The organism is Pseudomonas sp. GW822-FHT05A08 (assembly GCF_058800485.1).
In genome coordinates this window covers 5,279,346-5,388,957 of sequence record NZ_CM179511.1, presented here as the reverse complement: position 1 = coordinate 5,388,957, position 109,612 = coordinate 5,279,346, and the positions used below count along the sequence as shown (strand labels likewise).

Annotated in this window: 103 protein-coding genes, 8 tRNA genes, 1 pseudogene and 2 riboswitches; of the genes and pseudogenes, 69 read left to right on the top strand and 43 right to left on the bottom strand. The window is 62.0% G+C overall.

All coding sequences use genetic code 11. The annotated features are described in order from the left end of the window. Positions 1-166 precede the first annotated feature (166 nt). The gene (locus AC3RCP_RS24120; RefSeq protein ID WP_053262292.1) at positions 167-673 is read right to left on the bottom strand and encodes a 6,7-dimethyl-8-ribityllumazine synthase; all 507 of its coding nucleotides are present in this window, start codon (positions 671-673) and stop codon (positions 167-169) included. Positions 674-795: 122 nt separating this feature from the next. Next, positions 796-967: riboswitch (FMN riboswitch) on the bottom strand. A 211-nt stretch (positions 968-1,178) separates the two neighbouring features. Between AC3RCP_RS24120 and ltaE the strand changes: the two genes are divergently transcribed. The 8 genes from ltaE to mgtE all read left to right on the top strand — a co-directional run bounded on the left by ltaE (position 1,179) and on the right by mgtE (position 9,069). Next, positions 1,179-2,183, top strand: a complete 1,005-nt coding sequence (gene ltaE / locus AC3RCP_RS24115; RefSeq protein WP_492570845.1) for a low-specificity L-threonine aldolase — start codon at positions 1,179-1,181, stop codon at positions 2,181-2,183. 146 nt (positions 2,184-2,329) lie between these two features. Further along, on the top strand, positions 2,330-4,954 hold the full coding sequence (gene alaS / locus AC3RCP_RS24110; protein ID WP_492570846.1) for an alanine--tRNA ligase: 2,625 nt from the start codon (positions 2,330-2,332) through the stop codon (positions 4,952-4,954). A gap of 96 nt (positions 4,955-5,050) precedes the next feature. Beyond that, complete coding sequence (locus AC3RCP_RS24105; protein ID WP_007921569.1) at positions 5,051-6,292, top strand: aspartate kinase; 1,242 nt, start codon at positions 5,051-5,053, stop codon at positions 6,290-6,292. A 185-nt stretch (positions 6,293-6,477) separates the two neighbouring features. Beyond that, on the top strand, positions 6,478-6,666 hold the full coding sequence (gene csrA / locus AC3RCP_RS24100; protein WP_002554426.1) for a carbon storage regulator CsrA: 189 nt from the start codon (positions 6,478-6,480) through the stop codon (positions 6,664-6,666). A gap of 62 nt (positions 6,667-6,728) precedes the next feature. Further along, positions 6,729-6,819: transfer RNA gene (locus AC3RCP_RS24095), tRNA-Ser, on the top strand. Positions 6,820-6,926: 107 nt separating this feature from the next. Next, a tRNA-Arg gene (locus AC3RCP_RS24090) sits at positions 6,927-7,003 on the top strand. Between the two features lie 72 nt (positions 7,004-7,075). Next, positions 7,076-7,152, top strand: a tRNA-Arg gene (locus AC3RCP_RS24085). Between the two features lie 474 nt (positions 7,153-7,626). Then, complete coding sequence (gene mgtE, locus AC3RCP_RS24080; RefSeq protein WP_007921578.1) at positions 7,627-9,069, top strand: magnesium transporter; 1,443 nt, start codon at positions 7,627-7,629, stop codon at positions 9,067-9,069. Between the two features lie 142 nt (positions 9,070-9,211). On the opposite strand, the gene AC3RCP_RS24075 is transcribed toward mgtE, so the two are convergent. Further along, a complete protein-coding gene (locus AC3RCP_RS24075; protein WP_003178899.1) occupies positions 9,212-9,538 on the bottom strand; it encodes an Arc family DNA-binding protein in 327 nt (108 codons plus the stop codon). A gap of 381 nt (positions 9,539-9,919) precedes the next feature. Here AC3RCP_RS24075 and phnN point away from each other — a divergent pair, with 381 nt between their 5' ends. Beyond that, the gene (gene phnN / locus AC3RCP_RS24070) at positions 9,920-10,504 is read left to right on the top strand and encodes a phosphonate metabolism protein/1,5-bisphosphokinase (PRPP-forming) PhnN (protein ID WP_007921583.1); all 585 of its coding nucleotides are present in this window, start codon (positions 9,920-9,922) and stop codon (positions 10,502-10,504) included. On the opposite strand, the gene AC3RCP_RS24065 is transcribed toward phnN, so the two are convergent. Further along, on the bottom strand, positions 10,479-10,658 hold the full coding sequence (locus AC3RCP_RS24065) for a PA3371 family protein (RefSeq protein ID WP_007921585.1): 180 nt from the start codon (positions 10,656-10,658) through the stop codon (positions 10,479-10,481). The genes phnN and AC3RCP_RS24065 overlap by 26 nt on opposite strands. 25 nt (positions 10,659-10,683) lie before the next feature. Next, complete coding sequence (locus tag AC3RCP_RS24060) at positions 10,684-10,926, bottom strand: hypothetical protein (protein ID WP_101339478.1); 243 nt, start codon at positions 10,924-10,926, stop codon at positions 10,684-10,686. A gap of 297 nt (positions 10,927-11,223) precedes the next feature. On the opposite strand from AC3RCP_RS24060, the gene AC3RCP_RS24055 reads away from it, so the two are divergent. Next, positions 11,224-11,300, top strand: a tRNA-Arg gene (locus tag AC3RCP_RS24055). Positions 11,301-11,398: 98 nt separating this feature from the next. Next, positions 11,399-12,577, top strand: a complete 1,179-nt coding sequence (locus AC3RCP_RS24050; RefSeq protein ID WP_492570847.1) for a formyltransferase family protein — start codon at positions 11,399-11,401, stop codon at positions 12,575-12,577. Positions 12,578-12,596: 19 nt separating this feature from the next. Here AC3RCP_RS24050 and AC3RCP_RS24045 read toward each other — a convergent pair whose 3' ends face one another. The 4 genes from AC3RCP_RS24045 to AC3RCP_RS24030 form a co-directional block, all read right to left on the bottom strand. Further along, positions 12,597-13,718, bottom strand: coding sequence for a DegT/DnrJ/EryC1/StrS family aminotransferase (locus AC3RCP_RS24045; protein ID WP_101338811.1), 1,122 nt, complete (start codon positions 13,716-13,718; stop codon positions 12,597-12,599). Then, positions 13,715-14,113 carry a sugar 3,4-ketoisomerase gene (locus AC3RCP_RS24040; RefSeq protein ID WP_007921600.1) on the bottom strand — a complete coding sequence of 133 codons (399 nt, stop codon included), beginning with the start codon at positions 14,111-14,113 and terminating at the stop codon, positions 13,715-13,717. Before AC3RCP_RS24040 ends, AC3RCP_RS24045 begins: the two co-directional genes overlap by 4 nt. Further along, entirely contained in the window at positions 14,110-15,678 is a 1,569-nt protein-coding gene (locus AC3RCP_RS24035; protein ID WP_101339477.1) for a glycosyltransferase family 61 protein, read from the bottom strand. The genes AC3RCP_RS24040 and AC3RCP_RS24035 overlap by 4 nt, the downstream gene beginning before the upstream one ends. Before the next feature lie 77 nt (positions 15,679-15,755). Continuing rightward, positions 15,756-16,688, bottom strand: coding sequence for a phytanoyl-CoA dioxygenase family protein (locus AC3RCP_RS24030; RefSeq protein WP_007921611.1), 933 nt, complete (start codon positions 16,686-16,688; stop codon positions 15,756-15,758). A 387-nt stretch (positions 16,689-17,075) separates the two neighbouring features. Here AC3RCP_RS24030 and AC3RCP_RS24025 point away from each other — a divergent pair, with 387 nt between their 5' ends. Together AC3RCP_RS24025 and AC3RCP_RS24020 are read left to right on the top strand one after the other, a co-directional pair. Next, positions 17,076-18,680: a tetratricopeptide repeat-containing response regulator gene (locus AC3RCP_RS24025; protein WP_007921613.1), complete on the top strand. Its 1,605-nt coding sequence runs from the start codon at positions 17,076-17,078 to the stop codon at positions 18,678-18,680. Then, positions 18,677-19,369: a sensor histidine kinase gene (locus AC3RCP_RS24020; protein ID WP_053262282.1), complete on the top strand. Its 693-nt coding sequence runs from the start codon at positions 18,677-18,679 to the stop codon at positions 19,367-19,369. The genes AC3RCP_RS24025 and AC3RCP_RS24020 overlap by 4 nt, the downstream gene beginning before the upstream one ends. Here the strand turns inward: AC3RCP_RS24020 and AC3RCP_RS24015 are convergent. Further along, complete coding sequence (locus AC3RCP_RS24015) at positions 19,357-20,286, bottom strand: LysR family transcriptional regulator (RefSeq protein ID WP_219735409.1); 930 nt, start codon at positions 20,284-20,286, stop codon at positions 19,357-19,359. The two genes, AC3RCP_RS24020 and AC3RCP_RS24015, sit on opposite strands and share 13 nt — an antisense overlap. Before the next feature lie 50 nt (positions 20,287-20,336). Then, positions 20,337-21,293, bottom strand: a complete 957-nt coding sequence (gene speB / locus AC3RCP_RS24010; RefSeq protein ID WP_492570848.1) for an agmatinase — start codon at positions 21,291-21,293, stop codon at positions 20,337-20,339. A gap of 478 nt (positions 21,294-21,771) precedes the next feature. On the opposite strand from speB, the gene AC3RCP_RS24005 reads away from it, so the two are divergent. Further along, positions 21,772-23,013, top strand: a complete 1,242-nt coding sequence (locus tag AC3RCP_RS24005) for a glutamine synthetase family protein (RefSeq protein WP_178081117.1) — start codon at positions 21,772-21,774, stop codon at positions 23,011-23,013. A 70-nt stretch (positions 23,014-23,083) separates the two neighbouring features. After that, positions 23,084-24,466 (top strand): MFS transporter, encoded by a 1,383-nt coding sequence (locus AC3RCP_RS24000; RefSeq protein ID WP_007921621.1) that lies wholly within the window; start codon positions 23,084-23,086, stop codon positions 24,464-24,466. 57 nt (positions 24,467-24,523) lie between these two features. On the opposite strand, the gene AC3RCP_RS23995 is transcribed toward AC3RCP_RS24000, so the two are convergent. The 4 genes from AC3RCP_RS23995 to flgA all read right to left on the bottom strand — a co-directional run bounded on the left by AC3RCP_RS23995 (position 24,524) and on the right by flgA (position 27,115). Continuing rightward, positions 24,524-25,270 (bottom strand): flagellar brake protein, encoded by a 747-nt coding sequence (locus AC3RCP_RS23995; RefSeq protein WP_101338808.1) that lies wholly within the window; start codon positions 25,268-25,270, stop codon positions 24,524-24,526. A gap of 95 nt (positions 25,271-25,365) precedes the next feature. Further along, entirely contained in the window at positions 25,366-25,833 is a 468-nt protein-coding gene (locus AC3RCP_RS23990) for a flagella synthesis protein FlgN (RefSeq protein ID WP_007921623.1), read from the bottom strand. 50 nt (positions 25,834-25,883) lie between these two features. Then, entirely contained in the window at positions 25,884-26,204 is a 321-nt protein-coding gene (gene flgM / locus AC3RCP_RS23985) for a flagellar biosynthesis anti-sigma factor FlgM (RefSeq protein ID WP_009045139.1), read from the bottom strand. 149 nt (positions 26,205-26,353) lie between these two features. Then, complete coding sequence (flgA, locus tag AC3RCP_RS23980; protein WP_009050304.1) at positions 26,354-27,115, bottom strand: flagellar basal body P-ring formation chaperone FlgA; 762 nt, start codon at positions 27,113-27,115, stop codon at positions 26,354-26,356. Positions 27,116-27,189: 74 nt separating this feature from the next. Between flgA and AC3RCP_RS23975 the strand changes: the two genes are divergently transcribed. The 6 genes from AC3RCP_RS23975 to flgE all read left to right on the top strand — a co-directional run bounded on the left by AC3RCP_RS23975 (position 27,190) and on the right by flgE (position 32,192). Further along, the gene (locus AC3RCP_RS23975) at positions 27,190-28,122 is read left to right on the top strand and encodes a chemotaxis protein CheV (RefSeq protein WP_007921626.1); all 933 of its coding nucleotides are present in this window, start codon (positions 27,190-27,192) and stop codon (positions 28,120-28,122) included. A 44-nt stretch (positions 28,123-28,166) separates the two neighbouring features. Further along, on the top strand, positions 28,167-28,994 hold the full coding sequence (gene cheR, locus AC3RCP_RS23970; RefSeq protein ID WP_007921627.1) for a protein-glutamate O-methyltransferase CheR: 828 nt from the start codon (positions 28,167-28,169) through the stop codon (positions 28,992-28,994). A 243-nt stretch (positions 28,995-29,237) separates the two neighbouring features. Beyond that, on the top strand, positions 29,238-29,645 hold the full coding sequence (flgB, locus tag AC3RCP_RS23965; protein ID WP_007921628.1) for a flagellar basal body rod protein FlgB: 408 nt from the start codon (positions 29,238-29,240) through the stop codon (positions 29,643-29,645). Positions 29,646-29,648: 3 nt separating this feature from the next. Beyond that, on the top strand, positions 29,649-30,092 hold the full coding sequence (gene flgC / locus AC3RCP_RS23960) for a flagellar basal body rod protein FlgC (RefSeq protein ID WP_007921629.1): 444 nt from the start codon (positions 29,649-29,651) through the stop codon (positions 30,090-30,092). Positions 30,093-30,107: 15 nt separating this feature from the next. After that, positions 30,108-30,836 (top strand): flagellar hook assembly protein FlgD, encoded by a 729-nt coding sequence (gene flgD, locus AC3RCP_RS23955; protein ID WP_007921630.1) that lies wholly within the window; start codon positions 30,108-30,110, stop codon positions 30,834-30,836. A 30-nt stretch (positions 30,837-30,866) separates the two neighbouring features. After that, positions 30,867-32,192, top strand: a complete 1,326-nt coding sequence (gene flgE / locus AC3RCP_RS23950) for a flagellar hook protein FlgE (protein ID WP_009050299.1) — start codon at positions 30,867-30,869, stop codon at positions 32,190-32,192. Positions 32,193-32,559: 367 nt separating this feature from the next. On the opposite strand, the gene AC3RCP_RS23945 is transcribed toward flgE, so the two are convergent. Continuing rightward, complete coding sequence (locus AC3RCP_RS23945) at positions 32,560-35,451, bottom strand: ribonucleoside-diphosphate reductase subunit alpha (RefSeq protein ID WP_007921632.1); 2,892 nt, start codon at positions 35,449-35,451, stop codon at positions 32,560-32,562. A 199-nt stretch (positions 35,452-35,650) separates the two neighbouring features. Here AC3RCP_RS23945 and AC3RCP_RS23940 point away from each other — a divergent pair, with 199 nt between their 5' ends. The 3 genes from AC3RCP_RS23940 (at position 35,651) to AC3RCP_RS23930 (ending at position 38,515) form a co-directional block, all read left to right on the top strand. Then, complete coding sequence (locus tag AC3RCP_RS23940) at positions 35,651-35,818, top strand: hypothetical protein (protein WP_155274260.1); 168 nt, start codon at positions 35,651-35,653, stop codon at positions 35,816-35,818. 364 nt (positions 35,819-36,182) lie between these two features. Then, positions 36,183-36,908, top strand: a complete 726-nt coding sequence (locus AC3RCP_RS23935) for a winged helix-turn-helix domain-containing protein (RefSeq protein WP_492570849.1) — start codon at positions 36,183-36,185, stop codon at positions 36,906-36,908. Then, positions 36,905-38,515, top strand: coding sequence for an ATP-binding protein (locus AC3RCP_RS23930; protein WP_007931766.1), 1,611 nt, complete (start codon positions 36,905-36,907; stop codon positions 38,513-38,515). Before AC3RCP_RS23935 ends, AC3RCP_RS23930 begins: the two co-directional genes overlap by 4 nt. Before the next feature lie 27 nt (positions 38,516-38,542). Here the strand turns inward: AC3RCP_RS23930 and AC3RCP_RS23925 are convergent, their stop codons facing one another. Beyond that, complete coding sequence (locus tag AC3RCP_RS23925) at positions 38,543-39,268, bottom strand: 4'-phosphopantetheinyl transferase family protein (RefSeq protein WP_101338806.1); 726 nt, start codon at positions 39,266-39,268, stop codon at positions 38,543-38,545. Between the two features lie 103 nt (positions 39,269-39,371). Continuing rightward, on the bottom strand, positions 39,372-40,163 hold the full coding sequence (locus AC3RCP_RS23920; RefSeq protein WP_101338805.1) for a dienelactone hydrolase family protein: 792 nt from the start codon (positions 40,161-40,163) through the stop codon (positions 39,372-39,374). Positions 40,164-40,307: 144 nt separating this feature from the next. On the opposite strand from AC3RCP_RS23920, the gene AC3RCP_RS23915 reads away from it, so the two are divergent. The 3 genes from AC3RCP_RS23915 to AC3RCP_RS23905 all read left to right on the top strand — a co-directional run bounded on the left by AC3RCP_RS23915 (position 40,308) and on the right by AC3RCP_RS23905 (position 43,049). Then, entirely contained in the window at positions 40,308-40,910 is a 603-nt protein-coding gene (locus AC3RCP_RS23915; RefSeq protein ID WP_007931772.1) for a hypothetical protein, read from the top strand. A 118-nt stretch (positions 40,911-41,028) separates the two neighbouring features. Further along, positions 41,029-41,706 (top strand): response regulator, encoded by a 678-nt coding sequence (locus AC3RCP_RS23910; protein WP_007931776.1) that lies wholly within the window; start codon positions 41,029-41,031, stop codon positions 41,704-41,706. Further along, on the top strand, positions 41,703-43,049 hold the full coding sequence (locus tag AC3RCP_RS23905) for an ATP-binding protein (RefSeq protein ID WP_007931779.1): 1,347 nt from the start codon (positions 41,703-41,705) through the stop codon (positions 43,047-43,049). Before AC3RCP_RS23910 ends, AC3RCP_RS23905 begins: the two co-directional genes overlap by 4 nt. Positions 43,050-43,058: 9 nt before the next feature. Here the strand turns inward: AC3RCP_RS23905 and AC3RCP_RS23900 are convergent, their stop codons facing one another. Next, entirely contained in the window at positions 43,059-44,057 is a 999-nt protein-coding gene (locus tag AC3RCP_RS23900) for an AraC family transcriptional regulator (protein WP_101338804.1), read from the bottom strand. Positions 44,058-44,403: 346 nt separating this feature from the next. On the opposite strand from AC3RCP_RS23900, the gene AC3RCP_RS23895 reads away from it, so the two are divergent. After that, positions 44,404-45,738 carry a dicarboxylate/amino acid:cation symporter gene (locus tag AC3RCP_RS23895; protein ID WP_007931783.1) on the top strand — a complete coding sequence of 445 codons (1,335 nt, stop codon included), beginning with the start codon at positions 44,404-44,406 and terminating at the stop codon, positions 45,736-45,738. Between the two features lie 151 nt (positions 45,739-45,889). Further along, positions 45,890-47,071: a CaiB/BaiF CoA transferase family protein gene (locus AC3RCP_RS23890; RefSeq protein ID WP_101338803.1), complete on the top strand. Its 1,182-nt coding sequence runs from the start codon at positions 45,890-45,892 to the stop codon at positions 47,069-47,071. Positions 47,072-47,087: 16 nt separating this feature from the next. Here AC3RCP_RS23890 and AC3RCP_RS23885 read toward each other — a convergent pair whose 3' ends face one another. Both AC3RCP_RS23885 and AC3RCP_RS23880 read right to left on the bottom strand, forming a co-directional pair. Continuing rightward, complete coding sequence (locus tag AC3RCP_RS23885) at positions 47,088-47,579, bottom strand: SprT family zinc-dependent metalloprotease (RefSeq protein WP_007931787.1); 492 nt, start codon at positions 47,577-47,579, stop codon at positions 47,088-47,090. A gap of 144 nt (positions 47,580-47,723) precedes the next feature. Beyond that, positions 47,724-48,326, bottom strand: coding sequence for a Yip1 family protein (locus AC3RCP_RS23880; protein ID WP_007931790.1), 603 nt, complete (start codon positions 48,324-48,326; stop codon positions 47,724-47,726). 279 nt (positions 48,327-48,605) lie between these two features. Here AC3RCP_RS23880 and ttcA point away from each other — a divergent pair, with 279 nt between their 5' ends. After that, complete coding sequence (gene ttcA, locus AC3RCP_RS23875; protein WP_007931792.1) at positions 48,606-49,430, top strand: tRNA 2-thiocytidine(32) synthetase TtcA; 825 nt, start codon at positions 48,606-48,608, stop codon at positions 49,428-49,430. Between the two features lie 76 nt (positions 49,431-49,506). Then, positions 49,507-50,178: a DNA-3-methyladenine glycosylase I gene (locus AC3RCP_RS23870; RefSeq protein ID WP_009050287.1), complete on the top strand. Its 672-nt coding sequence runs from the start codon at positions 49,507-49,509 to the stop codon at positions 50,176-50,178. A 111-nt stretch (positions 50,179-50,289) separates the two neighbouring features. Here the strand turns inward: AC3RCP_RS23870 and AC3RCP_RS23865 are convergent, their stop codons facing one another. Genes AC3RCP_RS23865 through arsC form a run of 3 tightly spaced genes read right to left on the bottom strand, consistent with a single transcriptional unit; the run spans position 50,290 to position 51,663 of the window. Next, on the bottom strand, positions 50,290-50,715 hold the full coding sequence (locus AC3RCP_RS23865) for a DUF2069 domain-containing protein (RefSeq protein ID WP_053262269.1): 426 nt from the start codon (positions 50,713-50,715) through the stop codon (positions 50,290-50,292). After that, positions 50,708-51,313, bottom strand: coding sequence for an NAD(P)H:quinone oxidoreductase (gene wrbA, locus AC3RCP_RS23860; protein WP_007931797.1), 606 nt, complete (start codon positions 51,311-51,313; stop codon positions 50,708-50,710). The genes AC3RCP_RS23865 and wrbA overlap by 8 nt, the downstream gene beginning before the upstream one ends. After that, on the bottom strand, positions 51,310-51,663 hold the full coding sequence (gene arsC, locus AC3RCP_RS23855) for an arsenate reductase (glutaredoxin) (RefSeq protein WP_007931799.1): 354 nt from the start codon (positions 51,661-51,663) through the stop codon (positions 51,310-51,312). The genes wrbA and arsC overlap by 4 nt, the downstream gene beginning before the upstream one ends. Before the next feature lie 128 nt (positions 51,664-51,791). Between arsC and AC3RCP_RS23850 the strand changes: the two genes are divergently transcribed. Then, the gene (locus AC3RCP_RS23850) at positions 51,792-52,256 is read left to right on the top strand and encodes a TlpA disulfide reductase family protein (RefSeq protein WP_007931800.1); all 465 of its coding nucleotides are present in this window, start codon (positions 51,792-51,794) and stop codon (positions 52,254-52,256) included. Between the two features lie 111 nt (positions 52,257-52,367). Here AC3RCP_RS23850 and AC3RCP_RS23845 read toward each other — a convergent pair whose 3' ends face one another. The 4 genes from AC3RCP_RS23845 to AC3RCP_RS23830 form a co-directional block, all read right to left on the bottom strand. Continuing rightward, positions 52,368-52,772, bottom strand: a complete 405-nt coding sequence (locus AC3RCP_RS23845) for an META domain-containing protein (protein ID WP_101338802.1) — start codon at positions 52,770-52,772, stop codon at positions 52,368-52,370. Next, positions 52,769-53,206, bottom strand: coding sequence for a hypothetical protein (locus tag AC3RCP_RS23840; RefSeq protein ID WP_009050281.1), 438 nt, complete (start codon positions 53,204-53,206; stop codon positions 52,769-52,771). The genes AC3RCP_RS23845 and AC3RCP_RS23840 overlap by 4 nt, the downstream gene beginning before the upstream one ends. Before the next feature lie 90 nt (positions 53,207-53,296). Beyond that, entirely contained in the window at positions 53,297-54,286 is a 990-nt protein-coding gene (locus AC3RCP_RS23835) for a 2-hydroxyacid dehydrogenase (protein WP_274299973.1), read from the bottom strand. A 66-nt stretch (positions 54,287-54,352) separates the two neighbouring features. Further along, on the bottom strand, positions 54,353-57,106 hold the full coding sequence (locus AC3RCP_RS23830; RefSeq protein WP_007927747.1) for a response regulator: 2,754 nt from the start codon (positions 57,104-57,106) through the stop codon (positions 54,353-54,355). A gap of 220 nt (positions 57,107-57,326) precedes the next feature. Here AC3RCP_RS23830 and AC3RCP_RS23825 point away from each other — a divergent pair, with 220 nt between their 5' ends. From AC3RCP_RS23825 to AC3RCP_RS23795, 7 genes are all read left to right on the top strand, one after another. Further along, a complete protein-coding gene (locus AC3RCP_RS23825; protein ID WP_101338799.1) occupies positions 57,327-58,049 on the top strand; it encodes a response regulator transcription factor in 723 nt (240 codons plus the stop codon). Then, the gene (locus AC3RCP_RS23820) at positions 58,036-59,448 is read left to right on the top strand and encodes a histidine kinase sensor domain-containing protein (RefSeq protein ID WP_492570851.1); all 1,413 of its coding nucleotides are present in this window, start codon (positions 58,036-58,038) and stop codon (positions 59,446-59,448) included. The genes AC3RCP_RS23825 and AC3RCP_RS23820 overlap by 14 nt, the downstream gene beginning before the upstream one ends. An 80-nt stretch (positions 59,449-59,528) precedes the next feature. After that, a complete protein-coding gene (cysM, locus tag AC3RCP_RS23815) occupies positions 59,529-60,431 on the top strand; it encodes a cysteine synthase CysM (protein WP_053262263.1) in 903 nt (300 codons plus the stop codon). After that, the gene (gene rlmD, locus AC3RCP_RS23810) at positions 60,431-61,783 is read left to right on the top strand and encodes a 23S rRNA (uracil(1939)-C(5))-methyltransferase RlmD (RefSeq protein ID WP_101338797.1); all 1,353 of its coding nucleotides are present in this window, start codon (positions 60,431-60,433) and stop codon (positions 61,781-61,783) included. The genes cysM and rlmD overlap by 1 nt, the downstream gene beginning before the upstream one ends. Positions 61,784-61,903: 120 nt before the next feature. Next, positions 61,904-64,147 carry a GTP diphosphokinase gene (relA, locus tag AC3RCP_RS23805; protein ID WP_007927768.1) on the top strand — a complete coding sequence of 748 codons (2,244 nt, stop codon included), beginning with the start codon at positions 61,904-61,906 and terminating at the stop codon, positions 64,145-64,147. 112 nt (positions 64,148-64,259) lie between these two features. Further along, the gene (gene mazG / locus AC3RCP_RS23800; protein ID WP_053262260.1) at positions 64,260-65,093 is read left to right on the top strand and encodes a nucleoside triphosphate pyrophosphohydrolase; all 834 of its coding nucleotides are present in this window, start codon (positions 64,260-64,262) and stop codon (positions 65,091-65,093) included. Positions 65,094-65,120: 27 nt separating this feature from the next. After that, entirely contained in the window at positions 65,121-65,660 is a 540-nt protein-coding gene (locus AC3RCP_RS23795; RefSeq protein ID WP_007927770.1) for a DUF2058 domain-containing protein, read from the top strand. A 94-nt stretch (positions 65,661-65,754) separates the two neighbouring features. Here AC3RCP_RS23795 and AC3RCP_RS23790 read toward each other — a convergent pair whose 3' ends face one another. From AC3RCP_RS23790 to purM, 4 genes are all read right to left on the bottom strand, one after another. Next, complete coding sequence (locus tag AC3RCP_RS23790; protein ID WP_016702508.1) at positions 65,755-65,943, bottom strand: hypothetical protein; 189 nt, start codon at positions 65,941-65,943, stop codon at positions 65,755-65,757. A gap of 329 nt (positions 65,944-66,272) precedes the next feature. Then, on the bottom strand, positions 66,273-66,986 hold the full coding sequence (locus tag AC3RCP_RS23785; RefSeq protein WP_007927772.1) for a DUF3108 domain-containing protein: 714 nt from the start codon (positions 66,984-66,986) through the stop codon (positions 66,273-66,275). Between the two features lie 8 nt (positions 66,987-66,994). Then, positions 66,995-67,645: a phosphoribosylglycinamide formyltransferase gene (gene purN / locus AC3RCP_RS23780; RefSeq protein WP_101339476.1), complete on the bottom strand. Its 651-nt coding sequence runs from the start codon at positions 67,643-67,645 to the stop codon at positions 66,995-66,997. Between the two features lie 11 nt (positions 67,646-67,656). Further along, the gene (purM, locus tag AC3RCP_RS23775) at positions 67,657-68,715 is read right to left on the bottom strand and encodes a phosphoribosylformylglycinamidine cyclo-ligase (RefSeq protein WP_007927774.1); all 1,059 of its coding nucleotides are present in this window, start codon (positions 68,713-68,715) and stop codon (positions 67,657-67,659) included. Between the two features lie 386 nt (positions 68,716-69,101). Here purM and AC3RCP_RS23770 point away from each other — a divergent pair, with 386 nt between their 5' ends. The 6 genes from AC3RCP_RS23770 (at position 69,102) to AC3RCP_RS23745 (ending at position 74,399) form a co-directional block, all read left to right on the top strand. After that, positions 69,102-70,133: a DUF2066 domain-containing protein gene (locus AC3RCP_RS23770; protein WP_101338796.1), complete on the top strand. Its 1,032-nt coding sequence runs from the start codon at positions 69,102-69,104 to the stop codon at positions 70,131-70,133. A gap of 36 nt (positions 70,134-70,169) precedes the next feature. Then, entirely contained in the window at positions 70,170-71,243 is a 1,074-nt protein-coding gene (locus AC3RCP_RS23765) for an AI-2E family transporter (RefSeq protein WP_007927776.1), read from the top strand. A 228-nt stretch (positions 71,244-71,471) separates the two neighbouring features. Then, complete coding sequence (gene hda, locus AC3RCP_RS23760) at positions 71,472-72,176, top strand: DnaA regulatory inactivator Hda (protein WP_007898944.1); 705 nt, start codon at positions 71,472-71,474, stop codon at positions 72,174-72,176. Positions 72,177-72,389: 213 nt separating this feature from the next. Further along, the gene (locus tag AC3RCP_RS23755) at positions 72,390-73,013 is read left to right on the top strand and encodes a C40 family peptidase (RefSeq protein ID WP_025805656.1); all 624 of its coding nucleotides are present in this window, start codon (positions 72,390-72,392) and stop codon (positions 73,011-73,013) included. A gap of 165 nt (positions 73,014-73,178) precedes the next feature. Further along, positions 73,179-73,712 (top strand): C40 family peptidase, encoded by a 534-nt coding sequence (locus tag AC3RCP_RS23750; RefSeq protein ID WP_007927778.1) that lies wholly within the window; start codon positions 73,179-73,181, stop codon positions 73,710-73,712. 24 nt (positions 73,713-73,736) lie between these two features. Next, entirely contained in the window at positions 73,737-74,399 is a 663-nt protein-coding gene (locus AC3RCP_RS23745; protein ID WP_007927780.1) for a class I SAM-dependent methyltransferase, read from the top strand. Positions 74,400-74,401: 2 nt separating this feature from the next. On the opposite strand, the gene AC3RCP_RS23740 is transcribed toward AC3RCP_RS23745, so the two are convergent. Both AC3RCP_RS23740 and AC3RCP_RS23735 read right to left on the bottom strand, forming a co-directional pair. Further along, complete coding sequence (locus AC3RCP_RS23740; protein WP_492570852.1) at positions 74,402-75,721, bottom strand: PQQ-dependent sugar dehydrogenase; 1,320 nt, start codon at positions 75,719-75,721, stop codon at positions 74,402-74,404. A 72-nt stretch (positions 75,722-75,793) separates the two neighbouring features. After that, the gene (locus AC3RCP_RS23735; protein WP_007927784.1) at positions 75,794-76,375 is read right to left on the bottom strand and encodes a hypothetical protein; all 582 of its coding nucleotides are present in this window, start codon (positions 76,373-76,375) and stop codon (positions 75,794-75,796) included. Positions 76,376-76,538: 163 nt separating this feature from the next. Further along, positions 76,539-76,774: riboswitch (cobalamin riboswitch) on the top strand. Positions 76,775-76,854: 80 nt separating this feature from the next. On the opposite strand from AC3RCP_RS23735, the gene cobO reads away from it, so the two are divergent. From cobO to AC3RCP_RS23665, 14 genes and pseudogenes are all read left to right on the top strand, one after another. Further along, on the top strand, positions 76,855-77,466 hold the full coding sequence (gene cobO, locus AC3RCP_RS23730; protein ID WP_053262256.1) for a cob(I)yrinic acid a,c-diamide adenosyltransferase: 612 nt from the start codon (positions 76,855-76,857) through the stop codon (positions 77,464-77,466). Continuing rightward, positions 77,463-78,788 (top strand): cobyrinic acid a,c-diamide synthase CobB, encoded by a 1,326-nt coding sequence (locus AC3RCP_RS23725; RefSeq protein WP_492570853.1) that lies wholly within the window; start codon positions 77,463-77,465, stop codon positions 78,786-78,788. The genes cobO and AC3RCP_RS23725 overlap by 4 nt, the downstream gene beginning before the upstream one ends. Continuing rightward, complete coding sequence (bluB, locus tag AC3RCP_RS23720) at positions 78,785-79,435, top strand: 5,6-dimethylbenzimidazole synthase (RefSeq protein WP_087092431.1); 651 nt, start codon at positions 78,785-78,787, stop codon at positions 79,433-79,435. Before AC3RCP_RS23725 ends, bluB begins: the two co-directional genes overlap by 4 nt. Continuing rightward, a complete protein-coding gene (gene cbiB / locus AC3RCP_RS23715; RefSeq protein ID WP_007927792.1) occupies positions 79,432-80,340 on the top strand; it encodes an adenosylcobinamide-phosphate synthase CbiB in 909 nt (302 codons plus the stop codon). Before bluB ends, cbiB begins: the two co-directional genes overlap by 4 nt. After that, positions 80,333-81,325: a threonine-phosphate decarboxylase CobD gene (gene cobD, locus AC3RCP_RS23710; protein WP_007927793.1), complete on the top strand. Its 993-nt coding sequence runs from the start codon at positions 80,333-80,335 to the stop codon at positions 81,323-81,325. The genes cbiB and cobD overlap by 8 nt, the downstream gene beginning before the upstream one ends. Beyond that, entirely contained in the window at positions 81,322-82,773 is a 1,452-nt protein-coding gene (locus tag AC3RCP_RS23705) for a cobyric acid synthase (RefSeq protein ID WP_101338791.1), read from the top strand. The genes cobD and AC3RCP_RS23705 overlap by 4 nt, the downstream gene beginning before the upstream one ends. A gap of 61 nt (positions 82,774-82,834) precedes the next feature. Continuing rightward, complete coding sequence (cobU, locus tag AC3RCP_RS23700; RefSeq protein ID WP_101338790.1) at positions 82,835-83,356, top strand: bifunctional adenosylcobinamide kinase/adenosylcobinamide-phosphate guanylyltransferase; 522 nt, start codon at positions 82,835-82,837, stop codon at positions 83,354-83,356. Next, positions 83,353-84,408 (top strand): nicotinate-nucleotide--dimethylbenzimidazole phosphoribosyltransferase, encoded by a 1,056-nt coding sequence (gene cobT / locus AC3RCP_RS23695; protein WP_492570854.1) that lies wholly within the window; start codon positions 83,353-83,355, stop codon positions 84,406-84,408. Before cobU ends, cobT begins: the two co-directional genes overlap by 4 nt. Further along, entirely contained in the window at positions 84,405-84,980 is a 576-nt protein-coding gene (gene cobC, locus AC3RCP_RS23690; RefSeq protein ID WP_007927801.1) for an alpha-ribazole phosphatase family protein, read from the top strand. Before cobT ends, cobC begins: the two co-directional genes overlap by 4 nt. A gap of 2 nt (positions 84,981-84,982) precedes the next feature. Beyond that, the gene (locus tag AC3RCP_RS23685) at positions 84,983-85,714 is read left to right on the top strand and encodes an adenosylcobinamide-GDP ribazoletransferase (protein WP_492570855.1); all 732 of its coding nucleotides are present in this window, start codon (positions 84,983-84,985) and stop codon (positions 85,712-85,714) included. Between the two features lie 82 nt (positions 85,715-85,796). Then, entirely contained in the window at positions 85,797-86,201 is a 405-nt protein-coding gene (locus AC3RCP_RS23680; protein WP_007927803.1) for a MarR family winged helix-turn-helix transcriptional regulator, read from the top strand. A 51-nt stretch (positions 86,202-86,252) separates the two neighbouring features. Further along, complete coding sequence (locus AC3RCP_RS23675) at positions 86,253-87,455, top strand: MFS transporter (RefSeq protein ID WP_101338787.1); 1,203 nt, start codon at positions 86,253-86,255, stop codon at positions 87,453-87,455. Beyond that, positions 87,452-87,613 (top strand): hypothetical protein, encoded by a 162-nt coding sequence (locus AC3RCP_RS23670; RefSeq protein WP_007927805.1) that lies wholly within the window; start codon positions 87,452-87,454, stop codon positions 87,611-87,613. The genes AC3RCP_RS23675 and AC3RCP_RS23670 overlap by 4 nt, the downstream gene beginning before the upstream one ends. A gap of 30 nt (positions 87,614-87,643) precedes the next feature. Beyond that, a pseudogene (locus AC3RCP_RS23665) lies at positions 87,644-88,190 on the top strand (glutathione peroxidase). A gap of 73 nt (positions 88,191-88,263) precedes the next feature. Here the strand turns inward: AC3RCP_RS23665 and AC3RCP_RS23660 are convergent. From AC3RCP_RS23660 to AC3RCP_RS23650, 3 genes are all read right to left on the bottom strand, one after another. Then, a complete protein-coding gene (locus AC3RCP_RS23660) occupies positions 88,264-89,547 on the bottom strand; it encodes an OmpP1/FadL family transporter (RefSeq protein ID WP_492570857.1) in 1,284 nt (427 codons plus the stop codon). A 145-nt stretch (positions 89,548-89,692) separates the two neighbouring features. Then, on the bottom strand, positions 89,693-90,175 hold the full coding sequence (locus AC3RCP_RS23655; RefSeq protein ID WP_492570858.1) for a hypothetical protein: 483 nt from the start codon (positions 90,173-90,175) through the stop codon (positions 89,693-89,695). A 273-nt stretch (positions 90,176-90,448) separates the two neighbouring features. Beyond that, the gene (locus AC3RCP_RS23650; protein ID WP_007927809.1) at positions 90,449-90,673 is read right to left on the bottom strand and encodes a hypothetical protein; all 225 of its coding nucleotides are present in this window, start codon (positions 90,671-90,673) and stop codon (positions 90,449-90,451) included. 941 nt (positions 90,674-91,614) lie between these two features. On the opposite strand from AC3RCP_RS23650, the gene AC3RCP_RS23645 reads away from it, so the two are divergent. Both AC3RCP_RS23645 and AC3RCP_RS23640 read left to right on the top strand, forming a co-directional pair. Continuing rightward, positions 91,615-91,938 (top strand): SEL1-like repeat protein, encoded by a 324-nt coding sequence (locus tag AC3RCP_RS23645; protein WP_009045091.1) that lies wholly within the window; start codon positions 91,615-91,617, stop codon positions 91,936-91,938. 175 nt (positions 91,939-92,113) lie between these two features. Continuing rightward, a complete protein-coding gene (locus AC3RCP_RS23640; protein WP_178081116.1) occupies positions 92,114-93,481 on the top strand; it encodes a DNA recombination protein RmuC in 1,368 nt (455 codons plus the stop codon). A gap of 15 nt (positions 93,482-93,496) precedes the next feature. On the opposite strand, the gene AC3RCP_RS23635 is transcribed toward AC3RCP_RS23640, so the two are convergent. Together AC3RCP_RS23635 and AC3RCP_RS23630 are read right to left on the bottom strand one after the other, a co-directional pair. Beyond that, positions 93,497-96,967 (bottom strand): hybrid sensor histidine kinase/response regulator, encoded by a 3,471-nt coding sequence (locus tag AC3RCP_RS23635; RefSeq protein ID WP_492570859.1) that lies wholly within the window; start codon positions 96,965-96,967, stop codon positions 93,497-93,499. A 199-nt stretch (positions 96,968-97,166) separates the two neighbouring features. Then, entirely contained in the window at positions 97,167-97,712 is a 546-nt protein-coding gene (locus tag AC3RCP_RS23630; protein ID WP_492570860.1) for a TetR/AcrR family transcriptional regulator, read from the bottom strand. A gap of 91 nt (positions 97,713-97,803) precedes the next feature. Between AC3RCP_RS23630 and AC3RCP_RS23625 the strand changes: the two genes are divergently transcribed. From AC3RCP_RS23625 to AC3RCP_RS23615, 3 genes are all read left to right on the top strand, one after another. Next, a complete protein-coding gene (locus AC3RCP_RS23625; RefSeq protein ID WP_009045087.1) occupies positions 97,804-99,009 on the top strand; it encodes an MFS transporter in 1,206 nt (401 codons plus the stop codon). 151 nt (positions 99,010-99,160) lie between these two features. Continuing rightward, complete coding sequence (locus AC3RCP_RS23620; protein ID WP_492570861.1) at positions 99,161-100,309, top strand: TDT family transporter; 1,149 nt, start codon at positions 99,161-99,163, stop codon at positions 100,307-100,309. Between the two features lie 84 nt (positions 100,310-100,393). After that, a complete protein-coding gene (locus AC3RCP_RS23615; RefSeq protein WP_492570862.1) occupies positions 100,394-102,268 on the top strand; it encodes an MFS transporter in 1,875 nt (624 codons plus the stop codon). 64 nt (positions 102,269-102,332) lie between these two features. On the opposite strand, the gene sugE is transcribed toward AC3RCP_RS23615, so the two are convergent. The 3 genes from sugE to rdgC form a co-directional block, all read right to left on the bottom strand. Then, positions 102,333-102,650: a quaternary ammonium compound efflux SMR transporter SugE gene (gene sugE, locus AC3RCP_RS23610; protein WP_007927818.1), complete on the bottom strand. Its 318-nt coding sequence runs from the start codon at positions 102,648-102,650 to the stop codon at positions 102,333-102,335. 118 nt (positions 102,651-102,768) lie between these two features. Then, positions 102,769-103,734, bottom strand: a complete 966-nt coding sequence (locus AC3RCP_RS23605; RefSeq protein WP_101338778.1) for a bile acid:sodium symporter family protein — start codon at positions 103,732-103,734, stop codon at positions 102,769-102,771. Between the two features lie 125 nt (positions 103,735-103,859). Further along, entirely contained in the window at positions 103,860-104,780 is a 921-nt protein-coding gene (gene rdgC, locus AC3RCP_RS23600; protein WP_009045083.1) for a recombination-associated protein RdgC, read from the bottom strand. A 160-nt stretch (positions 104,781-104,940) separates the two neighbouring features. Between rdgC and AC3RCP_RS23595 the strand changes: the two genes are divergently transcribed. From AC3RCP_RS23595 to AC3RCP_RS23580, 4 genes are all read left to right on the top strand, one after another. Beyond that, a tRNA-Val gene (locus tag AC3RCP_RS23595) sits at positions 104,941-105,016 on the top strand. Positions 105,017-105,035: 19 nt separating this feature from the next. Continuing rightward, positions 105,036-105,112, top strand: a tRNA-Asp gene (locus tag AC3RCP_RS23590). 185 nt (positions 105,113-105,297) lie between these two features. Continuing rightward, positions 105,298-105,373: transfer RNA gene (locus tag AC3RCP_RS23585), tRNA-Val, on the top strand. Positions 105,374-105,392: 19 nt separating this feature from the next. After that, positions 105,393-105,469: transfer RNA gene (locus AC3RCP_RS23580), tRNA-Asp, on the top strand. 129 nt (positions 105,470-105,598) lie between these two features. Here the strand turns inward: AC3RCP_RS23580 and AC3RCP_RS23575 are convergent. Next, positions 105,599-106,735: a catalase family protein gene (locus AC3RCP_RS23575; RefSeq protein ID WP_492571844.1), complete on the bottom strand. Its 1,137-nt coding sequence runs from the start codon at positions 106,733-106,735 to the stop codon at positions 105,599-105,601. Positions 106,736-106,763: 28 nt separating this feature from the next. Beyond that, positions 106,764-108,572 (bottom strand): di-heme-cytochrome C peroxidase, encoded by a 1,809-nt coding sequence (locus tag AC3RCP_RS23570; protein ID WP_492571843.1) that lies wholly within the window; start codon positions 108,570-108,572, stop codon positions 106,764-106,766. A gap of 259 nt (positions 108,573-108,831) precedes the next feature. Here AC3RCP_RS23570 and bamJ point away from each other — a divergent pair, with 259 nt between their 5' ends. Next, positions 108,832-109,545: a BamJ family beta-barrel-assembly machinery protein gene (bamJ, locus tag AC3RCP_RS23565; protein ID WP_007927823.1), complete on the top strand. Its 714-nt coding sequence runs from the start codon at positions 108,832-108,834 to the stop codon at positions 109,543-109,545. Positions 109,546-109,612 lie beyond the last annotated feature (67 nt).

The window sequence follows — 109,612 nt, the reverse complement described above, 5'->3', positions numbered from 1 at the left end:
GCCGAAGGCTGCGATCGACCGCGTAGCGGGCGCCGCTTTTGAGGTTGATTAGAAGGCCCTGCGGGCCTTATCGCAGCCTGCGGCAGCGGCCACAAAAAACATCGCGAGCCAGCTCGATCCCTGTAGGAGCAAGCTGGCTCGCGATTTTGCTTTCAGCGTCTGGCGCTTACACCGCTACCCGCTGCTCGTGACGACGCAGGGCGCGAGTCTTGTGCAGGGTGTCGGCGCAGGTCTTCGCCGCTTCCTGGCCCTTGTGCACGAAATGCTCGAAGAAGAACTTCTGATGTTCTTCACCAGCGTGGAAGTGGTGCGGGGTCAAGACCACCGAGAACACCGGCACTTCGGTTTCCAGCTGGACCTGCATCAGGCCACTGATCACCGACTGGGCGACGAATTCGTGGCGGTAGATACCGCCGTCCACCACCAGGCCCGCGGCGACGATGCCGGCATAACGACCGGACTTGGCCAGCAGCTTGGCGTGCAGTGGAATTTCAAAGGCGCCGCCGACTTCGAAGAAGTCGATATCGCTTTCCTGATAACCCTGGGCGAGCATTTCGCTGACGAACCCTTTGCGGCTCTGGTCGACGATTTCCTTGTGCCAGCAGGCCTGGATAAACGCCACGCGTTCGCCGTGATGCTGTTTGCTTTTGCTATCGATTGCGGTGGGTTGCATCTGTTCTGACTCCTGTTTGTGTGAAAAACAGGGCGTTATGAATCGAAAGGGATTTAAGGGTACGTACAGGCCAGGCGCACAAGCAGTCATGCGCAGGTCTGTGGACGGCCCTTTGGCACCAATCCCGTTCTCTCTTCATCCGGACTATGACCGTCGGCCCCGGGATCACACCGGGTCTGCTGACCTTGCCGTCATTCGCCGCCGAAGCGGTGCCTGTCGCCAAGCGCTCGCGGGCTATGCGCATTGCGCGCAATTACCGCCGGTGGGGAATTGCACCCCGCCCTGAGAACGTTGCCACCGGGCTTTGCGGCGGCGGTGAGTTTGTAACACATATTTTTCGGCGGTGCATTGCGGCGTTTGGATGATAAACATCGGTTTTTCATGTCCATCGCTGGGCTTTTCCCGGGTGGGCCTTGATAAATCGCGGTTGCGCCCGTAGTAATTCAGTTCGAAAGAATTTCCTTATCCGCAGCGACGTTCGCGTCCCCTTGCCGAGGCCTGATTCATGAGCGTTATCGATCTTCGTAGTGACACCGTTACCCAACCCACGGCAGGCATGCTGGAAGCTATGGCCACGGCGGCCACGGGCGATGATGTCTACGGCGAAGATCCAACGGTCAACCGCCTGGAAGCTGAACTGGCGCAGCGCCTGGGGTTCGCCGAAGCGCTGTTCGTGCCGACCGGCACCATGAGCAACCTGCTGGGCTTGATGGCCCATTGTGAGCGTGGCGACGAATACATCGTCGGCCAGCAGGCGCATACCTATAAGTACGAGGGTGGCGGCGCGGCGGTGCTGGGTTCGATCCAGCCACAGCCACTGGAAGTCCAGGCCGACGGCTCGCTGGACCTGGCCCAGGTGGCCGCGGCGATCAAGCCGGATGATTTCCACTTTGCCCGTACCCGCCTGCTGGCGCTGGAAAACACCATGCAGGGCAAGGTGCTGCCATTGAGCTATCTGGCGCAGGCCCGGGCCTTCACCCGTGAGCATGGTCTGGCCCTGCACCTGGACGGCGCGCGGCTGTACAACGCGGCGGTCAAGCTGGGTGTCGATGCGCGGCAGATTACCCAGTACTTCGATTCGGTTTCGGTGTGCCTGTCCAAGGGCCTGGGCGCGCCGGTGGGCTCGGTGCTGTGCGGTTCGGCGCAGCTGATCGGCAAGGCCAGGCGCCTGCGCAAGATGGTCGGCGGTGGCATGCGCCAGGCCGGAGTCCTGGCCGCGGCGGGCCTGTACGCGCTCGATCATCACGTAGCGCGCCTGGCCGATGACCACGCCAATGCCCAGCTGCTGGCCGAGGGGCTGCGTGAAGCGGGCTATGACGTCGAGCCGGTGCAGAGCAACATGGTCTATGTCGCGATGGGCGACAGGGCAGAAGCGCTCAAGGCCTTCGTCGGCGAACGCGGGATCAGGTTGAGCGCCGCGTCGCGGCTGCGGATGGTCACCCATATGGACGTCAGTCGTGCACAAATCGAGCAGGTCGTCGGGACTTTTATCGATTTTTCCCGCAACTGACAGTGTTAGCCGTCCAATTGACCGTCTCTATCGTATAAACACGCTGTACCCCAAGCTCAGGGCCGATATAATGCGGCCCTTTGCCGTCGTTTCGTCTGATGACGTTTCGCACAGGCCTTTGGCCGCAGTCTCCGTGGAAGAACCTAATGAAAAGCGCAGAAATCCGTGAAGCCTTCCTTCGCTTCTTCGAAGAGCAAGGCCACACCCGTGTAGCCTCCAGCTCTTTGATTCCGGGCAACGACCCAACCCTGCTGTTCACCAACGCGGGGATGAACCAGTTCAAGGACTGCTTCCTGGGCCAGGAAAAGCGCGCCTATACCCGCGCCGTAAGCAGCCAGAAATGCGTACGCGCCGGCGGCAAGCACAACGACCTGGAAAACGTCGGTTACACCGCCCGTCACCACACGTTCTTCGAAATGCTGGGCAACTTCAGTTTTGGCGATTACTTCAAGCGTGATGCCATCACTTTCGCCTGGACGTTCCTGACGTCCGACAAGTGGCTGAACCTGCCGAAAGAAAAGCTCTGGGTCACCGTCTACGCCAGCGATGACGAGGCCTATGACATCTGGACCAAGGAAGTCGGGGTTCCGGCCGAGCGCATGGTCCGTATCGGCGACAACAAGGGCGCGCCATACGCCTCCGACAACTTCTGGACCATGGGCGATACCGGCCCGTGCGGTCCTTGCACCGAGATTTTCTACGATCACGGCGCCGACATCTGGGGTGGCCCACCGGGCTCGCCGGAAGAGGACGGCGACCGTTACATCGAGATCTGGAACAACGTATTCATGCAGTTCAACCGCACCGCCGATGGCGTGTTGCATCCGTTGCCAGCGCCGTCGGTGGACACCGGCATGGGCCTGGAGCGGATCAGTGCGGTCCTGCAGCACGTTCACTCGAACTATGAAATCGATCTGTTCCAGAGCCTGCTGAACGCGGCGGCCAAGGCCATCGGTTGCACCAACGATGCCCAGGCGTCTTTGAAAGTCGTGGCCGACCACATCCGCTCCTGCGGCTTCCTGATCGCCGACGGCGTGCTGCCTTCCAACGAAGGCCGCGGTTATGTCCTGCGTCGCATCATTCGCCGCGCTTGCCGTCACGGCAACAAGCTGGGCGCCAAGGGCAGCTTCTTCTATCAGATCGTGGCCGCGCTGGTCGCCGAGATGGGCGAAGCCTTCCCGGAACTGAAATCCCAGCAGGCGCACATCGAGCGCGTGCTGAAAGCCGAAGAAGAGCAGTTCGCCAAGACCCTGGAGCAGGGTCTGAAGATCCTCGAGCAGGACCTGGCCGAACTCAAAGGCACGGTGGTACCGGGCGACGTGGTGTTCAAGCTGTATGACACCTACGGTTTCCCGATGGACCTGACTGGCGACATCGCTCGTGAGCGCGAACTGACCCTCGACGAGGAAGGTTTCGAGCGCGAGATGGAAGCCCAGCGCGTACGTGCCCGTTCCGCCAGCTCCTTCGGCATGGACTACAACAGCCTGGTCAAGGTCGATGTGGCCACCGAGTTCACCGGTTATCACGCCACCAGTGGTTCGGCCAAGGTGGTTGCTCTTTATAAGGAAGGGCAATCGGTCGACGTGCTGAGTGAAGGCGAAGAGGGCGTGGTCGTTCTCGACCAGACGCCTTTCTACGCCGAGTCGGGCGGCCAGATCGGCGACTGCGGTTACCTACAAGCGGGTAACGCGCGTTTCGACGTGCGCGATACCACCAAGACCGGCGGGGCTTTCCTGCACCACGGCGTCTTGGCCAGCGGCAGCCTGACCGTTGGTGCACCGGTGCAAACCCAGGTGGATGCGGAAGTGCGTCACGCCACTTCGCTGAACCACTCGGCCACCCACTTGCTGCACGCCGCTCTGCGCCAGGTGCTGGGCGAGCATGTACAGCAGAAGGGTTCGCTGGTCGACAGTCAGCGCCTGCGTTTCGACTTCAGCCATTTCGAAGCGATCAAGCCTGAGCAGATCAAGGCCCTGGAAGACATCGTCAACGCCGAGATTCGCAAGAACACCGCGGTGGAAACCGAAGAAACCGATATCGACACCGCCAAGCAGAAAGGCGCCATGGCGCTGTTCGGCGAGAAGTACGGCGACAGCGTGCGTGTCCTGAGCATGGGCGGCGATTTCTCCGTTGAACTGTGTGGCGGTATCCACGCCAACCGCACCGGTGATATCGGCCTTTTGAAAATCATCAGCGAAGGTGGCGTCGCTTCGGGTGTACGCCGTATTGAAGCCGTCACCGGTGCCGCGGCACTGGCGTACCTGAACGCTGCGGAAGAGCAACTCAAGGAAGCGGCGACCCTGGTCAAGGGCAGCCGTGACAACCTGATCGACAAGCTGTCGGCCGTGCTGGAGCGCAACCGCCTGCTGGAGAAACAACTCGAGCAGATGCAGGCCAAGGCCGCCAGTGCCGCTGGCGACGATCTGTCGGCGCAGGCGCTGGATGTCAAAGGCGCGAAAGTGCTGGCGGCGCGCCTGGACGGCCAGGACGGCAAGGCGCTGTTGGCGCTGGTCGATCAGTTGAAAAACAAACTCGGTCGCGCAGTGATCCTGCTCGGCAGTGTCCATGAGGAAAAGGTCGTACTGGTTGCGGGCGTAACCAAGGACCTGACTGGCCAACTCAAAGCCGGTGATTTGATGAAGCAAGCCGCTGCGGCAGTGGGCGGGAAGGGCGGTGGTCGTCCGGACATGGCGCAGGGCGGCGGTGTCGATGCCGCTGCGCTGGATGCCGCGCTGGCCCTGACCGTTCCGTTTGTCGAGCAGGGGATTTAAGGTTCCAAGCCGAGCCCGTCGTCTAGTGGCGGGCTTTGGAGCTGCGCAGTTTGATTGATTAATGGGCGCCCCTTTACGGGCTGAGGCGGCTTAGAAATGGCTTTGATCGTACAGAAATTTGGAGGTACCTCGGTCGGTTCCGTCGAAAGAATCGAGCAGGTCGCCGACAAGGTGAAAAAATTCCGCGAAGCCGGTGACGACCTGGTGGTTGTGCTGTCGGCCATGAGCGGCGAAACCAACCGTCTGATCGACCTTGCCAAGCAAATCAGCGGCGACGGTCAGCCGGTTCCTCGCGAGCTGGACGTGATCGTTTCCACCGGTGAGCAGGTGACGATCGCACTGCTGGCCATGGCGCTGATCAAGCGCGGCGTGCCGGCAGTCTCCTATACCGGCAACCAGGTGCGGATTCTGACCGATAGCGCGCACAATAAAGCGCGCATTTTGCAGATCGACGATCAGAAAATTCGCGGTGACCTGAAGGCTGGTCGCGTGGTTGTGGTCGCAGGTTTCCAGGGCGTCGACGAGCACGGCAACATCACTACCCTCGGTCGTGGCGGTTCCGACACCACCGGCGTGGCACTGGCGGCAGCCCTGAAGGCTGACGAATGCCAGATCTACACCGATGTCGACGGCGTCTACACCACCGATCCGCGCGTGGTGTCCGTGGCCCAGCGCCTGGACAAGATCACCTTCGAAGAAATGCTGGAAATGGCCAGCCTGGGTTCCAAGGTGCTGCAGATCCGTGCGGTCGAGTTCGCCGGCAAGTACAACGTTCCGCTGCGCGTACTGCACAGCTTCAAGGAGGGTCCGGGCACCCTCATTACTATTGATGAAGAGGAATCCATGGAACAGCCGATCATTTCCGGCATCGCTTTTAACCGCGATGAAGCCAAGCTGACCATCCGTGGCGTGCCAGACACTCCCGGCGTGGCCTTCAAGATTCTCGGCCCGATCAGTGCCGCGAATATTGAAGTCGACATGATCGTGCAGAACGTTTCGCACGATAACACCACCGACTTCACCTTCACCGTGCACCGCAACGATTACCTGGCAGCCCAGCAAGTGCTGGAAAACACTGCCCGTGAAATCGGCGCCCGGGAAGTGGTAGGCGATACCAAGATCGCCAAGGTCTCGATCGTTGGCGTCGGCATGCGTTCCCACGCGGGTGTTGCCAGCCGCATGTTCGAAGCACTGGCCAAGGAAAGCATCAACATCCAGATGATCTCGACCTCGGAAATCAAGGTTTCCGTGGTGATCGAAGAGAAGTACCTGGAACTGGCTGTGCGCGCTCTGCACACGGCTTTCGAACTGGACGCACCGGCCCGACAGGGCGAGTGATGCGTTGCCCGAAGGGCGCGGTTTACCGCGCCCTTTGTTTTTTTGATCGGCGTGACAGAAAACTGTTCTTTTGCTCGCGCTAGTCAATACTTAGGCGTGTAGGGCTACGGCCGTCCTGGTTGTAGGTCGATACCCTTTTTTTTGCAGACTGTTGTCCCTGAAATGAAATGCGTGAGGAGAAAGGTATGCTGATTCTGACTCGTCGGTGCGCAGAAAGCCTGATTATTGGTGATGGCGAAATCACCGTGACCGTGCTTGGCGTCAAAGGAAATCAAGTGCGTATCGGTGTCAACGCCCCTAAAGAGGTAGCGGTGCACCGGGAAGAAATTTACCTGCGGATAAAGAAAGAGAAGGACGAAGAACCAAGCCATTAATTTTTATCGTTTTTTTTGTTTGCAAACGGGGAGAAAGCTGGTTAATATACGCCCCGTGTTGCGGAGAGCTGGCCGAGTGGCCGAAGGCGCTCCCCTGCTAAGGGAGTACACCTCAAAAGGGTGTCGGGGGTTCGAATCCCCCGTTCTCCGCCATTATTTGCTTAGTTCGTTGTAATCTGGCTTCTTCTGTAAGTTGTTGAAATTACTAGAAAAAGTGCTTTACAAAAAGATTTAACGGCCTATAATGCGCGGCAACAAATGCACTCGTAGCTCAGCTGGATAGAGTACTCGGCTACGAACCGAGCGGTCACAGGTTCGAATCCTGTCGAGTGCACCATTTAAGAGTTGTTTGCAGTAATGTGAATAACTTGGCTTCAGCCAGTTGTGGTCTGGTCTAAAAACACAAATTGCACTCGTAGCTCAGCTGGATAGAGTACTCGGCTACGAACCGAGCGGTCACAGGTTCGAATCCTGTCGAGTGCACCATATACCAAGAAGCCCGCATTTATTGCGGGCTTTTTGCTTTCTGCCGTTTGGGTTTTCTCCCTTCTTTATTGGTTCCTCTGTTTGAACGTCGCAATCATTCTGGCGTCGTATTCAGCGTGTGCCTGTCCTTTTGATGTGGCCTTTCGAAGGCTCCCGGCAATTGTGAATCGATAACGGGAGCGAGTTCCGGGCGCAGTTTTTTCGTCTGGGGTGTGTTTTCTTTTTCGGATGGTGCGTCGCAGCTTTATAGATTCAGCGCTTCTTCAGCTTTGCGCCGCAAGCGCTTGTTCTTGCCATGATTTTTTAACGTTTAAAGCCGTCAAGCGGTGTATGATTGCGCCCGTCAGCCCCGCCGGGGCTTGTGGAATACCTCCATGGACTTACCCAGTAGTTACTCAGTATCCCGTTTTTACAATCATGAATTGACTGATTGATCCTTCCGGCGTGCTCCTCTGCTGGGAGTGGAGTTCGCCTATGACCGAAGTAGAAGTAAAGAAAACACAAGACAGCCTGCAGGATCGCCTCGCTCAAGTCGTTGAGCTGCTGCAGCGCCAGCGGGTGGTCGAAGACCTGACTCATCGTCAGGAAGGTCATCATCAGGATCGGGTCGAGAACCTGGTCCACCGGCAAAACCTTGTCGAGCTGCAACGCAAGCTCGACGATCTGCACTCTGCCGACGTTGCCTATATCCTTGAAGCCTTGCCGCTCGACGAGCGTCTGACTGTCTGGCAGTTGGTCAAGGCCGAGCGTGACGGCGACATCCTGCTCGAAGTATCCGATTCCGTACGTGAAACCCTGATCGCCGACATGGACGATCATGAGCTCCTGGCTGCTGCCAAGGAGATGGACGCCGACGAACTTGCTGACCTGGCTCCCGAGCTGCCGCGAGACGTTGTCCATGAGCTGATGGAGGCGTTGGACGGCCAGCAGCGCGAGCGCGTTCGCTCCGCCTTGTCGTATGACGAGGAGCAGGTCGGTGCGTTGATGGACTTCGAAATGGTGACCATCCGTGAGGATGTCAGCCTTGAAGTGGTTCTGCGTTATCTGCGTCGCCTCAAAGAGTTGCCAGGCCATACCGACAAGCTGTTCGTCGTCGACTATGACGGTGTGCTCAAAGGTGTGCTGCCCATCAAGCGGTTGCTGGTGAATGATCCGGAGAAACAGGTTTCGGAAGTCATGGCCAGCGACCCGGTAAGTTTCCATCCGGACGAAGATGCCTACGACGCTGCGCAGGCATTCGAGCGCTACGACTTGATTTCGGCGCCGGTGGTCGACAAGAACGGCAAATTGATCGGCCGTCTGACCATCGATGAAATGGTCGACCTGATTCGTGAGGAGAGTGAGACCGAAGTCCTCAACATGGCCGGTCTGCGTGAAGAAGAAGATATTTTTGCCTCGGTCTGGCGTTCCCTGCGCAACCGCTGGGCCTGGCTGGCAATCAACCTGATCACCGCATTTGTCGCTTCGCGAGTGATCGGTCTGTTTGAGGGCTCCATCGAAAAGCTGGTGGCCCTGGCGGCCCTGATGCCGATCGTGGCGGGTATTGGCGGCAACTCGGGTAACCAGACCATCACCATGATCGTTCGCGCCATGGCGCTGGACCAGGTCAGCACCGGCAATACCTCGCGTCTGATGCGCAAGGAATTGGCGGTGGCGTTGATCAACGGCCTGGTCTGGGGCGGAGTCATCGGCGTGGTGGCTTACCTGCTCTACGGCAGCTGGTCGTTGGGTGTGGTGATGACGGCGGCCATGACGCTCAACCTGTTGCTGGCGGCGCTGATGGGGGTTCTGATTCCGATGACGCTGGCGCGGCTGGGGCGCGACCCGGCCATGGGGGCCAGCGTCATGATCACGGCCATGACCGACAGTGGCGGCTTCTTCATCTTCCTTGGGCTGGCCACCATCTTCCTGCTTTGATCCCGCATACAGCCCCTCTAATGGGGCTGTATCGTTTTCTCCATCCCCTTGCCATCCAGGCTTCTGTTTTTGTAGCGTTCGAGCAGCAAATTTCGCGCAAAAAAAAGCCAGCACAAGGCTGGCTCTAGCTTTCGAGGTCGAATCAGGAAGCGTCTGCGGCCATTTCGGCGTCATGGGCGATCAGCGAAACAAGAGCGTTCTGCTGGCGGTGGGAAAGTTGACGGAAACGTTGAAGCAGTTCGCGTTCATGCAAGGAGAGTTCTGGGCTGTCCAGGCGCATGCTCAACTCTTCACCCAAGGCGCCTTCCTGAATAAGACTCTGTTCCAGGCGCGCGATGATTTCGGAGTTCATGCTGCGGTGATGATTGCGAGCCACCTCGGCAATGCGTTCACGCATCCCGTCGGGTAGACGTACGACGAACTTGTCAGCCGTACGGCTGGAATAAATTGCCTGTTTCAATGGGCGCATATATTTAACCGGTTAGTTCAGGGGAGCGGTTCTCGGAATTGGCCGCGGGATGTCAGTTAGGACAAGCGTTGCTGCCAAATGTTCAACCTGAATTGTTAAGAGGCCCGCATCATGCCTCAAAATAGCCAGATCCTTGGCGTCAATTCTGTGACAAATATTGAACTGGATAAAGGCGTTATGCCAGCACCAATTATCAGAAATGCGGACTGGTTTGAAAAGATTGCCTGGTCCGCCTATCTGCCCGCGTCCTGATGTCCGATGGTGGTGCGCTTGTGCGTCGCCAGACGGGCATGCATGCGGATCCGATCATTGTTTCCTACCTTGTACAGGATAGTGGCAAATTGCCGATTTACTAGGCTGCGAGTGCCATGGAGTCTTCAAATGCCAGGCAGACTGATTTATTTGATGGGGCCTTCCGGATCGGGAAAGGACAGCCTGATCGAGGCTGCGCGCCGTCCTCTGGCGCAGCTCGGCTGTGATGTGGTGCGGCGGGTGATCACCCGTTCCGCGGAATCCGTAGGGGAAGCGGCCCATGGGGTAAGTGCTGACGAGTTCGAGCGTCTTGAGCGGCAGGGCGCCTTTGCCTTGTGCTGGCGGGCCAATGGCCTGGCCTACGGAATTCCCGTGCAGATCGACGAATGGCTGGCCAGTGGGCGTCATGTCCTGATCAATGGCTCCAGGGCTCACCTGGATCAGGCTCGCCAGCGTTATCCGGAGCTTTTGGCGATTCTGTTAACGGTGGATATCGACGTGCTGCGGCAAAGACTGATGAACCGCGGTCGCGAAAGTGCGGCGCAGATCGAGGCGAGACTCAAGAGAAGCGCTCTTTTTTCCGCTGAGGGCGGGCCCGTGCTGGGAGAGTCCGTGTTTTTTCTGGACAACTCGAGCGAGCTGTCCGTGACGCTTGAGCGTTTTCTGAAGCTATTGAGATCGCAGGGGATCAGCGCAATACAGGGTCGAACTTGATCTTACGTCCCAACACCAGCGCCAGCAGAAACAGGCCGGAAAAAACACCACAGGCAACCAAGAGCGCATCACCCAGGGTATTTTCAGTGGTGAAGCAACCCAGTGTGGCACTGAGTACTGCCAGGATGAGAAGGCCTTTGGCAAGTCGGGACATTAACAGGCTCCTGATGGGGTGATATTCAAAATACCCAGCTTTCGGGTCTTGGGTTGGCAGGTAGAACAACGGCTTCTGGGGCATCGGCGACCTGTGCCATGCCAGGATTCTCCGATGCGCTGCTCATCACAGCCAATTGCGGGGTCTGGTGTTGCACGTAGTGGGCCCTGTACTGGGGGCTCTGATCCGCGCGGCCATCAGGCTGAAAGTGGAAGACCACCAGTGCGGCGATGGCAATGGCATTCGATAGAAGAAGGGCGCTGTTCATGGGCTTGATCTCCACTGTTCTTTCATAGAGAGGAAGCAGCGCTCATGCCAAGAGTCTAACCTCTAATAAACCCTTTAAAAACAATGATTTGATAGGGTTTTTAGACGATGGCGGATTGCATTCTGCAATGATGGCTTTTTGCAGTGATGCAATTTGCACGGCGGCTCTGGCAAGTTGCCTGATGATCAGAGGCCGCCACCGGTTAAAAAGCCCTACTCACAACATGACAAAAGCAGGGCTGACCGTTAACATGCACGCCGTCCTTTGCGCCGTGGCAGTACACGCGGTGGTCAATTTGTCCCAGTAGCTCAATTGGATAGAGCATCCCCCTCCTAAGGGGAAGGTTGGCAGTTCGAACCTGCCCTGGGACACCATCTATTTCCGGGCTTTCAGGCCAAATGTGGTTTTCGTCTTTATTTCCTGGTAACGGCTACGTTTGGTACACGCAGTTCTCGATGCTGTGGAGTCACCCATGATTGTCATTGCTGGAAAAAACAATATTTCGGTATTTGGCCTGGAGCGGGCTCTGCGACAATTTTCGCCCGACGAAATTGCCGTGGTCTGCAACCGTAACGATACGGGCGTCGATGGTTGGCAACGTTCGTTGCGGGCGGCCGCGCAAAAGTATGGCGTGCGTGAGATCAGCCTGGAGGCGGCTTATGAAGTCGCGTCCATCGCATTCATTTCCCTGGAGTTCGACCGGATCGTCGTGCCTGGGCGCTTCTCTATCAGTCGTGTGTTCAATATTCATTTCTCGAGGCTGCCCGAATACAAGGGTATGTTTACCTCGGTCTGGCCGTTGCTGGAGTCCAGGGCCGAGGCGGGTGTGACCCTGCATTTCATCGACCGGGGTATCGATACCGGGGACATCGTCGCGCAACAGGTATTTCCGATCCTGTCCTGGTGGACCTGCCGCGATCTCTATTTCGCCTTTAACCAGCATGCCGGCCAGTTGCTGGAGCAGTGGTTTGCCAGGCTGGTCGATGATGGCGTCAGAGCGCAGCCACAGAGTGCGGCGGGATCCAGCTACTTTTCAAAGGACGCCATCGACTATGGGGCGTTGAAGATCGATCCGCTGTCGACGGCCTGGGCGCTACGCAACCAGATCAGAGCGTTCGCCTTTCGTGAATATCAATTCTTGCGCTGGGATGGGAAACCGGTGGTCTCGGCGACGATTCTGCCTGGGCGTTCGCAATTCAAGGCCGGGACCCTGATCAGCACAACTGACGATTATGTCGAGCTCTGCACCATCGACTATGACGTCCGGCTGAATTTTGATCGGTTGCCGGAGATGCTCAAGGCTTGTGAACGAGGCGATCTGGAGGCGGTGGTGGCACTGCAGGCCAATATTGCCGGTTACAACGATGCCACCCCGCAAGGCTGGACGCCGCTGATCGTCGCCAGTTATGCGGGTGCCTATGAGGTGGTTGACTGGCTATTGCAGCAAGGTGCCGACCCGGAGCGGTCCAACAACAAAGGCACGACGCCCTTGATGTATGCCAAGGATGCCTACCTCGCCGGGCGTTGTCGTAAAACCTTTCAGTTGTTGCTGCGCAAGGGGGCGAGGCTGGAGGCTGCCGACCATTGCGGTCGGGCACTCGCCGACTATGTGACTGACGAGCAGTTCGCTCAGTTGCGAGGTGCTTTCTAGGCACCTCGCAACAGGCGCATCAGTGGGCGGTGAACTGGTTGATGGCGGTGACAATGTGTTGCTGTTGTTCCTGGTCCAATGTCGGGTAGATCGGCAATGACAGGATCGAGTCATGCAGCGGCGCCCGGGATGCCTGGGAGGTCCTGGCCAGATCGCGGTAGGCCCGCTGCTCGGTGATCGCCAGTGGGTAGTGAACCAGGCATTGGATGCCACGCTCGGCCAGATGCGCCTTCAGCTGATCGCGCCATGGGCAGGTAATGACATACAGGTGCCAGACATGGGCGCTCGCAGTCGTCACCGAGGGCAGGGTGATTCCCGGGTGCCGGATGTGTTCGCCGTAGTAGCGGGCGATGCTGCGTCGACGGGCAGTATCGCTGTCCAGGTGCGCCAGCTTCACTCCCAGCATCGCGGCCTGGATTTCATCGAGGCGGCTGTTTACCCCCTGATGATCGTGCTGGTACTTGACGCGCGAACCGTAGTTGCCCAGCGCCCGGACCAGGGTTGCCAGCTCGGCGTCGTTGGTAGTGATGGCTCCGCCGTCGCCCAGGGCTCCGAGGTTCTTCCCGGGGTAGAAGCTGAACGCCGCGGCATCGCCCCAGTTGCCGGCCTTGCGCCCGGCCAGCTCGGCACCATGGGCCTGGGCGGCATCTTCGAGCACCAGCAGGCCATGCTTGTGGGCCAGCGCCATGATCTGCGGCATCGGCGACAGCTGCCCATAAAGATGCACCGGCAGGATCACCCGGGTTTTTTCCGAGATGGCCCGTTCGACGGCTTCGATCTCCAGATTGTGGGTGGCAGGGTCGACATCTACCAGGATCGGCGCCAGATCGTTTTCCAGAATGGCCGAGATGGTGGCGATAAAGGTATTGCTCTGCACTATCACTTCATCACCGGCCTGCAGCCGGCCTTGTTCTTTCCAGGCGCGCAGGATCAGGGTCAGGGCATCCAGGCCGTTAGCGACGCCGATGGCATGCCGGCTGCCGCAGTAATCGGCGAACGCGGCCTCGAATTGCTCAAGCTCACGCCCCATCAGGTACCAGCCGGAGTCGATCACACGGCTGCAAGCGGCTTTGAGCTGATCGGCATATTCGTGATTGATGCCTTTCAGATCCAAAAACGGAATATTCATCATTTGAGTCATTGTCCGAGCATGTCCATGAACTGGGCATAGTCTCGAACATAGTCGCCTTCTTCGTAGAGTTGATCGGCCAGGACCATCAGCACACAGTCTGGGGAGAAGTCATACATCTCACGCCAGATAAAGGATTCGATCAGCAGGCCCTGGCAAGGATTGTCCAGGGTGATGTCGATTTTTTCCCGACCGTCGTCCAGCAGAAAACGGCACGAGCCGCGTACGGCAATGGCCACCTGCTTGAGGGTCTTATGGGCGTGGTAGCCGCGGCGAACCCCTTCACCGGTATTGAACATGTAGTACACCCGCTTCACCGGGAAGGGGATGTTTTTCCCTTCTTCCAGGGCGATCAGCGAACCACGGTCATCGCCGTGGGTCTGCAGCGGCAGAATGTGAATCTTCATCGCGTCTCCCCTTCGAGCCGTTTCGACAAATGCTGTTGCAGCCAGTTTTCAACGCTCTTGGCGTCGACCCGATAATTCCGGTAATACAGTTCTCGGGAGTCGGTCGAGCCTACCCGGTAAGCGATGTAGTCCATTTCCACGCCGACGATCGCCGCCAGGTTGGAAAAGCACGACAGCTCTGCGTATTCCTCGGCCATCCAGCACAGTGCGCGGGCGTTTTTCGAGGCGAAAATCAGATTGGTCCAGGCCGCGCCGGTGGGGCCGACTATGACTTCGGCATTGGCCATGATCGCCACCTGATGGTTGATGTCCTGTTCTTCCATGTACACGCAGGTAAACCCATAGGGTTCCAGCAGCTTGAGGATCTCGGCCTGGTTGTAGTGCCGGAGAAAGCCTTTGCGGGCCAGGAATACTCGTTTGGGGAGTTCGCCGATGGGAATGTCGTGGGCCAGATGCAGCGCCTTTTCCCGCAGGAAATGGATCGACTCCGGGCGGACGAAGCCGCTGCTGGCACTGTTCTGTGCCGCGCCTTTGAAGTTCGGGATCATATTGTTCGGGGCACTGATCAGCAGCAGGTCGGCCACCTGATAGCTGGTGATGTTGTCCAGGAGCTCCAGCGGGCGGTCAACGCCGATCGCCTCGATCAGGGCCTTGATCGAAGGAATGTTCTGGCTGCTCTTGGAGATCAGCAGAGGATAGTCCGCATATTGCGGCGGCAGTTCGGCCACGAATTGCAGTTGCGACAAGACTTCTACCGTCCAGTGGTAATAGTTCTGCTCGTTGCAGCCGCTGATCAGCAGGCCTTTTTCCAGCTCTGCAGGTGTGCCGGTCCTGACCAGGGCCAGGCGCTGGCCGTGGTAGAGCAGGTGCGCGGCACTATAGTCGGCCAGCAGGGATTTCGCCGTGGGCACTCGCTCCAGCACCAATTGCCCGCCGGGCAGTATCACCGAACGGGACACCGAGCAGACTTGTCCCTGCCGGAAGTGATACAGGGCGATCTCGGGTAACGCCAGGGTGATCGCTGGTGTCGATTGATGGAGGAACCGTGGGGGCTGGCTGGTGCCCGGTTGGCTCGGGCGAAAGACATGGACCTTGTGCTCGTCGCTTTCATCCAGCCAGCGCAAGGCCAGGCGCCGGGTATCCTGGCGTCGAAAAAACAGTCGATACAGCAGGTCGCTGATCAGTCCCGGCTTTCTGCACAGTCGTTCATAGCCCAGTTGCTCGAGGCGTTTGCCAATACGCTGGAACCATGGGAGCTGCGAGCTGATCTGCGCGCCATGGAACACTTCGACTTTTTGCTCGTTGATGGCCAGCTTCTCAGTGAGTTGCGGATGGATCTCGCGGTAGTAATCACTGGCGATGATGATCTTGTCGAAAGCCAGCGAACTCAATTGTTGAGGCGCGTGGATCAACTTGCCGAACAGGCGCTGGCCCTGCTTCTGCTGATTGTTATCGACGAAGCCGATCACCCGGTAGCGGCGGCGGTTGTACTTGTAGAAGTTGACCCCGCCGGCGCCGGTGCCGAATATCAGCACCCGCGCTTTTTGTCCAAACCCTGTCGACACATTGACCTCGTCTTGCTGGTGCTGCCGGTGGTAGATCGTCACCCGAGCGGTTCGCCCGCTCGGTAAAGGCGGTGACGCTAGCCATTGTTATTGATGATGTTGCCCTTGATCTGGGCGATACCCTTGGCGTTCAGGTCGCGTCGGGTCCTTATCGGTTGCAGCTCGCCCTGGATTGCGGCGTTGATGGTATCAATCGCGGTCTTGCCGGTGTTACTCCGGGACTTGCCCAGCAGGTAGCGCAGCGACAGGCGGAACTGCTCTGACTCGTTGGCCACTGGCCGCGTACCGTGCAAGGTGCAGTTGTGCCAGAGCCCGACGTAACCCGGCCCGCCTGTCAGCCGGTAATCCTGGCAGGCCATCTGCTGCCCCTGATCGTCGGCGTAGGTCCATTGGTCGTGCTCCTGATGTTCCAACTGATGAGGGAACAGCGTGGCACCAAAGCGGTGAGTGCCGGGCATCAGGTGCAGGGGCGAGTCGTTTTCGGTGACGTCGTGCAGGTACACATACAGGGTCAGAAAGGTCGAGGGGTCGAGTTCCACCCGGCCCTGGGGCCAATCGATGATGTCCTGGTGGAAGTCGATCCCGCGAAAGTAGGTGATGTCGCGAAAGGGTTTTTTGATATAGGGCCCCAGGTTCGCCACATTCACATCGCGGATCTTTTCCCGCACCCAGTCCGGCAGCCACGAATCCGGTACGCCGCACACCGCTTTCTTGATCACTACCTCATAGTCGGCGCCGAGCACTTCATCGAGGACTGCAGTGAGGCGCGGATCCTGCTCGATGAACTGCAATTGCGACTCGAAGCCATTGAGGAAGTTGAAGGTCTTGTTCGGGTTGGCGTTGAGGTGGTTTTCCTGGGCCAGGTATTCAGCCTCGTCCATGAACAGCCCGGCCCCGAAGGCCCGTGCGGCGATCATTTCGCGGTACAGCGCCTGCGTGCGGTCAGCGTCCAGGATCTCGCCGAAGATATGGGCGCCCTGGTCGATGAGGTTTTGGATACAGGTTTGCATGTTGCGCTCGTTTTGACTGTTGCTGTCTGTCTGCAAGGTATCGGCGCGGCTGGCTTAAAGTTGATGCCGCGCGGCTGATATTCCCGATGGAGTTTGCCGCAATCGGAGCTGGCGGGCGGCGCGAACAAGGATATCGAATGCTTTTGGCAACTATCTATAAGGGAACGCCGGAATCGGCCGATAACCCCATGGATGTTGTTGCAGGTCAAATGGCGGGGCCATGGACCGAGTGTCCGGCGAGAGCGGGCGGGCGCCATTGTGGGTTGATGTAGAATGCATTGATGGCCTGTGGCCATTATCGTTGTCCGGGGGCAACAAGGGGGACGACCTTGAGCGTGTCTTGCTGTTGCCGCGGGCTTCATCTTTTTTACGGGTCTGGAATCTTCGATGCTGGCGTACCACCAAAAAAGCTTTTTGATCGTCGATGATTTCTCGGATTTTCGCAGTTCTGTCCGGTCCATGCTGCGTGAGCTGGGCGTCAAGGACGTAGACACTGCCGATACAGGCGAGCAGGCGCTGCGCATGTGCGCGCAAAAGCGTTATGACTTCATCCTGCAGGATTACCACCTGGGCGACGGCAAGAAGAATGGTCAGCAGGTGCTCGAAGACCTGATGACCGACAAGCTGATCAGCCATGAAAGCGTGTTTCTCATGGTCACCGCCGAGACCAGCCAGTCGATGGTGCTCAGCGCCCTCGAGCACGAGCCGGACGCCTATCTGACCAAGCCTTTCAACCGCTCCAGCCTGGCTCAGCGGCTGGAGCGGCTGCAGCAGCGCAAGTCGTTGCTCAAGCCGATCCTGCAGGCGCTCGATCGCGGCAAGCCGCTCGAGGTGCTCAATGCCTGCATCGCCCTGTGCAAGCAGGATCCGCGTTATGCGCCGTTGTGCCTGCGCTACCGGGCCGATGCCTTGCGTGACATGAATCAGAACGAGGCGCTGGAGCGGTTGTACGAGAGCATCCTGGCGGATCGCCCGTTGCCGTGGGCCTATGTCGGCCTGGGGCGTCTGCTGTTCAAGCGTGGCCAGGTGACCCAGGCCAAGGCCATCTATGAAAAGGCCTTGAAGGCCTTTCCGATGATGCCGGCGCTCTACGATGGCATGGCCGATGTGTTGCTCGCCGAGGGTGATTCCAAGCGCGCCCAGAGTGTGCTGGAGGAGGCGGTGCGCCTGTCGCCGCTGGCCGTGCGCCGGCAAGCGCTGCTGGGCAAGCTGGCGATGACCAACGAAGACTTCGAGACCGCATCCAAGGCGTATCGCCAGGCGGTATCGCAAGGCGCGCAATCGCGTTTCAAGGATCCGGAAAGCAACCTTGGCCTGGCCCATGCGTTGATCAGCAAGGGCAGCGAGAGGGGCCTGGATACTCGCACGCGCCTGGAAATCAACAGCACCCTGAGTGCGGTGGCCAAGGAAAACCCCAGCGATCCGGGGCTGCAGATTCGCGCGCGCCTGATGAAGGCCACCAGCCTGTTGCTCAACGATGCTGAAACGGCGGAAAAACTCACCGAGCAGGCGATGCTGCGTCTGGACGGGATGGAGCAGTTCATGAGCCCGGAAGCGGCGTTGCTGGTGGCCAAGCAACTGCAGATGCTGGGACAGGCCGATGCCGGTGCATCGATGCTGAAAAACTGTGCGGAAATCTACGGCGACGACCCGAAGGTGATGGAAGGCATTGCCAAGCTCACCGATGACCCGGCGATTCTCAACTCTGCCAACGCGGCGGCGGACATGAACCGTCAAGGCGTGCGCAGCTACAAGGCCGGCGCGTTGGGCGAAGCCCGGGATCTGTTCCGTCGGGCCCTGGCCATGCAACCGAAGAACATCAGTATTGCCCTGAACATGGCGCAGTCGCTATTGCACGGCACCGACATCACCCAGGACACGGCACTGCTGGATGAGTGCCGGACCTGCCTGAAAATGGTCGGCCTGATGCCCGATACCGACGCGCGTTATCCGCGTTATCAGAAGCTGCGAAGCAAGGCGTTTGGCGAATGAATACCCACGAACAGGCTCTCGACTTTTCCACGGTGATCGCCTCTACCGTGCACGACATGAAGAACTCCCTGACCCTGCTCATGCAGGCCCATGCCCAGTGGCTGGCGGCACTGCCGCAGGCGCACCAGGGCACGCCGGAGCAGGGCGTGATGGAGTTCGAGTTTGCCCATCTCAACGGCATGCTGGTGCAACTGCTGGGGCTCTACAAACTGGGGGTCAACCAGTTGCCGGTGCAGCCGGGTTACCACGAACTGGATGACTTCATCGAGGCGCAACTGGTCAGCCATCAGGATGTGTTCGCCAGTCGTGGCATTGCCGCGACCTATGAAGTCGATCCCTTGACCCCATTGGGGTTCTTCGATCGGGAATTGATCGCCTCGGTGCTGGACAACTGCATCAACAACGCCATTCGTTATGCGCGCCATGCGTTGCTGGTCAGCGTGCACGATGAAGGTGGGCAGACGGTGCTGACCATCAATGACGATGGCGAGGGTTATCCGCAGCCGATGATCGATAACCAGGCCGACTACGTGCAAGGCATCAATCACAGTAGCGGCAGCACCGGCCTGGGGTTGTACTTCGCCGGGCGCATTGCCGCGCTGCATCAGCGCAACGGTGTCTGCGGACGTACCGAGATTCGCAACGGCGGGCCTTTGGGCGGCGGTGTGTTCAGTCTCTACCTGCCCTGAGCCAGCTGCTGTTGCGCTTGCTCCAGGGCCTGTAGAAAGCAGGTCAGGGCGGCTTTCGGCTCCTGGCCCTGACGGGTGATGCAGTGAAAGGTCGAACGATAGGCCAGGCGCTGCGGTAACAGGGCGCGCATTTGGCCCCTGGCCACCCAGTTGGCGGCATAGTGGCTGGGCAGGTAACCCAGATAGCTGTCGGAAAACACCAGGGTGGCAATCGCTTCCATGGTGTAGACGGTGGCGCTCTGCAAAAAATACAGGCCATGGGGGCGCTGGTTCTCAGCCATGTAGCCACGGCCGACATAGGGTGTGTTGCATATTTCTTCCAGGGTCAGGTCGGTGTCGCTGCGTTGAAACAGCGGGTGCCCAGCAGCGCAATAGAGGTTTTGTTCCTCCTCGAACAGCGGCTGGTAGCGCAGCCCGGAGAGCTGGTGGTGGAAGGCTCCGATGGCCAGGTGCAGGCGCTCGTCGAGCACGGCCTGTTCAAGCTCGTCGGGACGCAGTATGTGCAGGCCCAGGCGGACTTCCGGCAGGCGCTGGCGGAACAGGTTGATGGCCAGGGGCAATGGCGCATAGGACAGGCTGAGCATGCTGTCGACATTGCCGATCTGCAGATGGTCGCGTGCCGGCCCGCCGAGTTGGTTGGCCTGCTGCCGAAAGCGCTCGATGTCGCGAAACAGCAACTGCGCAGCATCGAACAGTTCCAGGCCTTCCTCGGTCAATTGGAAGCCACTGCTACCGCGTCGGCACAGCGAGCAGCCCAGGCGCTCCTCGAGATCGCGTACCACCACGCTCAGGCGCGACAGGCTGGTATTGAGCCTGGCCTGGGCTGCGGTGAAACCACCGGCGTCGACTATGGTGCAAAAGACCCGCAGCATGCGCAGGTCGATATCGGATAGGCTGCCCAGCACATTGGCCTCCATCAGGCGCGGCAAGGGGATGGGCAAAGCCTACACCGGCGCGGATCTGCGAGTCAGCGGCGAGAGGCGATGGACTCGGCCAGCAGGCACATCAGCTCGAACATCATGGTCGCCCCCACCAGCGCCGTGGCGCCGCCGACGTCGAAGGGCGGCGACACCTCCACCACATCGGCTCCGATCAGGTTCAGGCCGCGCAGGCCACGGATCAACTGCTGGGCCTCCAGGGTGGTCATGCCGCCGATTTCCGGGGTACCGGTGCCGGGGGCGAAGGCCGGATCCAGCACGTCGACATCGAAGCTGACATAGGTCGGGCCGTCACCGACCACGCGTCGGACCTCGGCCAGGGTGGCGGCGACGCCGATCTCGGCAAACTCTTCCATATGGATCACGCGGATGCCGGTCTCGGCAGCGAAGGCCTCGTCATCGGCCGAATAGACCGAGCCACGGATACCGATCTGCACGGTGCGTCGCGGGTCCAGCAGGCCTTCCTCCACGGCACGACGGAACGGTGTGCCGTGGGTGTAGGGATTGTTGCCGAAATAGCGGTCGTTGGTATCGGAGTGAGCGTCGAAATGCACCATGCCGATTGGCCGCTGGCGGGCCAGGGCGCGAAAGATCGGCAAGGTCACCAGATGGTCGCCGCCAACGGCCAGGGGCACGGCACCGGCCTCGTGCAAGTCGCGGAAAAAGGCTTCTATGCGCGACAGCGAGTCCAGCAGGTCGATGGGGTTGACGGGAGCGTCGCCGAGATCGCCGATGCGCACCAGGTCATAGGGGGCGATACGGCTGACATGGTGCACCTTGCGCATCAGGCTGGAGAGGTTGCGCACTTCTCGCGGGCCATGCCTGGCGCCGGCGCGGTTGGTGGTGCCGCCGTCCCAGGGCACTCCGACCAAGGCGATCTGCACCTGGGTCGGGTCATCAAAGACCGGCAGGCGCATGAAGCTCGGAATCCCGGCGAAGCGTGGCACCAGCGCTGCGTCCACGGGTTGGGGAAAATCATTGGGCATGGTGGAGCTCCTGTGGCGAATGGGAGCGGCATGTGGCTGCTCCCTGGGTAAGCGCTGTCAATGGGGTTCGATGGACGGCGCGGCGACCGGGCTGGTCAGCAGGGGCCTTGCGCATGCCTCACCAGCCGAGCCCGGCCAAGCGAGTTGGCGGGGGCGAAAAAATCATAGGGCGGGCGTGGCAGGCCGATAAATCATCAGCTCGGCAAGCTGGCTTGTGTTTTGTGACAAGTTCCTTGAGAGCGCTCCTTGCGAAGGCATGCCGGATGATGGTTGTTTATCCGGGTATTTCGAGTGTCCCTGCTTGATATTCCGAACAGGCGGAGCCTATTTTGTACGGGTCGCCGTTCTCGGCTCGTACAACAACAAGGATTGAGTCATGACAACCGATGGCCGCAGTTCACTCGCTCAGCGATTGACGGGCATTGACGAGATTGAATGTGTCACTCCGGATCTGAACGGCGTGCCACGGGGCAAGGTGATGACCGCCGAGGGGTTCCTCGAAGGGCGGCGTCTGCAGATGGCCCGTGGGGTGCTGTTGCAATGCATCATGGGGGGTTATCCACCCGCGCGTTTTTACGGCAGTGACGACGGCGACCTGGCGCTCACTGCCGACCCGCAACAGATTCATCGCCTGCCCTGGAGTTCGCAGCCGCGTGCGCTGGCGATTTGCGATGCGGACGAGTTGAGCGGTGAAAGCTCGCGTCTTTCCACCCGGGGCCAGCTCAAAGAGGTCATCGCGCGGTACGCCGCTCACGGCCTGGCGCCGGTGGTGGCGACCGAGCTGGAGTTTTTCGTGTTTGCTCCCAATACCGACCCGACCCAACCTTTCCAGCCGCCCCTTGGCCTGGACGGTCGTCGCGAGGATGGGCATTCGGCGTTCAGCGTCAGTTCCAACAGCGGTTTGCGGCCGTTCTTCAGTGAGGTCTATGCCTGCATGGCGGCATTGGGCTTGCCGCGCGATACCTTCATGCATGAAATGGGCGTCAGTCAGTTCGAGATCAATCTGCTGCACGGTGATCCGCTGTTGCTGGCCGACCAGACATTCCTGTTCAAGCACCTGCTCAAGGAAGTGGCGCTCAAGCATGGTCTGACCGTGGTGTGCATGGCCAAGCCGCTGGCGCACACACCGGGCAGTTCGATGCATATTCACCAGAGCCTGGTGGAGTCGGCCAGCGGGCGTAACGTGTTCAGTGATGAGGCCGGAGAGCCGACCGCGATGTTCCGCCACTTCATTGGCGGGCTGCAGGCGGGGATGGCGGATTTCACTGCGCTGTTCGCACCGAACGTCAATTCCTACCAGCGCCTGTGCCATCCTTACGCGTCGCCGAACAATGCCTGCTGGTCCCATGACAATCGGGCGGCAGGCCTGCGCATTCCGGCCAGTTCGCCGGTGGCGCGGCGGGTCGAGAACCGCTTGCCGGGTGCCGATGCCAACCCGTATCTGGCGATCGCCGCGAGCCTGGCGGCAGGTTTGCACGGTATCGAAAACGAGCTGGAACCGACGCCGGCGATTCAGGGTGAGTTTGCCGTGCCGGACAGTTTATCTCTGCCTTGTACCTTGCATGCCGCTCTTGAGCGTCTGAAACGTAGCCAGTTGGCCAAGGAATTGTTCGGCAATGAGTTCGTCGAAGGTTACGTCGCTTCGAAGACCATGGAGTTGACCAGTTTCTTTGATGAAATAACTCCCTGGGAGCGGCGCGTCTTAGCGGCCCAGGCTTAACCGAACCGTCGCAGTCGGGCTATCGTCCAGATGGCCCGACACTCAATTCAAGGAGCCGCTCGGAACGCCGATGCGCCAAATCTGGAAATCCTTTCGAGCGCTTTATTTCGCCTCGCTGATGATGTTGATCGGCTCGGGCTTACTCAGTACCTACCTGGCGTTGCGCCTGGCCGCCGATCATGTCGACGGGTTATGGGTGGGGGCCTTGATGGCGGCCAACTATTTCGGCCTGGTGCTGGGCGGGAAAATCGGCCACCGCCTGATTGCCCGGGTCGGCCATATCCGTGCGTACGCCACCTGTGCCGGGATCGTCGGTGCGGCGGTGCTGGGGCATGGCCTGGTGGACTGGTTGCCGGCCTGGCTGGTGCTGCGGATGATCGTCGGCCTGGGCATGATGTGCCAGTACATGGTCATCGAAAGCTGGCTCAACGAGCAGGCCGATGCCAAGCAGCGCGGGCTGGTGTTCAGCGGCTACATGATCGCCTCGTATCTGGGGCTGGTCCTGGGGCAGTTGATTCTGGTCATGCATCCGGCCCTCGGGCTTGAGTTGCTGATGCTGGTGGCCCTGTGTTTTGCCCTGTGCCTGGTACCGGTGGCCATGACCCGGCGTATTCACCCGGCGCCTTTGCATCCGGCGCCCATGGAACCGCGCTTCTTTATCAAGCGCGTTCCGCAGTCGCTGAGCACGGTGCTCGGGTCGGGGCTGATTGTCGGTTCGTTCTATGGTCTGGCACCGCTGTATGCCTCCCAGCAGGGCTTGAGTACCGAGCAGGTTGGCCTGTTCATGGGGAGCTGCATTTTTGCCGGGCTGGTAGTGCAGTGGCCATTGGGATGGCTGTCCGACCGTTATGATCGGGCCCTGCTGATTCGCTGCTTTGCCTGCTTCCTGGCAGTCGTGGCCTTGCCGTTGGCGATTCTGCCCCAGGTGCCACTGGAGGTGCTGTTCGCCCTGGGGTTCCTCTGTTCGCTGGTGCAGTTCTGCCTGTACCCGCTGGCGGTGGCGTTCTCCAACGACCATGTCGAAGGCGATCGGCGGGTTTCGCTGACCGCGATGCTGCTGGTGACCTATGGCGTCGGGGCCAGTGTCGGGCCTTTGGTGGCGGGGGTGCTGATGAAGTTGTTCGGCAGCCAGATGCTCTATGCGTTCTTCAGTTTCTTTGCCCTGGTACTGGTCTGGCGCATCCGGCCGAAAGCCGTGACCAACCTGCATCAGGTCGATGATGCGCCGCTGCATCACGTGGCGATGCCGGACAGCATGTCCAGTTCGCCATTGGTGGCCGCGCTCGATCCGCGGGTCGATGAGCAAGTGGTGCAAGATCAGATGCAACAGACCAGCGCACCGGAAGCCGAGCCTCCGGTCGAGACGCCGGCCACGGATGAGGTTGAGGCTGAGGAGCCGGTAGTGAAGCCGGATGAGCCAGGGCCGGACCAGTTCAGTGGGGCCAGGCCCTAGAAACGAAAAACGGGCAGCTCCGCAAGGGGCTGCCCGTTTTTTATCGACGCTCGAATCTCAGAGGTCGTCTTTGTCGAAGCGCCGGGCTTCGCGTTGCAGCTGGTAGACGAAGCGCTCGACCTGGCGTTGAACCAGGCCGCTCATGTTGTGAAAGCGCACGCCGGCGAAAGTCGTGTCGATCTTCTCTTCGTGGTGCAGGTAACGCAGTTCCACTGGCGCAGTCATGCTGCCGAAGGGCAGGGCGGCGATAAAACGCTCGTAGACCTGGCCCAGTTGCAGGCGGCCGGAGATGTCGCCCTCGAAGCGCAGCTTGCAGCCGGTGGCGGAGATATCCAGCAGCTTGCCGGCGATCGGTGTCTTGAGTTTTTCGCCGCCCAGTTCGATGTTGACCAGTTGGGCCAGCTTCAGGGCTGCGCGAAAGGCATTGCGGCGCTGGTGATAGACCACTTCGTCTGGCAGCGTACCGCGGTAGCATCGCCCACCATTGGACTCGTCGATAGTCGGGATGCCATTGCTTTCCCAGGCGATGCGCACGCCTTCGTGAAAGCCTTCGACGCGAAACGGTTCGCCGGCGAGCATGAAGCGTTCGCCATCGCGGGGGATCATTTCGTCCAGGGCAATCATGTTGCTGTCACGATCGATCTCGACCAGATAGCTTTGAAAGCGCTGGCTGCGTTCGTGGAAAGTGATGATCAGCGGGTCATGGCTGTCTTGCAGCAAGCGCAGCGTGGAGTTGATTTCCAAGGAGGTGGTCAGCACCTTGGGTGGCTGCGGCGCATCTTCTGCGTTTACGGCATTGAACACGGTTCATCAATCTCCAGACAAAATACGACTACACGCAAGAGCCGGCATTTTGCCAGCATGTTCCGCGACTTGATAGGGCGCGCTCATCTCTGGGGTCAAGCCTGGCTAAGCGGGCGAGGCTTGGCCAGCTTGGCGGTTGAGCCACGGGCATCATAGAGGGCTGGAGGCTCGCCACCGGTGAGGATTTTCAATTGATTGGCGGTGGTGGCCTGTTGAACCTGGATCGAGCGACCGTTGAGTTCGTTCGCCGCCTGGCAATCGGCAAGCATTTGGGTCAGCACGTCACTCTGGGCCAGTAACTGGTCGCCGATCGAGGAGTGGCTGGCCAACTGTTCCAGGCCGGCGCGGCTGGCAGGAAGGTTCAGGCTGGCGAGGAGTTCGCTGCGTTTGCGGCCATGCTGCTCGAGCAAAATGATCAGGGCTTGCTTCTGCGCGAGAATCTCTTCCAGCAGCGGCATGTCGCGACCGTGCAGGGCTAGGGATTCGGTGCGCAGCAATTCCAGCAATTGTTGAGCTGGAGCAAAGTCGTCGGTGATCAGTTGCAGCAAATTAGTGTCGTGCATGTATGGCCTTGGGTTTTGAGCGTCCAAAAAACTGGCGCAGGCCTTATTGGCTAGCGCTGGGCTTCGAAATTAAGCAGTTTGCTGGCTACACGGTTGCTGTCGACTTTATAGCTGCCATCGGCAATCGCTTGCTTCAGCTCGGCCACGCGGGCGTTGTCGACGGCAGGCTGGTCGCGCAGCTTGTCAGTGATCTTCTGCAACTGTTGAGCCTCATTACTGAGGTGTACCGACTCCCCGCTGGTGCTGGCCTGTTCGGCCGGAGCGTTCAGCGGCGCGGATTTGTCGGCGTCGCCGGTTTCCTTGCTGGCGCTGGTGCGCGTGCTGCCGGTGAGTGAGGGAGAGCTGTTTAAACGGCTGAAATCGATGACCATGGTAAAAAACCTCTGGGTATTTGGACGCTTGACTTGTTTTCGGCAATACGCCGGAAAACTTTAGGCTCAAATATCGATAAGCCCGCACGCGCCGCTGTTGCCCTGCATGGGCCACAGTTTAGGGGGCAACAGTGCACAGCGCCAGTCGTCTACATGGCGACTTCCACCTGTCCCGGCGCGGTGATCCGCGCTTTGATGACCCGTTGTGAATTGAGGTTCTTGACCCGTATCTGCTCGCTCATGCCGCCATTGGACAAGGCTTCGCCGGGCATTTTCACGTTCAGCGTGCCGCTACGGGCAGAGATCACCACCTGATCGCCCTTGCGTACCACTTCCGCCTGTTCCAGGTGAACCAGGGTGACGAGCTGGTCGGCGACCATTGGTCGGACAAGCTTCTGCCCAATGGCCTGGTCCACTGAAGTCAGATAGCCCTGGTTGATCTGGCCGATATCGCGCTCGCGCAGCATCACGTCTTCGGGGCTGATGATGCCGGCGCGCTTGAGTGGCCGGGTGGTGGTCACCACCTCGCGGAACAGCTTGACCTGGGCGGGCACGAATACGGTCCAGGGCGAGGCGCCGTCGCAACGGACGCGAACGGTCACGCGTCCCAGCGGTTGCGCCGGGCTTTCCAGGGTCGCTGTCAATTCCTTGTCGCAGTGCGGCATGCGCAGCCGCGGGTCGAGTTGATTGACCTGGATCTCGTAGCGCCCAGGCGTTTGACTGGTGGCTAAATAGTCTTCTACGGTGAATTCAAGAAACCCCTGAGTGACGCCGATAAGTAGATCAGGCAGGGTTACCGAGTCAGCAACGGCAGGATGGCCAGGGTTTAAAAAAAACAAAGCCGACAGCCCGTACAGCAATCTGCGGTAGTTTGATGTCAGGCGTCGGGAAAATGTCGTTTTGGCGTTCATAACAGTTAAAAAGCAAGCGCCGTGCCGTTTAGCGATGAGCGCGCGTCGGAACTTAAGCTTTGGGGAGTCTGGGCATGGCTGGTGTAATGGATTCGGTGAACCAGCGCACGCAACTGGTAGGGCAGAATCGCCTTGAGCTGTTGTTGTTCCGTCTCGACGGGCAGCAGCTCTATGGGATCAACGTGTTCAAGGTTCGGGAGGTGCTGCAATGCCCCAAACTGACGTTGATGCCCAAATCCAGTCCTGTGGTGTGCGGTGTCGCGAATATTCGAGGGGCGACCATTCCGATCCTGGACCTGGCGATGGCCACCGGTTCAGGCGGGTTGCAGGATCTGAGCAACCCCTTTGTCATCATCACTGAGTACAACACCAAGACCCAGGGGTTTCTGGTGCGGTCGGTCGAGCGCATCGTCAACATGAACTGGGAGGAGATCCATCCGCCACCCAAGGGGACGGGGCGCGATCACTACCTGACGGCGGTGACGCGGGTCGACAATCAGTTGGTGGAAATCATCGACGTCGAGAAGGTGCTGGCCGAGGTCGCGCCGACGCCCGAGACCATTTCGGTCGGCGTGGTGGATGTCGAGACTCAGCACAAGGCTGTTTCACTGCGGGTACTGACGGTCGATGACTCGTCGGTGGCGCGCAAGCAGGTCACGCGTTGCTTGCAGACCGTGGGGGTCGAGGTGGTGGCCTTGAACGACGGCCGACAGGCGCTGGATTACCTGCGCAAGCTGGTCGACGAGGGCAAGAAACCTGAAGAAGAGTTTCTGATGATGATCTCCGACATCGAGATGCCGGAGATGGACGGTTACACCCTCACGGCTGAAATACGCAACGATCCACGCATGCAAAAGCTGCATATCATCCTGCATACTTCGTTGTCAGGTGTATTCAATCAGGCGATGGTGAAGAAGGTCGGTGCCGATGACTTCCTTGCCAAGTTTCGTCCTGATGACCTGGCATCCCGGGTTGTCGACCGGATCAAAGCAGCAGATAACAGCTAGGGATATCCATCCCTGGCGGTCACACGATTTAAGAGGCGGCATCATTGTCTACGGGTAATTTGGATTTCGAACAGTTCCGGGTGTTCCTGGAAAAAGCCTGTGGGATCTTGCTGGGTGAGAACAAGCAATATCTGGTGTCGAGCCGTCTCAACAAACTGATGGAACAGCAAGGCATCAAGTCCCTCGGGGAGCTGGTTCAGCGCATTCAGTCCCAGCCGCGCAGCGGTTTGCGAGAGATGGTGGTCGACGCCATGACCACCAACGAGACCCTATGGTTTCGCGATACCTATCCATTCGAGGTGTTGAAGAACAAGGTCTTGCCGGAGGCGATCAAGGCCAGCCCCAACCAGCGCTTGCGCATCTGGTCGGCGGCCTGTTCCTCGGGGCAGGAACCCTATTCGTTGTCCATGTCGATCGACGAGTTCGAGAAGACCAACATGGGGCAATTGAAGATGGGGGTGCAGATCGTTGCCACCGACCTGTCCGGGACCATGCTGAACAACTGCAAGACCGGCGAGTACGACAGCCTGGCGATCGGTCGCGGTTTGTCGGCCGATCGCTTGCAGCGCTATTTCGACCCCAAGGGGCCGGGGCGCTGGGTGGTCAAGGCGCCGATCAAGAGCCGGGTCGAGTTCCGCTCGTTCAACCTGCTGGACAGCTATGCCAGCCTGGGCAAATTCGATGTCGTGTTCTGCCGCAATGTGCTGATCTACTTCTCCGCCGAGGTGAAGAAGGACATCCTGATGCGCATTCACAGCACCCTGAAGCCGGGTGGTTACCTGTTTCTCGGCGCTTCCGAGGCGCTCAATGGATTGCCCGACCACTACCAGATGGTCCAGTGCAGCCCTGGGATCATTTACCAGGCGAAGTAAGATTGTCGTTGTTGAAAAAGAGAGGCCTTCGGGCCTCTTTTTTGTGCCTGCGATTTTGCCAGCGCAGGAGAGGCGGCAACCGCTGCATTGCCGCTTTGCTGACGTTTCGCGGAAATGCCTTGCCGCTTTTCTGGCATTGCCGCTTTGCCGCTGCCGGCAAAGCCTTGATTTACGGGCTTTTAGCACTTGGCACGCAGCTTGCTATATCCCGTTTACGAAAAATCTGGTCGAAGGTTTCCCGACATGAGCATCAGCTTCGATAAAGCGCTCGGCATTCATGAGCAGGCTCTTGGTTTTCGCGCCAAGCGTGCCGAGGTGCTGGCCAACAACATCGCCAACGCCGACACCCCGAACTACAAGGCTCGGGATCTGGACTTCTCTGCCGTGCTCGCCGAGCAGAACGAGAAAGCCAAGAACGGCACCTTTGCCCTGAACATGACCAACAGCCGGCACATCGAAGCTGAAGGTCTGGGCAGCGGCGACGAATCGCTGCTGTACCGCACACCGATGCAGCCGTCGATCGACCAGAACACCGTGGATGCCCAACTGGAACAGTCGAACTACGCCGAGAACTCGGTGAACTTCCAGGCCAGCTTCACGCTGCTCAACAGCAAATTCAAAGGGCTGGTGTCAGCCCTGCGCGGAGAGTAATCCATGTCCCTCGCCAGTGTTTTCAATATTGCCGGTAGTGGCATGAGTGCCCAGACCACTCGTTTGAACACCGTCGCCAGTAACATCGCCAACGCCGAGACAGTCTCCTCGAGCATCGACCAGACCTACCGTGCGCGCCACCCGGTGTTCGCCACCATGTTCCAGGGCGCGCAAAGCGGTGGCAGCGAGTCGCTGTTCCAGAATCAGGACGCGGCCGGTCAGGGCGTTCAGGTGCTGGGTGTGGTCGAGGACCAGAGCAACCTCGAGGCGCGTTACGAGCCTAACCATCCGGCCGCCGACGCCAAGGGGTATGTCTACTACCCCAACGTCAACGTGGTGGAAGAGATGGCCGACATGATTTCCGCCAGCCGCTCGTTCCAGACCAACGCGGAAATGATGAACACCGCCAAAACCATGATGCAGAAGGTCCTGACCCTCGGTCAGTGATAAGGGGCGACTCAGATGAGTGTTACCGATACCACCAGTGGCCTGACGCTCAAGGAGGTCCTTGCGAACTCCTCGAAGAAGACCCCGACCACCAGCAATGACGGCCTGGCGGCGGCCACCAATAGCGTCAAGGGCAAAAATGAGCTGGGCAAGGACGCGTTCCTGAAGTTGCTGGTGACCCAGCTGAAAAACCAGAACCCGCTGGACCCACAGGACAACAGCGCATTCGTTGCCCAGTTGGCGCAGTTCTCCACCCTGGAAGGGATCACCACCCTCAATACCTCGGTGAACTCCATCACTGGCAACTACAAGTCGTCCCAGGCCCTGCAGGCTTCGTCCCTGGTGGGTCGTTCGGTGATCGTCCAGACCGGTACCACTCAGGTCGACACCACCAAGAGCATGACCGGTTCGGTGACAGTGCCTACCGGAGTCAGCGGCGTCACCGTGACCATCACCGACAAGGATGGCAAAACGGTCAAGACCCTCGACCTGGGAAGCCAGAAGGCCGGCAGTACCAGCTTTGTCTGGGACGGCACCAAGACCGACGGCACCAAGGCCGATCCGGGCAATTACACCTTCAAGGCCAGCACAAAGATCGATGGCAAGGCGACCGATCTGGTCACCTACCTGCCGGCGACGGTCAACAGCGTCACCATCAGCCAGACCGGCGGTGAGCTGATGTTGAACCTTGCGGGACTGAGCAGCCCCGTGGCGCTCTCCAAAGTTCAAACCATTGGTATCTAGAGCCGACTAACACGGCACAAGGAGTGGAATATGTCTTTTAATATCGGCCTTAGCGGTCTCTATGCTGCCAACAAGCAACTGGACGTGACCGGCAACAACATCGCCAACGTGGCGACCGCCGGCTTCAAATCGTCCCGTGCCGAATTCGCCGACGTCTACTCGGCCACCAAATTGGGCACCGGTAGCAAGACCATAGGTAATGGCGTGCGCCTGGCCAACGTTTCCCAGCAGTTCGGCCAGGGCGACGTGAACAACACCGGCAACGTACTGGACATGGGTATCCAGGGTTCGGGGTTCTTCGTGCTGAGCGACAACGGCTCGCTGACCTACACCCGCGCCGGTACCTTCAAGACTGACAAGGACGGCTACATCACCAACACCGATGGCACTGCCCGCCTGCAAGGCTATGCGGTCGATGCCAATGGCAAGATCGTCAACGGCGTGCTGACCGACTTGCGTATCGACACCTCGAACCTGTCGCCGAAGGCCACCAGCTCGGTGTCCTCGACCATCAACCTGAACTCCACCGCGCCGGTCATCGACCAGAGCGTGACAGGTTTTGCCTTCGATCCGACCAAGGTGGAAACCTACACCAAGCAGTTCAGCACGCCGATCTATGACAGCCAGGGCAACGAGCACAAGCTGGACCAGTACATGGTGAAAACCGGTGCCAACACCTGGAAGACCTACACCCTGGTCGATGGTCGTAACCTCGATGGTTCCGCTCCGACCACCACCGGCGCTACGGCTCCAGTCGCATCGACCATGAATTTCGACTCCGCCGGCAAACTGGTTTCGGTCATCACTCCGCCTGCCACTACGCCTAATCCGGGCAACAACCTGACCCTGGCGGGTTGGGTGCCTGGCACTGTGACCAACGGTACGTGGAAGGCCAACGGTGCCAGCGCCAATCCCGGCGGCGTGACCATCTCCATGACCAGCACCACTCAGTTCAACGCCGATACCGCGCGTTCGCTGCCGGTGCAGGACGGCTACGCCACTGGCCAGATCACCAACCTGACCATCGACGGCACCGGTACCCTGTTCGCCAACTTCAGCAACAGCCAGAACAAGGCCATCGGCCAGATCTCCCTGGCCAGCTTCACCAACGAACAAGGCTTGCAGCCGGTAGGCGGCACCAGCTGGAGAGAAACCTACGCTTCGGGCGTACCGGGTTACGATGCTCCACAAACCGGTACCCTGGGTTCGATCGTGTCCAACTCCCTGGAAGAGTCGAACGTCAACCTGACCAACGAGCTGGTGGACCTGATCAAGGCCCAGAGCAACTACCAGGCGAACGCCAAGACCATCTCCACCCAGAGCACCATCATGCAGACCATTATTCAGATGACCTGATAATGGCTGGCTGACAGCGCTCGAAAAAAGCCCCTCACCGCAGGGGCTTTTTTGTGCCTGCAAGATTCATCCACCGTGGCCTGCTTCTGTAGGAGCGAAGCTTGCTCGCGATGAGGGATATGGCATGCGGAGGAGGTGTATCGGTCCTGCTGCGGCTGCCTGGCCCGCAGGGCTGTATTCGGCGGGTTCATTCCCGCGAAGCTGGCGATGGGGGCTTCTGGCAAATCGCGTGCAGCAAGTTGTGGGAGGGCTTCGTCCTCGAGTGCCGTCCGGCGCTGTGGCTTTTCCCAGGCAAAAGAAAACCCCCGGCAGGCCAGGGGCCTGTCGGGGGTTCGGATAAGCGCCGACAGGCGCCTATCGGCTCAGCTTATTGGCAAGCTTCGCAATCCGGCTCGTCGATGGCGCAAGCCTTCGGCACTGGAGCTGGACCGGCTGGAGCCGCCAGGACCGAGTCGTCTCCGTGGTTGCCGCCGCTGGAAACAGCGTTCAGCTTGCCGGTGTTGATGGTCGACTTCTCGGTGCTGGTCGCGGCCAGGGCACGGAGGTAGTAAGTGGTTTTCAGACCACGGTACCAAGCCATGCGGTAGGTCACGTCGAGCTTCTTGCCCGAAGCACCGGCGATGTAGAGGTTCAGCGACTGAGCCTGGTCGATCCACTTCTGGCGACGGCTGGCGGCGTCGACGATCCACTTGGTTTCCACTTCGAAGGCCGTCGCGTAGAGCTCCTTGAGTTCTTGCGGGATACGCTCGATCTGCTGCACGGAACCGTCGTAGTACTTCAGGTCGTTGATCATGACCGAGTCCCACAGGCCACGAGCCTTGAGGTCGCGAACCAGGTACGGGTTGATCACGGTGAATTCGCCCGACAGGTTCGATTTCACATACAGGTTCTGGTAGGTCGGTTCGATCGACTGCGACACGCCGGTGATGTTGGCGATGGTTGCGGTCGGCGCGATGGCCATGATGTTGGAGTTACGAATACCTTTCTGTACACGGGCGCGCACTGGTGCCCAGTCCAGGGTTTCGTTCAGGTCGACATCGATGTACTTCTGGCCACGGGACTCGATCAGGATCTGTTGCGAATCCAGCGGCAGGATGCCTTTGGACCACAGCGAACCCTGGAACGTCTCGTAGGCGCCACGCTCGTCGGCCAGGTCGCAGGACGCCTGGATCGCGTAGAAGCTCACCGCTTCCATGGACTTGTCGGCGAAGTCGACAGCGGCATCGGAACCGTAAGGGATGTGCTGCAGGTACAGCGCGTCCTGGAAGCCCATGATCCCCAGTCCGACCGGACGGTGCTTGAAGTTGGAGTTCTTCGCCTGCGGTACCGAGTAGTAGTTGATGTCGATCACGTTATCGAGCATGCGTACCGCGGTGTTCACGGTGCGTTGCAGCTTGGCGGTGTCCAGCTTGCCGTCGACGATGTGGTTCGGCAGGTTGATCGAGCCCAGGTTGCAAACGGCGATCTCGTCCTTGTTGGTGTTCAAGGTGATCTCGGTGCACAGGTTCGAACTGTGGACCACACCCACGTGCTGCTGTGGGCTGCGCAGGTTGCACGGGTCCTTGAAGGTCAGCCAAGGGTGGCCGGTTTCGAACAGCATGGACAGCATCTTGCGCCACAGGTCTTTGGCCTGGATGGTCTTGAACAGCTTGATCTTGCCGTATTCGCACAGGGCTTCGTAGTACTCGTAGCGCTCTTCGAAGGCCTTGCCGGTCAGGTCGTGCAGGTCCGGCACTTCCGATGGCGAGAACAGGGTCCACTTGCCGTCGTCGAAGACGCGCTTCATGAACAGGTCAGGGATCCAGTTGGCGGTGTTCATGTCGTGGGTACGACGACGATCGTCACCGGTGTTCTTGCGCAGCTCGATGAACTCTTCGATGTCCATGTGCCAGGTTTCCAGGTAGGCACACACAGCGCCTTTGCGCTTGCCACCCTGGTTCACGGCTACCGCGGTGTCGTTCACCACTTTCAGGAACGGCACGACGCCCTGGGACTTGCCGTTGGTGCCCTTGATGTAGGAGCCCAGCGCACGCACTGGAGTCCAGTCGTTGCCCAGGCCACCGGCGAATTTCGACAGCATGGCGTTGTCGTGGATGGCGCCGTAGATGCCCGACAGGTCGTCCGGCACGGTGGTCAGGTAGCAGCTCGACAGCTGTGGACGCAGGGTGCCGGCGTTGAACAGGGTCGGAGTCGAAGCCATGTAGTCGAAGGACGACAACAGGTTGTAGAACTCGATGGCACGGTCTTCGCGTTGTTTTTCTTCGATTGCCAGGCCCATGGCCACGCGCATGAAGAAGACCTGTGGCAGTTCGAAGCGCACGCCATCCTTGTGGATAAAGTAACGGTCGTACAGGGTCTGCAGGCCCAGGTAGGTGAACTGCTGGTCGCGCTCGTGGTTGATCGCCTTGCCGAGTTTCTCCAGGTCGAATTCGGCCAGCACCGGGTTCAGCAGTTCGAACTCGATACCTTTGGCGACATAGGCCGGCAGTGCCTTGGCGTACAGGTCGGCCATCTCGTGGTGAGTGGCGCTCTCGGCCACTTCCAGGAAGCTCAGGCCTTCGGCGCGCAGGGTGTCCATCAGCAGGCGGGCAGTCACGAACGAGTAATTCGGCTCGCGCTCTACCAGGGTGCGCGCGGTCATCACCAGGGCGGTGTTGACGTCCTTGAGCGCTACGCCGTCGTAGAGGTTTTTCAGGGTTTCGCGCTGGATCAGGTCGCCGTCGACTTCTTCCAGGCCTTCGCAGGCTTCGGTGACGATGGTGTTCAGGCGGCCCATGTCCAGAGGCGCGAAGCTGCCGTCGGTACGGGTGATACGGATCGACGGGTGAGCCTGCACCGGCTCTTCGCCTGGGGTGCGGGTGGCGCGCTCTTTGGCGCGTGAGTCACGGTAGATCACGTAGTCGCGGGCAACTTTCTGCTCGCCGGCGCGCATCAGGGCCAGTTCGACCTGGTCCTGGATCTCTTCGATATGGATGGTGCCGCCCGAAGGCATGCGACGCTTGAAGGTGGCGGTGACCTGCTCGGTCAGGCGAGCGACGGTGTCGTGGATTCGCGACGAAGCGGCAGCGGTGCCGCCTTCAACTGCGAGAAACGCTTTGGTGATGGCGACGGTGATTTTGTCATCGGTGTAAGGAACGACAGTGCCGTTACGCTTGATCACTCGCAGTTGGCCAGGCGCGGTGGCAGACAGATCCAGGTTGGAATCGGCAGCCTGCGGCGCTTTGGCCTGCGGGTTCTCGCGAGTTGTGTCGGTTTGCATGGGTGTCTCCACGTTCTCTATGTTTGTTTGGGCACCCTTTGGGTGCCCACCGTTCCGTCCTGAAGCACTACAACCGGCGCACGCCGGGCATAACGACTTCGGGACAGTTCAGGAAGGGGGGCTGTTGGCGCCGCTTCCATGCCGAAGTCATAGGTCGCGAGCCAGTGGCTCGTGACCGTATTCCTGATGGGTGACAGTCATGTACTGCAACACCCGTACCGTTTTCCTCGCCGTGGGCTGGAAAACCGCAGCCATCCGCACGCGCGGTTTGGCTTCTGAAAATCCGATTGGTTCCACCAAACGAGTGCAAGAAAAGCGCTTGAGTTTCTTGTCTGATTTGTGTTTGGTTTTTGGCCTGAAACCCTAGATGTAGGGTTTTTTTGCAGCCGAGCTACAAGATAATGCGTTTTTGGGGGTGATTGCAACGTACAGCCTGTGGATAAGGTTGTGCGTAAATTGTGTATGAAGCAGGTAAACCTCACGCAGGCCGCAGCAGGGCTGGATCCTACCGTTTGTCACTGTTTTTTACCCTGCAAAACTGCCCGGGGCGGATTTTTGCGGGCGCGAACCCTATCACAAAAAAACGCCTTTACCGAGCGCATTCAGCGCCTTGTGTTCACGGCCTTTGCCGTTGCTACAATCGGGCCTTCCAGACATTGTTTTATCCATCTCACATTACAAAAAGACGGGCGGATTCTTCCTGAGCCCGTATCTGGCAAGCAGAGGTCACCGTGGAGCAAGAAGCGTGGCAGATATTGATCGTCGAGGACGATCAGCGACTGGCCGAGTTGACCTGTGAATATCTGCAGAGCAATGGATTGCGTGTCGCCATCGAAGGCAACGGCGCCCTGGCCGCGGCGCGGATCATTGCCGAACAACCCGATCTGGTGATCCTCGACCTGATGCTGCCCGGCGAGGATGGCCTGAGCATTTGCCGCAAGGTCCGCGATCGCTACGACGGGCCGATCCTGATGCTGACCGCGCGCACCGACGACATGGACCAGATACTGGGGCTGGACACCGGTGCCGACGATTACGTGTGCAAGCCGGTCCGTCCGCGCCTGTTGCTGGCCAGGATCCAGGCCCTGCTGCGGCGCAGCGAACCCGTGGAAAGCAGCGCGCCGGAGAAATCCCGGCGCCTGCAATTCGGCCCGCTGGTGGTGGACAGCGCCTTGCGCGAGGCCTGGCTGCACGACGCCGGGATCGAGTTGACCAGCGCCGAGTTCGACCTGCTCTGGCTGCTGGTGACCAACGCCGGGCGCATTCTGTCCCGCGAGGAAATCTTCACCGCCCTGCGCGGCATCGGCTATGACGGCCAGGACCGCTCCATCGATGTGCGCATTTCGCGGATCCGTCCGAAAATCGGCGACGACCCGGAACACCCGCGGCTGATCAAGACCATCCGCAGCAAGGGGTATCTGTTCGTCCCCGAAGCCGCTGCCGACCTGTCGCCGTGAACTCCATATTCCTGCGCATCTACGGCGGCATGTGCGCCGCGCTGATTCTGGTGGCGCTGTTGGGCGTACTGGCGCTGCACCTGCTCAACCAGGTGCGTAGCGAGCAATACCGCGAGCGCCTGGCCCACGGTACGTTCTCGCTGATGGCCGACAACCTGCAACCCATGAGCGAGATCGAGCGCCGCCGCGCCCTGGCGGTGTGGGAACGCCTGTTGGGCATCCCGCTGACCCTGCAGACCTTCACCCAGACCGGCCTCGACCTCGGGCAGCGCAACCGCGTTTTGCGCGGCCAGGCCCTGGTGGAGCAGACCGGGCCTTATGCGGCACGGGTCTACCGTCTGGTCAGCGAGCCTGAGCAATTGTTGCTGACCGGTGAAGTGCAGCAGATCAGCGAACAACTGGCGCGGGCGACTATCTATCTGCTGGCCGACGAGCTGGTGCGCTTTCCGGTGGCCGAGCAGCCGGAACGCCTGGCGGCACTGAAAAAGAACAAAGGCTTTGGCTTCGACATGCACCTGGTCACCCAGGACGACGCGGACATGGACGAGGACCAGCGTCGCCGGGTTGCCGAGGGCGATACGGTGATGGCGCTGGGCAAGGGCGGCGATTCGATCCGCGTGTTCGCAGGGATGGTGGGCACGCCCTGGGTGCTGGAAATCGGCCCGCTGTACCAGATGAATCCCTACCCGCCGCAATGGCTGGTGTTGATCGCGGTGCTGGGCCTGAGCCTGATCGGCCTGATCGTCTATTTATTGGTACGCCAGCTGGAGCGGCGCTTGCGTGGCCTGGAATCGGCGGCCACGCGCATTGCCAAGGGCAGCCTGGAAGCCCGGGTGCCGGCCGGTGGCGCCGACTCCGTGGGACGGTTGGCGGCGGCCTTCAACGGCATGGCCGAGCATTTGCAGCGCTTGCTGGCGATCCAGCGCGAGCTGGTGCGCGCGGTGTCCCACGAGTTGCGCACGCCAGTGGCGCGCCTGCGCTTTGGCCTGGAGATGATTGGCTCGGCGACCACCCCGCAGGCCCGGGACAAGTACATGGAGGGCATGGACAACGATATCCAGGACCTCGACCGGCTGGTGGACGAAATGCTCACCTATGCGCGGCTGGAGCAGGGTTCGCCAGCGCTGAACTTCCAGCGCATCGACCTGGACGCGCTGATCAACCAGGTGATCAGCGAGCTGGCGCCGTTGCGGGCGCAGGTCAAGGTGCAGCGTGGTTCGTGCCTGTCCGCGGCGGATTGCGATGGCGCCTGGGTCGAGGCCGAGCCGCGCTACCTGCATCGGGCGTTGCAGAACCTGGTGAGCAACGCCATGCGCCACGCCGAGTCGCAGGTGCTGGTCAGTTACCAGGTGGGGCAGATGCGTTGCCGGGTCGATGTCGAGGACGATGGTCCAGGGGTTCCGGAAAGCGCCTGGGAGCGGATCTTCACCCCGTTCCTGCGCCTGGATGACAGCCGTACCCGCGCTTCGGGTGGGCACGGCCTGGGGTTGTCGATCGTGCGGCGGATCATTCACTGGCACGACGGCCGGGCATTGATCAGCAGGAGCAAGACCCTCGGTGGCGCCTGCTTCAGCCTGAGCTGGCCACGGCATCAGGATAAAGGTTGAAGGCTTGCGCTCAGGTTCGTCCGGGCATCAAGCCCGGATACTGACCAGGCTCAGCAGTTGCCCGTCCTGCAGGGCGAATTGCGCGTCCAGTTCACTGCCATTGCGCCATTCGCTGGACAGGTCCGTCAGCAGGCGCAGGCGGACCTGGCCGCTGGCCGTCCACTCCAGCACTTCGGCGTGTTCGAAGTAGAAGCGTTGCCGGACGATCGGGTACAGCGCCTTGAACAGGCTTTCCTTCACCGAAAAGGTCAGGGTGACCCAGAGCGCCAGTTGTTCCCGCGGGGCGGCGGCCATGCGCTGCATTTCGGCCGGGATGAGGATTTCCCCCGCCAGGCGTTCCGCCCGTTCGCTGTTGAGCAGGTTCTCCAGGTCCATGCCCAGCCCGCGCCAATGCTCCTTGCGCGCGACAATCGCCGCGGCACGCCCGGTGCTGTGGGTGATCGAGCCGCTGATGTGCGTCGGCCAGATCGGCGCCCGGTCCTCGCCGATCGGCGGAATGCAGTCCAGGCCGTCCAGGCGTTGCAGGGCGGCGCGGGCGCAGAAACGCCCGGCGAGAAACTCGGCCTGCCGTTTCGCCACCGAACGTTGAATGCTCGCGGGCGGCTCGATGGCGCTGAGCTGGAAGTCGTTGCTGGCCAGGCGCGAGGCATCGAAATGGGTGCCGAGCAGGACGGTGTCCGGCAGGGCGTCGGGCAGCGGCCACTGGTCGTCGAGTGGGGTGCAGCAGGCGGGGAGGGTGGGGATGCGATTCATGCCAGGCATTTTGCCGGGTTGTAAGGCTGGAGGGTAGCCTGGCAAGCACCGGCCTCGATGCCGCCGCCCCGGGAATTGAGACCTCGGGGCGGTCGACGCGGGGTCAGCCGAACAGCTTTTTGAAGAACTCTCGCATGTCCGCCCATGAGCGTTCATCGGCGGCCTTGCTGTAGCCGATGTCCAGCCCGCCATGTTCGCCGTGGCTCATGCGGTCGGCATCCGGATTGCTGAAGCTGTGCTTGGCGCCCTCGAGGTTGACGAACCGGTAGTCGGCGCCGGCCTTGTCCATTTCTGCCTTGAAGGCGCTGACGTTATCGGCGGTGACCATGCTGTCGAGGGCGCCGTGCTCCACCAGGATTTTCGCCTTGACGTTGCCGGGAGTGGCCGGGGTGCTGGTGACCAGGGCGCCATGGAAACTCACCACACCGAGCAGGGGCAGGCCCTGGCGCGCTGCGTCCAGCACCACCTTGCCGCCGAAGCAGTAGCCGATCGCGGCCAGCTTGGCCGGGTCGGTCTGTGGTTGTTTCTTCAGCAGGTCGAGCCCGGCCTTGAAGCGCGCGCTGGCGGCGGCACTGTCTTTCGAGGCGGCCTGCATGAAGGCCATGGCGTCTTTCGGGTGCTCGGTGTTCTTGCCGTCGCCGTACATATCGATGGCCAGGGCGCTGTAGCCCAAGGCCGCGAGATCCCGGGCCCGGCGTTTGGCGTAGTCGTTCAGGCCCCACCATTCATGCACCACCACGACGCCGGGACGTGGCCCTTGCAGGCTGTCGTCATAGGCGTAGTAGCCGATGAGCCGGGTACCGTCGGGGCTCTGGTAGGGGATTTCCTGGGTCTTGATGGCTGCCTGGCTCAAGCCGCAGAAAGCCAACAACAAGCAAGCGAAAAGCGCGCGCATGGTCCGTTCTCCTTTTAAAAGACTGCCCAACAGCCTAGTCGATTTGATTCAGCCGAGGTTCAGAGTGTGTTCAGGGGGAGTTCAGGGCGGGGTCGGTAGTCTGGCTCCCGTACCCAAAAACACATAGCGAATGAGGAAACACCCATGACTACTTTCAAGAAGATGATCCTGGCCTTCACTGTTCTCGGCGCCAGCGCTGTCGTCCAGGCCGCCGACAGCAACTTCGCCAGCCTTACCTATGGCCAGACCAGCGACAAGGTCAAGAAGTCCAGCCTGCTCAACAGCAACCTGAACAACCCGAACGCCGACGGTGTGATCGGCAAGGACAATACCTGGGGCGTGCGCCTGGGTCAGCAGAATGACCAGCACCGCTACTACGCCACCTACGACAATGTCTCCGGCTCGCACAATGGCATTAAACTGCGCCAGGAAAACCTGCTCGGCAGCTACGATGTGTTCCTGCCGGTGACCAGCAGCACCAAGCTGTTCGGCGGCGGTACCGCGGGCCTGACCAAGCTGACCCAGGATTCCCCAGGTTTCAGCCGCGACAGCGATATCGGTTATGCCGTCGGCGTGCAGGCCGGTGTCCTGCAGCAGGTTTCACAGAACACTTCGGTCGAACTGGGTTACCGTTACCTGCGCAGCAATGCCAGCACCGAGATGAGCGAGCGCAGTGGCAGCAAGCAGGGTTCGCTGAGCCTGACCAGCAGCGCCCAGACCTACCTGTCGGCCAACTACGCTTTCTAAAATATTGTCCTGGTTCTGAGCGCGCCGGATCTGCCAAGGCAAGATCCGGCGTTGCCATATATACGATCAGGGCGCCTGAGCGCCCTTGGAGATGTCGAATTTTGCTTGGGAGAGCTGCATGAAACTGCTCGTCGTTGAAGATGAGGCGCTGCTGCGCCATCACTTGCAAACCCGCCTCACGGACAGCGGCCATGTGGTCGAGTCCGTGGCCAATGCCGAGGAGGCGCTGTATCAGACCGAGCAGTTCAACCATGATCTGGCGGTGATCGACCTGGGCCTGCCGGGCATGGGCGGGCTGGACCTGATCCGCCAGCTGCGCTCGCGGGGCAAGGCGTTTCCGATCCTGATCCTGACGGCACGCGGCAACTGGCAGGACAAGGTCGAAGGGCTGGCCGCCGGCGCCGACGACTATGTGGTCAAGCCCTTCCAGTTCGAGGAGCTGGACGCACGCCTGAATGCGCTGCTGCGCCGCTCCAGCGGGTTCACCCAGTCGACTATCATCGCCGGCCCGCTGCTGCTCGACCTCAATCGCAAGCAGGCTTCGCTTGACGAACAGCCGCTGGCGCTGACCGCCTACGAGTACCGGATTCTCGAGTACCTCATGCGCCACCATCAGCAGGTGGTGGCCAAGGATCGGCTGATGGAGCAGCTGTACCCGGACGATGACGAGCGCGATCCGAACGTGATCGAAGTGCTGGTCGGCCGCCTGCGGCGCAAGCTGGAAGGGCCGTCGGGCTTCAAGCCCATCGATACCGTGCGTGGCCTGGGTTACCTGTTCAACGAGCGCTGCCGATGATCCGATCGTTACGCCTGCGCCTGATGCTGGCGGCCACGACGCTGGCGGTGCTGTTCATGCTGGCGTTGTTGCCGGCCATGCAAGGCGCGTTCAGCCTGGCGCTGCAGGATTCCATCGAGCAGCGCCTGGCCTCCGACGTGACCACGCTGATCTCGGCGGCCCGGGTCGAGAACAATCACCTGCAAATGCCGGCGCAACTGCCGGACGAGCGCTTCAATCTGACCGACAGCCGTCTCCTGGGTTACATCTACGACCGGGAGGGGCGGCTGGTCTGGCGCTCCAAGGCGACCCAGGAAGAGAACATCAACTACAAGCCGCGGTATGACGGGCGCGGCAACGAGTTCGCGCGTATCCGCGAGGTCAACGGCCAGGAGTTTTTCGTCTACGACGTCGAGGTCAAGCTGCTGGGCGGTAAAAGCGCGGCGTTCAGCATCGTCGCCTTGCAGCCGGTGCGTGAGTACCAGTTGACCCTGGAAGGGGTGCGGGAAAACCTCTACCTCGGGTTCGGCGCCGCGTTGCTGGTGCTCCTGGCGCTGCTCTGGCTCGGCCTGACCTGGGGCCTGCAGGCATTGCGCCGGCTGAGCCAGGAGCTGGACGAAATCGAGAGCGGCACCCGGCAAAGCCTCAGCGAAGAACATCCACGCGAACTGCTGCGCCTGACCGGCTCGTTGAACCGCCTGCTGCACAGCGAGCGCGAGCAACGCAGCCGTTATCGCGATTCCCTGGATGACCTGGCCCACAGCCTGAAGACCCCGCTGACGGTGTTGCAAGGGGTCAGCGAGGACATGGCCCTGCGTCCTCAAGACCGCGAACAGGCCTGGGTGCTGCAGACCCAGATCGAACGCATGAGCCAGCAGATCAGCTACCAGCTGCAGCGCGCCAGCCTGCGCAAGAGTGGCCTGGTGCGCCACCAGGTGCGTTTGCGTCCGGTGCTGAAAAGCCTGTGCGACACCCTGGACAAGGTCTATCGCGACAAACAGGTGCGGGTTTCGTTCGATCTGCCGGAGCGCTGCTATGTGCCGATCGAGCATGGTGCCTTGCTCGAATTGCTGGGCAACCTGCTGGAGAACGCCTACCGCCTGTGCCTGAGCGAGGTGCGTATCAGTGTCCGCCAAGACCTCCACGGCGCGCAGTTGTGTGTCGAGGACGATGGGCCGGGCGTGCCGCCGGACCAGCGGGCGCGGATTCTCCAGCGCGGCGAACGGCTGGATCGCCAGCATCCGGGGCAGGGGATCGGCCTGGCGGTGGTCAAGGACATCATCGACAGCTACGGCGCGCAACTGACCCTTGGCGATTCCACCCTGGGCGGGGCGGCGTTCCGCATTCACTTCCCGGCGATTTGATCGGCGCGCTCAGGTTTCCTGGGCGCGGTAGGCGCCCGGGGTCAGCCCGGTCCACTTCTTGAACGCGCGGTGAAAGGCCGATGGCTCGGAAAAGCCGGTCTGCTCGGCGATCTGTTGCAACGACAGGTCGGCCCGACGCAGGTGGTAGATGGCGATATCGCGCCGCAACTGATCCTTCAACTCCTGAAAACTCGTGCCTTCTTCGCGCAAGTGCCGGCGCAGGGTCTGCGGGCTGATGTGCAGGTGCTGGGCGATGCTTTCCAGGTCCGGCCAATGGTTGCTGTCGCGGCTGAGCAGGCGGCGCAGCTGGCTGCTCAGGCTGTCGCCGTCGTCCGGGCGGGCCAGCAGGTCGGCGGGGGAGCGTTCAAGGAAGTGCTTGAGGGTTCGTTCGTCCTGCAGCAGCGGCATGCTCAGGTAGCGACTGTGGAACAGCAGGCTGCTGCAGCCGCGGGAAAACACCAGGGGGCAGGGGAACAGCAGGTCGTATTCGTTGCCGTGCTCGGGTTTCGGGTAGCTGAAACAGGCCTGCTCGAGGCGGATGCGCTGGCCGATCAACCAACTGCCGAGGCGATGCCAGATCACCAGCAGGCTCTCGCTGAGGAAGTGGTCCGGGTCCCACAGCGCGGCGTCGTCCAGGCTCAGGCGGGTCATGTCCCCTTCGCGCGTCAGGCTCAGGCGCGGTGCCTGGGGGAACAGGCTATAGAACAGCAGGCCGCGCTGCAGGGCCTTCTCCAGGTTGCTGCAGTGGATCAGGGCGTGACACATCATAGCGAAGGTGCCGCGCTTGCTCGGGCCGTCGCCGAACCCCAGATACTCGTCGTCCAGGACTTGCCAGAGCTGTTGCAGCAGGCTGGCGAACTGCTCGGGGGCGATACGGGCCTTGGGTTCGTTGAGCAGTTCGAGGCTGATGCCCAGGGTCTGCAGCAGCTCCGAATAGTCGTAGCCCCGCCGACGCGCCCCGCCCAGGGCGGCGCGGGCGAAATGACTGGCGATGGTGCGTTCGCGCATGAAGGTTGATCCGTCCATTAAGTGGCGGATGTTAACAGCCGACAACGACTGGGCAAGGCGGATATCCGCCAAATTGTAGGACGAGCGTCGGGCGATGGGCGGAAATCCGCCACTTCATGTAGGGGCAGGGAGAGCGAAGGCGAGCGCAAACCCTGATGTCCAAAGGCTTTCAGGGTTTTTTGGCAAGCTGGCACGGGCTTTGCGATAGCGAGCAAGGAGAAGGGAGCAGCGAAAGGTGTTCCCCGCAGCTCTACACAACAAATCCCTCCAGTGCAGGAGGGTTCGCACTTTAGGCGTCGTGTGCATCGATGGATGGTGTGCAACGGTGCTCTTGAGGAACTTTGCAATGACGACTCGTCAGCCACTGTACAAATCCCTGTATTTCCAGGTGATCGTTGCCATCGCCATCGGCATCCTGCTCGGTCACTTCTACCCGCAGACCGGTGTGGCCCTCAAGCCCCTGGGTGACGGGTTCATCAAACTGATCAAGATGGTCATCGCGCCCATCATCTTCTGTACGGTCGTCAGCGGTATCGCGGGCATGCAGAACATGAAATCGGTGGGCAAGACCGGTGGCTACGCGCTGCTGTACTTCGAAATCGTTTCGACCATCGCCCTGCTGATCGGCCTGGTCGTGGTCAACGTGGTGCAGCCGGGCAACGGCATGCACATCGACGTGTCCACTCTGGATGCCTCGAAAGTGGCGGCCTACGTCACCGCCGGCAAGGACCAGAGCATCGTCGGCTTCATCCTCAACGTCATTCCGAACACCATCGTCGGCGCCTTCGCCAACGGCGACATCCTGCAAGTGCTGATGTTCTCGGTGATCTTCGGTTTCGCCCTGCACCGCCTGGGTGCCTATGGCAAGCCGGTGCTGGACTTCATCGATCGTTTCGCCCATGTGATGTTCAACATCATCAACATGATCATGAAGCTCGCGCCGATCGGTGCGCTGGGCGCCATGGCCTTCACCATCGGCGCCTATGGCGTGGGTTCGCTGGTGCAGCTGGGCCAGCTGATGATCTGCTTCTACATCACCTGCGTGCTGTTCGTGCTGGTGGTGCTGGGCGCCATCTGCCGCGCCCACGGTTTCAGCGTGCTGAAGCTGATCCGCTACATCCGTGAAGAACTGCTGATCGTGCTGGGTACTTCCTCCTCGGAATCGGCCCTGCCACGCATGCTGATCAAGATGGAACGCCTGGGCGCGAAGAAATCGGTAGTGGGCCTGGTGATCCCGACCGGTTACTCCTTTAACCTCGACGGTACTTCGATCTACCTGACCATGGCGGCCGTGTTCATTGCCCAGGCGACCGACACCCACATGGACATCACTCACCAGATCACCCTGCTGCTGGTGCTGCTGCTGTCCTCCAAAGGCGCCGCAGGCGTGACCGGTAGCGGCTTCATCGTGCTGGCGGCGACCCTGTCGGCCGTGGGTCACCTGCCGGTGGCCGGCCTGGCGCTGATCCTGGGTATCGACCGTTTCATGTCCGAAGCCCGTGCGCTGACCAACCTGGTGGGTAACGCGGTAGCCACCGTAGTGGTCGCCAAGTGGGTCAAGGAGCTGGACGAAGACCAGTTGCAGGCCGAGCTGGCTTCCGGTGGTCGTGCTATCAGCGACACTCGCGAAGAAGATGACCTGGGCGTTGCCGAAGGCCCAACCCCGACGTCCGTGAAGTAACTTCACCACGTCGATGAAAAACCCGCTGCGGCGGGTTTTTTCATGCCCGGGGTTTGAGCGCAACGGTCAGCCCGGGTGGCGCTTGCGGTGATTGCCGGGCCTCGAGACGCTGCCTACTCTGTGGGCAGTCAATCGGCAAGGGAGGGTACTCATGCGCGGGCCACTGGCGTCACTCAAGGTATTGGATTTCTCCACGCTGCTGCCGGGGCCATTCGCCTCCTTGCTGCTGGCGGACATGGGCGCCGAGGTGCTGCGCATCGAATCGCCGACCCGCACGGACCTGCTGCGGGTGCTGCCGCCCCACGATCAGGGCGTCTCCGCCAGCCATGCCTACCTCAATCGCAATAAGCGCAGCCTGGCGCTGGACCTCAAGCAGCCCGAGGCGCTGGAGGTGATCCGCCAACTGGTGCTGGAATACGACATCGTCCTGGAGCAGTTCCGCCCCGGGGTGATGGAGCGCCTGGGGCTGGGCTACGAGGCGCTGAAGGCGCTGAACCCGAAGCTGATCTATGTCTCGATCACCGGTTACGGCCAGACCGGCCCGTACCGGGATCGCGCCGGCCACGACATCAATTACCTGGCCCTGGCGGGCTTGGCCAGCTACACCGGGCGCAAGGACAGCGGGCCGCTGCCCCTGGGCATCCAGGCGGCGGACATCGCCGGCGGTTCGCTGCATGGGGTCATCGGCCTGCTGGCGGCGGTGATTGCCCGCCAGCACAGCGGCCTGGGGCAGCACCTGGACGTGAGCATGACCGATTGCGTGTTCAGCCTGAACGCCATGGCCGGGGCCGGCTACCTGGCGTGCGGGATCGAGCCCGCGGCGGAGCAGCAGGTGCTCAATGGCGGCAGCTTCTATGACTATTACCGCAGTCGGGATGGTCGCTGGCTGTCGGTGGGCAGCCTGGAGCCGCCGTTCATGCAGGCGCTGTGCAAGGCCCTGGGGCGTCCGGAACTGGCGGCCCAGGGGCTGTCGCCGCAGCCGGAACAACAGCAGGCGCTCAAGCAGGCCTTGCAGGTCGAGTTCGAGAAGCACGATTTTGCCGAGCTCTGCGAGTTGTTTGCTGGGGTCGACGCCTGCGTCGAACCGGTGCTGGGCCTGGCGGAGGCGGTGGCGCATCCGCAGTTGCAGGCACGGCAACTGGTCAGCCAGGTGCCGCGTGGCGATGGCAGCTACCAGGCGCAGATGGCCTGTCCGCTGAAGTTTTCCCAGGGGCTGCCGGAGCCGCAGCATATCGGGGCGGAACTGGGGGCCCATAGCGACCAGGTGCTGGCCGAGCTGGGTTACAGCGCGCAGCGCATCGCTGAGCTACGCCAGGGCCGGGTCATCCTGTAGGGCGCCAGGACCGGGTTCATTCCACCCGCATCTCGCCGCTGAACACCAGGGTGTGCCGGCAACGCCGGCACAGATAACGCCGGCCCTGGGCGACCAGGCGATGGCGCTGGGCGGAAAACGGAAAGTCGTTGTCGCAGGGGCAGCGGTAGATGTAGCGGGTCACGCTGCGGCGCTGGATCTCGTAGGTGTGGCAGCGATTGGGCGGCAGTTCGTACACGCCGCGCATGATCAGTTGCCATTCTTCGCCGTGGGGCTGAATGCGCTCGCCGAACAGTTGGTGGGCGATCAGGTGCGCGACTTCATGGGCCACGGTCTGCTTGAGGAAGTCTTCGGTGTTTTCCCGGTACAGCTGCGGGTTGAAGCGCAGCAGGTTCTCGTGCAGGTGGGCGACACCGGCTTTCTGGCCGCGCAACTTGAGGCTGACCACCGGGCGTTTGAAAGGTCGTTTGAAAAAGGATTCAGCGAGTTGGAAACAGTCTTCGACGCGGGTATTGAGTTGCTCGGGCATGCTTAACGGCTCTCCAGAGCGGGTGAGTATGCCGCAAAGCCGATGCATTCCGAATCGTCCAGGCGCCGAATGGTCGTTGCGCAGATTAGAAGGCCGCCTTGCGGCGGCCTGTGTTGGCAGATTGTGTTGGTTTTTTGAGCGACGTCAGTTGGTGTAAACGGGGCCGACGCCAAGACCCCAAACGATCACGGTGAACGCCATGATCGCGACCAGCACCACCAGCCCAACGGCCAGTACGGAGCTTGAGAACAGGAAACCTTCGTCCGAGGGAATGTTCATGAAGGTCGGCAACCCGACATACAGCAGGTAGACGGTGTAGCAGATGGCGGCCGTGCCGACGATCATGCCCAGCCACATGTGCGGATACAGCGCCGCCAGGCCGCCGATGAACAGGGGCGTCGCGGTATAGGTGGCGAACGCGATGCAGCGCGCCAGGCTCGGGCTGGCGTCGTAGGTGCGGGCCATCCAGTGGACGAAGGCGCCCATGACCGCAACCCCGCCCAGCATCGCCAGGTACGACATGATGGTCATCCACAGCGCGCTTTCCATGGTCAGCATGACCGGTGCTCGATTGCCGATGACCCAACCGACCTGGGTGGTGCCGATAAACGCCGAAATCGCCGGAATTGCCGCGAGAATCAGCGTGTGGGTGAGGTACATGTGGCTGATGCTTTCCTCTTCGTCGCCACGTATTTCTCGCCATTCCTGATCGGGGTGGGTGAAGAGTCCCACGACATGATGAATCATAGTCAGTCACTCCTTTGTTATTGCCATCGCCCCCCAACGGAGCGCCTACGGGCCAGCGGCCAAGTAAGTAAAGGTCTGAATATGCGTGCGACCTTATGTCGCAGTATAGAAAGGACTGACCTGCAAAGGTCATGGGTGTTAGAGCAAATCGCGCTGTCGGCGCGGCTGGTAATCGCATTCGGCGATTTGATCGGTCGACTGGCGCCCGGCGCTTCGCCCGCGCGCGGTTTTTGCGTAAAATGACCGGCTTTTCGTCACACACCGCGGATTTCAAGCGCCATGGGCACTCTTACGGTCAACCAGAACAAACTGCAGAAACGCTTGCGCCGCCAGGCCGGGGAAGCGGTCGCCGACTTCAACATGATCGAAGACGGCGACAAGGTCATGGTCTGCCTGTCCGGCGGCAAGGACAGCTACACCATGCTCGACGTGCTGATGCACCTGCAGAAGGTTGCACCGATCAAGTTCGACATCGTCGCCGTGAACATGGACCAGAAGCAGCCCGGGTTCCCCGAGCACGTGCTGCCGGCCTACCTCGAGACACTGGGTGTGGAGTACCACATCGTCGAGAAGGACACCTATTCGGTGGTCAAGGAACTGATACCGGAAGGCAAGACCACCTGTTCGCTGTGCTCGCGCCTGCGTCGCGGCACCCTGTACACCTTCGCCGACGAGATCGGCGCGACCAAGATGGCCCTGGGTCACCACCGGGACGACATCGTCGAGACCTTCTTCCTCAACATGTTCTACAACGGCTCGCTCAAGGCCATGCCGCCCAAGCTGCGGGCCGACGACGGGCGTAATGTGGTGATCCGACCCCTGGCCTATTGCAGCGAGAAGGACATCCAGGCCTATTCCGACCTCAAGCAGTTCCCGATCATCCCGTGCAACCTCTGCGGCTCTCAGGAAAACCTGCAGCGCCAGGTGGTCAAGGAAATGCTCCAGGAATGGGAACGCAAGACCCCGGGCCGTACCGAAAGCATTTTCCGCGGCCTGCAGAACGTGGTGCCGTCGCAGCTGGCGGACCGCAACCTGTTCGACTTCACCAGCCTGAAGATCGATGAAACCGCGGCTTCGCGTTTCGTCAATGTGGTGAACCTCTGAGTCGTCTCGCGGCTCTGTATCGTGGAATCACGGCGCTCCTTCGAGCGCCGTTTCTTTATCGTCATTAGGAGAGGGCATGCGCGATTACAAGTGGCTGCACGAATACTGTCTGAACCGCTTCGGTTCGGCGGCCGAGCTGGAAGCCCATCTGCCGGTGCCGAAAACCCCGGCGCAATTGCGCAAGATCAGCGATGACCGTTATCTCTCGACCCTGGCCCTGCGGGTATTCCGCGCCGGCTTGAAGCACAGCCTGGTGGACGCCAAGTGGCCGGCCTTCGAAGAGGTGTTCTTTGGCTTCGACCCGGAAAAAGTGGTGCTGATGGGCGCCGAGCACCTCGAGCGGCTGATGCAGGACACGCGGATCATTCGCCACCTGGGCAAGCTCAAGAGCGTGCCGCGCAATGCGCAGATGGTGCTCGACGTGGAAAAGGAGAAGGGCAGTTTCGGCGCCTTGATCGCCGACTGGCCGGTGACCGACATCGTCGGCCTGTGGAAGTATCTGGCCAAGCACGGTCATCAGTTGGGCGGCCTGTCGGCCCCGCGCTTTCTGCGAATGGTCGGCAAGGACACCTTCGTGCCGACCTATGACGTGGTGGCGGCGCTGAATGCGCAGCAGATCATCGACAAGGTGCCGAGCAGCCTCAAGGACCTGGCCACCGTGCAGGGCGCCTTCAACCAGTGGCACGCCGAAAGTGGCCGGCCGCTGTGCCAGATCTCGATGATGCTGGCGTATACGGTCAATCACTGATCGGGGCGTGTTCCCTGGAGTACCGCGTCATCGTTCATCGCGAGCAAGCTTCGCTTCTACAGAAGTACAGGGTGCTCTGTAGGGGCGAGGCTTGCCCGCGACAGCGCGCCGTCAGGCGGCGCTGACCTGGCCTTCGCCCGCCAGTTTGCGGTTGAGCTGGAAGCGCCAGCGCACGTAGAGCAGGGCCGAGCAGAACACTGCCAGGCTGGCCAGCATCTCCAGGATGCCGAACAGCTGACGGTTCGGATCGTAGGCGGCCAGCGCGCCCTTGATGAAATACAGGTTCACCACAAAGCACATCCAGGAATGCCCGCGGGCGCTGCCCACCAGCATGCCCGGCGCCATCAACAGCAGCGGCACCAGTTCGATCAGCAGGATCACCCAGGGCCGGGCGCCGTGCAGGTCGGCGACGAACAGGTAGTAGCCGCAGAGCAGGCCGACCAGGCCGAAAAAACAGATCAGGCTCAGCACCCGGGTGATGCGTACGCGCGGCTCCAGCCATTCGATGGCCGGCAGGATCTTCGGCTTTTTAGCCACGGCTGCTCTCCAGTTGCAGGGCAGTCTTGGCCAGGCGCAGGCCCAGGGCGCGGCAGAGGGCGACCTCGTGCTCGTTCAGCGGGCTCTTGCCGTCGGCGCCGGCATGGTGGCTGGCCCCGTAAGGCGTGCCACCGCCACGGGTTTCCAGCAGGGCCGATTCGCTGTAGGGCAGGCCGGTGATCAGCATGCCGTGGTGCAGCAGCGGCAGCATCATCGACAACAGGGTGGTTTCCTGGCCGCCGTGCAGGCTGGCGGTGGAGGTGAACACCCCGGCCGGCTTGCCCACCAGGGCGCCGGTCAGCCACAGGTTACTGGTGCCGTCGAGGAAATACTTCAGCGGCGCGGCCATGTTGCCGAACCGGGTCGGACTGCCCAAGGCCAGGCCGGAGCAGTGCTTCAGGTCGTCGAGGCTGGCGTACAGCGCGCCGTCTTCCGGGATGCTCGGGGCCACGGCCTCGCAGTCGGCGGATATCGCCGGCACGGTGCGCAGGCGCGCTTCCATGCCACCTTGTTCGATGCCCCGGGCGATCTGCCGGGCCATCTCGTTGGTCGAGCCGTTGCGGCTGTAGTAGAGAACCAGGATGTACGGCGTACTCAAGGCAGGATCTCCAGCACGTTCTCCGGCGGCCGGCCGATGATGGCCTTGTCGCCGACTTCGAGAATCGGCCGTTCCATGAGTTTCGGGTGCGCGGCGATGGCGGCGATCAGCTGCGCTTCGCTGAGGCTGGCGTCGGCCAGGTTGAGGGTCTTGTACTCGTCTTCGCCGGTGCGCAGCAGCTGGCGGGCGCCGATCCCGAGCTTGCCCAGCAGGCTTTGCAGCTGGGCGGCATCGAGCGGGGTTTCCAGGTAGCGGACCACGGTTGGAGTCAGGCCACGGGCTTCCAGCAGTTCCAGCGCACCGCGGGATTTCGAGCAGCGCGGGTTGTGATAAAGCGTCAGATCGGTCATGGGCGGGTCGCATCTTGCGTAAGGTGGCGGCTATTCTACCTGTGCGACGGGCAGTCCTGAACCTTGCGAGGCGATGGGTCGCACGAGAAAGCGGGTTTGACGGTTTTTTTCAATACAAGGATCAAGGCATGGCAAGGCAACTGGCAGCGGCATTGGCGATCATCGGCACCTTGTTGCTGAGCGGCTGCGGTAACGATTACGGGGTCGATCAATATGGCCGGAAAGTCGCCGCCGAGCGCGTGGACAAGCAGTGGCTGGTGCTCAATTACTGGGCCGAATGGTGTGGGCCGTGCCGCACCGAGATTCCCGAGCTCAATGCATTGGCCGAAGGGCTCAAGGGCCAGCCGGTGAGTGTGCTGGGGGTCAATTTCGATAATGTGCAGGGCGAAGAACTGAAGAGCGCCAGTGAAAAACTGGGGATCAAGTTCACCGTGCTGGCGCAGAACCCGGCGGAGATTTTCGACTTGCCACGCAGCGAAGGCTTGCCGGTGACCTACATCATCGATGATCAGGGCAAGGTGCGTGAGCAACTGATGGGCGAACAGACCGCGGCGGGCGTGATGGCGAAGCTGGAAGCCCTGCGTGGGCATTGATCTGTAGCCGCCGCAGGCTGCGATCGGCCTGCAAGGCCGTTGCGATCTTGGGATCGCTGAAGGTCCTGCGGACCTTATCGCAACCTGCGGCAGCGGCTACAGGGGGTGGTATCAACCTTCCTCGAGCCACCAGCGCAACGGCTTGCCTTCGGCCGGCCAGAAGCGCACTTGCTCGATTGGGGAAATGTCCCAGCGCTGGACGGTTTCCAACGCCTGCAGGAAGCGTCGTTCCTGCTCCATCAGGGCTGGCGCGCACAGCTTGCGGGTGCTGCCGACCTTGCCGAAGCTGAGCTTGTCGCCCTCCAGGGTATAGGGCGCGAACCAGTGGTTGCAGCCGCCGTTGCCGTAGGCGCGCCCGTCTTCACCGAGGGTGATGGTCAGGTGGCTGTAGTCGATCAGCGGACGCTCGCCGATCCACTCCAGGATGTAGCTGCGATCCTGCTGCAGTTTCACCGGCTCCGCCGCGCAACCCAGCAGGCCGGCGCCGAACGCGGCGGTCAACGCCAGGCGTTTCATTGGGCGGCTCGCTGGCATTTCGGGCAGAGGTGTTTTTCCCCTTCGCTGATCCAGCCCAGCTCGGCGATCCGCGCGCTGGCCGCGGGCTTTTGCGCCTTGCTGCCCAGCTTGGCGTCCACCGCGAACTCGAAGCTCAGCTCGGCCGCGCAGCTGTCGCAGTTGACCTGCCACTGATGGATCGCCAGCTCGCCGAATACCGGACCACGGGCCACGGCGACCCACTGGCCGACCGGGTTGATCAGGTGCCGCACGGTTTCCACCGTCAGTCGCATCGACAGGTCCTTGCTGCCCTTGAGGGTGACGATCAGCACGTCGTCGTTGCGGATGGAACCACCGTTGCCGGTGACCTGATAGCGGCCGGGCACCAGGGCGCGGCATTCGATCAGAGTGTGTTGCGGGTTCATCAGGCTGTAGCGGAAATCGTGTTCGACCATGGGTCCTCCAAATCTGGCGCGTATGCTAGCACGCACCCCGATAGCTCAGGTTGCAGGCAGATGACCTTCGCTTACCGCCGGTCCGTCGACTCAGCCTTCCACCCGGTTGCAGGGCGCGCCGGCGGCCCAGGCGACGATGTTGTGCAAGGTGGTGTCGGCGATCGCCGCCAGGGCCTCGCGGGTGAGGAACGCCTGGTGGGCGGTGACAATCACGTTGGGGAAGGTCAGCAGCCGCGCCAGCACGTCGTCCTGTAGCGGCAGGTCGGAGCGGTCCTCGAAGAACAGCTGCGCCTCCTCTTCGTAGACATCCAGCCCCAGGTAGCCCAGTTGGCCGTTCTTCAGGGCCTCGATCAGTGCCGGGGTATCCACCAGGCCGCCGCGGCCGGTGTTGATCAGCATTGCGCCCGGTTGCATCCGGGCCAGGCTCTGGCGGTTGATCAGGTGTTTGCTGTCGGCGGTGAGCGGGCAGTGCAGGCTGACGATCTGCGCCTGGGCCAGCAGCTCCGGCAGGCTCAGGTAACGTGCGCCCAGGGCCTCGACTTGCGGGTTGGGGAAGGGATCGTGGGCCAACAACTGGCAGCCGAAGCCGGCCATGATCCGGGCAAATGTCGCGCCGATTTGCCCGGTGCCGACGATGCCGACGGTTTTTCCCACCAGGTCGAAGCCGGTCAGGCCGTGCAGGCTGAAGTCGCCTTCGCGGGTGCGGTTGTAGGCGCGGTGCAGGCGGCGGTTCAGCGCCAGGATCAGGGCCACGGCATGCTCGGCCACGGCATGGGGAGAATAGGCCGGGACCCGGACCACGCTCAGGCCCAGGCGTTTGGCCGCGGCCAGGTCGACATGGTTGTAGCCGGCCGAGCGCAGCGCGATCAGGCGCGTGCCGCCGGCGGCCAGTTGCTCCAGCACCGGGGCGCTCAGGTCGTCGTTGATAAAAGCGCAGACCACCTCGTGGTGCTCCGCCAGGGCCGCGGTGTCCAGGCTCAGGCGCGCGGCCTGGAACTGCAGCTCGATACCCGGCGGCGGCTCGGCACCGAGGAAGCTGTCGCGGTCATAGTTCTGGCTGCTGAAGAGAATCGTGCGCATGGCGTCGTCCTTGTGGGAGGTTGCCCCGAGCATGAACCTTCAGGGCAAACCTGTCGTTGCCCTGGGTCAGGCGTTGATGCGGGCCTCCGTGGCCAGGCGGTTGATGGCCCGTTCGAGTTCGTCGAGGGCGGCGAAGGCCTTGACGTCTTCCTGCTTGAGCAGGGTTTCGCTGCGCTGGCAGGCGGCGCGCAACTGCGGCACTCCACAGTAGCGGGTCGCCCCGTGCAGACGGTGGACCCGTTCGATCAGCGCATTGTGGTCGTTGGCGGCACGGGCGGCGCGAATCGCTTCACGGTCGGCCTCCAGCGAGGCCAGGAGCATCGCCAGCATGTCGGCGGCCAGGTCCGCCTTGCCGGCGGCCAGGCGCAAACCTTCGTCGTGATCCAGCACTTGCAGCTCGAGGCCGTTGCCGGACGGTTCGCCAGTGCGTTCCGGCCCCTGGTTGCGCAGGGCCAGACCGGTCCACTTCAGCACCACCTGAGCCAGTTGCCGCTCACTGATGGGCTTGGTCAGGTAGTCGTCCATGCCGCTTTGCAGCAGTGCGCGTTTTTCGTTGGCCATGGCGTGGGCGGTGAGGGCGATCACCGGCAGCGGCGTGCAGTTGCGCTCGCTCTCCCACTGGCGAATCGCCTCGGTGCTCTGGCGGCCGTCCATGCCGGGCATCTGCACGTCCATCATCACCAGATCGAAGGATTCGTTCTGCACCGCCTTGACCGCCGCATAGCCGCTGTCGACCGCGAGCACCTTGGCGCCCATGTCTTCGAGCAGGGTCTGCACCAGCAGCAGGTTGGCCGGGTTGTCATCGACACACAGCACCCGTGGCGGGCGACTGGCGATCGGTTCGCTCGGCTCGTTGCGCACCACCTTGGGGTTGACCAGGTCGGCCAGGGCGCGCCGCAGTTTGCGGGTGCAGGCCGGTTTGGCCTGCAACTGGCTGTGAGGGTTGGGCACCGACAGATGGAAGAGCGTCTGTTCGGTGGTCGGGCACAGCACCAGTACTTTGCAGCCCAGGTGTTCGAGGTCCCAGATGTGCTGGTTGAGGCGTTCCGGCGGCATGTCGTTGGTGGTGATGCCGAGCACTGCCAGATCGATCGCCTGTTCGGTCTGATGCACTCCGGTCACGCCGTTGGTCAGGGCTTCCAGGGTATTGAACGGCGTCACTTCCAGGCCGCAGTCCTCGAGTTGATGCTGCAGGGCCTGGCGCGCCAGTTCATGGTTCTCCAGGACCGCGATCCGCCTGCCGAGCAGCGGCGGGGCGGGCAGGTCTTCGGCGTCGTCGCGGGTTTTCGGCAGGCGCAGGCTGATCCAGAACTCCGAACCTTCGCCGGGCGTGCTGTCGACGCCGATCTCGCCACCCATCTGTTCGATCAGGCGCTTGGAAATCACCAGCCCCAGGCCGGTACCGCCAGGCTGGCGCGACAACGAGTTGTCGGCCTGGCTGAAGGCCTGGAACAGGGCACGCACGTCCTGGTTCGACAGGCCGATGCCGGTGTCCTGAATGCTGATGCGCAGTTGCACGCTGTCTTCGTGTTCTTCTTCGAGCATGGCGCGGGCGACGATGGTGCCTTCGCGGGTGAACTTGATGGCGTTGCTCACCAGGTTGGTGAGGATCTGCTTGAGGCGCAGCGGGTCGCCCACCAGCGACAGCGGGGTATCGCGATACACCAGGCTGACCAGTTCCAGCTGCTTGGCGTGGGCGGCCGGGGCGAGGATGGTCAGGGTGTCCTGCAACAGGTCGCGCAGGTTGAACGGAATACTGTCGAGCACCAGCTTGCCGGCTTCGATTTTCGAGAAGTCGAGAATTTCGTTGATGATTCCCAGCAGGCTGTCGGCGGACTTTTCGATGGTGCCCAGGTAATCCAGCTGGCGCGGGGTCAGTTCGCTTTTCTGCAGCAGGTGGGTGAAACCGAGGATGCCGTTGAGCGGCGTGCGGATTTCGTGACTCATGTTGGCCAGGAATTCCGATTTGATCCGGCTGGCCTCCAGGGCCTCCTTGCGCGCCAGGTCCAGTTCGATGTTCTGGATCTCGATGGTTTCCAGGTTTTGCCGGACGTCCTCGGTGGCCTGGTCGATGCTGTGTTGCAATTCTTCCTGGGCATTCTGCAGGGTGCCGGCCATGCGGTTGATGCCCGAGGCCAGCTCGTCCAGCTCCTGGCTGCCGAGCAAGGGCAGGCGGGTTTCCAGGTTGCCGTCCTTGAGTTGGGTAACGGCATGTTTGATCTGGCTCAGCGGGTTGTTGATGGTGCGCCCCATGCGCAGCGCCAGCAGGCCGGTGCAGATCAGCCCGGCGATAATCAGCAGCAGGCTGGCGAACAGGCTGCGGTAGCCGCGCAACAGCATGCTGTTATGGGACAGCTCCAGCTCGACCCAGCCGAGCAGGCGGTCGGACTCGTCGGGAATCAGGTCGCCGGCCAGGTTGCGGTGGCGGCCGAACACCGGCAGCAGATAGCGGGTGGCGTCGCTGCCGGTGCGTTGCAGCATCTGGCTGCCGTTACCGGTCGGCGCCTGGTTGAGCATGCTCGGGCCGGCATGGGCCAGGGGCGTGCGGTCGGGCGCGAGGAAGGTCACTGCGCGCACGTCCTGCTGTTCCAGGGACTGGGTGGCGATGCGTTCCAGCAGGGCGCTGTTCTTGTGGGCCAGGGCCGGTGCCACCAGGGGCGCCAGTTGCTCGGCGATCATTTCGCCGCGTTGCAGAAGCTGGGTTTGCAGGTCCGACTGCTGCATCCAGGTGAAATAACCGCCCAGCACCAACGCCATCAGGCTGGTTGGCAGCAAGGTCAGTAACAGCACGCGGCCTTTGATCCCCAGTTTCTTAAGCACGCAACTCTCCTGCTACCACGCCGTTTTGAATGAACCCTGCGCACATCCGGTGCGCACCACCTGCGCAGTGTAGCCATTTGCTTTGCCGCAATCTTCGCAAAATTAACCGTCGAACCGCTCAGGTGCCGCGGGTTAGCGAGCGCTTTGTCGACCGGTGTCGGTTGCCCGGCCGCGGACAATCTTGAATAATCGCCCAACTGAGAATTACTTGCAGAAGCTAATGAATCCCGTATCTGTCGGCCATCCCCGGATCCTGAGTATCGAAGACGACCTGGTGCTCGGTGCCTATGTGCATGAGCAATTGGGCCGTTGTGGGTTTGATGTCACCTGGTGCCAGAACGGCCAGGAAGGCCTGACGATGGCTCGCCAGCAACCTTTCGATGTGGTGCTGATGGACATCCTGCTGCCGGGGATGGACGGGCTGACGGTGCTCACCCATTTTCGCCAGAGCCATTCCACGCCGGTGCTGCTGATGTCGGCGCTGGGGGCCGAGGCCGATCGCATCAGCGGTTTTCGCCTGGGGGCCGACGATTATCTGCCCAAGCCCTTCAGCATGGCCGAGCTGCGGGTACGGATCGAAGCCATCCTGCGGCGCGTGGCCCTGGATCGCCGGCCGGCCCCGGCGCCGCTCAGGCAGGAAGCCCAGGGCCTGCGTTTCGACGACGAGCTGTGCGACGTGCATTACGGGCAACAGTGGGCCGGGCTGACCCGCAGCGAATACCGCCTGCTGGAGACGCTCAACCGCAACGGCGACGAGGTCCTGAGCAAACCCTTCCTTTATCAGCATGTGCTGCAGCGCGGCTATGCGCCCCATGATCGCAGCCTGGACATGCACATCAGCCAGATCCGCCGCAAACTCAAGGCCATCGGTTATGTCGCGCGGGAAGTGCGCACGGTCTGGGGCAAGGGCTATGTGCTGAGTGCCGTCGATGAAATGGCCTGAGCTGCCCGGCAGGCATTCGCTGTTCTGGAAGCTGGCCTGCCTGTTGGTCGCGTTCTGCCTGCTGATGATCTGGCTGAGCTGGTCCTGGGGCCGCTACATGGAACAGAAGAACCTGTTCCTTTCCGACGAGGCCCGCGGCACGCTGACCGGCTACGCCGCCGAAGCCGAACGGGCCTGGAACCAGGGGCAGAGCGCCGGGGTCGATGCCTGGCTGCAGGGTATGGCCGAGCGCGAGCGCCATTGGGTCGGGGTCATCGGCCGCGACCTGCAATCGCTGAGCAGTTATCCGCTGAGCGAAGCCGAGAGCCAGCACCTGACGTTCCTGCGCGGCCTGGATTGGCCGGTCAGCCGGCATACCCGTGGCTTGCCCTGGCTGAAGATTGCGTTTCCCAACGACCCGTCCGCCGGCAGCCTGGTGATCGAACTGCCCCAGCGCTTCATGCCCGGGCGCTACCGGGTGTTCTGGCGGGTGCTGACCAATGGCGTGATTCCTGGCCTGTTCACCCTGCTGCTGTGTGTCGGGCTGTATCGACTGCTGGTGGTGCCGCTGAATCAGCTGCGCGAACAGGCCAACGCCTGGCGCGCCGATCAACTGAATGCGCGGCTGTCGAGCCAGACCACCAGTCGCCAGGACGAGTTGGGTGAACTGGGCCGGGCGTTCGACCAGATGTCCGAGCGCCTGCAGGGCACCGTGGCCTTGCAGCAACAATTGCTGCGCGATCTTTCCCATGAATTGCGCACGCCCCTGAGTCGCCTGCGGGTCGCCTGTGACGGCGAGCAGAGCCTGCCAGCACTGCGCGAGCGGCTGGCGCGGGAAGTCGATGGCATGCAGCGGCTGGTGGACGACACCTTGCAACTGGCCTGGCTCGACACCGAGCGGGCACCGCTGGCCGAGGAAGACATCCAGATCCAGGCCCTGTGGGAAATGCTCACGGAAAACGCCTGCTTCGAAAGCGCCTGGTCCGCCACGCAACTGCATTGCGCGCTGGACGCCTCGTGCTGGGTCCGGGGCAATCTGAATACCTTGGCCCAGGCCTTGGAAAACATTCTGCGCAATGCCATTCGTCATTCGCCCGCGGGCGGTCGTGTGCTGCTGGACGGCCAGCGCCAGGGCGAGCATTGGTTGCTGTGGCTGGAGGATGAAGGGCCTGGCGTGGCCGACGCCGATCTGCAGCGGATCTTCGATCCCTTTATCCGCCTCGACGGCTCGCGCCCGGGCCATGGCGGTTTTGGCCTGGGGTTGAGTATTGCGCGCAACGCCGTGCAGCGTCAGGGCGGCCAGCTGTGGGCGGAAAATACCGGGCGTGGGCTGCGTTTGAACATGCGCCTGCGGGCTACGGTTGTGATGGACGCGCCTTCGCCCGAGGCTGATTCGCTGCCTTATATCGTTAAGCCATAAGACCCTCACTTTGCGTGATATGGCCTGCGAACGTTTGCCGGTATGATAGTCGCCCCCGCAGTCCGGATTGCGAATACGCCATGACCTTGCAGTACCCCACCATCGCCGATTGCGTCGGCAACACCCCGCTGGTCCGTTTGCAGCGCCTGCCTGGCGTCACCAGCAACACCCTGCTGCTCAAGCTCGAGGGCAATAACCCGGCGGGTTCGGTCAAGGACCGCCCGGCGCTGTCGATGATCACTCGCGCCGAGCTGCGTGGGCAGATTCACCCCGGCGATACGCTGATCGAAGCGACCTCGGGCAACACCGGGATTGCCCTGGCCATGGCCGCGGCGATCAAGGGCTACAAGATGATCCTGATCATGCCCGACAACTCCAGTGCCGAGCGCAAGGCGGCGATGACCGCCTATGGCGCCGAACTGATCCTGGTCAGCCAGGAAGAGGGCATGGAAGGCGCGCGCGACCTGGCCGAAAAGATGCAGGCCGAAGGTCGTGGCAAGGTGCTCGACCAGTTCGCCAACGGTGACAACCCGGAGGCGCACTACACCGGCACCGGCCCGGAAATCTGGCGGCAGACCGAGGGCACCATCACCCATTTCGTCAGCTCCATGGGTACCACTGGCACCATCATGGGCACCTCGCGTTATCTGAAGGAACAGAACCCGAACGTGCAGATCATCGGCCTGCAACCGATGGAAGGCTCGGCCATTCCCGGCATTCGCCGCTGGCCGCAGGAATACCTGCCGAAGATCTACCAGGCCAGTCGCGTCGATCGCATCGTCGACATGGCGCAAAGCGAAGCCGAAGAGGTGACCCGGCGCCTGGCCCGCGAAGAAGGCATCTTCTGCGGCGTGTCCTCGGGCGGTGCGGTGGCGGCGATGTTGCGCCTGTCCCGCGAAGTCGAAAACGCGGTGATTGTCGCGATCATCTGTGACCGTGGCGACCGTTACCTGTCGACCGGCATCTTCGATGCGCCCAACTGATGGCTAAGCCAGTCAGAGGCCTGCGCTTCCAGCCTTCGGGCGGCAGCCGCGCTGCGCAGATACCCGTCGGGAAAAAACAGCGCCTGACCATCGAGCGTCTGGCCAACGATGGTCGCGGCATTGCCTTCCTTGAAGGACGTACCTGGTTCGTCGCTGGCGCATTGGCGGGCGAAGAGGTCGAGGCGCGCGTGTTGGGCGCCCACGGCAAAGTGGTGGAGGCCCGTACCGAGCGGGTGTTCAGCGCCAGCGAGTTGCGGCGCCCGGCGCCATGTGCCCATGCCGGCCGTTGCGGTGGCTGCAGCGTGCAGCATCTGCCCCATGACGAACAGCTTGCCCTGAAACAGCGCATGCTCGCCGAGCAGCTATCGCGGGTCGCCGGTGTCGAGCCAGAGGTGTGGGCGGCGCCCTTGAGCGGTCCGGAGTTCGGCTACCGGCGCCGGGCTCGGGTCGCGGTGCGCTGGGACGCCAAGGCGAAAAAGCTCGAAGTGGGTTTTCGCGCCGCCGGCAGCCAGGACATCGTCGCCATCGACGAATGCCCGGTGCTGGTACAGCCCTTGCAACCGATCATGAGCCGCTTGCCGGCCATGCTGCAGCGCCTGAGCAAACCGCAGGCACTGGGGCATGTGGAATTGTTCAGCGGTTCGGCGATTGCCGTGCTGCTGCGCCATATGGCGCCGTTGTCCGCGGCCGACCTGGAGATTCTCCAGGCGTTCTGCGCATTCCATGAGGCCCAGTTGTGGCTGCATGGCGAAGGCGAGCCGCAACCGGTGGACCCGGACCAGGCCCTGGGCTATCGCCTGGAGCCCTGGAATCTGCAGCTGGCTTATCGGCCGGGAGACTTTGTCCAGGTCAACGCCGGGGTCAACGAGGCGATGGTGGCCCAGGCCCTGGAGTGGCTGGCGCCACAGGCCGACGAACGCGTGCTGGACCTGTTTTGCGGCTTGGGCAACTTTGCCTTGCCGCTGGCGCAGAACGTTCGGGAAGTGGTGGCGGTCGAAGGGGTGGCGACCATGGTCGCGCGTGCTGCGCAGAATGCCGCTAGCAACAATTTGCATAACACCCGGTTTTTTCAGGCCGATTTATCGCAGCCCCTGAGCGATGCCGAGTGGGCCCGCGAAGGCTTTTCTGCGGTACTCTTGGACCCACCTCGGGACGGTGCTTTCGAGGTGGTACGCAAGCTTGCGAGCCTGGGCGCCAAGCGCCTGGTTTATGTGTCATGCAACCCTGCCACTCTGGCGCGTGACACAGTCGAACTGGTCAGACAGGGCTACCGGTTAAAACGTGCCGGGATCCTCGATATGTTTCCTCAGACGGCACATGTCGAGGCCATGGCGTTATTTGAAGCGAGCTAGGATGGCTCGTCTAATCCGTTGGCCCGTCAGGCAGCACTCGCCGGCCCAGCGAGGAAATACTGGCAGTGAAGGTCAGCGATTTGACGCATTGAATGTGCGTCGTAGGGAAGGTAAAGCAAGATGGTACAGGTGAGAGCGCACCAGCCGATCAACACCGACGGCAGTATCAATCTCGAGGCGTGGCTCGATCATGCGGTCAGCGTCGACATGGCGCTGGACCGTGAAGCCTTGAAAGAAGCCTGCGAGTTCGCTCGTGAGGCAGAGCAACAACACATCGCGGCGAAGAATCTCAGCGGCGAGGACATGTCGAGTTTCAGCACTGGCCTGGAGATCGCGGAGATCCTCGCCGACCTCAAGCTGGATCAGGATTCGCTGGTGGCCGCGGTGCTTTACCGTGGCGTCCGGGAAGGCCAGATCCCGCTGCCGGCCGTCAGCCAGCGCTTCGGCCCGGTGGTGGCCAAACTGATCGACGGCGTGCTGCGCATGGCGGCGATCAGCGCCAGCCTCAGCCCCCGCCAATCCCTCGTGCTCGGCACCCAGGCCCAGGTGGAAAACCTGCGCAAGATGCTGGTGGCGATGGTCGATGACGTGCGCGTGGCGCTGATCAAGCTGGCCGAGCGGACCTGCGCGATCAGGGCGGTGAAAAACGCCGACGACGAGAAGCGCAACCGGGTCGCCCGGGAAGTCTTCGACATCTATGCACCGCTGGCGCATCGCCTCGGTATCGGCCATATCAAATGGGAGCTGGAGGACCTGTCCTTCCGCTACCTGGAGCCTGAGCAGTACAAGCAGATCGCCAAGTTGCTGCACGAGCGGCGCCTTGATCGCGAGCGTTTCATCTCCGACGTGATGAACCAGCTGCAGAACGAACTGCGGGCCACCGGCGTCGACGCCGACATCAGCGGCCGGGCCAAACACATCTATTCGATCTGGCGCAAAATGCAGCGCAAGGGCCTTGAGTTCAGCCAGATCTACGATGTGCGCGCGGTGCGCGTGCTGGTCCCGGAAATGCGCGACTGCTACACCGCGCTGGGGATCGTCCACACCCTGTGGCGGCACATTCCGAAAGAGTTCGACGACTACATCGCCAACCCCAAGGAGAACGGTTACCGCTCGCTGCACACGGCGGTCATCGGCCCTGAGGGCAAGGTCCTGGAAGTGCAGATCCGTACCCACGCGATGCACGAAGAGGCCGAGCTGGGGGTCTGCGCCCACTGGCGCTACAAGGGCACCGACGTCAAATCCGGTTCCAACCACTACGAAGAGAAAATCTCCTGGCTGCGTCAGGTGCTCGAGTGGCATGAGGAACTGGGGGATATCGGCGGCCTGGCCGAGCAACTGCGGGTGGATATCGAGCCGGACCGGGTCTATATCTTCACCCCCGACGGCCACGCCATCGACTTGCCGAAAGGCGCGACCCCGCTGGACTTCGCCTACCGTGTGCACACCGAGATCGGTCACAACTGCCGGGGCGCGAAGATCAACGGGCGCATCGTACCGCTCAACTACAGCCTGCAGACCGGCGAGCAGGTCGAGATCATCACCAGCAAGCACGGCACGCCGAGCCGCGACTGGCTGAACCCGAACCTGGGGTATGTCACCACCTCGCGGGCGCGGGCGAAGATCGTCCACTGGTTCAAGCTGCAGGCGCGCGATCAGAACGTGGCGGCGGGCAAGACCCTGCTCGAACGCGAACTCAATCGCCTCGACCTGCCGCAGGTGGATTTCGACAAGCTGGCCGACAAGGCCAACATGAAAACCGCCGAGGACATGTTTGCCGCCCTGGGCGCGGGCGACCTGCGTCTGGCGCAACTGGTCAACCTGGCTCAGCAACTGGTGGAGCCGGAACGCGGCAACGAACAGCTGGAACTGATCCCGCGCAAGGCCACCGGCTACAAGCCGGGCAAGCGCGGCGACATCCAGATCCAGGGCGTCGGCAACCTGCTGACCCAGATGGCCGGCTGCTGCCAGCCGCTGCCGGGGGATGCGATCGTCGGTTACATCACCCAGGGCCGTGGGGTGAGCATTCACCGCCAGGACTGTGCCTCGGTGCTGCAACTGGCCGGCCGCGAGCCGGAGCGGATCATCCAGGTCAGCTGGGGCCCGGTGCCGGTGCAAACCTATCCGGTGGACATCATCATTCGCGCCTACGACCGCTCCGGCCTGCTGCGTGACGTGTCCCAGGTGCTGCTCAACGAGCGGATCAACGTGCTGGCGGTCAACACCCGCTCGAACAAGGAGGACAACACCGCGCTGATGTCCCTGACCATCGAGATTCCGGGGCTGGACGCGTTGGGGCGGTTGCTGGGGCGTATTTCCCAGTTGCCGAACATCATCGAGACCCGCCGTAACCGTACCCCTTGAAAGTCGGAGCGTAGGAGCGAGGCTTGCCCGCGATGGCGATTTGTCTGACATACCGCTATCGCGGGCAAGCCTCGCTTCTACAGAAAACATGGTTTGGCAATGAGAGTGAGCGATGTACAGCCTTGAAGACCTGTTGCACCTGATGGCGCGGCTGCGGGACCCGCAGTACGGCTGCCCTTGGGATATCAAGCAGAGCTACGCCACCATCGTCCCCCACACCCTGGAAGAAGCCTACGAAGTGGCCGATGCCATCGAACGAGGCGATTTCGAGCACTTGCAGGGTGAGCTGGGCGATCTGCTGTTCCAGGTGGTGTATTACAGCCAGCTGGCGCGGGAGGAGGGGCGTTTCGAGTTCGATGGCGTGGTCGACAGCATCACCCGCAAGCTGATCCGTCGCCATCCCCATGTATTCCCTACCGGGGACCTGTACGCGCCGCTGGATATTCCGCGGCTGGATGAAGAACAGGTCAAGCAGCGCTGGGAAGAGATCAAGGCCGAGGAGCGTGCCGAGAAGTCGGCGCAGCCTTTGCAGTTGTCCTTGCTCGACGATGTGCCCGCGGCGCTGCCGGCCCTGTCCCGTTCGGCCAAGCTGCAAAAACGCGCGGCCCAGGTCGGTTTTGACTGGCCGGACGCCTTGCCGGTGGTGGACAAGATCCGCGAAGAGCTCGATGAAGTGCTCGAAGCCATGTCCGAGAATGACCCGCAGGCGATCGCCGACGAGGTGGGCGACTTGCTGTTCGCCGTGGTCAACCTGGCCCGACATCTGAAGGTCGATCCGGAAACCACCCTGCGTGGCGCCAATGCCAAGTTCGAGCGACGGTTCCGATTTATCGAGCAGGCATTGCGCGATACCCGCCGACCCATGGAAGATTGCACCCTCGAAGAGTTGGACGCCTTGTGGGGCGAAGCCAAACGTCAGGAAAAGAATTTGCCCAGCTGTGGCTGAGGCTGTTGCCTAAGTGAGTGAGCACCAATGAGCCTTTCCCTTCGCGACCAGTTGCTCAAAGCAGGGCTGGTCAACCAAAAGCAGGCCAAACAGGTCAGCAAAGAGAAACAGAAGCAGCAACGCCTGGTCCATAAAGGCCAGGTCGAGGCGGACGATACCCAGGCGCGCCTGGCCCAGGAGGCGCAGGCCGAGAAGGTCAAGCGCGACCAGGAACTCAACCGCCAGCAGCAGGAGAAGGCCGAGCAGAAGGCCCGTGCCGCGCAGATCAAGCAACTGATCGAAGTGTCGCGCCTGCCGAAGCTGACCACCGAGGACTACTACAACTTCGTCGATGACAAGAAGGTCAAGCGCCTATCGGTGAACACCCTGATGCGCAACAAGCTGAGCAGCGGCTCGCTGGCCATCGTGCACCATGCCGGCGGTTATGAGGTCATCCCGCGTGAAGCCGCGCTGAAGATCCAGGAGCGCGATCCACGGCGCATCGTTCAGCTCAACACGCCGACCGAGGCGCCGGACGAGGACGATCCGTACGCGGCCTACCAGATCCCTGACGATCTGATGTGGTAAACCCGCAGAAACAACAAACCCCGCCATGAGCGGGGTTTGTTGTTTCTGAAGCGCCTGCCGATGCGTGGCGGCAGGCGCGGCAGTCGTTGTGAGGTCAGGAGCTTTGCGGTGCGCGGTTCTGCTCCAGCTTCTCCAGTTCGGCCTTGTAATTATGGGCATCGCTCTCGGAATGAAACATTCCCACCAGCAAGTCTTGTTGATGCACGTCCCAGATCCGTACACCTGCGGCTACGCCTTCATGGGACATGTGTGAATCGTCGCGTTCAGTTACTTTTACAGTCATCTGCTAGCTCCAATCTCTATTGATCTGCAGCAAGGCGTGTGCAGGACTCTGTTATATATTTTGTTAGCTGGCTAAGTAAATTGCATTCAAATGCAACAATCTTTTGCAGATTTCGAAACAGTCCCGCAGGCCGCGGAAACTGTGGCATTCGGTCGCAGGGGCCGGAGTTTTATGACAAAAGTTTCATGTTGGGCGGCTGTCGTACTGGGTGTTTTGGCCCGGCGAGAGAGCCTGCCGGGTCGCCAGGAGGGCTGTGCTTGAGCGGCTAAATGGAAACACCAGGCGAAAAAAAGCCCCGCATCGGCGGGGCTTTTTCATTGTCGTGCGGCTTAGCTGCCTTTGACGGTCTTGCCGTTGACGGTGCCGTTCAGGAGCATGATGTTGTACTCCTTGCCGTCGGTTTCGACCTGTTGCAGGCGAACCAGCAGGTAATCCCAGTCCTTGGCGAACCACATGACGGTGATGCGTTTGCTTTGTGTCGGGTCGCGCACGCGCTCGACCTTGATCGCATCGATCTGGCCGGCCTTGGTGTCGACTTTTTCCGAGCCCAGGACGCGGAAGTCGTAGGTATCGACTTCGCCATCATCGACGACCTGGTAGCTCATGCTTTTCTTGCCGGCGGCTACATCGTGCTGCAGAGCGAGCTGGTAGGTGGATTTGTCGACCATGCCGCGATTGAGCGGGATCTTGACCGCATCGCCGCGATCGGTGCCGGTGACCATCTTGGCGTTCCAGTCGAAGTCCAGGTCGGCCTTCTTGGCTTTGCCGAGGCCGCCGCGCTCGAAGTGATAGGACTGCGGCAGCAGGGTGTCCTTGTCGAGCGTCAGGGTGCTTTCTTCAGTCAGGCTGGCGATCATCATCGAAGCCTTGAAGCTCAGCTTCCAGGTGCCATCGCCTTTCTTTTCCAGGCTGCGTTCGGCGGTACCGCTCATCGGCAGCTGTTTCCAGTCGGCGGTATAGCTGGCGGAGAAGGGTTGAAGGTCCGCAGCCTGCGCGAAGGGCAGGGCGAGCAGAGCACAAGCGAAGAGCAGGGCGCGACGCATAAAATCTCCTAATTACGAATCAAGTGGCCACTGGCGGCCAGTAACTGACCATCCAGTAAAGCACCCTGTTCGCCGAGTGTGAGTCGACCTTCGGCAAACCAGCGTACGGCCATCGGGTAAATCCGGTGTTCCTGGACGTGGACCCGCTGCGCCAGGCTTTGCGGCGAGTCGTGCAACTCTACCGGGATCACTGCCTGTACGACCAGTGGTCCGCCATCGAGTTCCTCTGTCACAAAGTGCACGCTGCAGCCGTGCTCGGTGTCTCCGGCCTCCAGCGCTCGCTGATGAGTGTGTAACCCTTTGTATTTGGGTAGCAGCGAAGGATGGATATTGAGCAGGCGACCCTGATAGTGCCGCACGAAGTCCGCGCTGAGAATGCGCATGAATCCGGCAAGCACCACGAGCTTGGGCTGGAAGGCGTCGATCAGTTCGATCAGTGCGGCATCGAAGGCCTCGCGGCCTTCGAATGCCTTGTGATCGAGGGCGCGGGTATCGATACCCGCATCCTGGGCGCGTTGCAGGCCGTAGGCGTCGGCGCGGTTGGATATCACCGCGCGGATGCGTGCCGGGCTGTCGTCGCCCTGGGTACTGTCGATCAGGGCCTGCAAGTTGCTGCCGGTACCGGACAACAGCACCACTACATCACAGGTGGCTGGCATCGGCTCTTGCATCAATGTGCCTTGAGGTTTTTCAGCTCGACCTGGGCAGCGCCTTCGGCGGCGCTAGCGATCTGACCAATGACCCAAGGTTGTTCGCCGGCTTCGCGCAGGACGTTCAGGGCGCTTTCAACATGCTCCTGAGCCACGCAGATCACCATGCCCACACCGCAGTTCAGCACGCGGTGCATTTCGTGTTCGTCGACGTTGCCTTTCTCTTGCAGCCAGTCGAATACCGCCGGGCGCTGCCAGCTGGCCACGTCGACCACGGCCTGGGCGCCTTTTGGCAGGACACGCGGGATGTTGTCCAGCAGGCCGCCGCCGGTGATATGGGCCATGGCCTTGACCGCGCCAGTGTCCTTGATCAGCTTGAGCAGTGGCTTGACGTAGATGCGGGTCGGGGCCATCAGCAGTTCGGTCAGCGGCTTGCCGTCGAGCTGGACGGTTTCGATATCGGCACCGGAGACTTCGATGATCTTGCGGATCAGCGAGTAGCCGTTGGAGTGCGGGCCGGACGATGGCAGGGCGAGCAGGGCGTCGCCGGTGGCAACCTTGGAACCGTCGATGATTTCGGCTTTTTCCACCACGCCGACGCAGAAGCCGGCCAGGTCGTAGTCTTCGCCTTCGTACATGCCGGGCATTTCAGCAGTTTCACCGCCGACCAGGGAGCAGCCAGCCAGTTCGCAGCCGGCACCGATACCGGTAACCACGGTGGCGGCAACGTCGACGTTCAGTTTGCCGGTGGCGTAGTAGTCGAGGAAGAACAGCGGCTCGGCACCGCAGACCACCAGGTCGTTGACGCACATGGCGACCAGGTCCTGGCCGATGCTGTCGTGTTTGTTCAGGTTCAGTGCCAGGCGCAGCTTGGTGCCCACGCCGTCGGTACCGGAGACCAGTACTGGCTGCTTGTAGCCGGCCGGGATTTCGCAGAGGGCGCCGAAACCGCCCAGGCCGCCCATGACTTCCGGGCGCGCAGTGCGCTTGGCGACGCTCTTGATGCGTTCGACCAATGCTTCACCGGCGTCGATGTCTACACCGGCGTCTTTGTAGCTCAGGGAGGGTTGCTTGCTCATGATCCAGGCCTTTAGGGGGGATTCAGGGGGTATCGACCGAGTCCAGGGAGGCCATTGAAACAGTCGCGGCGGCAATGCCGCGCAATCATTTCAGCGACCCCGGCTGTTGCCGGTCTGCGAAGGCGCGCGATTTTATCAGGCTTGAGGTGTAGCGGCCATCCTCGGGCCGACGGGCAGGGCATATCCGCTTAAAAAAAACCGCAATTGCGCGTGTCGATCGCGCCGCTCGGGGCTGTATAAGGTATAGCCTTGTACCCGCTATCGTTATGACAGCACGAAAACTTCCATCGACCGGGTGAATGTTTGCCCAGACTTTGTGGTCACAGCCTGGGTCAATCCTGTTCATGCGGTCTGTTCCAGCCGCCTTTTGTCGTCGGGAATCCTCCATGCGTTTGTGTAAATTTCTTTTTGTGGGCTGTTTGTCATTGGTCAGCCTGGCGAGTCATGCCGAAACCCTCAATAACCTGTATCAGGTCCGCGAACCGGTCAGCAGCCAGGCCCCTGGCGAGCGCGATCAGGCCACCCAGCGGGCCCTGGAAACCCTGGTATTGCGCCTGACCGGCGATAGCAAGGCCCTGCAGAACCCGGGACTGGCGGCGATCCGCAAGGACCCGCAGCAGATCATCAGCCAGTACGGCTACGACGCCGGTCCTCCCGAAAGCCTGCAGGTCGACTTCGACCCGGCCAGCACCGACCGGGCGTTGCGCCAGGCTGGCCTGTCGCTGTGGGGCAGTAATCGCCCGTCGATTCTCGGCTGGTGGCTGACCGACTCCAGTGAAGGTTCCAGCCTGGTGGGCGATGGCCAGGCCAGCGCCACGCCGTTGCGCCGCGCTGCCCTGCATCGCGGCCTGCCGCTGCGTTTGCCGCTGGGTGACCTGAATGAGCAGATTGTCGCTACGGCGCCGAATCTCGAAGGTTCCGATCCGGCGCCATTGCGCGCCGCGTCGGAGCGTTACGGCGCGGACGCCCTGCTGGCGGTGCATGCCAGTGAAGAGGGCGGTCAGTGGCAGGCCAAATGGCGCCTGTGGCTGGGTGACCAGAAGGAACAGGGCAGCGTCCAGGGAGCTGATGTGCCGGCCTTGGCCGATGCCGTGCTGTTGGCGGTCAGCCAGCGCCTGGCCCCGCGTTTCGCGGTCAAGCCGGGCGCATCCAGCGAGCAGTTGCTGGAAGTGCAGGGCATGAACCTGGAGCGCTATGCGGCGTTGGGCCGTTTGCTCGAGCCCTTCGGTGGGCGTTTGCAGAGCGTCGATGGTGATCGTTCGGTGTACCGGGTCAGCGGCAGCGCCGAGCAGTTGCGTGCGCAACTGAGCCTGGCACGGTTGCAGGAAGTCCCGGCGGGCGCTGTGCCTGTTCGCCCGACTGTCGAAGGCGCGACACCTGCGCCTTCGCCGGCCGCGCAGCTGCGGTTTCGCTGGTAGGTTTTCTTTCTTTATATAGAAGCAATGGAGTGGTTCATGGCTGATACGCGTCGATGGGTCTGGTTGGGTGGGTTGGTCCTGCTCTGTGGATTTGTGTACCTGTTGCATCCGATCCTGACGCCGTTCCTGGTGGCCTTGCTGTTGGCTTATCTGTTCGATCCGCTAGTGGACCGCCTGGAAAAGCTCGGGTTGTCGCGCACCTGGGGCGTGGTGGCGGTATTTGCCCTGTTCACCCTGATCGTCATGGCGTTGTTGCTGGTGCTGGTGCCTATGCTCGCCAAGCAGCTGCTGCGCCTGTACGAACTGGCGCCGCAGATGCTCGATTGGCTGCAGCACACGGCAATGCCCTGGGCGCAGTCCAAGCTGGGCTTGTCCGATGGTTTCTGGAAGTTCGACAAGGTCAAGGCGGCGATCAGCGAGCACATGGGGCAGACCACCGATATCGTCGGCGTGGTCCTGAGCCAGGCAACGGCCTCCAGCCTGGCGCTGATTGGCTGGCTGGCCAATCTGGTGCTGATTCCGGTGGTCAGCTTTTACCTGCTGCGCGACTGGGACCTGATGATGGCGAAGATCCGCAGCCTGTTGCCCCGTGATCGCGAGGAGCGTGTGGTGGCGCTGGCGGGGGAATGCCATGAAGTGCTGGGGGCGTTCGTCCGTGGCCAGCTGCTGGTGATGGTGGCCCTGGGGATGATCTATGCGGCCGGCCTGATGCTGGTCGGGCTGGAACTGGGGCTGTTGATCGGTCTGATTGCCGGCCTGGCGGCCATCGTGCCGTACATGGGGTTTGTCATCGGCATCGGCGCGGCGCTGATTGCCGGGTTGTTCCAGTTCGGCGGCGACCTGTACCCGATGATCGGCATCGTGGCCGTGTTCATGGTCGGCCAGGCCCTGGAGGGCATGGTGCTGACCCCCTTGCTGGTGGGAGACCGGATCGGCCTGCACCCGGTGGCGGTGATCTTCGCGATTCTCGCCGGTGGCGAGCTGTTCGGTTTCACCGGCATCCTGCTGGCCTTGCCGGTGGCGGCGGTGATCATGGTGCTGGTGCGCCATGTGCACGACTTGTACAAGGATTCGGACATCTATAGCGGTGTAGAGGAGTCCGAGTTGTAACGTCCACGGTTAACGCTTTCGGGGCGCCTGCGTTTCAGGCGGGTGCCATCGAGAGTGTTTACAGCTGTCACATCCACCGTCAAAGAAACCCCCGTGATTTCATCAGGCTAACGCAAACCTTTGATTTTGCTTGTGGTCTGCTACATTGTGCGCCCGGCGTCACGGGTATAAACTTTGCAAACTTTACACAGAGGCCACTAACGGTTCGTTTGGAACTGTTCAGTCAGCATGAAACCGATTCAGCTGCCCCTAGGTGTGCGTCTGCGTGATGACGCCACCTTCATCAACTACTACCCAGGCGCCAATGCCGCTGCACTCGGCTATGTCGAGCGGCTTTGCGAAGCCGACGCCGGCTGGACCGAAAGCCTGATCTACCTCTGGGGCAAGGATGGGGTAGGGCGTACGCACTTGCTGCAGGCGGCCTGCCTGCGGTTCGAGCAGTTGGGGGAGCCAGCGGTCTATTTGCCCCTGGCGGAATTGCTGGACCGCGGCATCGAAATCCTCGACAACCTGGAACAGTACGAACTGGTCTGCCTGGACGACTTGCAAGCGGTGGCGGGCAAGGCTGACTGGGAAGAGGCGTTGTTTCATCTGTTCAACCGCTTGCGTGACAGCGGCCGGCGCCTGTTGATCGCGGCTTCGACCTCTCCACGAGAGCTGCCGGTGAAGCTGGCGGACCTCAAATCCCGCCTGACTCTGGCGCTGATCTTCCAGATGCGCCCGCTCTCCGATGAAGACAAGCTGCGTGCATTGCAATTGCGCGCCTCGCGTCGCGGGCTGCACCTGACCGACGAAGTCGGGCACTTTATCCTGACGCGCGGTACCCGCAGCATGAGTGCCTTGTTCGAGCTGTTGGAGCGCCTCGATCAGGCGTCCTTGCAGGCTCAGCGCAAGCTGACCATTCCCTTTCTCAAAGAAACCCTGGGCTGGTAAAACCGCGGGCGGTAGTGGCTTTTTGGCATATTCCAGACGCCAGAAACCCGCATCCGGAAGCGGTTCCAGAGGCGCGTGCGTTTAAAATGGGCTTAAGGCCTTAGATGTTGAATAGAAACCGATAAGTCACATTTCAATCGATTGAATTTGCAAATTAGAGCGATAGAAGGCATAGTCGCGGCTTCTTTATAACTTTAAGCCACGGTCGTGCCCATGCTGAAGCGCTTCGCACCCCTCGTGCCTCTTGCACTCGTTACCCTGTTGTTTGGTTGCGCCACCCACTCTCCGGTGAGCCAACAAGAGCAGCAACAACAGGTTCAAAACTCTTCAAAAGCCCAGTCTTCCGCTATTTTCCAGGAAGAGCTGGCAACCGAAAAAGAACTCGCCGAGTTCGCTGACAGCAAGCCTTACCAGCTGCCAGTGCTGGCTGACAGTATTCTCGAACGTGGCATGTCCCTGATCGGTACCCGTTACCGTTTCGGCGGTACCTCTGAAGCCGGTTTCGATTGCAGCGGTTTCATCGGCTATCTGTTCCGTGAAGAAGCCGGCATGAATCTGCCGCGCTCCACCCGTGAAATGATCAACGTTGATGCTCCGCTGGTTGCGCGTAACAAGCTGCAGCCGGGCGATCTGCTGTTCTTCGCCACCAATGGCCGCCGCGGTCGCGTAAGCCACGCTGGCATCTACCTGGGCGATGACCAGTTCATCCACTCCAGCAGCCGCCGCAGCGGTGGCGTGCGGGTGGACAGCCTGGGTGACAGCTACTGGAGCAAGACCTTCATCGAAGCCAAGCGCGCCCTCGCCATGGCCCCGACCGTGGTCACCGCACGCAAGTAAGCGGACTTTTTGTAAGGTGAAGTTAAAGTCTTACTTGAAGTTTGGCGCGTAGACGCTAGAATCCTGATCTATTGTTGAAAACTAACCGCGTAAGCCCTGCTTACGCGGTTTTGTTTTCGGCCTCACGGCAGAGAAAGCCGCATCCAGATCAGGATTGTTCTGCATATGTCGACGTCGGCCCGCCTTGCATTGATCGTTCTCGCCGCGCTGCTCAGCGCGTGCGCCAGTCGTACCCCGCCACCCGCGCCCGTGGTACGTGCTCCCGTATTCAACACTCCCCAGACCTTCTCGCCGGCTGCCGAAGACGTGCTGTTTCGTGCGTTGGGCCTGGTGGGCACACCTTATCGCTGGGGCGGCAACACACCGGACTCCGGTTTCGATTGCAGTGGTCTGATCGGCTACGTCTATCGCGACGCAGCCGGTATCTCGCTGCCGCGCTCGACCCGCGAAATGATCGGCATGCGGGCACCGAATGTCGGTAAGAATGCCTTGCAGACCGGCGACCTGATATTTTTTGCCACCAATGGCGGTTCCCAGGTCAGCCATGCGGGCATCTATGTCGGCGAAGGTCGCTTCGTCCATGCGCCGGCCACCGGCGGCACGGTGAAGCTGGACAGTCTGTCCAAGGCCTATTGGCAAAAAGCCTACCTGAGCGCCAAGCGCGTGCTGCAGCCAGAGCATCTGGCGCACAACCCCTAGTCCTGTCTCTGCGTCGAGGTTGCCATGACCGCTCGTACCCTCAACCTCGACGACGCCCTCTATCACTACCTGCTCGACGTTTCCCTGCGCGAAACGCCGCTGTTGCGCCGTCTGCGTGACGAAACCCAGGCGCTGCCCATGGCGCGCTGGCAGGTGGCGCCCGAGCAGGGTCAGTTCCTGGCGTTGCTGATCAAGCTGATCGGTGCCCGGCGTGTGCTGGAGGTGGGGACCTTCACCGGCTACAGCGCCTTGTCCATGGCCGCGGCCTTGCCGGAGGATGGTCAACTGATCTGTTGTGACATCCCGGGTGACTACAACGCCACCGCGCGCCGCTATTGGCAGGAAGCAGGTGTCGCCGGACGGATCGAGTTGCGCCTGGCACCGGCCTTGGAGACCTTGGCCAGGATCGAGCAGGAGGAGGGTGAGGGTGGTTTCGATCTGGTCTTCATCGACGCCGACAAGGCCAATTACCCGGCTTACCTGGAAAGTGCCCTGCGCCTGCTACGCGTTGGCGGGCTGGCGGTGTTCGATAACACGCTGTGGAGCGGTCGGGTGCTGGAGGAAAATCCCCAGAGTGAAGACACCCGGGCCATCCAGGCACTCAATCGCGCCTTGAAGGATGACCCGCGTGTCGACCTGTCGCTGCTGCCCCTGGGGGACGGCTTGACCCTGTGCCGCAAGCGCTGAACCTATTGCGCCTTGGCTGCTGACACGCGCCAGACCTTGTTGCCGACATCATCGGCTACCAGCAGATCCCCTTGCTTGTCGATCACTACGCCGACCGGGCGGCCCATGGCTTTCTCGTCGGCGTTGAGGAAGCCGGTCAGCACGTCCACCGGTTGGCCTACCGGCTTGCCATTGGCGAAGGGTACGAAGATCACTTTGTAGCCGCTGTGGGGCTTGCGGTTCCACGAGCCATGCTGGCCGATGAACACGCCTTGGGTGAACGGCGCCGGCAGCTTGCTGCCTTCGGCGAATGCCAGGCCGAGGGAGGCGGTATGCGGGCCGACGGCATAATCCGGGGCGATGGCCTTGGCCACCAGGTCCGGGTTCTGCGGAGTGACTCGCACGTCCACATGCTGGCCGTAATAGCTGAATGGCCAGCCATAGAAGGCGCCGTCCTTGACCGAGGTGATGTAGTCCGGCACCAGGTCGCTGCCGATCTCGTCGCGCTCGTTGACCGCGGTCCACAACTGGCCGCTTTGCGGCTCCCAGGCCATGCCGTTGGGGTTGCGCAGGCCTGAGGCAAAAATCCGTTGCTTGCCGCTGGCGCGATCGACTTCCCAGATGGCGGCGCGACCTTCCTCCTGATCCATGCCGTTTTCGCCGACGTTGCTGTTGGAACCGACCGTGACATACAGCTTGCTGCCGTCTTTGCTGGCAATCACATTTTTGGTCCAGTGGTGGTTCAGCTTGCCGCCAGGCAGGTCCACCACCTTGGTCGGCTGGGCGCTGATCTTGGTGTCGCCGTCCTTGTAGGGGAAGCGCAGCAGGCGATCGGTGTCGGCGACGTACAGATCATTGCCCACCAGGGCCATGCCGAACGGCGAGTTGAGGTTTTCCAGGAATGCCGTGCGGGTTTCCGCCACGCCATCGTGATCCTTGTCCCGCAGCAGGGTAATGCGGTTCGGGCTGGGCACGCCGGCCCCGGCGCGGCTCATGATCTTGCTGGCGATCCAGCCACGAATACCTTTGCTGTCATCGGGGGAGGGCGGGGCGTTGGTCTCCGCCACCAGTACGTCGCCGTTGGGCAGCACGTACAACCAGCGCGGATGGTCCAGGCCTTCGGCGAATGCGGCGACCTGGGTGCCGGCGGCGGCCACCGGTTTGGCGCCTTGCGGCCAGCCGATTGCGGGCGCGATGTTCACGGTCGGGAACAGGGTCTTGTTCGGTTCGGGCAGTTTCGGCGAGGGGCCGGTGCCGTCGGAGACCTGGAGGGTGGAGGTCTCGCCACAGGCGGCGAGGCCTGCGGCGACGGCGGCAAGGATTGCGTATCGAAGCTTGAGCATGCTGATTTCCCTATGAGTGCACGAAGTCGGTGTAGTCATAGAGAAGCACAGATGGACGATGGTTCCACCTGCTCAGCGTGCTTCCTTGAACAGCACGGCAACGCCGGGGTGATAGTTGCCGGCTTCGTTGCGCAATTTGCGGTACGCATAGGGGAAGTACCAGGCCACGGCGCAGCAGTGTTCCTTTTGCAGGTCGTCGACCATGTCCTGCAATTCTTCCGGAGTGGCACTGTGCTGGGTTTTCTGTGGCGTGACGAACAGGCAGCCGAGTTTCAGGTCGCTGGGGTAGCTGGCTTTTTTCGCGTCGCTGGCGGCATCCAGCAACGGTTGGGTCAGGTGCAGGCTGTTGACCCGGGGCCAACGCTGGGTGGTCTGGATATAGACGCGTTCCTCCTGCGTGGCGATGTACAGGTCGGTGCGGCCGCTGCGGTCGCCGTCCTCGAGCTGTTTTTTGCTCGGTGCGTGTTCCAGGGTGACCATCTCCGCCATCCAGGCTGCCGCCGAGAGCATTCCCAGGTTGGCTTTTTCGTCGAACCAGTACGGGCTTTCGTTATCGCCGCGCACGGTGTTGTAGCGGTCGATGCAATCGAACCAGCGTTCCAGGGCAGGGCGCAGGAATTCCAGTTTCGGATTGCTGATGATCATGCCTTGCATCGGACTTTTCCTATTATTGTTCAGATATTGGAGTTTTTTAACGAGATTATGGCTATTTGATATCACTGCACTGAGTGTGGCACAAGATTGGCGTCATTTTTCCGATATGCAGCATTCGCCGATCTGCGGGGCTTTAATTGACGCTCCACCCCCAACCCTCTAACCTTCGCGACTTGTTTCAGGTGCTCTGTGGCCTTGGGTCGACAGAGTGAAACAGGGAAGCCGGTGAGTACGCGTGCCGAAGGCGCACGCACGACGATTCCGGCGCTGCCCCCGCAACGGTAAGTGAGTCAAGACTGCGCCTGATGCCACTGTGTCGACTGTCGACATGGGAAGGCGCGCAGTTGGGCATCCCAGCCACTCACAAGCCCGGAGACCGGCCTGATCCATCCAGCGGCATCACGGTGGGCGATGCCAGGCTTGCGCCGTCTATTCCTATTCCTGCCCCCCGTTATCCAGCCCCAACGGAGAGCTGCCCCATGACTGAATCCCCCGATCGTGACGAACGCCATCTGGCGCGCATGTTGCGCAAAAAAGCCGTGATCGATGAACGCATCGCCAACTCGCCGAACGAGTGCGGTTTGCTGCTGGTGCTGACCGGCAACGGCAAAGGCAAAAGCAGCTCGGCCTTCGGCATGCTCGCGCGGGCCATGGGCCACGGCATGCAATGCGGCGTGGTGCAGTTCATCAAGGGCCGCAACAGCACTGGCGAGGAATTGTTCTTCCGGCGCTTCCCGGAGCAGGTGCGTTTCCATGTCATGGGCGAAGGCTTCACCTGGGAAACCCAGGACCGCCAGCGCGACATTGCCGCGGCCGAAGCGGCCTGGGCGGTTTCCCGCGAACTGCTGAGCGATCCGACGATCGGCCTGGTGCTGCTCGATGAACTGAACATCGCCCTCAAGCACGGCTATCTGGACCTGGATCAGGTGCTCAGCGACCTGCAGGCGCGACCGCCGATGCAGCATGTGGTGGTCACCGGACGTGGCGCCAAGCCAGAGATGATCGAGCTGGCCGACACCGTCACCGAAATGGGCATGGTCAAGCATGCCTTCCAGGCCGGGATCAAAGCGCAAAAAGGCGTCGAACTGTGAGTGATGCCCGTCATTGCCCGGCGGTATTGATTGCCGCGCCGGCTTCCGGTCAGGGCAAGACCACCGTGACCGCCGCGCTCGCCCGCCTGCATCGCAATCAGGGGCGCAAGGTGCGCGTGTTCAAGTGCGGCCCGGACTTTCTCGACCCGATGATCCTCGAGCGCGCCAGCGGTGCGCCGGTGTATCAACTGGACATGTGGATGGTCGGCGAGCAGGAAAGCCGCCGCCTGTTATGGGAGGCCGCCGGCGAGGCGGACCTGATCCTGATCGAAGGCGTGATGGGGCTGTTCGACGGCACGCCGTCCAGCGCCGACCTGGCGCGGCATTTCGGGGTGCCAGTGCTCGCGGTGATTGATGGCACCGCCATGGCCCAGACCTTCGGCGCCCTGGCGCTGGGGCTGGCGCGTTATCAGCCGGACTTGCCGTTCGCCGGCGTGCTGGCCAACCGCGTCGGCACCCTGCGGCATGCGCAGTTGCTCGAAGGCAGCCTGACCGAGGGCTTGCGCTGGTACGGCGCGCTGTCCCGGGAGACCGGCATCGAACTGCCCAGCCGCCATCTGGGGTTGGTGCAGGCCAGCGAACTCAACGATCTGGATCTGCGTCTCGACGCCGCCGCGGCCGCCTTGGCTGACAGCTGCGAAGTGGCCTTGCCGCCCGCCGTGGCATTCGCCGCTCCCCAGGTGGTTGCCGTTGAGCCGTTGTTGGCCGGCGTGCGCATTGCCGTGGCCCGCGACGAAGCCTTTGCCTTTACCTATGGCGCGAGCCTGGATCTGCTGCGGGCCATGGGCGCCGAGCTGGTCTTTTTCTCGCCGATCCATGACGCGGTACTGCCTGAGGCAGACAGCCTGTACCTGCCGGGCGGTTACCCGGAACTGCATCACCGGGCGCTGGCGGCGAACGGCTCGATGCTCAGCGCGATCCGCGCGCATCACGCCGCAGGCAAACCCTTGCTCGCCGAGTGTGGCGGCATGTTGTATCTGCTGGATTCCCTGACCGACGTCGACGGCGAGCGCGCCGAACTGCTGGGCCTGTTGCCCGGCGATGCGGTGATGCAAAAGCGCCTGGCGGCCCTGGCCTTGCAGGCGGTGGAGTTGCCGGAAGGTTCGTTGCGCGGGCATACCTATCATCATTCGTTGACCAGCACCGAGCTTGCGCCGATCGCTCGCGGCCTGAGCCCGAATGGCGGGCGCGGCGCGGAAGCGGTTTACCGCGAAGGGCGGATGACCGCCTCTTATGTGCATTTCTATTTTCCGTCCAACCCCGAAGCGGTGGCGTCCCTGCTGGCGCCGGCAGGAGCGAGCGTGCTCGCGCGGCGCCCATGAGCGACAACGCCTTTTCCGCGGCCGAGCGCGACGCGGTCTATCGCGCGATCGCCGAGCGTCGTGACATGCGTCACTTCGTCGGTGGCACGGTCGAGCCGCAGGTCTTGCGTCGCCTGCTGGAGGCGGCGCACCAGGCGCCCAGCGTCGGCCTGATGCAGCCCTGGCGGTTCATCCGTATCAGTGACCGGTCGTTGCGCGGGCAAATCCAGCAACTGGTGGAAGAGGAGCGGGTACGCACCGCCGAGGCCCTGGGCGAGCGTTCCGATGAGTTCATGAAGCTCAAGGTCGAAGGCATCAACGACTGCGCCGAGGTCCTGGTGGCGGCGCTGATGGACGACCGTGAGCGGCATATTTTCGGCCGCCGCACCCTGCCGGAAATGGACTTGGCCTCGCTCTCCTGCGCGATTCAGAACCTGTGGCTGGCGGCCCGGGCCGAAGGGCTGGGCATGGGCTGGGTGTCGCTGTTCGAGCCCGCTGGCTTGGCCCAGTTGCTGGGCCTGCCGGCCGGGGCCAAGCCGCTGGCGGTGCTGTGCCTGGGCCCGGTCGGCGAGTTTTACCCGGCGCCGATGCTGGTGCTCGAGGGCTGGGCGCGGGAGCGTCCGCTGAGTGAGTTGCTGTATGAAAATTATTGGGGAGTGAGTCAATGAGTGTGGCGTTGCTGAGTGTCGCCGGGGTGGCGCTGGATGCGTTGCTGGGCGAACCCAAGCGCTGGCATCCGCTGGTGGCGTTCGGTCGTTTTGCCGATCGCATCGAGCAACGCTTCAACTCCGGTGGCCGCGGCTGGCGCAGTCATGGCGTCACCGCCTGGGTCATCGCGGTGCTGCCGCTGACCCTGCTGGCAACCCTGTTTTCCTGGCTGCCCTACATCGGCTGGTTGTTCGAGATCCTGGCGCTGTATTGCGCCCTCGGCCTGCGCAGCCTCGGCGAGCATGTCGAGCCGGTGGCCCAGGCCTTGCGCAGCGACGACCTGGACCAGGCGCGGCAGCGGGTCGGCTATCTGGTGAGCCGGCAGACCAGCGAGCTGGATGCCACCGAAGTCGCCCGCGCAGCTACCGAGTCGGTGCTGGAAAACGGCAGCGACGCGGTGTTCGCCGCCTTGTTCTGGTTTGCCGTGGCCGGCGCGCCGGGCGTGGTGCTCTATCGCCTGAGCAATACCCTGGATGCGATGTGGGGCTATCGTAATGAACGTTTCGAGCGTTTCGGCTGGGCGGCGGCGAAGATCGACGACCTGCTCAACTACATTCCAGCCCGCCTGGTAGCCCTGACTTATGCGTTGCTGGGCAAGACCCGCCTGGCGCTGAAATGCTGGCGCCGCCAGGGGCCGACCTGGGACAGCCCGAATGCCGGGCCGGTGATGGCGGCCGGGGCCGGTGCCCTGGGCGTCGAGCTGGGCGGCGCGGCGATCTATCACGGCGAACTGCACCAGCGCCCGCAATTGGGCGAAGGCGTGGCGGCCGATGCCTCGTCCATCGATCGCGGCTGGCAACTGGTGCAGCGCGGGGTCTGGTTATGGCTGCTGATTCTCTGCGTGGGAGCTGAGTTCTATGCTTGAGCACGGTGGTCGCCTGCGCAAGGCGGCCGAGCAATACGGCATCGCCGAGGCCGACTGGCTGGACCTGTCCAGCGGCCTGGCACCCTGGCCGTGGCCGATTCCCGAGATCGGGATGCGGGCTTGGGCGCGCCTGCCGGAAACCGACGATGGCCTGGAGCAGGCCGCCCGCGACTACTACGGCGCGGCCCATGTGTTGCCGGTGCCCGGTTCCCAGGCGGCGATCCAGCTGCTCCCGCGTTTGCGCCGCGCCGGCAAGGTTGGCGTGCTGTCGCCCTGTTATGCCGAACACGCCGAAGCCTGGCGCCGCAGCGGCTACATCGTGCGGGAAGTGCTGGAGCAGGAAGTGGACTTTTTCCTCGACAGCCTGGACGTGCTGGTGGTGGTCAACCCGAACAACCCCACGGGCCTGAGCCTGACTCCGGAGCGTCTGCTGGACTGGCACGCGCGCCTGGCGCAGCGCGGTGGCTGGCTGGTGGTCGACGAAGCCTTCATGGACAACACTCCCCAGCTGAGCCTGGCGGCCCAGGCCGATCAGGTGGGGTTGATCGTCCTGCGTTCCTTCGGCAAGTTTTTCGGCCTGGCCGGGGTGCGCCTGGGCTTCGTGCTGGCCGAGCGCAAGCTGCTCAAGCTGCTGGCCGAGCAGGTCGGCCCCTGGGCCGTCAGTGGGCCGACCCGGGTGCTGGGCCAGGTGTGCCTGCGTGACAGCCAAGGCCATGAGCGGCAACGAGTGCGCAGCGAAGCGGCGAGCCTGCGCCTGGCGCAACTGCTCGAGCGCCACGGCCTGAAACCCCAGGGTGGCTGTGCGCTGTTCCAGTGGCTGATCACCGATCGCGCCGAGCTGTTGCATGAGTTCATGGCGCGCCGGGGCATCCTGCTGCGGCTGTTCACCCACAACAGCAGCCTGCGCTTCGGCCTGCCGGCCGACGAAGCCGACTGGTCGCGTCTCGAACAGGCCTTCGTCGCCTACGCCAAGGAACATCCATGACCACCCTGATGGTGCAGGGCACCACTTCCGACGCCGGTAAAAGCACCCTGGTGACGGCGCTCTGCCGCTGGCTGACGCGCCAGGGCGTCAGCGTCGTGCCCTTCAAACCGCAGAACATGGCCCTCAACAGCGCGGTGACCGCCGACGGTGGCGAGATCGGCCGGGCCCAGGCAGTACAGGCCCAGGCCGCGCACCTGGAGCCGCACACTGACATGAACCCGGTGCTGCTCAAGCCCAACAGTGACACCGGGGCCCAGGTGATCATTCACGGTCGCGCGGTGACCACCATGAATGCCGTGGCCTATCACGACTACAAGGCTATCGCCATGCAGGCGGTGCTGGCCTCTCATCAACGCCTGAGCGCGGCCTATCCGGTGGTGATGGTGGAAGGCGCGGGCTCGCCGGCGGAGATTAATCTGCGGGCCGGCGACATCGCCAATATGGGCTTTGCCGAAGCGGTGGACTGCCCGGTGGTGCTGATCGCCGACATCAACCGTGGCGGGGTTTTCGCCCATCTGGTGGGCACCCTGGAGCTGTTGTCGCTAAGCGAGCAGGCGCGGGTCAAGGGTTTCATCATCAACCGTTTTCGCGGCGATATCGCCCTGTTGCAACCGGGCCTCGACTGGCTCGAAGCGCGTACCGGCAAGCCGGTGATCGGCGTGTTGCCCTATGTGCTGGACCTGCATCTGGAAGCCGAGGACGGCATTGACCAGCGTCAGGCCGACAAGGCCGAGCAGGTGCTGAAAGTACTGGTGCCGGTATTGCCGCGCATCAGCAATCACACCGACTTCGATCCGCTGCGACTGCACCCTCAGGTGGACCTGCAATTCATCGGTCCCGGCCAGGCGATTGCGCCGGCCGACCTGATCATCCTGCCCGGCTCGAAAAGCGTGCGCAGCGACCTGGCGTACCTGCGCGCCCAGGGCTGGGACACGGCCATCGCCCGGCACCTGCGCTACGGCGGCAAGCTGCTGGGCATCTGCGGCGGTTTGCAGATGCTCGGCGAGCAGCTGCACGACCCTTTGGGGTTGGAAGGCGCGCCAGGCTCCAGCGCGGGGTTGGGGCTGCTGGCGTTCGAAACGGTGCTGGAACAAGAGAAGCAGCTGCGCAATGTGCGTGGACGTCTGGCGCTGGAGGAGGCCGAGGTCAGCGGTTATGAGATCCATGCCGGCGTCACGACGGGGCCAGCGCTGGAACTGGCCGCCGTGACCCTGGACGACGGTCGCTGCGACGGCGCGCGCAGCGACGACGGGCAGATTCTCGGCACCTACCTGCACGGTCTGTTCGAGGCGCCGGCGGCCTGCAGTGCGTTGCTGCGCTGGGCGGGTTTGCGCGAGGTGCAGGCGGTCGACTACCACGCCTTGCGCGAGCGCGATATCGAGCGCCTGGCCGATCTGGTGGAGCGGCACCTGGACACCGAGCACCTGCGCCAGCTTTGCGGGCTTTAGAGCGTCGGCGCCGGCATTGCCGCGCCGCTGTGGCTGTACCTCAATTCAAGGGTTTCCAAGCATGTTGCAACTGATCCTCGGCGGTGCCCGTTCCGGCAAGAGTCGCCTGGCGGAAAAGCTCGCCGGCAAGAGCGGCCTGGCCGTGACCTATATCGCCACCAGCCAGGCGCTGGACGGCGAAATGAGTCAGCGCATCGCGCATCACCGCGAACGGCGTCCGGCCCAATGGGCATTGATCGAGGAGCCGTTGGAATTGGCGCGGGTGCTGCGCGAAAGCGCGAGCGCCGAGCGCTGCCTGCTGGTGGATTGCCTGACCTTGTGGCTGACCAACCTGTTGCTGCTGGAGGATGCCCAGCGGCTCGCCAGTGAGCGCGAAGCGCTGCTGGAGTGCCTGGCGTCGCTGCCGGGCGAAATCATTTTTGTCAGCAACGAGACCGGAATGGGTGTCGTGCCGCTGGGCGAATTGACTCGCCGTTATGTCGATGAAGCCGGTTGGCTGCATCAAGCCCTGGCCGAGCGTTGTCAGCGGGTAGTGCTGACGGTGGCCGGCCTGCCCCTGACTCTGAAAGGAGCTGCGTTATGAATGACTTCTGGTGGCTGCGGCCGTGCAAGGCGCTCGACACTCAAGCCCTGGAGGCGGCGCAGTCGCGCCAGCAGCAATTGACCAAGCCCGCGGGTTCGCTGGGGCAGCTGGAGCGGGTCGCGGTACAGCTGGCCAGCTTGCAGGGGCGGGTCAAGCCTGGCCTGGAGCAGCTGTGGATTGCGATTTTCGCCGGCGACCACGGGGTGGTGGCCGAGGGCGTTTCGGCTTATCCGCAGGCAGTCACCGGGCAGATGCTGCACAACTTCGTCAGCGGCGGCGCTGCCATCAGCGTGTTGGCGCGGCAGCTGCGGGCACGCCTGGAAGTGGTCGATCTCGGCACGGTGACGCCCGGCTTGAACCTGCCCGGCGTGCGGCATTTGAACCTGGGGGCGGGCACCCGGAACTTCGTCGAGGGGCCGGCCATGACCCAGGCCCAGGGCGAGCAGGCTCTGCAGGCCGGACGTGACAGTGTGCTGCGGGCCGTCGAGCAGGGCAGCGAACTGTTTATCGGCGGCGAGATGGGTATCGGCAACACCACCGCGGCCAGCGCCGTGGCCTGCGCCTTGCTGGATATTCCGGTGGCGCACCTCGCGGGGCCGGGCACCGGCCTGGATGCGGCGGGTGTCAGCCACAAGGCGCAGGTGATCGAGCGGGCCTTGAGCCGGCATGCCGCCCAGCGTGGCGATGCCTTGCAGACTTTGTTCAACCTTGGCGGTTTCGAGATCGCCGCGCTCGTTGGGGCCTACCTGGCCTGTGCCCAGGAAGGCGTCGCGGTGCTGGTCGATGGTTTCATTTGCAGCGTGGCGGCGCTGGTGGCGGTGCGGCTGAACCCCGAGTGCCGCCCGTGGCTGCTGTTCGGCCACCGTGGGGCCGAGCCGGGGCATCGGCATATCCTGCAAACCCTCGAGGCCGAGCCTTTGCTGGACCTCGGCCTGCGCCTGGGTGAGGGCAGTGGCGCGGCGCTGGCGGTGCCGTTGCTGCGCCTGGCCTGCGACCTGCACGGGCAGATGGCGACTTTTGCCGAAGCGGCCGTGGCGGATCGTCCGGCATGACCTTGCGCCTGGACCTGCTGCGCCACGGCGAAACCGAGCTCGGTGGTGGCCTGCGCGGCAGCCTCGACGATGCCCTGACCGATGCCGGATGGCAGCAGATGCGTGCTGCTGTCGCAGGCCGGGGGCCCTGGGATCGGCTGGTGAGTTCGCCCTTGCAACGCTGCGCGCGTTTTGCCGAGGAACAGGGGGCGCGCCTGGCGCTGCCGGTGACCCTGGACCCGGATCTGCAGGAGCTGCATTTCGGTGCCTGGGAAGGGCAGAGCGCGGCGGCGCTGATGGCGACCGACGCCGAGGCGCTGGGGCGGTTCTGGGCCGATCCCTATGCCTTTACCCCGCCGCAGGGCGAGCCGGTGCTGGCGTTTTCCGCGCGGGTGCTGGGGGCGGTCGAACGTCTGCATCAGCGTTATGCCGGCGAGCGGGTGCTGCTGGTCAGTCATGGCGGGGTGATGCGCTTGTTGCTGGCCCGGGCCCGAGGTTTGCCGCGCGAGCAGTTACTGAATGTCGAGGTTGCTCACGGTGCCTTGTTCGCCCTGACTGTCGAGGCTGGCCTGGTATTGAGCGAAGGAGTCTGAGCGTGCTGCCATTCTGGATCGCCCTGCAATTTCTCAGCAGTTTTCCGGTGCGTTTGCCGGGCATGCCGTCGCCCGAGGAAATGGGCCGGTCGTTGTTGTTCTACCCGTTGATCGGCCTGCTGTTCGGGCTGCTGCTCTGGGGGCTGAACCAGTTGTTGATGGGCGCGCCGCCGTTGCTGCATGGGGCGTTGTTGCTGACGGTCTGGGTGCTGCTCAGCGGTGCCTTGCATCTGGATGGGCTGGCCGACAGCGCGGATGCCTGGCTGGGCGGCTTCGGCGATCGCGAGCGCACGCTGACGATCATGAAGGACCCGCGCAGCGGGCCGATTGCCGTGGTCACCCTGGGGCTGGTGTTGCTGCTCAAGTTCGCCGCGCTGGTGGCGCTGATCGAGCAGCAGGCCGGCGTTGCCTTGCTGCTGGCGCCGCTGATCGGTCGCGGCGCCTTGCTGGGATTGTTCCTCTGCACGCCTTATGTGCGCCCTGGAGGCCTTGGGCAGGCGTTGGCGAATCATCTGCCACATCTGGCCGGCAAGTGGGTGCTGGCGCTTGCTGTGTTGGTGTGCGTAGTGCTCGGTGGCTATAGCGTGGTGTTGGCGTTGCTGCTGGCGGGCCTGGTGTTTGCCGGTTTGCGTCAGCTGATGCTGCGCCGTCTGGGCGGCACCACCGGGGACACGGCGGGCGCTCTGCTGGAATTGTTGGAAGTGGCGGTCCTGGTGGGGTTGGCGCTGTTCTAGAAAGGCGGAGCGCGGGTTTTATTCGCGCCCTGAACTATGCAAATTTCTTGCATTCCCTTAATCGCGGGTATATACACGCAACATGCTTCCTTCTCAATGTCTGTGCACCAACCTGCGGCGCGCCGCCCGTGGCGTCAGCAGGTTCTACGACGGCGCTCTCGACGGCTTCGGGATCAACGTTGCCCAGTATTCCTTGCTGAGCAACCTGCAGCGCCTGGACCAACCGAGCATTTCCAGCCTGGCCGAGGCCATGGGCCTTGACCGCAGTACCCTGGGCCGTAACCTGCGGGTGCTGGAAGGCGAGGGCCTGGTCCGGCTGTCCGAAGGCGAGGATCAACGCAATCGCATCGTCCAGCTGACTGATGAGGGTCAGCAGCGACTGCTGGCGGCCTTGCCGGCCTGGGAAGCGGCGCAACAGCGCTTGATCGATCGTCTGGGTGCAGAAAAACGCGAAACCTTGCTGGCCTTGCTGAACGAACTGGCGTGAAGGCCTTTCGTTCGATGATAAGCGGGTATATACCCGTAAATGGAGAATAAAATGACTTCGATGTGGCGTACCAGCGGTTGGGTTCTTCTCGGGAGTGCGCTGATCCTGGCCTTGTCCCTGGGGGTAAGACATGGCTTCGGGCTGTTTCTGCCGCCCATGAGCGCGGAATTCGGCTGGGGGCGCGAGGTGTTTGCCTTTGCCATTGCCCTGCAGAACCTCATCTGGGGCCTGGCCCAGCCCTTCACTGGAGCCCTGGCCGACCGCTTCGGTGCGGCCAAGGTGGTGCTGGTCGGCGGCGTGTTGTACGCCGTGGGTCTGTTGTTCATGGGGTTGGCCGATTCGCCACTGTCACTGTCGCTGAGTGCCGGGTTGCTGATCGGTATCGGGCTTTCGGGGACCTCGTTTTCAGTGATTCTCGGCGTGGTGGGGCGCGCGCTGCCGGCGGAGAAACGCAGCATGGGCATGGGGGTCGCCAGTGCGGCCGGTTCGTTTGGTCAGTTCGCCATGCTGCCGGGCACCCTGGGTTTGATCGGCTGGCTCGGCTGGTCCTCGGCACTGTTGGTGCTGGGGTTGCTGGTGGCATTGATCGTGCCGCTGGTGAGCATGCTCAAGGACAAGCCGCTGCCCAGCCTGGGCCATGAGCAGAGCCTCTCTGAGGCGTTGCGTGAGGCCTGTTCCCATTCCGGGTTCTGGCTGCTGGCGTTCGGCTTTTTCGTCTGCGGTTTCCAGGTGGTATTCATCGGCGTGCATTTGCCGGCCTACCTGGTGGACCAGCACTTGCCGGCCACGGTGGGCACCACGGTGTTGGCGCTGATCGGCCTGTTCAATATCTTCGGTACCTATACCGCCGGCTGGCTGGGTGGGCGCATGTCCAAACCGCGCTTGCTGACCGGTTTGTACCTGTTACGCGCGGTGGTCATCGGCCTGTTTCTCTGGCTGCCGGTGACGCAACTCAGCGCGTATCTGTTCGGCATGGCCATGGGCTTCCTGTGGCTGTCGACGGTGCCGCTGACCAATGGCACGGTGGCCACCTTGTTCGGGGTGCGCAACCTGTCCATGCTGGGCGGCATCGTGTTTCTGTTTCACCAGTTGGGCTCGTTCCTCGGCGGCTGGCTCGGCGGGGTGGTCTACGATCGAACCGGGAGTTATGACTTGATCTGGCAGGTGGCGATTCTCCTCAGTTTGCTGGCCGCGGCCCTGAACTGGCCGGTGCGCGAGCGTCCGGTTGCCCGTCTGCAGGCGAGCGCGGCATGAGCCGGACAGGCTTGCGCTGGGTCAGTCTGGTGGCTGTTGTCGCGCTGTTGGCGGTGGCCTGGTGGGGCTGGCACCAGGGTGGGCTGGCGCTGATGCAGTTGGGCATGGGCGTCTGCCAGGAAGCGCTTGCTAGGGCGTCCGCCGGGCGAGTAGTTTGACCCTTTGACGGTACTTTCAAGGAGTTGAATATGTTGGCGCGCTGGCTTGCTGTTCCAGCTGTACTCATGGTGTTTGCCGGTTCGACCTGGGCGGGCGAATGCCCGTCGCTGTTGCAGGGCTCGCTGCCCAAGCTGCGCGCCAAGGAGTCCATCGACCTGTGCCAACGCTTTGCCGGCAAGCCGCTGGTGGTGGTCAATACCGCGAGCTTTTGCGGCTTCGCCCCGCAGTTCAAGGGGCTCGAGGCGTTGTACCAGCGTTACAAGGATCAGGGGCTGGAGCTGGTAGGCGTGCCGTCCAATGACTTCAAGCAGGAGTCCAAGGATGGCGCGGAGACGGCCAAGGTCTGTTATGCGAACTACGGCGTCACCTTCACCATGACCGAGCCGCAGCAGGTCCGAGGCCCGGACGCGGTGCACCTGTTCAAGGTTCTGGCCGAGCAGAGCAGTGCGCCGAAGTGGAATTTCTACAAGTATGTGGTCGATCGCCAGGGCAAGGTGATCGCCAATTTCTCCAGCCAAGCCGGACAGTCCTGAGCTGATCGAGGCCGTGGAACAGGCGCTGGCGTCCAAGCCTTGAGATTTATCCACGGCCAATAAAAAAGCCCCGGCATCCTTGGATGCGGGGGCTTTTTCGTTCAGGCCGTCAGGCTTTAGAAGCGGTAGGTTGCACCCACGCCGAAGCCGTTTGCGCTGTTCTCGTACTCGGCGCTGTAAGACTGGCCGAGCGTATTGTGGTTGTTGACCTTGACCTTCTCTTCCTTGAGGTAGGAGTAAGCCACGTCGATGGTCAGGTCTTCAGTTGGGCTCCAGCCGGCGCCGAGGCTGAAGATGGTCCGGTCGCCGGTAGGGATGCGTGGCGAGCGGTTGGTGTTGTTGGCCGGCGACTGGTCGAAGCTCAGGCCGGTACGCAATACCCACTGCTTGTTCAACTGGTAGGAAGTACCGATGGCATAGGCCCAGGTGTCGTGCCAGTTCTGTTCTTCCTTGATGGAGCTGAGGGCGCCCGGGGCCAGAAGACCACCGGCGCCGGCGGTTACGCCTTCGTTTTGTACGGTGATGTCTTTCAGGCGGCTCCAGCGGGTCCAGGTCGCACCGGCGTAGAGTTTCCAGGCATCGTTGAGGTCCTGGGTCACCGACAGGTCGGCCGACTCAGGGGTGGTGATGTCCAGCGAGGCGTCGTAGCGAGCACCGCGCAGCAGGGCGCCCGGAGTACCGGCGCCTGGGCTGACTTCGGTGTGGCCTTCCAGCTTGTACTTGACCTTCGAGTGATAAGTCAGGCCCACGCGAGTGGTGTCGGTCGCCTGGACCAGCACACCGATGTTGTAGCCGTAGCCGATATCGTCACCCTTGATCTGGACATTGCCATCGTTAGGCGACAGTGGCGTGGTCAGCGCGGATTCCAGGGTGCCGGAGATGCGGTTGATGGTCGGGCCGAAACCGATCGACACCTTGTCGTTGAAGGCATAGCTGACGGTTGGCTGGAAGGTGACGACTTTAACTTCGCTTTTGCTGCCGAAGTTACGGCCCTGGAAGCCGCTTTCATAGTCGGTGATCAGGCCGAACGGGGCGTAGACACCCAGGCCGAAGGCCCACTGGTCATCGATAGGCTTGACGTAGTAGGCCATTGGGACGGCGGTGAACGGCACCATATCGCCTTTGTTGGTCCCTCTCTGGCTACCGCTGGCGTCGTTGATATCGGTGGACGCGTCGATGGCCGCGAGGCCGCCAGTGACTTGCTGGCGTTTCAGGCGCGACATACCGGCAGGGTTACCAAAAACTGTGCTTGCATCGTCGGCAGCAGAGGATCGACCGGCGAAACCAGTACCCATGCCGCTGATGCTTTGTTCGTTCAGGGCAAAGCCGCTTGCGAAAAGTTGGGTGGATGCCATGGCAACGGCAAGGCTAAGACTGGTTTTGAGTATTACTTTTTTCATTATTAGAACTCCTGGTGATCACCGGAGCGAAAATTACCAACATTTCCTCCTCAACGCTATAGGCTGTATGGCTTGAGATAGAGCGGTTTTGTAGGACAATCCGACCAAAATTGCGGTTGTTTGCGCGATCTTGCAAAAAGTCCGGTCAGCAGGCGACCTGATTCAGTGGCGCAACACAGGTCTGCCAGGCATCGGCGAAGTCCCGCAGACGTCCTTGTGGCTGGAAGATCTGCTTCCAGATACGAGCCATGCCGACCAGGTCATTGGCTTCGGGGAGCGGGGTGTTCTGCTCTTCTACCAGCAGCCAGGCGATGGCGGTGGCGTAACGCAGGTTGACGGTCAGTTCCAGATGCGGCCCGCTGAGGAATGCATGCTGGCTGGCCAGGCCGCGAACCAGGCTGGCGCGTTCCGGGTCCAGGGCCAGGTAGTGGTCCCAGAGTGCCTGGTGGCGGGGTTCGGCGATGCGGTAGAGGCCGTGGCCTCTGCGGTCGTGCAGGGCGGAGCCGAGGGCGGATTGACTGGCGGCGATGCCTAGCAGCAATGATTCTGCGGTGCGACTGTGATTGCCCAGATAGATCAGGGTCGGGCGGATCACGTAGCGGCACAGTTCGCTGGCGGCAATACCCATAAAGCCCTCGAAGCGTGAAGTGGCCGGCGAGGCCTGATGGGGGAGCTTGGCAGCGATGGATCGGTCAGGCTCGCCGGAAGCGGATCATGCCGCTTGAGTTGAAGTGTAGTGTCATATCGTTGCTGTAAAGGCCTGTTTTTAAAATATTTCCGGCTTCCTGTTATAACCGTTATACCGGATGGTGCTTTAGCCGAAGGCGGGAAAATCGAAATAACAGGTAATAAAAAGCCCCGCTATTCAGGCGGGGCTTCGGGTTTTCAGCGCTCTGGCGTCTCAGGCGGTCAGGGCCTGACGGGTGCGCTCGATCACCGCTTGCAGCGGCTCGGCGCTGGAATACTGATCGGGGTACAGGCGTTCGCTGTGACGAGCGATACCGTGTTCGTTGACCAGGGTGAAGCTGAAGCAGCCTTTGCGAGCGGCCATGATCAGGCAGTTCATTGGAGCAAAAGCATTGGTAAGGGTGCGAATGGCATCCTGAGTCTGGATTTGAGTAGACATAGTTATTGGGTGTTCCTACAAATGACACGGTTAAGAACCGTGCAACGTTAAAACGTTCCAGTAACGCCGACCACCATTGGTCGAACGAAGAACCCGACTGGAACAAAGCAGCCAGTTGGAAGCGCTTTATCAAGTGCGCGCTAGGGCTGGCAGGTAGGTACTTAGGAGGGCAGGCAATCACAGCAGGGGTTAAGGTTCTGGGCCCCAGGTGAAGATCCTGATCAATTTGCAGGTTGGTTCGGTCAGAGTAAAAAGGGTTTCGCGACATCCTTTGCAATGTGTTCAAAGGCAGTGTCGGCGAAAGCTTTACCTGGAAACCAGCGAGGTGGTCGATCCCGTGTAGTCGGTAGAAACTTCTCTTCAGGGAAGCTGAACCGGGGGACTTGTTCGACCAGAATTGACTTTCAGCTTGGTACTAACGCTGTGGATGATAACGGATTGATGTAGCTGGTGCAAGTGTGTTAGGCAAAATGGTTATGAGCGTCACAGGGGCGAGGTCGTGAACGAGGCAGGCCGGCCTTTCCACCGTAGTTGAGCAGAAAGTTGTTACTGGAGCTTTGGTCTTCGCTGCCGTTCTCCCGTGAACGGGCGAAAAAGGTGCACCGATATAACCGGATCAAGGGTACTTGTGCACAATAGTTGCGCGGACTGTCACCGGCCTGTCACCTCACCTGTCGGGCCCTCCAATGCCTGCGATGAAAATTTAAGTCAATGAAAAACATCGGTTTTTTTTACTGGTGAAAAAATCGTCAGTTTGACTGCGGGCCCCGTCCCATGCGGCTTTCGGAGACTTGTAGGGCGGTTGTCCACTGAGTTATCCACAGCTTCTGTGGATTGTCCCAAGCGCTTGCTCTAGCACGGGCGTGCCGAGTTTTTTCGACTTTACGCGTGTGAAAAAAGGAGTAGAGTGGCGCGCCTTCCGATCTGCCCTACAGTGCTTTATGAAGTTTCGCTCAGTGTCACCTTCTGTTACCTCTGCCTCTTCCAGTGTTACCGAGCCCAAGCGTTTTTCGTTACGTGTGGCCATGTGGCTGCTCGACAGCCCGCGCCTGGGTGATAACCGGAACGTCAAGCACTTTGCCGGGCGTTTGCTCAAGCAACCTGCCCGGGAAGGGGTAGTGGCGGCGCAGAGCCGTCTCGGCCAACTGATGTGCCGCGAATGCGGCAACGCCCGCGATCGGCGGATCGGTCATGACCTGCTGCGCCAGGCGGCACGGGCTGGCGATCGCCGCGCCCAGCTGGAGCTTGGCCAGATCGAAGACTGAGCTGTCCAAGCCTCGGTCCCTTGGTTAACCTTCAAGCTTTATTTCACTGTCTGGAGTGGCTATGGCTATGGACTTGACCAGCGTACTGCTCGGTCTGGCAGGCGCGGCATTGCCCTTGGTGGCGCTTGCCTGGCAACTGCAACGCCGTCTGAGCTCCCGCCAAACCGAACTGTCCCTGCTGGAGGAACGCCTGGCCACGGCGTTGCTGGCGCAGGATGGCTTGAACGCCCAACTGGATGCCTGTCGCGACGAGATCAGCGACCTGGGCCAGGCCAATGCCGTGAAGCAGGCCGATCTGGCGGCGGTGCGCCGGGAAGTCGAGTTGTTGCAGATCGAACGCGACAACGCCCGTGATGCCGCCCACGCCTGGAACCTTGAACGGGCTAGCAAGGAAGCCGAGCTGCGGCGCCTGGATGCCCAGGCCGCGTCATTGAATGCCGAGTTGCGCGAGCAGCAGGAAAGCCACCAGCAACGCCTGAGCGACCTGCAAGGCTCGCGGGACGAGCTGCGGGCGCAGTTCGCCGAGCTGGCGGGCAAGATCTTCGACGAGCGTGAGCAGCGTTTTGCCGAGAACAGCCAGCAGCGTCTCGGACAATTGCTCGACCCGCTCAAGGAGCGCATCCAGTCCTTCGAGAAGCGGGTCGAAGAGAGTTATCAGGCCGAAGCGCGCGAGCGTTTTTCCCTCGGCAAGGAGCTCGAGCGCCTGCAACAGCTGAACCTGCGCTTGAGCGACGAGGCGACCAACCTGACCCGTGCGCTCAAGGGCCAGAAAACCCAGGGCAACTGGGGCGAGCTGATTCTCGAGCGGGTACTGGAGCATGCCGGCCTGGAGAAGGGTCGTGAGTACCAGACCCAGGTCAGCCTCAAAGGGCCCGACGGCGAGCGTTTCCAGCCCGACGTGCTGATCATGCTGCCCGGTGACAAGCAGGTGGTGGTGGACTCCAAGGTCAGCCTGACCGCCTACCAGCAGTTTGTCGCGGCGGACGATGAAGTGATCGGCCAGGCGGCGCTGAAGCAGCACGTACTGTCCTTGCGCAATCACGTCAAAGGCCTGGCCGGTAAGGATTACAAGCGTCTGGAAGGCTTGCACAGCCTGGATTTCGTGTTGCTCTTCGTACCCATCGAGGCGGCTTTTTCCGCCGCCTTGCAAGCCGAGCCCAACCTGTTCCAGGAAGCCTTCGACCGCAATATCGTGATCGTCAGCCCGACCACCTTGCTGGCTACCCTGCGAGTGATCGACAGCCTGTGGAAGCAGGAGCGGCAGAGCCAGAACGCCCGGGAAATCGCCGAGCGCGCCGGTTGGCTGTACGACAAGTTCGTGTTGTTCATTCAGGATCTGGATGAAGTCGGCAATCGTCTGCAGCAACTGGACAAGGCCTACAGCGCCGCGCGCAACAAGCTGACCGAGGGGCGTGGCAACCTGGTCAGCCGCAGCGAGCAACTGCGGTTGCTCGGGGCGCGTGCCAGCAAGAGCCTGCCGGCGGACCTGCTGGAGCGGGCGATGACCGATGCCGACGGCGCGTTGCTCGAACTGCCGGATTGACCCGGGGGCGGAAGGTCAGAGCGGCAGATGCCGGCTCAGCAGCGCCCGCAACGCCGCGGGCTTCACCGGCTTGGCCAGGTAGTCCAGCCCAGCGGCGTGCACCTCGGCGACCATCTCGGGGCGCCCGTCGGCGCTGATCACCACGCCTGGCACCGGGTCACCCAACTGGGTACGCAGCCAGGCCATGACCTCGGTGCCGGTTTCGCCATCGTCCAAGTGATAGTCCACCAATGCCAGTTGCGGGCGCACGCCATCATTGAGCAGCGCCGCGCATTCTTCGCGGTTACGCGCGGTCCAGACCTGGCAGCCCCAGCGGCTGAGCAGGCTGTTCATGCCGATCAGGATGCTGTCTTCGTTGTCGACACACAGTACCTGGGCGCCGGACAGCAGATGGCCGTTGAGTTCGGCCACCTGCCTCGGTGCACTGACGGCCGCCTTGGCCAAAGGCACGCTGACACTGAAGACGCTGCCCTTACCCGGCCAGGAGCGTACTTGCAGGCCGTGACCGAGCACGCGACACAGCCCGTCGGCGATCGCCAACCCGAGGCCCAGGCCTTTTTCGGCGCGGGTCTGGTGGCTGTCGAGGCGTTTGAATTCTTCGAAGATCACTTGCTGCTTATCCAGTGGAATCCCCGGTCCACGGTCCCAGACTTCCAGGCACAGCTGGTTGCCGCGGCGGCGCACGCCCAGCAGCACAGGCCCCTTGGCGTAACGGAAGGCATTGGTCAGGAAATTCTGCAGAACCCGGCGCAGTAGCTTGATGTCGCTGTCGACCCTGAGACGGCTGCCGCGCAGGCGGAATTGCAGGCCTTGCTCCTGGGCCAGCACCTTGAATTCGGCCCCCAGGGTATCGAACAGTTCGTTGAGCACGAACGGCTTGCGCTCCGGATTGATCTTGCCGTTTTCCAGGCGGGAGATGTCCAGCAGGTCGCTGATCAGGTCTTCGGCGGAGCGCAGGGAGCTGTCCAGGTGCTGGACCAATTGCTGGGCTTCGGCGGACAAACCGTCGTCCTGGTGGGAGAGGGCGGCGGAGAACAGCCGGGCGGCATTCAGCGGTTGCATCAGGTCGTGACTGACCGCCGCCAGGAAACGAGTCTTGGACTGGTTGGCGGCCTCGGCGGTGCCCTTGGCCTCGGTCAGCGCGGCGTTCAGTTGCGACAGTTCTTGGGTTCGCTCGGCGACCCGTTGTTCCAAGCCTTCGTTGGCTTCGGTGAGGGCCTGTTCGGCCTCGCGGAACGGGGTGATGTCGGTGAAGCTCATGACAAAGCCGCCGCCGGGCATCGGGTTGCCGATCAACTCGATCACCCGGCCATTGGGGAACAGCCGTTCGGAGGTGTGGGCGCGGCCCTGACGCATCCAGTGCAGGCGGCGGGCGACATGCACTTCGGCCTCGCCCGGCCCGCACAGGCCTCGTTCGGCGTTGTGGCGGATGATGTCGGCGATCGGCCGGCCGACGCTGATCAGCCCATCCGGGTAGTTGAAGAGTTCCAGGTAGCGACGGTTCCAGGCCACCAGCCTGAGGGACTGGTCGACCACGCTGATGCCCTGGCTGATGTTCTCGATCGCGCCTTGCAGCAAGGCCCGGTTGAATTGCAGCACTTCCGAGGCTTCGTCGGCGATGCGCACCACGTCTTCGAGCTGCATCTCCCGCCCTTCGATGGCGGCCTTGACCACCGCGCGGGTGGACGATGCACCGAGCACGCCGGCCAGCAGGCGTTCGGTGTGGGCGATCCATTCGCCGTCGGCGTTCTGGTTGGGGTTGAAGCCTTTGCCCTGGCGGTAGGCAAAGCGGATGAAGCTCTGGCGGGCCCGTTCTTCCCCGACAAAACGCGCGGCGAGCTTGAGCAGGTCGTCGATCTGCACCGAGAGCATCGAGCGGGCGCTGGGGCGACCGCTGATTTCCTGGCCGATGAAGCGCCCGGCCTGCCAGTGCTCCGAAACCCGGGTACGCGACAGTACCGAGACCCAGGCGAACAGGGTGAAATTGCCGGCCAGCGACAGCACCACACCTTGGGTCAAGGGGGTGATCGGCAGGTTCAGCGGGTTGCCGTGCAGCCAGGCCAGGCCCGGGAAGCTGCTCAGCGACCAGCCCAGGCTGTGGGCGGCGATCGGCAGGACCAGGGTGTAGAACCACAGGAAAGTGCCGGCCGCCAATCCGGCGAACACGCCGCGGCGGTTGGCCTGCTTCCAGTACAGCGCGCCGAGCATGGCCGGGGCCAGTTGGGTCACCGCGGCAAAGGCGATCTGGCCGATGGTCGCCAGGCTCGCGGTGGAGCCCAGCAGGCGGTAGCTGACATAAGCCAGCAGCAGGATGACCACGATGCTGACCCGGCGCACCGAGAGCATCCAGTGGCGGAACACTTCGAAGGGCCGTTCGGCACTCTGCCGACGCAGCAGCCAGGGCAGCAACATGTCGTTGGAGACCATGGTCGACAGGGCCACGCTGGCGACGATCACCATGCCGGTGGCGGCCGACGCGCCGCCGATGAAGGCCAGCACGGCCAGGGCCGGATGGGCCTGGGCCAGGGGCAGGCTGATGACGAACGAATCCGGCAGCACCGAGCTGGGCAGCAGCATCTGCCCGGCCAGGGCGATTGGCACCACGAACAGCGCGGCCAGGGCCAGGTAGGCGGGAAACACCCACTTGGCCAGGCGCAGGTCCTGGGGTTCGATGTTCTCCACCACGGTGACGTGGAACTGCCGCGGCAGGCAGATGATCGCCATCATGGCGACGCCGGTCTGCACTACCATCGACGGCCAGTTGATGGTTTCTTCCCAGTACTGCTCCAGGCGCGGGGCGAGCATGGCCTGGCTGAACAGGTCGTCGAAACCGTCGTACAGGCCATAGGTGACAAAGGCGCCGACCGCGAGAAAGGCCAGCAGCTTGACCAGGGATTCGAAGGCAATCGCCAGCACCATGCCTCGGTGGTGCTCGGTGGCGTCGAGGTTGCGGGTACCGAAGACGATGGTGAACAGCGCCAGAATCAGCGACACGATCAGCGCCGTGTCCTGGGCGCGGGTGCCCATGGTATCGGCACCCGCGCCGATCAGCAGGTCCACGCCAAGCACGATGCCCTTGAGCTGCAGGGCAATATAAGGAAGCACGCCGACCAGGCAGATCAGCGCCACCACCACCGCCAGGGTCTGGGACTTGCCGTAGCGCGCGGCGATGAAGTCGGCGATGGAGGTGATGTTTTCCTGCTTGCTGATCATCACCATCTTTTGCAGGACCCAGGGCGCGAGTACCAGCAGCAGGATCGGCCCCAGGTAGATTGGCAAGAACGACCAGAGTTGCTCGGCGGCCTGGCCGACGGCGCCGAAGAAGGTCCAGCTGGTGCAATACACCGCCAGCGACAGGCTGTACACCCAGGCACGCACCCGCGGCGGCAAGGGCGCGCTGCGACGGTCACCGTAAAAGGCGATGGCGAACATGATGGCCATATAGGCCAGGGCGACGATGGCGATCAGCCCGCTGGACAGCGACATGGAAACTCCGAACATAAAGGCGCGCCGGGCGCTTCAACCCGGTCAGACAGTCTCGCACGATGTTCGGGGTTCGTCAGTGTCGACCAAGGTATTGGCGCGGCCAGGTGTCGCAGGGGGAAGAGGGCTGCCTGTCAGGTTTTATCGCGGAAGGCACGCGCCTATGGAAGGTGGCTCGGAACCGGTCGGCGCGAGAGCGGCCTCAAGGCTGCAGCGCGATGTCGATCAGTTCATGCAGTTCCTGCACTTCAAGCGGTTGCGCGGCGAACAGGATGCGGAACACCGTTGGCGCCACCAGCATGTTCAACAGCCGGTCGATGCTGGGCAGGGCCGCCTCGTTGTGCCGGTGACGGTCGAGGATGATCTGCAATTGCCCGCTGAGAATGCTCACGCAATAGCCGGGTGTGCTGCTGCATTGCACGTCGCGCATCATGTTGCGCCCGGGTTCGGAGCTCATTTCGTCGAGGTACTGTTCGGCCCAGGCCCGCAGGTCGCCGCGCAGGCTGCCGGTGGCGGCCGGTTCGCTGTCCGGGCGCATGCGTTCCAGGGCGACATCCGCCAGCAGTGCCGACAGGTCGCCCCAGCGCCGGTAGATGGTCGAGGGCGTAACGCCGGCGCGGGTAGCGATTTGCGGCACGGTCAGGGTCGAGCGCTCCTGTTCTTCGAGGAGTTCCCTGACTGCCGAGTGGATGGATTCCTGCACCCGGGCACTGCGCCCGCCCGGGCGTAAACCTTCTTTAATAGCCATGGATCGAACCTTAACACAAAGAATTTGCTTTAAGAGCGAGGCGGTAGCACACTCCGCAAAAGCAAAAAATTAGCTTTAATGGAGCGTGCCCATGTCCAGTAGTGTCGACTCTTCACGGTCAAACCGTTCCAGACTGTTGTTTCTGGCGATCACCTTACTCAGTTTTCTCGCCGCTTCCAGTGTGCCGACGCCGATGTATCACCTGTATCAGGAGGCGCTGCAATTCTCGTCGGCGACCTTGACCCTGATCTTCGGCGTCTACGCCTTGAGCCTGCTGGCGGCGCTGCTGACCGTCGGCTCGCTTTCGGATTATCTGGGACGCAAGCCGGTGATCTTCGTGGCGTTGCTGCTGGACATACTGGCGATGCTGCTGTTCATCCAGGCCGACAGCGTGGCCTGGCTGATTGCTGCCCGGGTGATGCAGGGCTTCGCCACCGGCATGGCCACCAGTGTGCTGGGGGCGGCGCTGCTGGATACCGACCGCCAGCAGGGGCCGTTGGTCAACAGCGTGGCGCCCTTGCTGGGCATGGCGTGCGGGGCGATGGGCAGCGGCTTGCTGGTGGAATATGCGCCGTTGCCGCTGCAACTGGCCTACTGGTTGCTGCTGGTGCTGTTTGTCGCCCAGGCGCTGTACGTCTGGCGCCTGCCGGAGACGGTCACTGCCCAGGCCGGTGTCTGGGCTTCCCTGCGGCCCTCGCTGCATGTACCGCCCCAGGCGCGGCGGGCGCTGTGGTTGGCGTTACCGGTGGATGTGGCGGTGTGGGCCGTGGGCGGGTTCTTTCTGTCATTGGCGCCATCGCTGGTGCGCACCGCGACAGGCTCTACCTCGAACCTGATCGGCGGCGGCCTGGTGGCGGTGCTGACCCTGAGCGGTGCCCTGATGATTGTTTCCCTGCGTCATCGTCCGGCCGACAAGGTTCTGCGGTTGGGCGCGAGCCTGTTGGCCGTCGGCATCAGCCTGATCCTCATCGCCGTGCACACCGCCAGCCTGCCGCTGTTCTTCCTCGGCACCCTGGTCACGGGCGGAGGTTTTGGCTCCGGGTTCCTCGGTGCTCTGCGCAGTGTGATGCCGCTGGCCTTGCCCCATGAGCGGGCGGGGTTGATGTCGGCGTTTTATGTCCTGAGTTATCTGGCGTTTTGTCTGCCGTCCCTGCTGGCGGGAAACCTGACGCGCAGTTTCGGCCTGATCGCTACCACCGACGGTTATGGCGCAGTGTTGATCCTGTTGTCCCTGGGCGCTTTGCTGGGGTTGCTGCGTCAGCGAACCGCCAAGGCCTGCGTCGCGCAAGAGAGTTGAGCGCGGCGCGGATGCCGGTGGTTGAAACGCAGGCAGTGTCTAGCTCTTATATTTACAAAATAGATAACAGATAGAGAAATTACCCGTTATATAGATATTCGATCCGGTTCTACCATGGGCTCCACCTCATCGGAGGACAGGAGATCACACCATGACATGCCCCAATACCCTCAGAACCGGACGGCCCTTGAGCCAGCTGCAGCATCCTCGCGAAGCCATCCGCCATTTCACCCCCAACTGGTTCGCCGCCACCATGGGCACCGGCGTGCTGGCCCTGGCGCTGGCCCAGTTGCCGCTGCGGATCCCGGGCCTGCACCTGTTGGCCGAGGGGCTGTGGCTGTTCACCATCGGGCTGTTCGTAGTGTTCAGCGTTGCTTATGCGGCACGCTGGATAATGTTCTTCGACGAGGCCCGGCGGATTTTCGGGCATTCCACGGTCTCGATGTTCTTCGGCACCATCCCCATGGGCCTGGCCACCATCATCAACGGTTTTCTGCTGTTCGGCGTACCGCGCTGGGGCGACGGTGTGGTGCAGCTGGCCGAGCTGCTGTGGTGGCTGGATGTGGCGCTGTCGCTGGCTTGTGGGGTGCTGATTCCCTACATGATGTTCACCCGCCAGGAGCACCGTATCGACCAGATGACCGCGGTCTGGCTGTTGCCGGTGGTCGCGGCCGAAGTCGCCGCCGCCAGTGGCGGGCTGCTGGCGCCGCATCTGGTGGACGCGCATTCGCAACTGGTGATGCTGGTGACCAGCTATGTGCTCTGGGCCTTCTCGCTGCCGGTGGCTTTCAGCATCCTGACCATTCTCCTGCTGCGCATGGCCTTGCATAAGCTGCCTCACGAAAGCATGGCTGCCTCGAGCTGGCTGGCCCTGGGGCCGATCGGCACGGGAGCCCTGGGCATGTTGCTGCTGGGCGCGGACGCTCCAGCGATCTTCGCCGCCAACGGCATGGCCGCAATGGGCGAAATCGCCGAGGGCCTGGGCCTGGTGGCCGGTATCACCCTGTGGGGTTTCGGCCTGTGGTGGATGCTGACGGCGCTGCTGATCACCCTGCGTTACCTGCGCGACGGCATTCCGTTCAACCTCGGCTGGTGGGGGTTCACCTTCCCGCTGGGGGTCTATGCCCTGACCACCCTGAAACTGGCCGCTACCCTGAACCTGACGTTTTTCGCGGTGTTCGGCAGCCTGTTGGTCCTGGCGCTGGCACTGATGTGGCTGCTGGTGGGCAAGCGCACGCTGCTGGGCGCTTATCGGGGTGAGTTGTTCGTTTCGCCTTGCATCGCAGGATTAGCGAAATAATCCGCGAACTTTAGGTAAGGTTGTGGCCTGGATCGAAGATCGATAATCCAATAACAGCATCCAAGCCACTCAGGGACATGGAAGATGAGTCACCCCTCACAGTTCACCTTGCTTCGTACGCGGCGTTTCCTGCCGTTCTTCATTACCCAGTCCCTCGGCGCGTTCAACGACAACATCTTCAAGCAGTCGCTGATCCTCGCCATTCTCTACAAGCTGGCCATCGAGGGAGACCGCTCGATCTGGGTCAACCTCTGCGCCTTGCTGTTTATCCTGCCGTTCTTCCTGTTCTCGGCGCTGGCCGGGCAATTCGGCGAGAAGTTCGCCAAGGATGCGTTGATCCGCCTGATCAAGCTCGGCGAGATCGTGATCATGGCCGTGGGGGCGGTGGGGTTTGTCTTCGATCACCTGTCGCTGATGCTGCTGGCGCTGTTCGCCATGGGCACCCACTCGGCGCTGTTCGGCCCGGTGAAATATTCGATCCTGCCCCAGGCGCTACGGGAGGAAGAGCTGGTGGGGGGCAACGGCCTGGTGGAAATGGGCACTTTCCTGGCGATTCTTGCCGGGACCATAGGCGCCGGGATCATGATGTCCTCCGCCCATTACGCACCGATTGTCTCGACGGCGATCATTGCCGTCGCCGTGCTCGGTTACCTCGCCAGCCGGGGCATCCCCCGGGCTGCGGCGGCCACCCCGGACATGCGTCTGAACTGGAACATCTTCAGCCAGTCCTGGGCCACCCTGCGCCTGGGCCTGGGGCAGACGCCGGCCGTGTCGCGCTCGATCGTCGGCAACTCGTGGTTCTGGTTTGTCGGGGCGATCTACCTGACGCAGATTCCGGCCTATGCCAAGGAGTGGATGCACGGCGACGAGACAGTGGTCACGCTGATCCTCACGGTGTTCTCGGTGGGCATCGCCGCCGGCTCCATGCTGTGCGAGAAACTCTCGGGGCGTAAGGTCGAGATCGGCCTGGTGCCTTTTGGCTCGTTCGGCCTGACGGTGTTCGGCCTGCTGCTGTGGTGGCATTCCGGCGGGATTGCGCCAAGCGAGGCGGGGTACAGCTGGCTCGAGGTCCTCGGTTTTGGCCACTCCTGGTGGGTGCTGATCGATATTCTCGGCCTGGGCATCTTCGGTGGTTTCTATATCGTGCCGCTGTATGCACTGATTCAGTCGCGGACCCCGGAGAACGAGCGGGCGCGGGTGATTGCCGCGAACAACATTCTCAACGCGCTGTTCATGGTGGTGTCGGCGATTGTCTCGATCGTCTTGCTGAGCCTGGCCAAACTGTCGATCCCGCAGCTGTTCCTGGTGGTGTCGCTGCTGAACATCGCGGTCAACGCCTACATCTTCAAGATCGTCCCCGAGTTCAGCATGCGTTTCATGATCTGGCTGCTCAGCCATTCCATGTACCGGGTCGAGCACCGCAACCTGGAGGCGATCCCGGACGAAGGCGCGGCGTTGCTGGTGTGCAATCACGTGTCCTTCGTCGATGCCTTGCTAATCGGCGGCGCGGTGCGGCGGCCGATTCGTTTCGTGATGTATTACAAGATCTACAACCTGCCGGTGCTCAACTTCATCTTCCGTACCGCCGGGACCATTCCGATTGCCGGGCGCAACGAGGACATCCAGATCTACGAAAGGGCGTTCACCCAGATTGCCCGCTACCTCAAGGATGGCGAGCTGGTGTGCATCTTCCCGGAAGGCAAGCTGACCACCGATGGCGAGATCAATGAGTTCAAGGGCGGGCTGACGCGGATTCTCGAAGAGACGCCGGTGCCGGTGATTCCGCTGGCGTTGCGGGGGCTGTGGGGCAGCTTTTTCAGCCGCGATCCAAGCAAGGGACTGTTCCGCCGCCTGTGGTCGCGAGTGACCCTGGTGGCGGGTTCGGCCGTGACCGCCGACAGTGCCGAACCGGCCCGTTTGCAAACCCTGGTGGGCGAGCTGCGCGGTAGCGTGCGCTAGGTTTCCAGCGCCTATAAAAACGCCCACAGAGTTGTGGGCGTTTTTGTTGGGGCGTTTGCTTGTATCAGGCCGCGCTGACCTTCAAGCCGATCAGCCCGGTAATGATCAGCGCCACGCTGGCCAGGCGGAACAGCGCCATGGACTCACCGAACAGAATGATCCCGGCGATCACCGTGCCGACCGCGCCGACCCCGGTCCAGATAGCATAGGCAGTGCCCAGCGGCAGCTCTTTCATGGCCAGCCCCAGCAGGCCGAGGCTGACCGCCATGGCGGCGATGGTCAGGGCGGTGGGGAGAGGGCGACTGAAACCGTCGGTGTACTTGAGGCCGACGGCCCAGCCCACTTCAAACAGGCCGGCGAAAAACAGAATGATCCAGGACATGATGACCTCCATCGATTGACGGGGTCGTCCCCAGATTAATGACTCGATCGAGCCGCGGGGTCGTCCCCGCGTTGCGCAGTATAGTGCCCATCATTAATCCGGGGATCAAGGTTTCTCCTCAGTCGCTCGCCTGCTGGACAGCCAGTGCGTGGTCGTCCTTTTCGCTCATGCGGCGGAACCAGGTGGAAAGCAGCGCCCCGGAAATGTTGTGCCAGACGCTGAACAGGGCGCTGGGCACCGCCGCCAGCGGCGAGAAGTGCGCGCTGGCCAGGGCGGCGCCGAGGCCGGAGTTCTGCATGCCGACTTCCAGGGCCAGGGATTTGCGTTGCGCCAACGGCAGTTTGAACAGGCGGCCGGTGAAGTAACCCAGCAGGTAACCGAAGCTGTTATGCAGCATCACCACGGCCATGATCAGCAGGCCGGACTCGGCGATTTTCGCCTGGCTGGCGGCCACCACCGCGGTGACGATGATCACGATGCTGACCACCGATACCAGCGGCAACACTTCCACCGCATGCCGCACCCGGTCGCCGAGCACACGCTGGGCAATCACCCCGAGCACGATCGGCAGCAGCACCACCTGCAGGATCGACCAGAACAACTCCATGAACGAGACCGGCAGCCAGGCCGAGGCCAGCAGCCAGATCAGGGCCGGGGTCAGCAGTGGCGCCAGCAGGGTGGTGACGGCGGCGATCGCCACTGACAGCGCCAGATCGCCGCGGGCCAGCCAGGTCATGACGTTGGATGACGTACCGCTCGGGCAGCAGCCGACCAGGATCACGCCGACGGCGATTTCCGGCGGCAGGTGGAATACCTGGCACAGCAACCAGGCCACGCCCGGCATGATCACGAAGTGCGCGACCACGCCCAGGGCCACGCGCCACGGATGGCGGGCGACTTCGGCGAAGTCTTCGAGCTTCAGGGTCAGGCCCATGCCGAACATCACCAGGCCCAGCAGCGGCACGATGGCGCCCTTGAGGCCGATGAACCAGTCCGGCTGCAAGAACGCCACCACCGCGAAAATCAGAACCCAGTAGGCAAAGGTATTGCCGACAAAACGACTTAATGCTGCCAGTGCACGCATGGCCTGTTCCTTCTTATATGAAAACGCCACCGAAAGCGGTGGCGTCTGTGGTGCTCCCGCAGGAGCGAGCGAGTTGGCGATTAGGCCGGATGCGGCCCGCCGCCGGCAAGCAGGCTGCTACAAGATCAGATGCCTTGTGGAATCTCTTCGCCACCCAGGGCTTCGAACAGCGCCGGGAGGAAATCGCCGAAGGTCAGCATCATCAGGGTGAAGCTGGCATCCAGCTGGCCGAGGGCTTCGTCGCCGCCGTCCTGCTCCGCCTGATCCTGCAGCAGGTCCTCGAACTTCAGGCGCTTGACCGTCATCTTGTCGTCGAGCATGAAGGACAGTTTGTCCTGCCAGGCCAGGGACAATTGGGTGACCACCTTGCCGGTGCTCAGGTGCAGCTGGATTTCTTCGCTGGTCAGGTCCTGGCGCTTGCAACGGACGATACCGCCGTCTTCATGGGTGTCGCGCAGCTCGCACTCGTCGAGCACGAAGAAGTCGTCGGCGGCTTGTTGGGTTTTCACCCAGTCGGTCATGATCGCGGTCGGCGCGGTCTTCACGGTCAGCGGACGCACCGGCAGGGTGCCGAGCACTTCGCGCAGGGTGGAAAGCAGGTCTTCGGCGCGTTTCGGGCTGGCCGAGTTGACCAGGATCAGGCCCTGTTTCGGCGCGATGGCGGCGAAAGTCGAGGAGCGGCGGATAAAGGCGCGGGGCAGGAAGGCCTGGATGATTTCATCCTTGATCTGATCGCGTTCCTTTTTATAGACCTTGCGCATTTGCTCGGCTTCGATCTCTTCGACCTTTTCCTTGACCGCGTCGCGCACCACGCTGCCAGGCAGAATACGTTCTTCCTTGCGCGCGGCGACCAGCAGGAAGTCCTGGCTGACGTGCACCAGCGGCGCATCTTCGCCTTTGCCGAATGGCGCGACGAAACCGTAAGTGGTCAACTCCTGGCTTGCACATGGACGCGCCAGTTTGGTGGCCAGTGCGGTTTCCAGCGCCTCAGCATCAAAGGGCAGATCTTGGGTCAGGCGATAGATAAGCAGGTTCTTGAACCACATGGGGTGAATCTCTCCTTTATACAAAGGGGGGCATTATTCTCCGCGCAGCTCCATAGGCCAACCCTCCGCTAAGCCTTTGGAAGGCCTGAAAAAATTATTTTAAAAAGTGCTTGCCAGAGTAGGGGGCGCTCCGTAGAATGCGCGCCACACCGAACGTGAAGGGTGATTAGCTCAGCCGGGAGAGCATCTGCCTTACAAGCAGAGGGTCGGCGGTTCGATCCCGTCATCACCCACCATTCGCTTTCAGTGTTACGCGCAGCGGTAGTTCAGTCGGTTAGAATACCGGCCTGTCACGCCGGGGGTCGCGGGTTCGAGTCCCGTCCGCTGCGCCATATTCGATGATCTGGAACACTGAACGCCAGGTCATCACAGAAAGCCCGCTAACGCGGGCTTTTTTGTGCCTGTGTTCCGCGCGAGGCGCCCGATACATCGTAATTCAGCTTTTTTAATAATTTTGTTATTTAAATCAGCACGTTATGAATTTCTGTGTAATAATGCGCCCCGCAACGAAGGTAAAGGGTGATTAGCTCAGCTGGGAGAGCATCTGCCTTACAAGCAGAGGGTCGGCGGTTCGATCCCGTCATCACCCACCACTTGCTTTCAACGCTACGCGCAGCGGTAGTTCAGTCGGTTAGAATACCGGCCTGTCACGCCGGGGGTCGCGGGTTCGAGTCCCGTCCGCTGCGCCATATTCGATGAGCTGGAACACTGAACGCCAGCTCATCACAGAAAGCCCGCTCACGCGGGCTTTTTGCTGTCTGGAGTATGTAAATGTTCCCCAAAAAAGCGGCCCGCGGGCCGCTTTTTTCGTTTCTGGATCACTGCTCGGCATTGCGGCTGTGCCGGTAGTCACTGACCGCTTCGTACACCGCCTTGCGCAGGCGGTTGATGCCGCCGATGGGGCGGTGCGCTTCCAGCCCGAACCAGGGGTTGAAGGACAGGTTGTCGCATTGCAGGTTCTGCCGCGGGGTATCGAAGTCCTGGGCAGGAATTTTGATCCGCGCCACGGTTTCGAAGGGCGCATCGCTTTCTCGCCATTCGATGCTGGTGTCTTCGATGGGCATGTAGTGGCTTGGGTCCTGGTGCTGCACCTGCAATACGAAGCAGGCCGGCACGCGGTCGGTCGACAGCTGCTGGTTCAGGGCGTTGCGTAGAAAGTTGGGCAGGGTCTGGTTTTGTGGGGGCAGGTTGTATACCGGGCAGCTGTCGGGATCCGGCGCGACACGGAACTTGGCGTTGGCGCTGCCGAACTTGTAGGGCGAAACCGAAAAATAGCGGGTTTGCGTCGGGCTGGCCGGGGGCGGTGACAGGGTGGCCAAGGCAATGAACAGGTGGCGGACCTGCCAGGTGCGTGGGTTCCAGCCGGGGAAAAAGGCCCCGACCTTTTTTCCGTCCGCCTGCGCGGCGACATTCTGCCGGTACTCGGCGACATCGCTGACGAAGAAGTTCGGATGGTTGAACATCACGAAATCCTGCTCGCCACGGCCCTGCTGTTCCTTCAATAGCTGGGTGCCGGGCACATTCAACAACTTGATCGCCATCCCGCGCGCGTCACGAATGCTGTCGAACTGTGGATAAGCATTGCCGTTGGACAGCCGCACCATGGCTTGCCAGGTCTTGCCGGGTTCGGCGAATACGCCCTGGCGCAACGGCGGCGCCAGTTGCTCGAGCACCTGGACCTCGGCCTTTACGCAGCCGTGGGCCTTGGCATGGGCGTCGCGCAGGTAACGGGTGTTATCCCGGTGCTGATCGACGATGCGCACGGCGGTCTGGATGATGTCCTGGGTCATGGCGGCTTCGCCGGGCGGAACCTGTTCTTCGGTCGAGACCGGCCCCTGGTAGCGCCAGATCGACCAGGCGCTGTTCAGCGCCCAGCCGAGCAGGGCGATCAGCACCAGCAGCAGAAGTGTCTTGAGCAGCAGCGCACCGATGCGCAGCCATAAGGTGATCAGCATGAAACCGTCCTTTCGATGAGGGCGAGGGTCATGGCAGTTGCGCCTCCAGCGGCCCGCCCAGCACTTTCAGGTACTCCAGCAGGGCCCAGCGTTCCTCGGGTTGCAGCAGGCGGCCGATCACCCCGTCGCCACGCTTGCCCGAACGGAATTCATGGCCGCTGTTGTGATTGCCGCTGATCCTGGTATCGAACAGAAAGCCGTTCTTGAACGGCTCGGTACGATAGCCCAGATGCTTCGGATCGTATTCGAAGGTGCCTTTATAGAAGGTGCTGGCGCGTTCGTCCTGAGGCGAAAGCAACTGGTACAGGCTGGGCACCGAGCCGTTATGCAGGAAGGGCGGGGTAGCCCATACCCCGGCCAGCGGCCGGGCCTTGTAGGCGCGCAGTTCGCGGACGCCGATCGGCAAGCCATAGCCGTCGAGTCGCGGGTGTTCCTCCGGAGTCACCTGGGCGTCCCGGTAGGCGCGCTCCTCAACGAAGGCAGTGACATAGGCCAGGCCCTTGGCCGCTGACAGCTGGCGCATGTCCAGCGGCTCAGTGGGTGTGGGGTGCAACTGGACATTCGATTGCGCCAGTTCGGCGGCGTCCCATTGCAGCGCGCTCAGGTCGTAACGCTGATCGGCAATATTGTTAGCCGTATTCGGGTCGGTACCGATCACTGCAACCGGCAGCATCTTCAGTTGTTGTACCGGGCGCCCGTTGACCTCGGTGACCGGCGGGACATGGCAACCTGCACAGTTTTCCGCGAACAGCGCTCGCCCCTTGGCCGCCAGGGGCTTGTCGATGTCGCCGAACAGTTCTTCTGGCCAGGTCGGCGGTTTCAGTCGTTGCAGGGTTTCTTCGATGCGATTGAGGTCGCGCACCCGAACGCTCGACGGGTAGCGGGCGTCGCCCTTGAGCGGCTGGCCCTGGGCATCGAAGAAGTTCAGGGTGGCGCCTACACCCAGCGCCTCGCCGATATTGCGGGCCATGGGTTGCTGGGCCGAGCCGTTCCACTGCACCCAGTCGAAGGTCCAGATGTCCCATAGCTGCGGATAGTCCACCGGTGCGTTGGCTACCCGATAGTTGTCGGGGGAAATGGCGTCGCCGAAGCTGGCATTGGCGATCCGGCCAAAGGCATCGGTACGTCCGGGGCCTTCCTCAGTGGGATAGAGGCCGCGGTGAGTGTCGTTCCAGGCGACGTGCAGGAGGGTGTCCAGCGACGCCTTGAAGTCCTTGCGCAGTTGTTCATGCTCGGCGTCGTAGTCCTGGCCCAGCACGTTGCGGGCGAAGCGCTCGAATTTCCACGGGTTGTAATAGGTCGACGCCAGGCTGGCGACCAGCGCCTGGCCGAAGCTGCCGCCGCGCAGGGTGGGCACGCTGGAGGGCAATACATGTTGCGCCGAACCGCCGTCGACCCGCAGGGCCTGCTGGTTGTAGCGCAGCTCGCCGGTGTGGCAGGCGGCACAGGTGATGTCCAGGTACTGCTGCGGGCTGCCAGGGTTCTGATGGCGAGTGAAACCGACCGGCAGGTTCGCCGGGTTATCGGCGCTGGCCTGCTGCGCTGGATCCACCAGGAAGCCGAAGCGGGCCAGGTACTGCGGCGCGGCGAAGCGTTGCGTGGAGAAGGGCAGTTCCAGGGCGGCGAACCACTCATAACGCAGGCCCTTCACCTGAGTGCCCTGGGGGGTGAAGTAATAGGTCTGGCGGTCGGCGGCGCTCCATTGATCCTGATAGTGCACCTGCCGGGCGGGCATATAGTCGGGCAATTTCGGATTGGCCACGTAATACAGGACCACGGCCAGGGCGACGCCGATCAGGGCGAGGATCAAGAGCAAAACACGGGATAAGAGGCGCAAGATAAACATCCTTGTCGAGTTGTGGCTCTCTTATGCCTCAAGGGCAAACTGCCGGGCAAGTGGCCATTACGTCCGCTGTCATTACTTTGCGGTCGAGGTGTTCTTTCCCGCGCTCGTTGTAATGGCTGGCGAAATGCTTTTAAACACGTGAACTTATCGGGCTAATCCGGCTCTCATGCCGGTAGCCATTGGTCGTGGCCGCCTGATAAGCTCGCGGCTTTACTCGATTGCCCTTTAGGCGCATGAACAAGGAAATAGCATGAAACAGCATCGGTTAGCGGCGGCGGTAGCCCTGGTTAGCCTGGTACTTGCGGGTTGTGACTCGCAGACCAGCGTGGAGCTGAAAACCCCGGCGCAGAAAGCTTCCTATGGTATCGGCCTGAACATGGGCAAAAGCCTTGCCCAGGAAGGTATGGATGACCTGGATTCCAAAGCGGTAGCCCAGGGCATCGAAGATGCCATCGGCAAGAAAGAACAGAAGCTGAAAGACGACGAACTGGTCGAAGCCTTCGCCGCGCTGCAAAAGCGTGCTGAAGAGCGCATGGCCAAGATCAGCGAAGAGTCGGCAGCAGCCGGCAAGAAATTCCTCGAAGAAAACGGCAAGAAGGCTGGTGTGACCACTACCGCCTCCGGCCTGCAGTACGAAGTGCTGAAAAAAGCCGATGGCGCCCAGCCTAAGCCGACCGACGTGGTGACCGTTCACTACACCGGCACCCTGACCAACGGCACTGTGTTCGACAGCTCGGTCGAGCGCGGCAGCCCGATCGATCTGCCGGTCAGCGGCGTGATTCCGGGTTGGGTCGAAGGCCTGCAACTGATGCACGTCGGCGAAAAGTACAAACTGTACATCCCGAGCGATCTGGCCTACGGCGCACAGAGCCCGAGCCCGGCCATTCCGGCCAACTCGGTTCTGGTGTTCGAGCTGGAACTGCTGGGTATCAAGGATCCAGCGAAACAAGACGACGCCAAGTAATCTTCGTCTGGTTCAATGACAACGCCCCGTCCTTACGGGGCGTTGTCGTATCTGGTCGTTGGTCCGG

What these genes read in the sequence shown, in the direction of transcription:
- speB (WP_492570848.1), bottom strand. Translation starts at nt 21,293, where the DNA reads ATGCCCAATGATTTTCCCCAACCCGTGGACGCAGCGCTGGTGCCACGC.
- AC3RCP_RS24050 (WP_492570847.1), top strand. Translation starts at nt 11,399, where the DNA reads ATGATTGTCATTGCTGGAAAAAACAATATTTCGGTATTTGGCCTGGAG.
- phnN (WP_007921583.1), top strand. Translation starts at nt 9,920, where the DNA reads ATGCCAGGCAGACTGATTTATTTGATGGGGCCTTCCGGATCGGGAAAG.
- cobC (WP_007927801.1), top strand. Translation starts at nt 84,405, where the DNA reads ATGACCTTGCGCCTGGACCTGCTGCGCCACGGCGAAACCGAGCTCGGT.
- AC3RCP_RS23870 (WP_009050287.1), top strand. Translation starts at nt 49,507, where the DNA reads ATGCGCGATTACAAGTGGCTGCACGAATACTGTCTGAACCGCTTCGGT.
- mazG (WP_053262260.1), top strand. Translation starts at nt 64,260, where the DNA reads ATGTACAGCCTTGAAGACCTGTTGCACCTGATGGCGCGGCTGCGGGAC.
- AC3RCP_RS24040 (WP_007921600.1), bottom strand. Translation starts at nt 14,113, where the DNA reads ATGAAGATTCACATTCTGCCGCTGCAGACCCACGGCGATGACCGTGGT.
- relA (WP_007927768.1), top strand. Translation starts at nt 61,904, where the DNA reads ATGGTACAGGTGAGAGCGCACCAGCCGATCAACACCGACGGCAGTATC.
- AC3RCP_RS23850 (WP_007931800.1), top strand. Translation starts at nt 51,792, where the DNA reads ATGGCAAGGCAACTGGCAGCGGCATTGGCGATCATCGGCACCTTGTTG.
- AC3RCP_RS23765 (WP_007927776.1), top strand. Translation starts at nt 70,170, where the DNA reads ATGGCTGATACGCGTCGATGGGTCTGGTTGGGTGGGTTGGTCCTGCTC.
- AC3RCP_RS23625 (WP_009045087.1), top strand. Translation starts at nt 97,804, where the DNA reads ATGTCCAGTAGTGTCGACTCTTCACGGTCAAACCGTTCCAGACTGTTG.
- bamJ (WP_007927823.1), top strand. Translation starts at nt 108,832, where the DNA reads ATGAAACAGCATCGGTTAGCGGCGGCGGTAGCCCTGGTTAGCCTGGTA.
- AC3RCP_RS23605 (WP_101338778.1), bottom strand. Translation starts at nt 103,734, where the DNA reads ATGCGTGCACTGGCAGCATTAAGTCGTTTTGTCGGCAATACCTTTGCC.
- AC3RCP_RS24060 (WP_101339478.1), bottom strand. Translation starts at nt 10,926, where the DNA reads ATGAACAGCGCCCTTCTTCTATCGAATGCCATTGCCATCGCCGCACTG.
- AC3RCP_RS23745 (WP_007927780.1), top strand. Translation starts at nt 73,737, where the DNA reads ATGACCGCTCGTACCCTCAACCTCGACGACGCCCTCTATCACTACCTG.
- AC3RCP_RS23650 (WP_007927809.1), bottom strand. Translation starts at nt 90,673, where the DNA reads ATGTCTACTCAAATCCAGACTCAGGATGCCATTCGCACCCTTACCAAT.
- AC3RCP_RS23885 (WP_007931787.1), bottom strand. Translation starts at nt 47,579, where the DNA reads ATGCCCGAGCAACTCAATACCCGCGTCGAAGACTGTTTCCAACTCGCT.
- ltaE (WP_492570845.1), top strand. Translation starts at nt 1,179, where the DNA reads ATGAGCGTTATCGATCTTCGTAGTGACACCGTTACCCAACCCACGGCA.
- rdgC (WP_009045083.1), bottom strand. Translation starts at nt 104,780, where the DNA reads ATGTGGTTCAAGAACCTGCTTATCTATCGCCTGACCCAAGATCTGCCC.
- AC3RCP_RS23835 (WP_274299973.1), bottom strand. Translation starts at nt 54,286, where the DNA reads ATGCGCACGATTCTCTTCAGCAGCCAGAACTATGACCGCGACAGCTTC.
- flgA (WP_009050304.1), bottom strand. Translation starts at nt 27,115, where the DNA reads ATGAACGCCAAAACGACATTTTCCCGACGCCTGACATCAAACTACCGC.
- AC3RCP_RS24045 (WP_101338811.1), bottom strand. Translation starts at nt 13,718, where the DNA reads ATGACTCAAATGATGAATATTCCGTTTTTGGATCTGAAAGGCATCAAT.
- AC3RCP_RS24105 (WP_007921569.1), top strand. Translation starts at nt 5,051, where the DNA reads ATGGCTTTGATCGTACAGAAATTTGGAGGTACCTCGGTCGGTTCCGTC.
- AC3RCP_RS23615 (WP_492570862.1), top strand. Translation starts at nt 100,394, where the DNA reads ATGAGTCACCCCTCACAGTTCACCTTGCTTCGTACGCGGCGTTTCCTG.
- mgtE (WP_007921578.1), top strand. Translation starts at nt 7,627, where the DNA reads ATGACCGAAGTAGAAGTAAAGAAAACACAAGACAGCCTGCAGGATCGC.
- AC3RCP_RS23620 (WP_492570861.1), top strand. Translation starts at nt 99,161, where the DNA reads ATGACATGCCCCAATACCCTCAGAACCGGACGGCCCTTGAGCCAGCTG.
- flgB (WP_007921628.1), top strand. Translation starts at nt 29,238, where the DNA reads ATGAGCATCAGCTTCGATAAAGCGCTCGGCATTCATGAGCAGGCTCTT.
- AC3RCP_RS23670 (WP_007927805.1), top strand. Translation starts at nt 87,452, where the DNA reads ATGAGCCGGACAGGCTTGCGCTGGGTCAGTCTGGTGGCTGTTGTCGCG.
- AC3RCP_RS23750 (WP_007927778.1), top strand. Translation starts at nt 73,179, where the DNA reads ATGTCGACGTCGGCCCGCCTTGCATTGATCGTTCTCGCCGCGCTGCTC.
- AC3RCP_RS23880 (WP_007931790.1), bottom strand. Translation starts at nt 48,326, where the DNA reads ATGATTCATCATGTCGTGGGACTCTTCACCCACCCCGATCAGGAATGG.
- AC3RCP_RS23840 (WP_009050281.1), bottom strand. Translation starts at nt 53,206, where the DNA reads ATGGTCGAACACGATTTCCGCTACAGCCTGATGAACCCGCAACACACT.
- AC3RCP_RS23680 (WP_007927803.1), top strand. Translation starts at nt 85,797, where the DNA reads ATGCTTCCTTCTCAATGTCTGTGCACCAACCTGCGGCGCGCCGCCCGT.
- AC3RCP_RS23975 (WP_007921626.1), top strand. Translation starts at nt 27,190, where the DNA reads ATGGCTGGTGTAATGGATTCGGTGAACCAGCGCACGCAACTGGTAGGG.
- AC3RCP_RS24030 (WP_007921611.1), bottom strand. Translation starts at nt 16,688, where the DNA reads ATGCAAACCTGTATCCAAAACCTCATCGACCAGGGCGCCCATATCTTC.
- cobD (WP_007927793.1), top strand. Translation starts at nt 80,333, where the DNA reads ATGCTTGAGCACGGTGGTCGCCTGCGCAAGGCGGCCGAGCAATACGGC.
- AC3RCP_RS23675 (WP_101338787.1), top strand. Translation starts at nt 86,253, where the DNA reads ATGACTTCGATGTGGCGTACCAGCGGTTGGGTTCTTCTCGGGAGTGCG.
- AC3RCP_RS24005 (WP_178081117.1), top strand. Translation starts at nt 21,772, where the DNA reads ATGACCGCCGAGGGGTTCCTCGAAGGGCGGCGTCTGCAGATGGCCCGT.
- cobU (WP_101338790.1), top strand. Translation starts at nt 82,835, where the DNA reads ATGTTGCAACTGATCCTCGGCGGTGCCCGTTCCGGCAAGAGTCGCCTG.
- AC3RCP_RS24015 (WP_219735409.1), bottom strand. Translation starts at nt 20,286, where the DNA reads ATGGAGGCCAATGTGCTGGGCAGCCTATCCGATATCGACCTGCGCATG.
- sugE (WP_007927818.1), bottom strand. Translation starts at nt 102,650, where the DNA reads ATGTCCTGGATCATTCTGTTTTTCGCCGGCCTGTTTGAAGTGGGCTGG.
- flgE (WP_009050299.1), top strand. Translation starts at nt 30,867, where the DNA reads ATGTCTTTTAATATCGGCCTTAGCGGTCTCTATGCTGCCAACAAGCAA.
- flgC (WP_007921629.1), top strand. Translation starts at nt 29,649, where the DNA reads ATGTCCCTCGCCAGTGTTTTCAATATTGCCGGTAGTGGCATGAGTGCC.
- AC3RCP_RS23920 (WP_101338805.1), bottom strand. Translation starts at nt 40,163, where the DNA reads ATGCGCGCGCTTTTCGCTTGCTTGTTGTTGGCTTTCTGCGGCTTGAGC.
- AC3RCP_RS23910 (WP_007931776.1), top strand. Translation starts at nt 41,029, where the DNA reads ATGAAACTGCTCGTCGTTGAAGATGAGGCGCTGCTGCGCCATCACTTG.
- AC3RCP_RS23660 (WP_492570857.1), bottom strand. Translation starts at nt 89,547, where the DNA reads ATGAAAAAAGTAATACTCAAAACCAGTCTTAGCCTTGCCGTTGCCATG.
- cbiB (WP_007927792.1), top strand. Translation starts at nt 79,432, where the DNA reads ATGAGTGTGGCGTTGCTGAGTGTCGCCGGGGTGGCGCTGGATGCGTTG.
- bluB (WP_087092431.1), top strand. Translation starts at nt 78,785, where the DNA reads ATGAGCGACAACGCCTTTTCCGCGGCCGAGCGCGACGCGGTCTATCGC.
- AC3RCP_RS24065 (WP_007921585.1), bottom strand. Translation starts at nt 10,658, where the DNA reads ATGTCCCGACTTGCCAAAGGCCTTCTCATCCTGGCAGTACTCAGTGCC.
- arsC (WP_007931799.1), bottom strand. Translation starts at nt 51,663, where the DNA reads ATGACCGATCTGACGCTTTATCACAACCCGCGCTGCTCGAAATCCCGC.
- AC3RCP_RS23895 (WP_007931783.1), top strand. Translation starts at nt 44,404, where the DNA reads ATGACGACTCGTCAGCCACTGTACAAATCCCTGTATTTCCAGGTGATC.
- flgD (WP_007921630.1), top strand. Translation starts at nt 30,108, where the DNA reads ATGAGTGTTACCGATACCACCAGTGGCCTGACGCTCAAGGAGGTCCTT.
- AC3RCP_RS23630 (WP_492570860.1), bottom strand. Translation starts at nt 97,712, where the DNA reads ATGGCTATTAAAGAAGGTTTACGCCCGGGCGGGCGCAGTGCCCGGGTG.
- AC3RCP_RS23705 (WP_101338791.1), top strand. Translation starts at nt 81,322, where the DNA reads ATGACCACCCTGATGGTGCAGGGCACCACTTCCGACGCCGGTAAAAGC.
- AC3RCP_RS23905 (WP_007931779.1), top strand. Translation starts at nt 41,703, where the DNA reads ATGATCCGATCGTTACGCCTGCGCCTGATGCTGGCGGCCACGACGCTG.
- AC3RCP_RS23925 (WP_101338806.1), bottom strand. Translation starts at nt 39,268, where the DNA reads ATGAATCGCATCCCCACCCTCCCCGCCTGCTGCACCCCACTCGACGAC.
- AC3RCP_RS23940 (WP_155274260.1), top strand. Translation starts at nt 35,651, where the DNA reads ATGTACTGCAACACCCGTACCGTTTTCCTCGCCGTGGGCTGGAAAACC.
- AC3RCP_RS23740 (WP_492570852.1), bottom strand. Translation starts at nt 75,721, where the DNA reads ATGCTCAAGCTTCGATACGCAATCCTTGCCGCCGTCGCCGCAGGCCTC.
- AC3RCP_RS23635 (WP_492570859.1), bottom strand. Translation starts at nt 96,967, where the DNA reads ATGTCGCTGTCCAGCGGGCTGATCGCCATCGTCGCCCTGGCCTATATG.
- AC3RCP_RS23770 (WP_101338796.1), top strand. Translation starts at nt 69,102, where the DNA reads ATGCGTTTGTGTAAATTTCTTTTTGTGGGCTGTTTGTCATTGGTCAGC.
- AC3RCP_RS23790 (WP_016702508.1), bottom strand. Translation starts at nt 65,943, where the DNA reads ATGACTGTAAAAGTAACTGAACGCGACGATTCACACATGTCCCATGAA.
- flgM (WP_009045139.1), bottom strand. Translation starts at nt 26,204, where the DNA reads ATGGTCATCGATTTCAGCCGTTTAAACAGCTCTCCCTCACTCACCGGC.
- AC3RCP_RS24120 (WP_053262292.1), bottom strand. Translation starts at nt 673, where the DNA reads ATGCAACCCACCGCAATCGATAGCAAAAGCAAACAGCATCACGGCGAA.
- alaS (WP_492570846.1), top strand. Translation starts at nt 2,330, where the DNA reads ATGAAAAGCGCAGAAATCCGTGAAGCCTTCCTTCGCTTCTTCGAAGAG.
- rlmD (WP_101338797.1), top strand. Translation starts at nt 60,431, where the DNA reads ATGGCTAAGCCAGTCAGAGGCCTGCGCTTCCAGCCTTCGGGCGGCAGC.
- AC3RCP_RS23575 (WP_492571844.1), bottom strand. Translation starts at nt 106,735, where the DNA reads ATGCTGATCACCTTATGGCTGCGCATCGGTGCGCTGCTGCTCAAGACA.
- AC3RCP_RS24025 (WP_007921613.1), top strand. Translation starts at nt 17,076, where the DNA reads ATGCTGGCGTACCACCAAAAAAGCTTTTTGATCGTCGATGATTTCTCG.
- AC3RCP_RS23890 (WP_101338803.1), top strand. Translation starts at nt 45,890, where the DNA reads ATGCGCGGGCCACTGGCGTCACTCAAGGTATTGGATTTCTCCACGCTG.
- AC3RCP_RS24020 (WP_053262282.1), top strand. Translation starts at nt 18,677, where the DNA reads ATGAATACCCACGAACAGGCTCTCGACTTTTCCACGGTGATCGCCTCT.
- AC3RCP_RS23945 (WP_007921632.1), bottom strand. Translation starts at nt 35,451, where the DNA reads ATGCAAACCGACACAACTCGCGAGAACCCGCAGGCCAAAGCGCCGCAG.
- AC3RCP_RS24075 (WP_003178899.1), bottom strand. Translation starts at nt 9,538, where the DNA reads ATGCGCCCATTGAAACAGGCAATTTATTCCAGCCGTACGGCTGACAAG.
- AC3RCP_RS23755 (WP_025805656.1), top strand. Translation starts at nt 72,390, where the DNA reads ATGCTGAAGCGCTTCGCACCCCTCGTGCCTCTTGCACTCGTTACCCTG.
- AC3RCP_RS23645 (WP_009045091.1), top strand. Translation starts at nt 91,615, where the DNA reads ATGAAGTTTCGCTCAGTGTCACCTTCTGTTACCTCTGCCTCTTCCAGT.
- AC3RCP_RS23735 (WP_007927784.1), bottom strand. Translation starts at nt 76,375, where the DNA reads ATGCAAGGCATGATCATCAGCAATCCGAAACTGGAATTCCTGCGCCCT.
- AC3RCP_RS23825 (WP_101338799.1), top strand. Translation starts at nt 57,327, where the DNA reads ATGAATCCCGTATCTGTCGGCCATCCCCGGATCCTGAGTATCGAAGAC.
- csrA (WP_002554426.1), top strand. Translation starts at nt 6,478, where the DNA reads ATGCTGATTCTGACTCGTCGGTGCGCAGAAAGCCTGATTATTGGTGAT.
- cysM (WP_053262263.1), top strand. Translation starts at nt 59,529, where the DNA reads ATGACCTTGCAGTACCCCACCATCGCCGATTGCGTCGGCAACACCCCG.
- purN (WP_101339476.1), bottom strand. Translation starts at nt 67,645, where the DNA reads ATGCCAGCCACCTGTGATGTAGTGGTGCTGTTGTCCGGTACCGGCAGC.
- AC3RCP_RS23820 (WP_492570851.1), top strand. Translation starts at nt 58,036, where the DNA reads ATGAAATGGCCTGAGCTGCCCGGCAGGCATTCGCTGTTCTGGAAGCTG.
- purM (WP_007927774.1), bottom strand. Translation starts at nt 68,715, where the DNA reads ATGAGCAAGCAACCCTCCCTGAGCTACAAAGACGCCGGTGTAGACATC.
- AC3RCP_RS23795 (WP_007927770.1), top strand. Translation starts at nt 65,121, where the DNA reads ATGAGCCTTTCCCTTCGCGACCAGTTGCTCAAAGCAGGGCTGGTCAAC.
- hda (WP_007898944.1), top strand. Translation starts at nt 71,472, where the DNA reads ATGAAACCGATTCAGCTGCCCCTAGGTGTGCGTCTGCGTGATGACGCC.
- cobO (WP_053262256.1), top strand. Translation starts at nt 76,855, where the DNA reads ATGACTGAATCCCCCGATCGTGACGAACGCCATCTGGCGCGCATGTTG.
- AC3RCP_RS24000 (WP_007921621.1), top strand. Translation starts at nt 23,084, where the DNA reads ATGCGCCAAATCTGGAAATCCTTTCGAGCGCTTTATTTCGCCTCGCTG.
- AC3RCP_RS23845 (WP_101338802.1), bottom strand. Translation starts at nt 52,772, where the DNA reads ATGAAACGCCTGGCGTTGACCGCCGCGTTCGGCGCCGGCCTGCTGGGT.
- ttcA (WP_007931792.1), top strand. Translation starts at nt 48,606, where the DNA reads ATGGGCACTCTTACGGTCAACCAGAACAAACTGCAGAAACGCTTGCGC.
- AC3RCP_RS23785 (WP_007927772.1), bottom strand. Translation starts at nt 66,986, where the DNA reads ATGCGTCGCGCCCTGCTCTTCGCTTGTGCTCTGCTCGCCCTGCCCTTC.
- AC3RCP_RS23655 (WP_492570858.1), bottom strand. Translation starts at nt 90,175, where the DNA reads ATGGGTATTGCCGCCAGCGAACTGTGCCGCTACGTGATCCGCCCGACC.
- cobT (WP_492570854.1), top strand. Translation starts at nt 83,353, where the DNA reads ATGAATGACTTCTGGTGGCTGCGGCCGTGCAAGGCGCTCGACACTCAA.
- AC3RCP_RS23990 (WP_007921623.1), bottom strand. Translation starts at nt 25,833, where the DNA reads ATGCACGACACTAATTTGCTGCAACTGATCACCGACGACTTTGCTCCA.
- AC3RCP_RS23915 (WP_007931772.1), top strand. Translation starts at nt 40,308, where the DNA reads ATGACTACTTTCAAGAAGATGATCCTGGCCTTCACTGTTCTCGGCGCC.
- AC3RCP_RS23900 (WP_101338804.1), bottom strand. Translation starts at nt 44,057, where the DNA reads ATGCGCGAACGCACCATCGCCAGTCATTTCGCCCGCGCCGCCCTGGGC.